Here is a 114,730-nt window from a genome sequence, read left to right as displayed (position 1 = left end):
CGCCAAGGCGACGCTCGAGGGCGCGGGCTACACCCTCAACGAGTCCTCCGGCTACTACGAGAAGGACGGGAAGCCCGTCCACCTCAAGTACACGTTCTTCGGTGACAGCCCGACGCAGACCGCCATGGCGAACGCCGTGCAGGCGATGCTCAAGGCCGCCGGCATCGAGGTCGAGCTCGACAACCAGGACTCGTCGAAGTTCTCGGACACCGTGCTGGGCGGCAAGTACGAGATGCTCATCATGGCCTGGTCGTCCTCCGACCCGTACGGCTACAGCACCTCGGGCTACCAGCTCTACGGCTCCGACTCGGACTCGAACTTCACCTACATCGGCTCGAAGGAGATCGACGAGCTGATGAAGAAGCCGGGCACCATCGAGGACATCCCGACCGCGATCGCCGCGTTCAACGAGGCGGAGAAGAAGGCGCTGGAGCAGTACGGCACCTTCCCGATCGACTTCGGCCCGGAGATGACCGCCGTGAAGAAGGGCCTGGCCAACTTCGGCTGGCGCACCTCCGGGTTCCAGGGCCTCGCCCCGCACCCGGAGAACTGGGGCTGGCAGAAGTGACGCACCACGTCACCCGCTGAGCACCACGCGCGACGACGCCGCCTCGACCGAGCAGGTCGCGGCGGCGTCGTCGTGTCCGGGCCGTTCGGGCGGTCAGCGGTGGCGGCGGAGGGCGCCCTCGAGGAGGGGGACGGCGACGGCGACGAGGGTGAGCGCGGCGCCGACGTAGGTCGCGGCGCCGGGCGGCGCGACGGCGGGGGAGACGACGTCGAGCACGAGCGCGCCGACCACCTGGCCCGCGATCATGCCCAGCCCGAGCAGGAGCACACCGATGCGCTGCACGACCGCCGCCTGCAGGGCGATGAACACGATGCCGAGCAGGCCGCCGGAGTAGAGCAGCAGGTCGGCGGGCATCCGGGTGGGCAGGGCGCCGGTGGGCGCGCCGTCGACGACGAGCGACACCCCGAACACCACGAGCAGCGCCGCCGTCCCGACGAGGAAGCTCACGAACGTCGCGGCCAGCACGCCGCCGTCGCGGCCGGTGGTGGCGTCGTCGGACGGCCGCACCGCCGCGCGCACGCGGCCGTTGAGGGCCTGCTGGAACGACTGGAGCACGCCCGCCACGAGGGGGAACAGCGCCAGCCCGAGGGCGGCGGTCGCCGCGCCCGCGCCGGAGACCACGACGACGGCGACGACGGTGAGCACGGGGCCGAGCGCGCGGCCCACGGTCACCAGGCGCACGCCGCCCGGCGCGAGCCCGAGCCGGTCGATGACGAGCGAGCTCACCGACTGCCCGGCCACGAGCGCGATGGTGAACACGGCCACGCCGAGCGCGTCGACCGTCAGCCCCTGCGACATCACGTAGAACGCGCCGCCGAGGCCGCCCAGGCACTCCCACCAGCGCAGGCCGCCGGCGGCACCGCCGCGGCGCAGGCCGGCGGCGACCTGGCCGAGCGCGGCGCGCCCCGCGCGGGAGAACGGGAGCGCGAGGGTGAGGAGCACGAGGCCCGAACCGAACGACAGGGCGGCCGTGCCGAACGCCGTGCCCGTCTCGGTGGCGAGGGTGCCGTTGACCCGGCTCTGCAGGGCGGCGGCGAACCCCGCGACGATCGCGAGCGCCACGCCCACGGCGCGCTGCCGCCCGGTCACGATGGTTGCCACGATCACCGGATCCTAGCCGTGGGATACCAGGGCGCCGGCACCGGGATCACGTGAGGTGGTCGAAGTCACCGCGCACCCAGGCCGCGTGCCGCTCGGCGGAGCGCAGCACGACGTCCCGCGCGTCGGCCGGGATGACGCCGTCGAAGTTGTTGTAGAGCCGGTCGAACGGGCGGCGGGCCACGTGCTCGGCGACGCGCGTCACGACCGCACCGGACAGCGGGATGCGGTTGGGGTAGCTGCGCATGAAGCTCGCCGTGCGGTCCGGGTTGGCGAAGATCGTGTCGCCGGACAGCAGCACGCCGCGCCCGTCGGCGCCGGTCCAGTGCACCACCGCCGAGCCGGGGAAGTGGCCGCCGGGCTGGCTGAGCACGACGCCGGGCAGCACCTCGCGCTCGCCGTCCGGTCCCGGCGCCCACGTCTCGATCACGTCGTCCGGGCGCGCGACCCACCCCGCGTCGGCCTCGCTCACGAGCACCGGGACGGCGCGCCCGGTGGCCGCGGTGAGGCGCCGGCTCCACTCCACCTGCACGCCGAACATGTGCGGGTGGCTGGCGGCGATCACGACGTCGCCGCCCCCGGCGGCCTCGACGACCGCCGCCACGCCGCCGTCGTCCACGAAGCCGAGCGGGTCCCACAGCAGCGCGCCCGCGGGCGTGCGCACGACCTTCGCCTGCTGGCCGATGCCGACGCGCGGCGTCGCGTGCAGGGCGAGCAGGCCGGGCTCGAGCTCGGCGACCTCGACGGCGAGGCCCTCGGCCGCGAGCTCGTCCAGGGTGGTCCACTCCTGGCCGGTCGCGGGCACCCACTGGCGCTCGTCCGCGCAGATCGCGCAGACCTCCGGTCGGGTGGCGTGCTCGACGGCGCAGGTGCGGCAGACCCAGAAGTCCGCCGGTGCGGGGAGGCTCATGGGCCCAGACTTCCACCTCGCGGCGGAGGCGCCCACCGGGCCGCGCTCCCTAGGCTGGTCGGATGCCGCAGCGACCCGCCGGGTGGACCGCCCGCCTCGCCGACTGGTGGGGGATCGACTCCGGGTGGGAGCGCGTGCCCGCCGACCCTGCCCGCGCCTACCGCCACGACCTGTGGCTGGGCGGGGCGTTCGTCGTCGTGTCCCTGGTGGGCGCCGAGCTCGCCCGCAGCTTCGGGTACTTCGAGGACGAGACCGCCCCGACGTGGCTTCTCTACCTGCTCTCGGCCGTGGGCGCCGCGCCCCTCATGTGGCGGCGCCGGTTCCCGCTGGTCGTGCTGTCGGTGGTGTACCTGCACTTCCTCGTGGTGGGGCTGACGGTCCCGATGGTGACGATCCTCGTGCCGCTGCAGGTCGTCTACTTCGTCGCGCTGTTCAGCGCGGTGGCGTGGGCGCGCGACCGGCAGGCGATGGTGCTCGTCGTGGGCGCCGCGCTGCTCGCGATGTTCGGGTGGCTGGCCTGGCAGTTCGCCGTCGGGGCCGGCATCGACGGGATCGTCGAGTCGATGGGCCTGGCCGACGAGCGGCCCGGCCTGGTCGACCCCGGCGTCGCGTTCACCGCGTACAACCTGCTCATCAACCTCGCCTACTTCTACGGGGCGGTCGTGGCCGGCCAGCTCATGTGGCACGGCGCGCGCCGTCGCGAGCAGCTCGAGGAGCAGGCCGCGACCATCGAGCGCCAGACGGTGGAGCTCCAGCGGCAGGCGGTCGTCACCGAGCGGCTGCGCATCGCGCGGGAGCTGCACGACGTCGTCGCGCACCACGTGTCCGTCATCGGGATCCAGGCCGCCGCGGCCCGGCGGATGCTCTCTGGCGACCCGGCCGCCGCGGCCGCGCCCCTGGCCACCATCGAGGGCGAGTCGCGCGAGGCCGTGGCGCAGATGCGCGGGCTGCTCGGCACGCTGCGGGGGGTCGAGGACGGCGCGGGCCCGGGCGGTGGGGCCTCGGGCGGCGGGCGCGCGCCGGAGCCCGGGCTGGGCGACGTGCCCGCGCTCGCCGACGACGCGGGGCTCGACGTCGAGGTGCGGGTCGTCGCCGAGCCGGGCGCCGTCGACGACGTCCCCGCGCCGGTCGGCCTCAGCCTGTACCGCACCGCGCAGGAGGCGCTGAGCAACGTGCGCAAGCACTCCACGGCGCGGTCGGCGCGCGTCGTCGTGCGCGTGGACCGCCGCCCGGCGCGTCGTGACGAGCCCGCGGCCGACCGGTTCCCGCACGGCTTCGCCGAGGTCGAGGTGCTCGACGACGGCCGCCCGCGCCCCGGCTCCACCGGGACGGGGCTCGGCCTGGTCGGCGTGCGCGAGCGGGTCGCGACGCACGGCGGCGTCGCCGAGGTCGGGCCCCGCGCCACCGGCGGCTACCGTGTGCGGGTGCGCCTGCCCCTGCCCCGTCCGACGTCCCCGGACCGCCCATGAGCGGCCCCGACGCGCCCGTCCGGGTGCTTCTGGTCGACGACCAGAAGCTGGTGCGGTCCGGCTTCGCGATGATCCTCGGCGTCGAGCCCGACCTCGAGGTGGTGGGCGAGGCCGCCGACGGCGCGCAGGCGCTGGAGCAGGTGCGGGCGCTGCGCCCCGACGTCGTGCTCATGGACGTGCAGATGCCGGTGATGGACGGCATCGAGGCCACCCGGCGCATCGTCGCCGACGACCTCGCCACCGTGCTCGTGCTCACCACCTTCGACGACGACGCCTACGTGGACGACGCCCTGCGCGCCGGCGCGTCCGGCTTCCTGCTGAAGAACTCCGACGCCGACCGGCTGGTCGACGCCGTCCGCACCGTCGCGGAGGGCCACGCACTGCTCGCGCCGGAGGTCACGAAGCGCGTCATCGAGCGCATGGTGTCCGGCGAGGGCCGACCGGCCGGGCCACCCGCCGACCCCGCCGACGCCCCTCCTGTCCGCGCGCCGTCCGACCCCCGGCTGGACCGGCTCACGCCCCGGGAGCGGGAGGTGCTGGTGCTCGTCGGGCAGGGGCTGTCCAACGCCGAGATCGCGGGCGAGCTGTTCCTCGGCGAGGCCACGGTCAAGACCCACGTCTCCAACGTGCTGGCCAAGCTGCACCTGCGCGACCGCGTCCAGGCCGTCGTCTTCTACCACCGCACCCTGACGTAGCGGTGGCTCGTCGTCGGGCGCCTGCACGACGACCCACCGCTACGTCGGCAGGACGAAAGCCCGGTCCGCGGGCCAGGGATGCGGGAACCAGCCCGCGGCAGCGAGGACCCGTCGTACCTCCTCGACCACCACTCCTCGCGTGACGTCCCGTCCGGTGAACCGCAGGACGACGGCCCCGTGGCTCGTCAGCCCGTTCTGCCGGTGACGGTCGCCGAAGAGGGCCTGCGGCGTCGTGTGGGCGTCGCGCCCGTCGAGCTCCAGGAGGAGCACCCGGCCGCTCGGCAGGAGCCACGCCAGGTCCACCCGGGCCAGAAAGCGGCCGCGCGCATCCCGCACCACGAGCTGGAGGGCGTCGGGCGGGAGATTCGCGTCGGTGCAGGCGAGTCGCGCCGCCGTCTCGATCGGGGACTCCGCCCGCGGGTCCGACTCGTCCCACCACGCGGCACAGCGGGCGGCGCCGCGACGACCGCGCGCAGCCTCGCGGGCCCGGCGGAACTCGCCCTCGGTGACGACTCGCCGGTGCCGGGCGGAGTCCATCAGCGCGACGGCGTGCCCGCGGTCGAGCTCAGGGACCGCCTGCGCCAGCGCAAGCTCCGCCGGGACGCAGGGGACGCCTCCGACGACGACCCACCGGCGCACCTGCTCGCGGCGCACCCGCCCGGGCCCGCCGGACCGTGGGGAGCCGTCGGGGAACGTCACCTCCGGTGCGATGCGCGCGGGCGCGCCCTGCACGCCCTGCCAGACGAGGGCGCACAGCCCGGTGGCGACCGAGCCGGGGCGGGCGAGGACACCGAGGAGCGCCGAGCGCCGTCGGGAGAGGTCGAAGGGATCGGTCGTGTCGCCCGCCACGCCGGTGTCGAACACCCCGCGAGCCACGCGGCTCCACTCGTGGCGTCCCACCAGGGCGGCGACGTTCTGCTTCGTGAGCCCGCGCTCGTGGCACTGTCCGGACGACACCAGACCTTCCTGCGCGGCGGCGACCTGCCGGAGGGCGGCGGGGACGACGAGGCGACGATGCACCCGGGAAGCAGACCAGATCCGAGGGCGGCGCGGCGGAGCTCATCCACAGCGTCGGGTGGTCGACGTAGCGATCGGTCCCGGTCCTCGATCCGGACGAGGACCGATCGCTACGTCGATGCTCACGCGCGGGGGGTGAGCCGGATGACGGGCAGCTCGCGGTCGGTCCGGGCCTGGTACCCGGCGAACCCGGGGGACGTGGTCGTGACGACCCGCCAGGCGGCGGCGCGCTCGGCGCCGTGCAGCTCCTCGGCGACGACGGGGACGGTCCGGCCGCCGGTCGTGACGGTCGCGCGGTCGGGGTGGGCCGCGAGGTTGAGGTACCAGGCGGGGTTCGCCCGGGCGCCGGCGGCGGACGCGACGACGATCCAGCCGCCGTCCCCGTCGGGGAACCCGCCGACGGGGGCGGACCGCTCCTGGCCGGTCTTGCGGCCGATCGTCGTCAGGGCGAGGGGGCCGCCGGCGGACCGACCCGCGCGACGTGCCGCCCGCCGATTGCGACCGGCGAGGAAGCGTCCGCGGGGCTGGTGGGCGCCGCGCGTGCCCTGAGGGTTCGTGAACGTCATCGTGCTCTCCTTCGTCGGGGCGCCAGGTGCTCGCCGGTGGATGGCGCGTCCCGAGGCACGGTGCCAGGGCACCGCGACCCCCGGTACCGACCGCCGTCGGTCGCCCCGCGACGAAGGTCGGGGGTCGGCGGCGGATCCGGGACAGCCCTTGCGCTGGAGTGGACTCCAGCTCCTACGGTCGACGCATGACGACGGTGGAGACCGAGACCGGGACGACGGTCGGCATCCGGGAGGTCGCGGAGCACAGCGGCCTGAGCGTGGACGCCCTGCGCTGGTACGAGCGGGAGGGGCTGCTGCCCCGGGCGCCGCGCGGGCCGGACGGCAGGCGGCGCTACCCGGAGCGGCTGGTCGGGTTCGTCCGGCTGGTGGTGGCGCTGCGCCGCACCGGCATGCCCGTGGCGGACGTGCGCGACTTCGTGGCGCTCGCCGACGACGGCGCCGCGTCGCACGGGCGCCGCATGGCCCTGCTGGAGCGGCAGCGCCAGAACATCCTGCGCCAGCAGGCACAGCTCGCCGACGACCTCGCCGCCGTCGACCACAAGATCGGGCACTACCAGGAGCTCATCGACGCCGGCCTCGACTGCGAGGGCCTCCCCGTGACGCCCGAGGTCGCGGCGGCGCAGCGTCTCACGACCGTCCGGACCGAGAGGACCGCCTCATGACCACGACCACCGGCACGCCCCGCACCACGCTGGGCGACGGCCTCGACACCTCGCTGCTCGGGTACGGCGCCATGGGCCTCGCCCAGGTGTACGGCGCGGTGGGCGAGGACGACGCGCTCGCGACGCTGCACCACGTCGTCGACGTCGGCATCGACCTGATCGACACGGCCGACCTGTACGGCCAGGGCTCCAACGAGCGGCTCGTCGGGAGGCTGCTCGCCGACCGCCGGGACGAGGTCACGCTCGCGACGAAGTTCGGCATCGTGCCCGAGGACGACACGTACACGCGCATGTCGGCCCGCAACGACCCGGCGTACGTCGCCGAGGCGGCGGACGCGAGCCTGCGGCGCCTCGGCGTCGACGTCATCGACCTCTACTACCTGCACCGCCGGGACCCGCGGGTGCCGGTCGAGGACGTCGTCGGCGCGATGGCGGACCTGGTGACGGCGGGCAAGGTGCGCCACCTCGGCCTGTCGGAGGTCACGGCGGCCGAGCTGCGGGCGGCGCAGGCCGTGCACCCGATCGCCGCGGTGCAGAGCGAGTGGTCGCTGTGGAGCCGCGACGTGGAGCGGTCGGTGGTACCGACGGCGGCCGAGCTCGGGGTGGGCTTCGTGCCGTACTCGCCGCTGAGCCGCGGCTTCCTCGCCGGCGGCCTCGCGGGCGCCGACGAGCTGGCCGGCGACTGGCGCAGCAACCTCGAGCGGTTCCGCGGGCCGGCGTTCGAGGCCAACCAGGCGCTCGTGGCCGTCGTCCGCGGGATCGCCCACGAGCGCGGCGCGACGCCCGCCCAGGTGGCGCTCGCCTGGCTCCGCCAGCAGGGGGAGGCGCTGGGGCTGCCCGTGGTGCCGATCCCCGGCTCCCGGCGGGCCACGCGGGTGGACGAGAACCTCGCGTCCCTCGGCCTGGCCCTCGACGCGGAGGCCCTGGCGGCGCTCGACGAGCTGGCCGGCCGCGTGGTGGGCGCCCGCTCCGACCAGTCGAACCCGGACTGGGTCTCCGACACCCGCGAGTGACGCGGGAGCAGGGGTCCGCCCGGCGGGGGAGGCGCGGATCTCCGCCGCCGGGCGGATCACACGGGGCCGCACGGTCCGTAGCGTCGTCGTCATGGACAACGACTCCCTCGAGGTCCGGGGCCTGACCCGGACGTTCGGCGACCTCACGGCCGTCGACGACGTCTCGTTCGCGGCCCCGGCCGGGCTGCTCACCGGGTTCGTCGGCGGCAACGGCGCGGGCAAGACGACGACCATGCGCATGATCATGGGCGTCCTGGCGCCGACGGCCGGCGAGGTGCGGTTCGGCGGCGACCCGGTGACGCGCGCGGACCGCCGCGCGTTCGGGTACATGCCGGAGGAGCGCGGCCTCTATCCGAAGCAGCCGGTGCTCGACCAGCTCGTCTACCTGGCGCGGCTGCGCGGCATCGCGGCCCCGCGGGCCCGCGCCGAGGTGCTCGACATGCTCGACCGGCTCGGCCTGGCCGGCCGGTCCAAGGAGCACGTCGAGAAGCTGTCGCTCGGCAACCAGCAGCGCGTGCAGATCGTCGCCGCGCTCATGGGCACGCCGCGGCTGCTGGTGCTCGACGAGCCGTTCAGCGGCCTCGACCCGGCCGCCGTCGACGGCATGGTGGACCTGCTCGCGGAGCACACCGCCCGAGGCGTGCCGGTGCTGTTCAGCTCGCACCAGCTCGACCTCGTGGAGCGGCTGTGCGAGCGGCTCGTCATCCTCAAGTCCGGCCGTGTCATGGCCGACGGCGCGCCCGCCGACCTCCAGGCCACCGGCGCGCTGCGCCACCGGCTCGTCTCGGTCGGCGACGCCGGCTGGGTGCGCGGCGTCCCCGGCGTGCACGCGGTCGACGTCGACGGCCCCGTCGCCCTGCTCGAGGTGGCCGACGACGCCGCCCTGCAACGGCTGCTCGCCACCGGCCTCGAGCGCGGCGGCGTCCGCGAGCTCACCCCCGTCCGGCCCACGCTGGCCCAGATCTACCGCGAGGTGACGGCATGACCTCCACCCTTCCCGCCCCGACCGGCACGACCGCGCCCCCGGACGACGCGGAGAGCACCCGCGGCGCGTGGCTCGTCGTGATGAAGCGCGAGATCGTGGTGCGCGCGCTCAACAAGACGTTCCTCGTGGGCCTGCTCGTCTCGGTGGCGATCATCGCCGCGCTGGCGGCGTTCATGGCCTGGCAGGGCAGCAGGACGGACAGCTTCACGGTCGCCGTCCCCGCCGGCGACGCCGCGGCGACGGCCGCCGTCGAGTCCGCGGCCGCGATCCCCGAGGAGCAGGGCGGCGGCGCCGAGCTCACCACCCTCGAGGTGCCGGACGACGCCGCGGCCCGCGCCGCGCTCGCCGACGGCGACGCGGACGGGTGGCTGCACCCGGCGCCGGGGGGTGACGGCTGGGTGCTCACCGGCGAGGCGGCCCCCGACAGCACGCTGACCCGCCTGCTCACGGCCGGGGTGGCGGCGGAGACGCTGGACGCCAACGCGGAGGCCGCCGGCACCACCGCCGCCGAGCTCACCGCGGGCGGCACGCTGACCACCGACCGGGTGGACGGCGACGCCGTGGACTCGCAGACGCTGTTCTTCGCGTCGTTCGCCCTCGCCCTGCTGTTCTTCATCGGGGCGCTCGGCTCCGGGCAGATGATCGCGGGCAGCGTGGTCGAGGAGAAGCAGTCGCGGCTGGTGGAGATCATGGCCACCGCCGTGCCGCTGCGGCACCTGCTGGCCGGGAAGATCCTCGGCAGCTCGGTCGTGGCGCTGGCGCAGAACGTGGTGTTCGCCGCCGTCGGCCTCGCGGCCCTGTCGTTCACGCCGACCGCGTCGATCCTGCCGTCCCTGTCGACGTCGCTCGTCTGGTTCGTGCTGTTCTTCGCGGTCGGCTTCCTCGGCCTGGCCGCCCTGTACGCGGTGGCGGGCGCGCTCGCGTCGCGCACCGAGGACCTGCAGCACACGACCACCCCGATGACGATGGCGATCATGGGCGTGTACTTCCTGACGTTCTCCGCCAGCGGCACGTTCGAGACGGTCCTGTCCTACGTCCCCGTGGCGAACGTCGTCTCGATGCCTGTGCGGGTGCTGTCCGGCGACGCGGCCTGGTGGGAGCCGATCGTCTCGCTGCTGATCCTCGCCGCGTTCGCCGTCGCCGCCCTGCTCGTGAGCGAGCGGGCCTACCGCGGCGCGCTGCTGCAGACCGGCGGCCGGCTCTCCTGGTCACGTGCCCTGAGGTCGGCCTGAGGCCGGCCCGGACGCGCCGTCGTCGGCGTTCGCCCGTAGTGTTCCAGATCGCACCCGAAAGTCCCGGTCCGGGCAACGACGCCAGGACCTCCCGCGACAGAAGGAGTGACCATGACGACACGACGACGCCTGGTGGCGCTGGCCACCGGCTCGGCGATGCTGATCGGCGGGGCCGTGGCGGTGACGACGGCCGCCCCGGCAGCGGCGATCCCGCCGGAGTCGCACTGCGGCACCGAGGCCTCAGGCTCCGGCAACAACGGGTTCGTCGACCACGCCCAGCTCACGAGGACCCTGCAGAGCATCGAGCGCACCACGCGCGGAGAGGTCGACGTCGAGGTGGCCGGCCTCAGCACGCAGGGCCGGGAGATCTACACCGCCCGCGTGGGTCACGGCGACACCGTGCTGCTGGTGCAGTCGCAGATCCACGGCAACGAGATGCACGGCACGGAGGCGCTGCTCGCCCTGCTGCGGCAGTGGGGCGGCAGCACGCCCGAGGCGCAGGCGCTGCGCGACGCGGTGACGATCGTCGCGATACCGCGGCTCAACGTCGACGGGGGCGAGCTCGACCAGCGGCAGGACGCCACCACGTGGGACGACGTCGTCGCCGCGTTCCCGCAGCTCGAGGGCGTTCAGCCCGCCTGGAACTACAACGCGCGGGTGGGCGGGTTCGACGTCAACCGCGACTTCAACCCCGACCTGGACTACGTGCCGCAGCCCGAGGACTTCCCGGGCGACAGCGCGGACACGGGCTGGTACATCACCCCCGAGTCGCAGACCGTGCGCGACGTGTACCGCGGGCTCGAGGGCGAGTTCGGCACCGTCGACTACTTCGTGGACCTGCACAACCAGTGGTCCTGCTACGCCACCGAGGACCTGGAGCACATGTCGCCGCTGTCGATCTCGGCGCGGTTCATCGCCGACCCGGCGGAGTTCGGCGACTGGCCGAAGTTCGACTACGACGCGTCGCGCCGCGCCAACGTCGCCGTGTACGAGGCCCTGCAGACGCGAGGGGGCTCCGGGTTCGGTGACCTCACGCTGTACCCGCAGGACACCAACCTGCCGGGCACCGCGCTCGGGTCGTTCGCCCTGCGCGGCAGCGCCACCGTGCTCTTCGAGACGTCGAGCCAGACGCAGTACGACGGCATGAAGCGCAACGGCATGCTGCGCGCCCAGATCGAGGTCGGCCTGGGCGGGCTGGTCGACGCGGTCGCGGACGGGTCGATCGCGGACCTCGACCCGGAGACGTACGAGTCGATCCCTCAGCGGGTCTACCTGCCGGCGGACTGAGGCGGGCGCCGCGAGGCGCCGCTCTTCCGACCCGAGCCCGCACGAGCCCGCCCCGTCGTACGACCGGGCGGGCTCGTGTCGTCCACCCCGGTAGGGGAGTCCCCCGAAATCGCTCAGGGTTGTCCCCCGAAGGTCCCGAAAACCCTGGGACCGCGGGGCCCGGGCGCCCTAGCGTCAGCCGCATGACCGCCGTCGACGCCGCCCGCCTGCAGTTCGCGCTGCTCGCCGGGACCCACTTCCTCTTCGTCCTGGTGACGCTGGGGCTGGGGCCCGTCGTGGCGATCCTGCAGACCCGGTGGGCGCTCGCCCGCGACGCCGGCCGGGCGGCGACGCTCGAGACCGCCACCCGCTTCTGGGGGCAGCTCTACCTCGTCAACTACGCCCTGGGCATCGCCGCCGGCATCGTCATGGAGCTGCAGCTCGGGCTGAACTTCCCGGGCCTGCTCGACGTCGCCGGCGGCGTGTTCGGCGCCCCGCTGGTGATCGAGACGATGGCGGCCTTCTTCCTCGAGTCCACGTTCCTCGGGCTGTGGGTGTTCGGGTGGCACGTGCTGCCCCGCTGGGCGCACACGGCGGCGTTCTGGGCGGTGGTGGTCACGGGCTACCTCTCGGCGTTCACCGTGAAGGTGGCGAACGGCTTCCTGCGGAACCCGGTCGGCTACGAGATGGTCGACGGCGTGGCCCGCGTGACCGACGCGGCGGCGCTGATCACGAACCCGGCGGCCCTGGTGTCCGCGCTGCACGTCGTCGGCGCGTGCCTCATGGCGGGCGCGTTCCTCCTGGTCGGGGTCAGCGCCTGGCACCTGCGCCGGGCGCCGTCGCGGCTGCCGGGCGTCGTCGCGGCGGGCCTGCCCGGCGCCGTCATGTCGCCGGAGAACGACGTGTGGCGCCGGTCGATGCGGATCGGGCTGGCCGCGGGCACGGTCGGCGCGTTCGTCGCCACCGGCGCCGGCTACGCGCAGTTCGCGTACCTCCAGGACGTGCCCCACGGCGACCCGCCCGTGGTCGGCATCGCGTACGTCGTGATGCAGGGCGTGGGCCTGTTGGCGTTCGTCGTCGGGTGCGTGCTGCTGCTCCTGCTGCCCGGCAACGTGCTGTTCCGCCTGTGGCGGCCGCTGCGCACCGCCCTCTACGGCACGCTCACGGTGCTGCTCCCGGTGCCGTTCCTCACGGCGCTGCTCGGTTGGGCGGCCCGCGAGATCGGCCGGCAGCCGTGGGCGATCGCCGGCGTGCTGCGCACCGAGGACGCCGTCACCGACGCACCCGCCGGCCAGGTGATCACGTCCCTCGTCGTCCTCGTCGGCGTGATGCTCGCCCTCGCCGTCGTCGACTGGTCCGTCATGGCGCGCCTCGCCCGCCGCGGCACGACGCGCCTCGCCCTCGGCGCCCCGCCTGCCCAGGTGCTGCGCGACGGCGACGACGAGGCCTCGACAGGCCCGACGGGCGGGGCCACCCCCGCCGACCAGGACCAGATCCTCACCTTCGGAGGCACCCGATGAACGCGCTCGGCTGGGCCCTGCTGCTCGCCGCGCTGCTCGCCGGCTGGGCGGTGCTCGACGGCGCCGTCCAGGGCGGCGTGCCGCTCGTGCGCGCGGTCGGCGGCACGGACGACGCGCGCCGGCGGACCGTGCTCGCCACGGTCGCGCCCTTCCTCCTGCTGGGGGAGGTGTGGCTCGTCGCAGCGGCGGGCGTGCTGCTCGCCGCCTTCGGCCACGTCGAGGGCACGCTGTGGGCCGCGGGGTATCTCGTGGTGGTGGCGCTGCTGGTGGCCTGGGTGGTGCGCGACGCCGCCCTTTGGCTGCGCAGCCGCCTGCCGTCGCCGCGGTGGCGCCGGGGGTGGGACGTCGTCGGCCAGGCCGCGAGCCTCGCGCTCCCGGCGGCGTTCGGCGCGCTGGCCGGGGTCGCGTGGGTGCGGTTCTCGGTGGTCGGGCCGCAGGCCGACGCCGGCTCCGGGGTGGCGCAGGCGCTCGCGCTCGGGCTGCCGGTGCTCACGGCGGGGCTCGCCGTCGCGGCCGCGCGGGTGCACGGCGGGCTCGTCGTCGCCGCCCGGGCCCCGGAGGCGCTCGCGCACGAGGCCCGGCGGCGGGTCCGCCGCGCCCTCGTGCCGGCGGCCGCGCTCGCCGGGCTGGCCGCGCTCGGCGCGCTCGCCGTCGCGGCCCTGGGCACGGCGTCGGCCCTGGTCGCGGCCGTGCTGCTCGTCGCGGTGGCCGGCGTGGCGCTCGCGGCCCGGTTCGACCTGGACCGCGGCACCCGCCGCACGGGCGTCGTGCGTTCCTCCGGCCCGCTGCTCGCCGTCGCGCCCGTGGTGGCGACGGCCGCCGTCGTCGGGCCCGCGGTGCTCGCGCTCGCCGCGCCCGCGGCGGTGCTGCACGCCCTGACGTGGCCCGTGCTGGGCGCGTTCGCCGCCGTCCTCGCGGCGCAGGCCGTGAGCTGGCGGGTGCTGGTGCGGCCGCTCGGGCCGCGCACCGCCGTCTTCCTCTGACAGAGCCGTGACGCTCGGGCAACACCGCGGAAACGGGCGGTGCGCACCATGGGGAGGGAGCGGCCGCCGGGCCGCGCGAAGGAGGCCCACCATGGCTGTCACGATGCCCGTCCCGACCCCCGTCCCCGCCGCCTCGCGGGCGATCCTGCCCTCGCCGCACACCGCCACCGGCGCCGCGACCGTGCGCCGCGCCAACCCCGGCGACCGGCTCACGGTCGACCCGGAGGACCGTCGTCGGCGCGCCCGCACCGCGCTGCTGGAGCTGGCCGTGGCGCGCTCCGTGGAGCGGCGCCGGACCGTCTGACGGGCGCCGGCGCGGGGGCCTGAGCAGCCGGGTCGCGCACGGGTCGCCGGGCACGGGGGCCAGGCTTAGGTTCGAGAGGTGGCCCGACGACGCGGCGCCCGCCCGGACGCCTACACGTTCGACCTCGTCCCGGACGGCGACGCGCCGGACGACGCCGAGGACCGCGCGGACGCGCCGGCCGACGGGCCGCTCGACGCGCCGGTCCGCGTGCCGGTCGTCGAGGCCACCCGGGGTGCCGGGCCCCACGCCCCGCTCCTCATCGACCTCGACCCCGACGACGTCGACGAGGGGTTCGGCGAGCCCCCGCCGTCGGGCGGGGGGCCGGAGCCGCTCACCTGGCGCCGCGCCCTCGACCGCTCGCGCGACCTGCTGCGCGGCCGCCGGCTGGTGGCCGCGGTGGTGGTCGTGGCAGCGGCGCTCACGGCGGTGGTCGTGGACACGGTGGGCGACCGGGGTCGACTCGCCGCCCTGCGCGCGGCGCCCGGCGGGGTGCTGGACCTGAGCGCCGAGCCGCGCGAGGTGTGGCGGGTCGAGGCCGAGGGCAGCGTGCCCAGCGGTCTCATGGCGATGGCCGGCGGGCTCGTGGTGGCGCAGGACCGGGGCGAGCTCCTCGGGCTGGACGTGGAGACCGGGGAGCGGCGCTGGCGGGTGGCGCTCCCGGCCGGCACGAGCTCGTGCGGTCCCGGGATGCAGGCCTGGTCGGGCGGGATCCAGCCGGACACGGCGGACCGGATCGTGTGCGTGACGTCGTCGCCGGACGACGGCGACCGGCGGCACGCCACGGTGACCGTGGTGGACGCGGACGGCGGCGTCGAGGGCACGCGTGAGCTGGAGAGCTCCCCGGCCGAGCTCTACCCGGGAGGCGACGGCGCGCTGGTCTCCGTCGAGTGGGTGGGTGAGGCGTCGCCCGTGGACCCGCGGGTCGCGGACGAGGTCGTCGCCGGCGTCGCCGACGCGGGGGCCATCGCGGACGGCTACGACCTGCGGGTCCGGGTCGAGGACGCGCTCACGGGGGAGCGTCGGTGGCAGCAGACGGTCCCGTTCGACGGGGGCGTGGACCCGTCGTTGTGCGTGCGGTGGTCCGACGACGGCACGACGTCGGGGGTGGACCTGCGCGGCGGCGTGCAGACGATGGTGACGGACCGGCTGCTGTGGCTCGGCGGGTGCGGCATCGACGCGTGGTTCACGCCGGACGGCGCCCGCCTGGACCGGCCGGGCGACCCGGGCACGTTCGAGGGGTTCACCGTGGAGCCGCTGACCGGCGACGGCTACGTGGTGCGTACCGACTCCGACGACGTCGGCCTGGACGCCCTCGCGGACGCCGACCGCCTGCTGCGCGACGACGGCACGGAGATGCGCGAGGTGCGCGGGCGCTACCTCGTGCCGCTGAGCACGGACGGCGGCGGCGACGGGGTGCACCTCGCGCGGCGCGGCGACGCGACCGTCGCGACGTCGGACGACGGGACGGAGCTGTGGCGCACGGACGTCCGCGGCACCAGCCTGCTGGTGCGGACGGCGCAGGTGGCGGTGCTGGTCGACGAGGGCCGACGCGTGTACGGCGTGGACCTCGGCACGGGGGACGTGCTGTGGGTGCGGCCCGACCTCGTGGAGGGGCTCGACGCGATGGGGGCGTACGGGCCGCGGTTCGTCGACGCGGCGTTCACCGACGGGCGGCTGGCCGCGTTCGTGGTGCCGGACTACGCCCGAGGCGACGTCGTGCACTGGGTAGCGCTCGACGCCGCCTCGGGTCGTCAGCTGTGGCAGGTCGAGCTCGGCGGCGACGGCTGGGGGGTCCAGCTCGCGGTCGCCGGCCGGCTCGTCCGCTGGTCACCGGCCGAGATCGTCGGGCTCGGCTGACGGGTCCGCGTCGTCCGCGTCGTCGTCGGTGTCGACGGGGTCGGGGGCGACGTCGTCGGCGAGCACGAGGTAGACCTCGCGTCGCGCCTTGTCGAGCACGGCCGCCGCGGCCTCGGCCTGCGCCCGGGTGCCCGCGCGGGCGACCTGCTCGACGGCGCCGCCCAGGGCGCGCATCGCGTGGTGCAGCTCGTGCCCCTGGCGCCGCGGGTCCTCCGCGACCTTCTGCCACGGGGTGCCGAGCTCGTCGCGGTGCTCCTCGACGTAGGCGCGGCCGGAGTCGGTGAGCGACGCGAGGCGGCGTCCGCCGTCGTCGGCCACCGTGACGAGGCCCTCGTCCTGGAGCTGGGAGATGGCCGGGTAGACGGCGCCCGGGCTGGGGCGCCAGCGGCCGTCGGTGCGCTCGGCGAGCTCGGTGATCACCTGGTAGCCGTGCATCGGCCGCTCGGCGAGCAGCAGCAGCAGGGCGGCGCGGATCTCGCCGCGGCCGGCGCGGCGTCCGCCGCCCCGGTGGCCGCGCGGGCCGAAGCCGGGGCCGAAGCCCGGGCCGGGAGGGAACCCGGGGCCGAAGCCCCCGGGGCCGGGGAAGTCACCGCGCCGGCGGCGGTCGCCGCGCGGGCCGGGCTGACGGTCGAAGGGGTGCCGGTCGAACGACCGGGGGTCGTAGGTGCGGGGGTCGAAAGGGATGTCTCGAGGGGTACGCATCGGAGTGGTCCTCACTGGTTCGAAGGCTGTGGTGGAGGTGTGTCGCCCGGGGAGGAGCTCTCGACCCGAGCGGCGACGTATCTAAGATAGGACGCGATATATCTTTAACGCAAGGCCCGGAACGATGTGATCTGGATCACTCCGATACCGATGGGGTGACGGGCCCAGGAGAACGCGCGGAGGTGCGCCTACGTTGTTCGGCATGGAAGTCCTGCTCTTCGGCGTGCTCGCTGCGGTCGTCGTCATCGCCGTCACCGCCCTGGCGCCCCGGGCCGGGGTCGCCGCACCGCTGGTCCTGGTGCTGATCGGCGTCGCCGTGAGCTTCCTCCCCGCCGTGAAGGCCATCGAGATCAACCCCGAGGTCATCCTCGTCGGCGTGCTGCCCGCGCTGCTCTACGCGGCGGCGGCGTCGCTGCCGACGATGGACTTCCGCCGCGACTTCACGGCGATCGGCGGGATGGCCGTGCTGCTCGTGGTGATCACGGCCGTGCTGCTCGGGTTCGTCTTCTCGTGGGTGATCCCCGGGATCGACCTCGCCGCCGGCATCGCGCTCGGCGCCATCGTCAGCCCGACGGACGCCGTCGCCACGTCGATCATCAAGAAGCTCGGCGCGCCGCAGCGCGTCGTCGTGATGCTCGAGGGCGAGGGCCTGCTCAACGACGCCACGTCGCTGGTGCTGCTGCGCTCCGCCATCGCGGCGACGGCGGCCAGCGTCAGCCTGTGGGAGGTGGTCGGGAGCTTCGCCAAGGCCGTGCTCCTCGCCGTCGTCATCGGCCTGGTCGTCGGCCGCCTCGGCCTCTGGGCCCGCGAGCACCTGCGGCACGCGGCGCTCTCCACGGCCGTGTCGTTCGTCGTGCCGTTCGCGGCGTACCTGCCGGCCGAGGAGCTGGACGCGTCCGGCATCGTCGCGGCCGTCGCGGCGGGTCTCGTCACGAGCACGCTGTCGGCACGGCACCTCAGCCCGCAGGACCGGGTGGCCGAGCGGATGAACTGGCGCACCATCGAGACCCTGCTCGAGGGCGGGCTGTTCCTCGCCATGGGCCTCGAGGTGTTCGGCCTGGTCCAGGACGTCCGCGAGGCGCACGGGTCGCTGTGGACGGCGGTCGGCGTCGCGGCGCTCGCGGCGGTGGGCATCATCGCGCTGCGCGCGCTCTTCGTGCTCCCGCTGCTGCGCTACCTCGCCGCGCGCCGCCGCCGGGCCGAGCAGGTGCGCGACACCCTCGACCGCATGGAGCAGCGGGTCTCCGCGAAGCTCGACGAGTTCGCCGACCCGAACGGGATCATCACGCCCGACGCCGCGAAGGCGCTCTCGGCCGTGTGGACGCAGGGCGACCAGCGGGTGTGGGAGGCGGGCAACCCGCGCCGTCAGGTCCGCCGGGTGCAGCGCCGCGTCGAGGCCGAGGCGATGAAGCGCCGGGCGTCGTCGGGGCGCCTGTCCGACGACGACCGGGAACGGATGCGGCAGCGTCGCATGGCGCGTGTCGCCGAGTTCCGCAAGCGGTTCACGCGGCGCATCGCGGACGTCGACTACCTGCTCGCGGCCCCGCTCGGGCCCCGGGAGGGCGTCGTCATCGTGTGGGCCGGGATGCGGGGCGTCGTGACGCTCGCCGCGGCCCAGACGCTGCCCAAGGAGGACTTCCCGCAGCGCTCGCTGCTCGTCCTCATCGCGTTCGGCGTCGCGGCCGGCACCCTGCTGGTGCAGGGCGGCACGCTGCCGTGGGTGGTGCGTCGGCTCGGGCTGGCGGGCGTCACGTCCTCGCGGTTCGACGAGGGCACGCAGGGGCTGCGCGAGATCGTCGACGGCACGGCCCGCGACATGCTCGACGACCCCGAGCTGCGCCGCAAGGACGGCACCCCGTACGCGCCGTACGTCGTGGAGCGGGTACGGACCGTCGTCGTGCGCGAGCAGGCCGACCAGGACGAGGAGGAGGCCACGCCCGAGGAGCTGTCGGCCCAGTTCTTCGAACTGCGGCTCGCGACCATCGCCGCGCAGCGCAAGGCCCTGCTCGAGGCCCGAGCCCTGGGGACGTTCGACTCGGACCTGCTGAGCAGGGCCCTGGAGCAGCTCGACGCCGACCAGATCGCCGTCGAGATGCGCGGGCACCTCGACGGCTGATCCGGCCGGTCTGGCCGGCTGGTCTGGCCGGCCGACCGGTCAGGACGACGAGATCTCGCTGCGCGCCGTCCGCCAGAGGCCGCCCGCGAGCGGCGCGACCACCCAGATGAGCGTCGCCGTGCCGAGCTGGGCCCAGCCCTGGCCGTCGAGCGCGCTGCCGAAGAGCAGCGGCTCGCCCGCCGTGCCGAGGTCGATCCAGGGCAGGACGTCGGCCATGCCGGGCACCAGCCCGCCGACGACGCCGAACAGCGTCGGAGCGAGGAGCAGGGTGACGATCGCGGCCGGCGTGCTGCGCAGCAGGAGGCCGAAGCCCACGCCCTGCGCCATGAACAGGACGACGGAGAGCGCCAGGTAGAGCACGGCGCGCACGGAGACGTCCCAGGCCGGGTCGGCGTCGCGGAACGCGACGACGAGCAGGTGCGCGAGGGCGGCGAGGCCCACCGTCACGACGAGCAGCGCCAGGCCGGAGCCGATCGCGCCGACCACCTTGGCCAGCCCGACGCGCGTGCGGCGGGGTTCGAGCGTGAACGTCACCAGGGCGGTCCGCTGGGACCACTCGGACGTCGCGGCGAGCACACCCACGATGGGCAGCAGCATCGCCATCGGCGTGGTCGTGCCGACGACGAACGCGGAGAACGAGTGGTTGCCCCCGTTCACCGCCATCATCACGGCGAGCACGGCCGCAGTGATGATCGCGATGACGGCGAGCATCCAGCGGCCCGCGCGGGTGTCGAGCTGCTTGCGCCACTCGACCAGCGTGAGGGTCGCGAAGGACACCGGGCGCAGGTCGGCGCCCGGACGGTTCGTGCGGCTCGCGCCGGCGGCGCGGGTCGGGGTCGCGGTGGTCATGCCGACACCTCCATGCGGGTCTGCTCGCGGGCGTCGTCGGCGGTGAGCTCGAGGAAGAGGTCCTCGAGGCCGCGGGAGTCGGCGGCGCGCAGCTCGGCGAGCACGACGCCCGCCGCGGCGGCCGCCCGACCGACGTCCACGGGCTCCGCCTCGACGGACAGCCCGCCGGTGGCGAGCTCCTCGACGCCGGCCCCGCCCTGCCGCAGGGCGAGGGCGAGGGCGCCGTCGTCGGTGGAGCGGACGAACGTGCCCGCCTGGCGCAGCAGGTCGTCCTTGTGCCCCTCGGCGACGACGCGACCGCGCCCGATGACGACGATCCGGTCGGCCACGGCCTCCATCTCGCGCAGCAGGTGCGAGGACAGCAGCACGGTGCCGCCGCGGCGGGCGAAGTCGTCCAGCAGGTCGCGCATCCAGCGGATGCCGGCGGGGTCGAGGCCGTTGGCCGGCTCGTCGAGGATCAGCACCTCGGGGTCGCCGAGCAGCGCGGACGCGAGGCCGAGCCGCTGCCGCATGCCGAGGGAGTACTGGCCCACGCGGCGGGCGGCCTCGCGGTCGGTGAGGCCTACCAGGTCGAGCGTGGTGTCGATGCGGCGGCGGTCGACGCCGGTCATGAGCGCGGCGAGGGTGAGGACCTCGCGCCCGGTGCGGCCGGAGTGCTGGGCGCCGGCGTCGAGCAGCACGCCCACGCGCCGCCCGGGGTTGGCGAGCGCGGTGAACGGCAGGCCGAGCACGCGGGCGGAGCCCGACGTCGCCGGGGTGAGGCCGCAGATCATGCGCATCGTCGTGGACTTGCCGGCGCCGTTGGGGCCGAGGAAGCCCGTCACGTGCCCGGGCTCGACGGTGAACGACACGTCGTCCACGGCCACGGCCGGCCCGTATCTCTTCGTCAGGTGCTCCACGGTGATCATGGCTCCACCCTGCCCGGGCGCGGGCGCCCGCCGCGTCCGGCGAGGGGATGGTTCGTGTCCTCCTTCCGGAGGATGCGCCGTCGACCGGTGGCGGATGCCCGCGGCCCCGCCGCTGCCTAGGCTCGACGTCGTGCCCACCGCCCCCGCCCTCCCGTCCCGAGGCCGCCGTGTCTGGGGCGAGACGTGGCGCGTGCTGGTCGCTCTCCTCACGGGCCTGACGGTGATGCTCCTCGTCGCCTGGGAGGTGGACACGGGCGAGCGGTCGATGTCCGACGGACAGGTGGCGCTGGACTTCCTCGTCGGCCTGGTGGCGCTCGGCCTGCTGCTGCTGCGGCGCAGGGCTCCCCTGACGATCGCTCTGGTGCTGTGCGCGGCGTCGGTGGTCTCCACGCTGGCCGTGGGCGCCGAGACGATCGCCGTGATCTCCCTGGCCACGGGGCGGCGGTGGTGGAAGATCGCGGCCGCGGGGGTGGCGTTCGTGGTCGCCGGGCGCGCGTACGCCGAGCTGCACCCCTACGTCGCGCCGTCGCCGTACGACGCCTGGGTGGACCTCGCCGCCGGGGTGGGGATGTACGCCCTGTTCGTGTGGATCGGCGCCTACATCGGGCTGCGGCGGGAGCACCTCGCCTCGCTGCGGGAGCGGGCGGAGACGGCGGAGCGGGAGCAGGCGAGCCGCGTCGCGCAGGCGCGGACGGCGGAGCGCACGCGCATCGCCCGGGAGATGCACGACGTGCTGGCGCACCGCATCTCGCTGGTCGCGATGCACGCGGGCGCGCTGGCCTACCGCACGGACCTGCCGCCGGAGAAGGCCGCGGAGACGGCCGCCGTGGTGCGGGACAACGCGCACGCCGCGCTGGCCGAGCTGCGCGAGGTGCTGGGCGTGCTGCGCGACCCGCTCGCCGGGAACGGGGCCGCGCCGCCGGAGCCGCCGCAGCCGTCGCTGGCCGACCTCGCGGAGCTGTTCGCCGAGGCCCGCGCGAACGGCGCGGACGTCCGGGTCGAGGGGGATCTCGACGACCTGGCCGAGCGGACCGAGGGGCTCGGGGAGGCGGTCAGCCGGCACGCGTACCGCATCGTCCAGGAGGGGCTGACGAACGCGCGCAAGCACGCCCCGTGGGCGCCGGTGGCCGTGTCGGTCGCGGGCGCGCCGGGCGACGGGCTGACGATCGTCGTGCGCAACCCGGTGCGCAGCGTCGGCCCGCGGCCGGAGGCTCCCGCGCCGCCGCCGTCGGGCCTCGGCCTGGTGGGGCTGACGGAGCGCGTGGAGCTCGTCGGCGGCCGCCTGTCCTACGGCACGACGGCGGACCCGGTGGCGCGCGACGGGCGCGGCGCGGCGTTCGTGCTGGAGGCGTGGCTACCGTGGGCAGCATGAGGCGGGTGGCATGACGACGCGGGTGGTGCTGGTCGACGACGACGCCCTGGTGCGCTCCGGGCTCACGCTCATCCTGGGCGGTGACCCGGACCTGGAGGTCGTCGCGACGGCGTCGGACGGGATCGAGGCGCTGGACGTCGTGGCGCGCGAGCGGCCCGACGTCGTCCTCATGGACATCCGCATGCCCCGCCTGGACGGCATCGAGGCGACGCGCCGGCTCCGCTCGGTCACCGACGCGCGGGTCATCGTGCTGACCACGTTCGACGCGGACGACATGATCGTCGAGGCGCTGCGGGCCGGGGCCGCCGGCTTCCTGCTCAAGGACACCCCGCCGGACCGCCTGGTCGCCGCCGTGCGTGCGGCCGCCGCCGGCGAGCCGACCCTGTCGCCGCGCGTCGCGGAGCAGCTCATCGCGCGGGTCACCGACCGCTCCGCCCCCGACGGGCGGCGGGCCGCCGCCGCGCGGCTGGAGACGCTGACCGACCGCGAGCGCGACGTCGCCCTCGCCGTCGCGCGCGGGCTGTCCAACGCGGACATCGCCGCCGAGCTGTACATGAGCGTCCCGACCGTGAAGACGCACGTGTCGCGCATCCTCACCAAGCTGGACGCCGCCAACCGTGTGCAGGCCGCCATCGTCGTGCACGACGCCGGGCTCGCCGCCGGGTGAACCGTTCCGGCCGGCCCCGCATCGCCCGGCCCGGCATCGCCCGGCCCTGCATCGGCGTGTCGCGGGTTCGGCGCGTCGTCACGCCCCGCGGGTTGTCGTGTGGGGCACTGTCGGCGTACCGCGAACCGGGCCACCCGAGACAGCGCGAGTCCTGCTCAGGCCAGCTCGCCTGCGACGCCGGAGCCGTGCTCGCTGAGCGGGAGCGGCTCCGGCAGAGCCGTCGATTCGTGCGCAGCCGCAATGGGTGCGGGAGAGCGGGCGCGACTCCCGGTCTGCTGACAGAGGCCGGCACGACAACCCGTGAGGCGTGACGACACGCGGATCGACGCGACACACGGGGCGCGGGACGCGGTGCACCGACACCCCTGAGCCCTGACGGGAGGTGGGGTCGGTGCGGCGTCGTCACCAGGGCGAGCGGCTCTGCGGGGCCTCGGTGAGCAGGTCGGACACGCGGCACCCGTACAGGACGGCGATCCGCCCGATCTCGTCGAGGGACCACGGCACCCGGCCCGTGTAGCGGGCGGAGATCGCCGAGCGAGAGCGCCCGAGCGCCATCGCAAGATCCTGCTGCAGCATGCCGCGTCGTGCGGTCTCGTACCGGACCGCCCCGGCCGCGACGGCGGCGAGCCCGTCCGGTGACACCCGTGGCGCGCGGGCCTTGCGGGGTCTCGGGGCGCCCGGCCCGCCCTCGGCGTCGTCGATGTCGGGGTCGAGGTCCGGGTTGGCGCGCGGGCTCCAGTAGGGGTCCACGGCGCGCCGCCGCTCGATCTCCAGGTCGTCCTCGGGCTCGGTGGTCCAGGACACGAAGTTGTTCCAGTAGCCGCTCACGCCACCGATGCTGGCGGACCCGTGCGCCCGTGACCGCCCGTCGTCCACAGGCCCGCCGGCCGGCGAGGTCAGGCGGCCAGGCGCTCCCGCAGCCAGGCGATGTCGGGGCCCATGTCGCCGTGCGTCTCGCACACGACGGGCGCGCCGGCGGTGGCGACGACGCCCACGAGCAGCTCGGGCGGGATGTTCCCGTCGCCGAAGTGCGCGTGCCGGTCGGCGCCGGAGCCCGCGGCGTCGCGGGAGTCGTTCGCGTGCACCAGGTCGATGCGGCCGGTGATCGCGCGGATGTCGTCGACCGCGGTGGCGAGGTCGATGCCGCCCGCCCAGGCGTGGCACGTGTCGAGCGTGAAGCCGACGTTCTCGGCGCCGTTCGCCCGCATCACCGCCGCCCACAGCTGCTCGAGCCGATCGAGACGGCGCGCCATCGAGAAGTCGCCGCCGGCGGTGTTCTCGATGAGCACCGGCACGTCGGTCTCGAGCGCGTCGATCGCCTTGCGCCAGTTGTCGAAGCCGACGTCGGGGTCGTCTTTCGCGGTGACGTGCCCGCCGTGCACGACGACGCCCTTGGCCCCGATCGCCTCGGCGCCGGTCATGATCTGCTGCAGCAGCTTGCGGCTCGGGATGCGGATGCGGTTGTTGGTGGACGCCACGTTGATGACGTACGGGGCGTGCACGAAGACGTCGAGCCCCGCGGCCGTCGTCTCCTCGCGGAACGCGTCCGCGCCGCCGGGATAGTCGAGCGGCGGCACCTTCCACGCCTGCGGGTCGGACAGGAACACCTGGACCACCTCGGCCCCGATGTCCTTCGCCTCCGCCACCGCGTCCTGCAGGCCGACGTGCGCACCGATCTTCACGCTCATGCGCCCCACCCTACGGAAGGCCGGCGACACCGTCGTAGGCTGGCCCACCATGAGCACCACGCCGCCGCTCGCGTACGTCATCGCCGGGTCCGAGGCCACGGGAGGGGCCGGGATCCAGGCCGACCTCAAGACCTTCCAGCAGCTCGGCACCTACGGGGTGGGGACGCTGACCTGCATCGTCTCCTTCGACCCGAAGCACGACTGGGGCCACCGGTTCGTGCCCGTCGAGCCGCAGGTCATCGCCGACCAGTTCGAGGCCGCGACGTCGACCCACGCGCTGGACGTCGTGAAGATCGGGATGCTCGGCACGCCCGCGACGATCGACGTCGTCGCCCGCTCGCTGGAGACGCAGCCGTGGCGGCACGTCGTCCTCGACCCGGTGCTGATCTGCAAGGGCCAGGAGCCCGGCGCCGCCCTCGACACCGACACCGCCCTGCGCGAGCGCGTCCTGCCGCTGGCCACGGTCGTGACGCCCAACCTGTTCGAGGCCAGGACGCTCGCCGGCATGGACGAGATCACCTCCGTCGAGGAGCTGACCGAGGCCGCGCGCCGCATCCACGCCCGGCTGGGCGACGGTCGCGGCCGCCGGTACGTCGTCGCGAAGGGCGGCGTCGAGCTGCCCGGCCCGGACGCCGTCGACGTCCTGTTCGACGGCGACGAGGTCACCGTCTTCGCCACGCCCAAGGTGGGTGAGGAGCGCGTCTCCGGCGCCGGCTGCACGTTCGCCGCGGCCATCACCGCGGAGCTCGCCAAGGGCGCCGACGTGCCGGAAGCCGTCCGCGTCGCGAAGGACATGGTGACGCAGGGCATCGAGGCGCGCGTCGAGGCCCGCACGCCGTTCGACACCGTGTGGCAGGGCGCGTACGCCTCCTGACGACCTGAGGAAGGAGCCGCCGTGACCGTCGACGAGGACGTGCACGCGGGCCGGTACCGCACGCACGAGGTCACCAACCAGCCGCCCGAGCGGGTGGGCGTCAACGAGTACCTCGACTTCCCGGTGCTGCGCGACGCCGTGCACGCCTTCGGCGGCGGCTGGGGCGAGGAGCGGCTCGTCGAGGCGGGGGCGCACGTCGGGAGCGCGGCGTTCCAGCGGGCCGCCGAGCTCGCGAACACCCACGAGCCCGTGCTGCACACCCACGACCGGCGCGGGCGGCGGATCGACGAGGTCGAGTACCACCCCGCGTACCACGAGGTGATCTCCGCGGCCGTCGCCCGCGGCGCGCACACGAGCGCCTGGGCGGACCCGCGGCCGGGCGCGAACGTCGTCCGCGGCGCGCTGTTCTCCCTCTTCGGCCAGATCGAGCCCGGTCATGCCTGCCCGGTGTCGATGACGCACGCCGCCGTCCCCAGCCTGCGGCACGCGCCCGACCTGGCGGCGCTCTGGGAGCCTCGCCTGCTCTCCACCGGGTACGACGGCGCCCTTGCCGCCCCCGCCACCAAGCCCGGAGCGCTCGTGGGCATGGCGATGACGGAGAAGCAGGGCGGCAGCGACGTGCGGGCCAACACCACGCGCGCGGTGCCGGCCGGCGACGGCACGTACGCGCTCACCGGCCACAAGTGGTTCTGCTCGGCGCCGATGTCGGACGCGTTCCTCGTGCTCGCGCAGGCGGGTCCCGACGGCACGACCGGGCCGTCGTGCTTCCTCGTGCCGCGCGTGCTGGAGGACGGCACCCGCAACACGTTCCGGATCCAGCGGCTCAAGGACAAGCTGGGCAACCGGTCGAACGCGTCGAGCGAGATCGAGCTGGACGGCACGGTCGGGCACCTCGTGGGCGAGACCGGGCGGGGGGTGCGCACCATCATCGAGATGGTGCAGCGCACCCGGCTGGACTGCGTGCACGGCAGCGCGGCGGGGATGCGGCAGGGCGTCGCGGAGGCGCTGTGGCACGCCCGGCACCGGACGGCGTTCGGCGCGGCCCTCGTCGACCAGCCCGCGATGACGGCGGTGCTCGCCGACCTCGCCCTCGAGTCGGAGGCCGCGACGCTCACGTCGATGCGGCTCGCGGCGGCGTACGACTCGGACTGCGGCACGGACGGCGGCGCGGACGGCGGCGAGCGGGCGTTCCGCCGCCTGGCCACTGCCGTCGCGAAGTACTGGGTGTGCAAGCGCGGCCCGCACCACGCCTACGAGGCGATGGAGTGCCTGGGCGGCAACGGGTACACCGAGGCGTTCCCGCTGGCCCGGCGCTACCGCGAGCAGCCGGTCATGGCGATCTGGGAGGGGTCGGGGAACGTCATCGCGCTCGACGTGCTGCGCGCCCTGACCCGCGAGCCGGAGTCGCTCGCCGCTGTCGACGCCGAGCTCGCGCTCGTCGCCGGCGCGCACCGGGACCTCGACGCGCACCTCGCCGCCACCCGCGCCCTGCTTGCCGGGCTGGCGGGCGCGGACCCGGCCGAGCAGCAGGCGTCCGCGCGCCGCGTCGTCGAGGCGCTCGCCGTCGGGCTGCAGGCGTCGCTCATGGTGCGGTACGCGCCGACGGCGTCGGCCGACGCGTTCGTGGCCGCCCGCCTCGGCGCCGGCCGCGGCCACGGGTACGGCGTGCTGCCGCGGGGCACCGACGCCGCCGCGATCCTGCGCCGGCACGCCGGGTCGTGACCCGCGCTCAGGCCGCCGGGGCCGCCGTCGAGTCGCGCACCACCAGCTCGGGCCGGAACAGCAGCGAGGAGCCCTGCGACGTCGTCCCCTCGTCCGGGCTGTGCAGGGCCCGGAACGCGGCGGCGGCCATCTCCTTCATCGGCTGGCGGACCGTGGTCAGGCGCGGCGAGTAGAGCTCCGCGAGCACGATGTCGTCGAACCCGGCCACGGACACGTCCCGCCCGACCTCCATGCCGGCGTCGCGCACGGCTCGGCAGACGCCGATGGCGGTCATGTCGTTGACGGCGAAGATGGCGGTGGGCGGGTTCGGCCCGGCCAGCAGCTCGGTGGCGGCCACGCGGCCGAGCTCGGCCGCCTCGACGTCGCCGAACGCCCCGTCGGTGCCGCTGCTGCCGGGCCAGGTGACGACGTCGGGCCGCGCGATGCCCGCCCGCTCGAGCGCGCGCAGGAAGCCCTCGAACCGCTCGGTGCGGTTGACCGACCGGATCGCGCCGGAGAGGAACGCGATGCGGCGGTGCCCCAGCGACACCAGGTGCTCGCCCATCAGCTCGGCACCGATGGTGTTGTCGACGCTGACGTTCACGAGACCGACCGGGTCGTCGGCCTGCGCGGTCCGGTCGAACGCGACGAGCCGGAGGCCGTCGTCGATCAGCCCCGACACGTGCTCCAGCGACGGCAGCGAGGAGCAGAGCACGATGCCGCGGATGCCGTCGGAGACCAGCTCGTCGACGTACTGCCGCTCGCGGGCCGGGTCGCGCTCGGAGTTGCACAGCAGCACGTGGTAGCCCTCGGTGAGCGCCGCGGCCTCGAGGTAGCGGGCGAGCGCGCCCCAGTACGGGTTGCCCACCGACGGCACGACGAGGCCGATGACCTGCGGCTTGCCCGTGCGCAGCTGGCGTGCGGCGCGGTTGGGCCGGTAGCCGAGCTCCTTGATGGTGCTCTCCACGCGCTCGCGGGTCTCGGGCAGCATGCGGCCGGTGCGCCCGTTGAGCAGGTTCGAGACGGTGCTCGTGGACACTCCGGCCGCACGCGCGACGTCCAGGATCGTGATGCCTGCCATGTGCTCGCGCGGCCTCCTCGGCTCGGGGCTCTGCCCACCCATCCAGTGCAACGATGGACTGTCTGGTGCCCGATCATAGGGCATCGGAGATCGCTTGACGTCGGTGAAGTCCCACTCTATGGTCAGTGCATCGTTACACCGGGAACCACCGCCGGTTCCCCTCGCCTTCGTGAGATCAACGCCGATCGAAAGGGCTTGTCATGGAATTCAGCCGTCGCAGCTTCCTCACGGCCATGGGCCTCGGGACCGCGGCCGCCGTGGCGGGCTGCGCCACGACGAGCCCCAGCGGCTCGTCCGCCGCCGACCCCACCGGCCCGGTGGAGGGCGACATCACCTTCCTGTGCGCGCTCTTCGAGGGCTCCACCGGGAAGGAGACGCTCGAGGGCAACCTCATCAAGAAGTTCAACGAGAAGTACCCGGACGTCAACGTCACCGTGGACTACACCGACTACGGCTCGCTGAACGAGAAGATCACCACCGGCCTGGCCAGCGGCCTCATGCCGGACGTGGTCACGCTGGGCGTCGGCTGGATCCCGCCGTTCGCGTTCAAGAACGCGATCGCCCCGCTGCCCGAGTCGCTCGCCACCAGGTACACCTACGAGGAGCGCGTGCTCGAGCCGTCGCGGTACGACGGCAAGCTGTACGCCCTGCCGATGGTGCTGGACACGCGCATCGTGGCCTACCGCAAGGACTTCTTCGAGGAGGCCGGCCTCACCGGCACCCCGAAGAACTGGGACGAGCTGCGCGACTACGCGAAGCAGCTCACGGTCAAGGACGGCGGCACGACCACGCGCGTCGGCTTCGACCCGTTCTCCATCGACCTGCGCCAGTGCTGGGAGACGTTCCTGTTCGGCAACTCCGGCGAGCTCTTCTCCCCGGACGGCCGTGAGGTGCTGTTCGACAGCCCCGAGGGCGTGGCGTCGCTGCAGCTCTTCCTCGACATGATGGCGGACGGCTCGGCCGACTTCGCCCTGAAGACCGAGGCCGGGCAGCCCACCACGCTCCAGCAGGGCACCTCGGCGATCATGATGACGAACAACTCGCTGTACGTGCAGCTGCAGCAACAGACGCCGGAGCTGACCGACAAGATCGGCACCTTCGTGCTCGGCAACACGGACCCTGCGATGCTGCAGGGCGGCACGATGGTCTCGCAGTCGGCGACGACGAAGTACCCGGCCGCGGCCCGCGCGTTCGTCGAGTACATGGGCTCGCCCGACGCCGTCCTGGTCGCGAGCGAGCAGCGCGGCTCCGTGCCCGCGATCTCGGACCTCAAGGACAGCGACTACGTCAAGGGCAACCCGATGGTCGCCTTCGCGATCGACAACCTGGGCAAGGCGCGGTCCGAGGGCGGCACCCCGGCCTGGATGGAGATCCGCGAGAAGATCAAGCCGACCCTCGAGACGGCGATCGTCGGGCAGCAGTCCGCCCAGGCGGCCATCGACCAGCTCGCCGGCATCGCGAACGACGCGATCTCCCGGCTGTGACCCGGTCCGGCCCGGTTCGTACCCAGACCCGACACCGATCGATGAAGAGGGGGTCGTCGTGGCCGTCGTCTCCGCGCCGCGCGACGTGAGCGCACCACCCGCCGTCCCGCCCCGCTCGCCCGCGCCCCGGCGCCGGCGGGCGGGGGCGGCCCGCCGCCGCGCCGGCATGCTCATGGTGGCGCCGGCGTTCCTGCACGCGCTGATCTGGATCGGCATCCCGGTGATCGCGGCCTTCGTGCTGTCGTTCACGAACTACGACGTGCTCACGCAGCCGCGCTTCAACGGGATCCAGAACTACGTGGACGCGCTGACCGACCCGGTGTTCCGCCGGGGCATGGTCAACACGCTGGTCTACGCGTTCTTCACCGTGCCGGTCGCGATGGGCATCGCGCTGCTCATCGCGCTCATGCTCGACACGCAGCTGCGCGCCCGGGCGCTGTTCCGCACCGCCGTGTTCATCCCGCAGGTGACGGCGACCATCGCCGTCGCGCTGGTGTGGCTGTGGATCTACGACCCGCGCAACGGGCTGCTCAACGCCGTGCTCGGCTTCTTCGGGATCCCCGCGCAGAACTGGCTGTCGTCGACCACGTGGGCGATGCCGTCGGTGATCGCCGTCGGGATCTGGCAGGGCATCGGCCTGAAGATGCTCATCTACCTGGCGGCGCTGCAGTCCCTGCCGAAGGACGTCTACGAGGCGGCGTCGGTGGACGGGGCGTCGAAGACGCGGCAGTTCTTCAGCATCACGCTGCCGCTGCTCAAGCCCGCCACGTTCTTCGTCTTCGTCACCTCGGTCATCTCCGCCTTCCAGGCGTTCGACCTCATCTACATCCTCACGGACGGCGGGCCGGCGAACACGACCACGATGATGACGTACGAGATCTACAAGTCGGCGTTCCGGGAGTTCCGCGTCGGCTACGCGTGCGCCCAGTCGATCATCCTGTTCGTCTTCCTGCTGCTCCTGACCCTCGCGAACCGACGGCTCAACGGAGGCGACAGTGGCCGGCATTGATCTCGCGGCGACCTCGCCGCGCACGACGCTCGACGTCGTCGGGCGCTCCCCGGCGTCGCGCCGCCGGCTCTCGCGGGCCGCGCTCTACGTGGCGCTGGGCGTCATCGCCGTCGTCATGGTGGTGCCGTTCGTCTGGATGGTGCTGACGTCGCTCAAGACGCCGGCGGACATCGCGGCGAGCCCGCCCACGTTCCTGCCCACCGAGTGGGCGTGGGGCAACTACGCGGACGCGCTGGCCGCGGCGCCGTTCCTCACCTACGCGCGCAACAGCCTGATCATCGCGGTGAGCCACACGACCATCAACCTGGTCGTCGCGTCGATGGCGGGGTACGCGCTGGCCCGGCTGCGCTTCCGCGGCTCGGAGCTGGTGTTCCTCGGGTTCGTCGCGGCGCTGATGATCCCCACCTACACGAAGATCATCCCCGAGTTCCTCATCGTGCGGTTCATGCCGCTGTTCGGGGGCAACGACATCCTCGGGCAGGGCGGCACCGGCTGGCTCGACACCTGGTGGGCGCTCATCGTCCCGGGCGCCGTGACGCCGTTCGCGGTCTTCCTGTTCCGGCAGTTCTACCTGGACCTGCCGGTGGAGCTGGAGGAGGCGGCGCGGCTCGACGGCGTCAGCGAGCTCGGCATCTGGGCGCGGATCATGACGCCGCTGGTCAAGCCGGCGTTCATCACCGTGGCGCTGCTGACGTTCGAGAGCTCCTGGAACAACTTCCTGTGGCCGCTGCTCGTGACGCGCACCGACTCGATGCGCGTGATCCAGGTGGGCCTGTCGGTGTTCCGCACCGAGAACGACACCCAGTGGGCGTTCCTCATGGCCGGCACCACGCTGGCGACCCTGCCGATGGTGGCGCTCTTCCTGCTGGGGCAGAAGTACTTCGTCCGCGGCTTCGCGAACGCGGGCATCAAGTGACGGGCGGCGAGCGGTCGCCCGTCGGACAGAGAGGCATGCGAATGACGATGGACATGACGGACGCAAAGGTGCTCGTCACGGGCGCGGGGCACGGGATCGGGCGCGGCGTCGCGCTCGGGTTGGCCGCCGCGGGGGCGGACGTCGTGGTGCACTACGGCAGCTCGGCCGACGCGGCCGCGCGGACGGTCGCCGACATCGAGGCGCTGGGTCGCAAGGCGGTCGCCCTGCAGGCCGACGTCACGTCGACGCAGGACGTGGACCGGCTCGTCGCCGACGCGGTCGCCTTCCTCGGCGGGCTCGACGTCGTGGTGTGCAACGCGGGGCACCTGGTGGGCCGCGTGCCCGTGGCGGAGATGAGCGACGACCACTACGAGTCCGTGGTCGACGTCAACCTCGGGTCCACCTTCCGCACCTGCCGGGCCGCGATCCCGCACCTGCTCGAGTCGGACCGGCCGCGCATCGTGGCGATGTCGTCGCTGGCCGCGCACAACGGCGGCGGCCCCGGGTCGGTCGTGTACGCGGCGTCGAAGGCCGCCGTGCGCGGCTTCGTCAAGGGCCTCGCCAAGGAGCTCGGGCCGCAGGGCGTCACCGTCAACGCGGTGGCCCCCGGCTACATCGCCGACACGGCGTTCCACGGCACGTTCAGCACCGACGAGGCGCAGCAGAAGATGGTGGCCGGCACCCCGATCGGGCGCGCCGGGACGGTGGAGGACGTCGCGGCGGCGGTGCAGTACCTCGCCTCGCGCGAGGCGTCGTACATCACCGGCACGACCCTCGACATCGACGGGGGGACCTGGCCCCGATGACCTCCCTCGCCCCCGTCACCCCGGACGCCGCCTCGGACGCCACCGCCGGCGTCGCGGCCGGCCTTCCGCGCGAGCGCGGCGGCTGGTGGCACGACCTCGTCTGCCCGACGCACGGCACGGAGCTCTCCCACGCGGGGATCCCCGGGCCGGTGCCGCCGGCCGGCGGTGTGCGCTGCCCGCACGGCTGCGTCGTCGACACCGAGCCGGTGCGCGGCGCCTGGCTGGTGCTCAGCCACCAGGCCTGGGCACGACGGGCCCGGGTGCTCGCGCACCGGGCCGCGCGCACGGGGGACGAGGCGGCGCGGGCGGAGGCGGTGGCGCTGCTCGTGGCCTACGCCGACGTCTACGCCCAGGTGGCCGGCGGGGGCGAGCACGAGCGCGCGCAGGACTGGATGCTCCGCGGGCGGCTCTTCCACCAGGCGCTGACCGACGCCATCTGGGCGGTGTCGGTCGGGCACGCGGTGTGGGCGCTCGCGGAGGCGGACCCGGCGCGGGCCGGCGACCTGGCCCCCGTGCTGGGGATGCTCGACGCGACCGCCGAGGCGGCCCGCGCCGCGCGCGGCCGCCTCGTGGCCGACGGGAAGTTCACCTCCAACTACACGGCCTGGCTCAACGCCGCCGGCCGCGTGTGCAGCCGGGCCGCCGCGCTGGTGCGCGGCGCGGGGGCCGCGCCCGCCGTCGCCGACGACGAGTGGCTGGCGGGGGAGCACGGGCAGCTCGCCCACGTGCTCGCCGCGAGCACGCGCGGCGGCTGGGAGTGGGAGGCGAGCACGTACTACCACGGCTTCGTGGTGCGGGCCTATCTCCTGTCGCTGCGCGGCACGGACCCGGCGGCGCTGCCCGCCGAGGCCCGCGACCGGCTGGTCGCGATGATCGACGTGCTCGCGGGGCTCGCGACCGACGGTGGCGTGCTGCCGTCGGTGCACGACGGCCCGTACTCCCGCCCGGCCCTCGCGCTGGAGTGGACGGAGCTGGCCGCCCTGGCGGACGGGTTCGTCGCCGACGCCGGGCTGGCCACGGTCGCCGCGCACGCCCGCGCAGAGTCGGCCACCGGGGACGGCGACGACGAGCCCACGGACGGCCTCGAGGACGAGCTGCGCCGGGCGACGTGGTTCGCCGGACCGCCGCTGGCCGTGGCGCGCGCGCCGCGCCCGGCCGTGACCGTGGACGAGGAGGTGGGGATCGCCGTCCTGCGCGGCGCGGGGATCCACGCCGTGCTCGACCACGGCCCGCACGGTGCGGGGCACGGCCACCACGACAAGCTCGCGCTCGCCCTGTTCGGGCGGAGCGCCCCCTGGCAGCCCGACCCGGGCCAGGTGCCGTACGGGCACCCGGCCTGGCGGGCGCACTACGCGTCGGCGGCCGCCCACCCGGTGGTCCGGGTCGACGACGCCGACCCCGCCGAGGCCACCGGCCGCCTGCTGGCCCGCACCGAGCGGTCGCTGACCGTCGAGGTCCGCGGCGACGCGACGGCCTGGTACGACGGCGCCCGGGCCGTGCGGCACGTCGTCCTCGGCGACGGGTACCTGCTCGACGTCGCGCACGTCCTCGCCGACCGCCCGCGGCGGCTCGTGCTGGGGCTGCGGCCGGACGTGCCGCTCGCGGTACGCCTCGACGGCGACGTCGTGCGCACGACCTGGCGCGGCGCCGAGGCGCTCGACGGGGTGCACGCCGCCCGCGCGGCCGGGCCGGACGGGGCGGTGCCCGTGCGCGCCGTCGTCCTCCCCGGCCCCGGCCCGGCGGACGACCCCCAGCGCGAGCGCGCGCACGTCGACTGGGCCGCCGAGAGCGCGACGTCGGCGACGTGGGTGTCCGTCTACCAGGCCGACGCCGAGGCGCGCGACGGCGGCGCGGACGTCACGCGCGTCGAGCTCGTCGGCGCCGAGGTGCGGGTGCACCGCGCGGACGGCGCCGTCGACGTCCACCCCCTGCCGGCGGCGCTGACCGAGGAGACCGCATGACCGAGACGATCGCCCCCGCCCGGATGCTGCTGCTCGACGACGCCCGGCTGGCCGACCTGCGCTCCCGGCTCGACGGCGACCTCGCGCCGCAGTGGCGCCGGCTCGCCGAGCAGTGCGACCTGTACCGGCGCACGGCGCCCCCGAGCGAGCACCCGCTGGCGAGCATCACCTACCTGGGGCCGGCGGCCGCGAACCTCGCGCTCGCATACCGGCTCACGGGGCAGCGGCACTACCTCGAGGAGGCGTGGCGCTGGATCTCCGCAGCCGTCTCGTTCGACCACTGGGGCCGCGCGCACCTGCCCGACCACGACCTCGACGCGGGCTGGATCCTGCACGGGCTGTCGTTGGCGTACTCCTGGCTCGGCGAGGACCTCGACCCGGGGCGCCGGGAGGCGCTGCGCGCCAAGCTCGCGCTGCAGGGGGAGCGGCTGTACGACTTCGCCGTCGCGAGCGAGGGCGGCTGGTGGTCCAGCTCGTACTGGCAGAACCACCACTGGATCTGCCACACCGGCCTCGCGACCGTCGGCTACGCGCTCGGCGTGCCCGCCTGGACAGAGCGCGCGAAGGCGGCGATGGGCACCGTCGTCGACGTGCTGCCCGCCGACGGCTCCGACATGGAGGGCGTCGTCTACTGGCGCTACGGCGTGCCGTGGCTCGCGACCTACCTCGACCTGCTGCACGACGCCGAGGGGCTGGACTGGTGGGACCGGTGCCGGTTCCTCGCTCGCACGTTCTTCTACCGACTGCACCAGGCGGCGCCCGGCTACGAGGAGATCGTGGACCACGGCGACTGCCACGACCGACGCAGCGGGCACAGCGTGGCGCTGTACCGGATCCTCGCCGCGCGGTACGGGATCGGCGAGGCGCAGTGGCTGGCCGACACCGTCGCGGACCGGTTCTTCTGGCGCGAGGCGTACGAGAGCGGCGTCAAGCCCGGCGTCCTGCCCGAGGCGTGGGCCGAGCTGCTCTGGTACGACGCGTCCGTGGCGCCCGTCGACCCCGCCGCGACCGTCGCCCCCCAGGCCGCCTTCGAGGACCTCGGCCTGCTGGTGCACCGCACGTCGTGGGACGACGACGCCACGCTCGTGTCCTTCAAGTCGTCGCCCGGCGGCGGGCACACGGCGTGGGACACGTCGCGGCGGATCGACGCCGAGCGCGGCTGGGACACCCTCAGCGCCGGCCACCACCACCCCGACGCCGGGTCGTTCGTGCTCGCGTCGCGCGGTGCGTGGCTGCTCGTGGACGAGGGGTACTCCAACCAGAAGCGGGCCGGGCACCACAACCTCGTCCTCGTCGACGGGCACGGCTTCGCGGGGGAGGGGCGGTACCACGTCTACGCCGACGCGCCGCCGGACCGCACCGCCGACATGGTGGACGTGCTCGCCGCCGGCGGCTTCCTGCACGGCCGCGCCCGCACGGGGCGGATGTACCCGGCCGAGCTGGGGGTCGAGTCGCTGGAGCGCACGCTCGTCGTCATGCCCTCCGGCCGCACCGTCGTCGTGGACCGCGGGCACGCCGCCGAGGCGCGCGAGTGGATCGTGCTGCTGCACGCCGACCACCCGAGCGAGGCCGTCGACCTCGGCGTGCCGCACGACGGCGTCGGCGCCGTCGTTGACGACGGCGCGGTCCGGCGCGTGCTGCGCAACGGCCGCGCGGGCGCGTGGCTCACGACCCACGCCGCGGGCGGTGCGCGCGCCGAGCAGGTCGTCACGGACGTGGCGGCCAACCCGACGTCGAGCACGCCGTCGCTGGTCGTGACGCGGCGGCTGCACACGCTGCGCGTCACGCCGCCCGCCTCCCGCGACCTGCTCGCCGTCACGACGATCGAGCCGTTCGACGCCTTCCGCCCGACGCCGTCCACCGCCCGCCTCCTCCCCACGGAACGCTGTGAGCGGGCGTGTGGCCCCGATTCTTCGGAGAACGGGGCCAAACGCCCGCCCACAACGGAGGTCGGGGTGGACCTGGGCGGTGGGGAGCGGGTGTACCTCGCCGGGTCGGACGGCGCGATCGAGGCCGACGGCGTGACGGCGCTGGCGCGCGCGGTGCTGGTCGCGGGCGACCGGGTCGCCGTCGTCGGGGCGCGGCGCGTCGAGCTCGACGGCCGGGTGGTCGTGGACCGCACGGGGGTCGACGCCGACGCCGAGGTCACCGCCGTCCTCCCGCGCGCGGGGCAGCCGTGACGGCCGCGCCGGCGCCCGCGCGGCAGGACCGCTCGCGCCGCTGGTCGCAGACGTTCCTGGGCTGGCTGGAGTGGCTCGCCCACCCGGTGGCGGCGGGCGCGGCGTTCGCGATCCTGTGCCTCGGCGTCGTCACGTGGCTCCCGGCGCTGGCCGCCGTCGGTCGCACGCTGCGGGCGTGGCGCACCGACGGCGACGGTCGCTCGTTCACGGGCGTCTTTCGGGCGTTCGGCACGTACTGGCGGCCGCTGCTGGGCCACGCGGTGGCGTCCACGGCGGGGCTCGCCCTGCTGGTGGTCGACGTCGTGTTCCTCGCGGGGCGCTCGGGCCCGGCCGCAGTCGTCCTGGTGATGCTGGCGCTCGGCCTGCTCGTCGCGTCCGTGCCGTACCACCTGGCGCTCGCGGTGGTCGCGGCGGCCCGTCCGGCGGGCGGCGTGCGCACCTGGGTGCCCGGCGCCCTGTGGTTCGCGTTCGGCTCGGTGCCGCGCGGCACCGCCCTGCTGGGCGCCGCCGTCGCGACGCCCGTGTTCTCGCTCGTGGTCCCCGCGGGCCCCCTGCTGCTGTGCGCGAGCGTCCCCGTCCTGGTGGGGCTCGTGATCCTCGACCAGACGGAGGACGACGCATGACCGGCACCACCGCCCATACCCTGCCCCGCACGGGCGCCGTCGCCCGGCGCTCCCTGCTCGCCGGTGCGCTCGCCACCACCGGCGCGCTGCTCCTCGCACCCCGAGCCACGGCGCTCGACGGCGTCGCCGCGCTCGCGGACACCGCCGCGGCCCGGTCGCGCACGACGACCTGGGTGCCGTCGTGGACCACGGCGCACACGCGCCCGACCGCGACCGACCCCCTGGTGCTCGGCGGCGTCAGCGACCGCACCGTGCGGCACGTGCTGCGGCTCAGCGCCGGCACCGCCCGCGGCGGCGCGCTCCGCGTGCGCCTCGCCGGCACGTTCTCGGCGGCGCCGGTCCGCGTCGGCGCGGTGACGGTCGCGCGCCGCGCCCCGGGGCTCTCGGGGGCGGGCGCGGCCCTCGACCCGGCCACCGTCACGACCGTCACGTTCGGCGGCGAGCGCGGCGCGCTGCTCGCCGCGGGCGCGACGCTCGTCAGCGACCCGGCGCGGATCGCGGTGCCCGACGGCGGCGACCTCGTGGTCAGCGTGCACCTGCCCGGCCCCACAGGCTCCCTGAGCTTCCACCGCAACACGCACGCCACCGGCTACGTCGGCGCGGGCGATCTCACCGGCGACGCCGGACCCGGGTTCGACGGCGCGGAGACGACGCGGTCGGCCGTGCTGCTGGTCGGCGTGGACGTCGAGCGGCCCGGCGTGCCCGGCGTCGCCGTCCTCGGCGACTCGATCACGGAGGGTGTCGGCACGCCCGACGACGCCGATCAACGGTTCACCGACCACCTTGCCCGCCGCCTCGCGGACCGCGGCGGCCCGGTGGGCGTCGCGAACCTCGGCGTGAGCGGCAACCGCGTGCTGATCGACGACGAGCGGTTCGGCCCCAGCGGCCAGGCCCGCCTCGACCGCGACGCCCTGGCCCTGCCCGGGATCGACACGCTGCTCGTGGTGCTCGGCGTCAACGACCTGCAGCAGCCGCCCAGCCAGACCGACCCCGCCGTGCTGCTCGCCGGCTACCGCCAGGTCGTGCTGCGCGCCCGCGACCGGGGCCTGCGCGTGGTCGGCACCACGATCACCCCGTTCGGGGGCTGGCAGCGCTGGACGCCGGCGCTCGAGGAGGAGCGCCGCGTCGTCAACGCCACGCTGCTCGCCGAGGCGGGCCGCGGCCGGGGCGCCTTCGACGCCGTCGCGGACGTGGCCGCCGCGCTCGCCGACCCCGCCGACCCGGCGCGGCTGGCGCCCGCCTTCGACAGCGGCGACGGGCTGCACCCCACGCCCGCCGGCGCCGCGGCGATGGCCGCCGCCGTCCCGCGCCGCGCCCTCCTGGGCTGAGCCCCCCGCACCACCCACCTGCACCTCCCACCCGCACCACCCCACCCGCACCGCCGTTCCACCCACCTGCTCGACGACGAGAGGGATCGTGATGGAGAACGACACCGTGACCACGCCTGCCCACCGGGCGCCCGCCCCCAGCCGCCGGTCGGTGCTGCGCGGCTTCGGCGCCCTCGCCGGCGCCGCTGCGCTGGCCCCCGCACTGAGCCTGCCCGCCCGGGCGGTGCCCGCCTCGACCACCGCCGAGCTGGTCGAGCGCTGGGCCGTGCTCCAGACGGGCGGCCCTGGCCTCGACCTGGCCGACGCCCACGTCAAGGCCGCCGTGCGCCGCGTCGACCAGGCGGCCACGACCGTCCTCGCGACGCTCGACCGCACCGCCGGCCGCACGTCGCTGTGGCCGGACCTGGCCGACTGGACCCGCTCGAACACCGTCACCACGACGTTCAAGCGGCTGCGCTCGGTCGCCGTCGCCTGGGCGACGCCGGGCACGTCGGTGGCGGGCGACACCGCGGTGGCGGACGTCGTCGCCGACGGCATCACCTGGATGCACGACCATGTCTACGGGCCGGGCCTCCCGCGCTTCGACAACGACTGGGACTGGGAGATCGGCTCGGCGTCGGCCCTCGCGGACACGCTGGTCGTGCTGCGCGACCACCTGGGCGACGCCCTCGCCCGCAGCACCGCCGCCATCGACCACTACACGCCCGACCCGAACCTCTGGCGCGCCGACCGGCAGATCGCCACCGGCGCCAACCGGGTGTGGATCGCGACGGTCGTGGCCGTCCGGGCGGCGCTCGACGGCGACGAGGCCTCCCTCGGCCGGGTCCGCGACGCCCTCAGCGACGTGGAGGGCGGGGGCGCCAACAGCGTGCTGGCGTTCGTCGACGGCGGCACCGCCGAGGGCGAGGGCACCGGGGAGGGCTTCTTCCGCGACGGCTCGTTCCTGCAGCACTGGAAGCACCCGTACAACGGCGGCTACGGCAAGGAGCTGCTCGGCACGCTGTCGTCGCTGCTGCACCTGCTGGGCGACTCGCCCTGGCAGGTCACCGACCCGGCGCTGGCGAACGTCTACGCCTGGGTCACCGACGCCTTCGACCCGCTCATGGTGCGCGGCGACATGGTCGCGTCGGTGTGCGGGCGCGAGATCGCCCGCCCCAGCAAGCAGGGGCACGCGCCGACGCAGACCGTCATCGAGGGCACGCTGCGGCTCATCCCGTCGGCCCCGGAGGCGCAGGCCGCGACCCTGACCTCGCTGGTCGCGCAGTGGATCACCGAGGACACCTACCGCGACTTCCTCGCCGCGACCACGCCCGCGTCCGTCGTCGCGGCGAACGCGCTGCTCGCCGCCTCGCCGACGCCGCGGGGCGCCCTGGTGACGCACCGGCAGTACCCGGCGATGGACAAGGCGGTGCACCACCGCCCGGGGTTCGCGGTGAGCGTCAGCGCGTACTCGGCCCGCGTGTACAACTACGAGTCCATCCAGAACGAGAACCTGCACGGCTGGCACCTGTCGGACGGCATGGTGCTGCTGTACACGGACGACCTCGGCCACTACAGCGAGGACTACTGGCCCACGGTCGACCCGTACCGCCTGCCCGGCACCACGGTCGACACCGCGCGGCTCGCGAACAGCGCGCACTTCCGGGAGACGAACGACGCGACCTGGGTGGGCGGCGCCGCCGTGCCGGGCGCCACGGTCGGCGCGTACGGGCAGGACCTGCGCGCCCGCGGCTCCGACCTGCGGGCCCTCAAAAGCTGGTTCCTGGTGGACGACGTCGTGGTCTGCGTCGGCTCCGGCATCACCGCCCCCGCAGCGGGCGGCGTGGAGACGGTCGTGGAGAACCGCAAGGTGCGCGACGGCGCCGCGCTGGTGGTCGACGGCGCGGCCCAGCCGATCGGCAACGGGTGGTCGGCCACGCTCGACGACGTGCGCTGGTGCCACCTGTCCGGCACGGCGGGCTACGTGTTCCCCGGCGGCGCGCGGCTGCACGCGCTGCGCGAGGACCGCACGCACACCTGGCGCGAGATCAACGTCAAGTACGGCACCGACACCCCGGTGACCCGCCCGTACGTCACCGCGTGGCTCGACCACGGGGCCGCACCCGCCGGGGCCGTCTATGCCTACGTCATGCTCCCCGCCGCCGACGCCGACGCCACCCGCGCGTTCGCCGAGGCCTGCGGCACGGCACCCGGGCTGCGGATCATCGGGCAGGACGCCGACGTGCACGCCGTCGCCCTCGGCGGCACGGTCGCCGCCAACTTCTGGGCCGCCGCGTCGGTCCCCACCGGCGCCGGGGTGCCGGGGGAGGGCGGGGCGCTGCACGCGGACGGCCCGGCGTCCGTCGTCGTGCACGAGGCCGGGGCCGGGTCGGGGGCCACCGAGTGGACCCGGCCCACGACGGTCGCGGTGAGCGACCCCACGCAGACCCGCGACCAGGTGGTCGTCGACCTCCTGCGCGACGGCCTGCGGTTCGTCTCCGCCGACCCGGGCGTCACCGTGACCCGGCAGGGCGTGGGATGGCGCATCGTCGCCGCCACCGCCGGGCTGGCCGGCGCCACCGTCACCGCCTCGTTCGTCTGACCGTCCCGAGACCCCTGGAGGAACCATGAAGAAGCACCTCGCGCTGCCTCTCGCCCTCGCCCTCGGGCTGTCGCTCGGCGGCACGGCGCCCGCGCTCGCCGAGACCCCGGCCCCTGCCGTCGGCGCGGCCTCCCCGGCCGCCGCCGACGAGGCGGACCCCGCGCCGCTGCGCACGGTCCGCGTGAGCACCAGCGCCGAGCTGGCGGCCGCGTTCAAGGCGGCCCTGCCCGGCGACCGCATCGTGCTGGCCGACGGCGAGTACACGATGGTCAAGCTCGCCGACAAGGCGGGCACCGCCGACGCGCCGGTCGTCGTGGAGGGCGCCACCCTCGGCGGCGCGGTCGTCACGGGCGGCCAGCTCGAGGTCGCCCGGTCGAGCCACGTCGTCGTGCGCGGGCTGACCTTCCGGAACGCCACCACGCTGAAGATCACGGCGTCCACGCACGTGCGGTTCACGCGCAACGACGTCGCGCTGCGGTTCGAGGCGCCGGCCGACCCGACGTCGTCCCGCCACTGGCTCCAGATCTCGGGGGAGGGCAGCGGCTACCACCGCATCGACCACAACTCCTTCCACGACAAGACGCTGATGGGCAACTACGTCACCGTCTACGGCGGGGCCACGCAGATCTCCCAGCACGACCGGATCGACCACAACTGGTTCGGCGACAGCCCCGCGCAGCCGGTCAACGGCGGCGAGGCGATCCGGCTCGGCGTCTCCGCGCTGTCGGACTCCAGCTCCTTCGCCGTGGTCGAGCACAACCTGTTCGAGAACACCGACTCCGACCCGGAGATCGTCTCGATCAAGAGCGACGACAACACCGTCCGCTTCAACACCGTGCGCACCTCGGCGGGCGCGTTCGTCGCCCGCCGCGGGGACCGCAACGTCATCCAGGGCAACGTCTTCCTCGGCGAGGGCAAGGCCGGGACCGGCGGCGTGCGGCTCTACGGCGACGACCAGCTCGTCTTCGACAACTACTTCGAGGGCCTGCGGGGCTCCGGGTACACGGCGGCGCTGCAGATCGACGGCGGCGACGTGGACGGCTCCGGCTCGACGTCGGCGCACTGGCGGGTGCACCGCGCGACCGTCGTGCACAACACGTTCGTGGACAACACCTCGAACGTCGAGGTCGGCGCGAACTACGTCCTCCCGCCGGTGGACTCGCTCGTCGCCGACAACCTCGTCGTCGGCTCGGCCGGCCCGCTGTTCCAGGAGCACAAGCAGCCCGCAGGCGTCACCTACTCCGGCAACGTCGCGTGGCCGACGGGTGCCGCGACGCTCGGCATCGACGCCGCGCCGCGCGAGGTGCGCGTCGCCGACCCGCGGCTGGTCCGCTCCGGCGGGCTGTGGCGCCTGCGCCCCGGCCCGGCCATGAACACCGCGGTCGGCACCTACCCGTTCCTCGCCGACGACGTCGACGGCCAGCCCCGCGACGTCCGGCCCGACGTCGGCGCCGACGAGGTGTCCTTCGCGCCCGTGACCCGGCAGCCGCTGGGGCGGGACGACGTCGGCCCCGCCGCCCCCTGACCCTGCCCGCACCCCCGCACCACCACGACCCAGGAGCACCCGCATGGCCTTCTTCGACAAGCCCCTCGACGACCTGCGCGCCTACCGCCCGGAGCCCGAGGAGCCCGCGGACTTCGACGCGTTCTGGAAGCAGACGCTCGACGCCGCGACGGCCGCCGCGACGGAGCCGGAGCAGGTGCCGTTCGACGCCGGTCTCGCCACCGTCGAGGTGCGGGATGTCACGTTCTCCGGCTGGGCCGGGCAACCGATCAAGGCGTGGCTGCTGCTGCCGCGGGAGCGCTCCGGGCCGCTGCCCGCCGTCGTCCAGTACATCGGGTACAACGGCGGGCGCGGCGTCCCGTGGGAGTGGCTCACCTGGTCCGCCGCCGGGTACGCGCACCTGGTCATGGACAACCGCGGCCAGGGCGGCGGCGGCAAGACCACCGCCGACACCCCGGACGTCGCGCCCGAGGGACACGGGTCGTCGTCGCCCGGCTTCCTCACCCGCGGCATCGAGGACCCGGCGAAGCACTTCTACCGGCGCCTGATCACCGACGCCGTGCGCGCCGTCGACGCCGTCAAGGCGCTGCCCGAGGTGGACCCGACCCGGGTCGCGGTGCTCGGCGGCAGCCAGGGCGGCGGCCTCGCGCTCGCCGTCGCCGGCCTGCGCGACGACCTGGCCGGGGTGATCGCCGACGTGCCGTTCCTCAGCCACTACCGGCGCGCGTCGCAGATCACCGACGAGGGCCCGTACGCCGAGATCGCCCGCTACCTCAAGGGCCACCGGTTCGAGGTCGAGGACGTCATGCGCACGCTGTCGTACTTCGACGCCACCAACTTCGCCGCCCGCGCCCGCTGCCCCGGCTGGTTCTCCGTCGCGCTCATGGACAAGATCTGCCCGCCGTCCACCGTCTTCGCGGCCTACCACCGGTACGGCGGGCCCGCGCAGCTCGAGGTCTTCCCGTACAACGGGCACGAGGGCGGCGCGGCGTACGACATGCCGCGCAAGCTCGCGGCGCTCGCGGGGGTGCTCGGGCCCCGGTGACGCCCCCCGACGGGACCGCGCCGCGGGGCGCGCTGACCGCCCTGTACGGCAACACGTTCGTCATGGCGACGGGCTTCTACGTGCTCGTGCCGCTGCTGGCCGTGCACCTGGCCGACGGGCTGGGCTTCGGCCTGGCCCTGGTGGGCCTGCTCGCCGGGATCCGCGCCGGCGCGCAGCAGGGGCTCCAGCTCCCGGCGGGGATCCTCGCCGACCGGTGGGGCGTGCGGCGGACCATCGTGGCCGGAGTGCTCGTCCGGGCCGCCGGGTTCGGGGCGCTCGCCCTGGCGACGACGCCGCTCGCGGTCGGCGCGGCCGGGGTCGCCGTCGGCCTCGGGGGCGCGCTCTTCCACCCGGCGTCCTACGCCGCGTACGCGCGGCTCGGCGGCGCGCGGCCCGACGTCTTCGCCCGGCGCGAGGCGCTGAGCAACGCCGGGTTCGTCGTCGGGCCCCTGCTCGGCGGCCTGCTCGTGGCCACCGGGTTCGACGTCGTGTGCGCGGTGGCGGCGGGTCTGTTCCTCGCCGCCGCGCCGCTGACCTGGTGGGGCCTCGGGCGCGCGGCCGAGCCGGTGGCCGCACCCGAGGGACCGGTGGCGGCCGGCGTGGAGGAGTCCCCGCCGCCGTCCGGCCGGATGCGCCGCGAGGCGCGTCGCGCGCTCGTCGTGCTGTGCCTGCTCAACGCGGCGGCATGGGCGATCTTCACGCAGCTCCAGCTCGTCGTGCCGCTGCGGCTCGACGCCGTGCTCGGCAGCAGCGTCGGCGTCGGCGCGGTGTACGCCGGGGCCGCCGTCCTGGTGCTCGCGCTGACGGTGCCCGTCACCCGCCGGCTGCAGGCGTGGCTGCGGCTGCCGGCGGTCCTCGCGCTGGGCGTCGCCACGATGGGTGCGGGCATCGCCGTCCTGGGCGGCGGGCCGGGCGTCGTCTCGCTCGTGGTGGGGATGGTCGTCTTCACCCTCGGGCAGATGGTGTTCCAGCCCGCGATGAGCGCGGTCGTCGCCGCCGGGGCGCCCGCCGCGTCCGTCGCCACCCGGTTCGGCGTGAACGGCGTGGCGCTCGCCGTCGGCGGCGTCGTCGGGTCGTCAGTGGTCGGCGCGCTGCTCGCCGGGCCGCTCGCCCACGCCGGCTGGGCGTGGGCGGGGTTCGCCGTCGCCGGTGCGGTCGTCGCCGCGGGGTACGCGCGGGCGCGGCTCGGCGGGGCGCCCTGACCCGAGGCGCGGCTACCGGGCCCCGTCGTCGATCCGCCGGTCCCGCCAGTAGAACTCCCGGTCGTGGTCGCCGATCTCCCGCAGCACGCGGCACGGGGAGCCGACGGCGACGACGCCGGAGGGGACGTCGCGCGTGACGACCGAACCCGCCCCGATGACGGAGTCGTCGCCGATCGACACCCCCGGCATGATCGAGACGCCCGAGCCGATCCAGACGTTGTTCCCGATGGTGACCGGGAGGTTGAACTGCGCGGCGTCCCTGCGCAGGTCGGGAGCGATCGGGTGGCCCGCGGTCGTGATCGTGACGTTCGGGCCGATCAGCACGTGGTCCCCGATGCGGATCGGCCCGTCGTCGACGAGCGTCAGGTTGAAGTTGGCGTAGAACCGGTCGCCGAGATGGACCCGGCGCCCCGCCCAGTTCGCGTGGAGGGGCGGCTCGATGTACGCGTCCGCGCCCACGGACGCGAACATCTCCCGCAGCAGCTCCGCGCGGCGCGCCCCCTCCGACGGACGGGTCGCGTTGAAGTCGTACAACAGCTCCAGGGCCTGGGTCTGCTCCGCTGCGAGTTCGGGCTCGTTCGGGTCGTAGATCAGGCCGGCGGCCATGCGTTCGCGGTTGTCCACGGGCGAGAGTCAAGCAGGTCCGCCGAGACCCGCGCCGCGCGTCCGGGCCCGACCGGCGAGAATCGGGCCATCGACGGAGGGGGACGGGCGATGCAGGGGTACGTGCTGAGGCGCTACGGCCACCCGGGCGTGATGGAGCTGCGGGAGGTGCCGCGCCCGGTCGCGGGGCCCGGCGAGGTGCTGGTCCGGGTGCGTGCGGTGGGCCTGAACCCGATCGACTTCAAGACGCGCGACGGCGGCCTGCGGGTGATCACGAGGCTCCGGCTCCCGCTGGTCGCGGGCAGCGAGCTCGCCGGAGACGTCGCGGCGGTCGGCCCCGGCGTCACGCGGTTCGCGGTGGGGGACCGGGTCTTCGCGCGGGTCGACAAGCGGCGGCTGGGCGCGTTCGCCGAGTACGCGGCGGTCGCGGAGGGCCTGGTGGCGGCGATGCCCGCCTCGCTCGGTTTCGCCGAGGCGGCGTCGCTGCCGCTCGCGGGGACCACTGCGCTGCAGGCCCTGCGCGACGAGCTGCGGGCGGCGCCCGGCGACCGGGTGCTGGTCACCGGCGGCGCGGGCGGCGTCGGCACCCTCGCGATCCAGCTCGCGGTCTGGCTCGGCGCCGAGGTGACGACGACGGCGTCCGCCCGCGGGGCGGGCCTGGTGCGTTCGCTCGGCGCCGCGCGGGTGGTGGACTACCGCAGCGAGCGGTTCGCCGACGTCCTGCACGACTACGACGGTGCGTTCGACCTCACCGGCGGGCAGGACCTCACCGACGCGTTCGGCGTCGTGAGGCCCGGACGCACGGTCGTCTCCGTCGCCGGCCTCCCGGACGCGACGACGGCGCGCGTCGACCTGGACGCCGGCCCGCTCAAGGCCGCCCTCCTGTGGGCGGCGAGCACCGCCATCCGCCGTCGGGCCCGGCGCGCGGGGGTGCGCTACCGCTACCTCTTCATGCACCCGAGCGGAGCCGACCTCGCCACGCTGGCCGACCTCGTCGACGGCGGCCACCTGCGGCCCGTCGTCGACCGCACCTACCCCTTCGCCGAGATCGCCCGCGCGTTCGCGTACCTCGAGCAGGGGCGGGCCAAGGGCAAGGTCGTCGTGGAGCTCCCGGGCGACTGACCCGGCGCCTCAGGCGAGCCGCGCGACGAGGCAGGGGCCGCCCTCGTAGATGCCGCCGTCGACGGCGAGCGCGCGGCCGTCGGCGTAGGAGTGCGGCTCGGTGACGTCCGTGTACGCCCGGCCGAGCATCTCGGCGACGATGCTGTGCCCGTGCACGACCCGGTCGCCCCCGAGGTGGTCCAGCAGCAGTCGGGCGGCGTCCGGGCCGTCCTCGCCGCGGAAGGCCGCACGGGAGGTGAGGCCGCGCCACGTCTCCCACCACACGGCGAGGTCGTCGCTCGCCAGCCGGTCCCGTCCGGCGGCGTTGAGGTCGTCGAGCGTCCGGCCCCACCCGAGGTAGGCGAGGGTGTCCGAGTGCACCAGGAGCGCCCCGGCGTCGTGCGCCGCCATCGGCAGGGCGCTCAGCCACGCGACGTGCTCGTCGGTGAGCCGCGCCTGGTCGCTCTCGAGGCCGCCGTTGCGCGCCCACGACCCGGCGAAGCTCCGCTCGGGCTCGCCGGGCGGCCGGATCGTCGTCGCCCCGAACCGCCGCATCCCGAGCGCCAGCACCTCGTGGTTGCCCAGGAGTGCCGCGACGGCACCGTCGGACTCGTCGACGAGCCGCCGGACGAGGTCGACGACGCCGACGCCGTCCGGCCCGCGGTCGAGATAGTCCCCGAGGAACCAGAGCCGGGCGTCCCGACCGGTCCACCGGCCGTCGGCGTCCGTAAGCCCTTCCTCGGCCAGGGCCCGCACCAGGACGTCGCGGTGGCCGTGCACGTCGCTGACCGCGTACACCCTCGTCATCTGCCGTTCGCTCCGTCCGTCGTCGTGCCGCAGGTTCGGCCGGCCGCACCGAGGGTAGGCGACGACCGAGGTCTCCGGTGTCCGCTCGCCACCGCGGGAAAAACCCTGCGGGCAGGCTGCGGGTCGCTGCGACGCTGGGCGCATGGAGACCCCCGCCCCGATCGACTTGGACACCTGGCCCCGCCGGCAGCACTTCGAGCACTACCGGGCGTCGCCGTGCACGTACGCGATGACGGTGGAGCTGGACGCGACGGCGTTCGGCGCGGCGCTGCGCGCGTCGTCGCGCCGGACGTATCTCGCTCAGGTCTGGGCGCTGGCGACGGTCGTGAACCGGCACGACGAGTTCCGCATGGTCCTCATGGAGGACGGCGCGCCCGCCGTCTGGCCGGTGGTGCACCCGGCGTTCACGGTGTTCCACGGGGAGCAGGAGACGTTCTCGTGCGTCTGGGCGCCCTACGACGCCGACTTCGGCGCCTTCCACGACGCCGCGGCCGCGGTGCTGTCCGAGCACGGGGACTCGACGGACTTCTTCCCGCAGGGGCCGCCGCCGCCCAACGCGTTCGACGTGTCCAGCCTGCCGTGGGCGTCGTTCACCGGGTTCACGCTGAACATCCGCGACGCCTGGAACCACCTCGCGCCGATCGTCACGCTGGGCCGGTACGTCGAGCGGGACGGCCGGGTGCTCCTGCCCGTCGCCGTGCAGGTGCACCACGCCGCCGCCGACGGCTTCCACACGGCGCGCCTGGTCACCAAGCTCCAGGAGCTCCTCGACGACCCGTCGTGGGTGGGCTGAGCCACAGTCGCGGGGTCACCTGCCGGACGGGCCCGCGCCCGGTCGGCGAGACGGCTTACCCTCTAGTCCCGTGAGCGAGAACCTGGGATCCACCGGCTCGATCGAACGCGTGGTGGCACGCCACGAGATGCCCGACCCGCTGCGGGACGACATCCGCCTGCTGGGCGGGCTGCTCGGCACCGTGCTCAAGGAGGCGGGCGGGCAGAGCCTGCTCGACGACGTCGAGCGTCTCCGCGGCCTGACGATCCGCGCCTACGGGGCGGACGACGGCGGCGCGACGCTGGCGGAGGCGGCCGAGGTCGTGGCCGGCTTCACGCCCGAGCGTGCCGAGCAGGTGGCGCGCGCCTTCACCTGCTACTTCCACCTGGCGAACCTCGCGGAGGAGTACCACCGTGTCCGCGTGCTGCGGGCGCGGGAGTCCGACGCCGCGTCCGGCGTCGTCATCGAGGACTCGCTGCCGCAGGCGTTCACGCAGCTCGCGGAGGAGGTCGGCCGCGACGAGGCCCTGCGGCGCCTGGGCGAGATCGAGTTCCGCCCGGTCCTCACCGCGCACCCCACCGAGGCCCGCCGCCGCGCCGTCTCGGGCGCCGTCCGCCGCATCTCCGCGCTGGTCGCCGACCGCGACACGATGCGCCCCGGCGGCACCACGCTCGCCGAGAACGAGCGCCGCCTGCTCGCCGAGATCGACACCATGTGGCGCACGTCGCCCATCCGCGCGCACAAGCCGTCCGTCCTGGACGAGGTGAAGACCGCGATGGGCGTCTTCGACGCCACGATGTTCTCCACCTTCCCCGAGGTGTACCGCCGCCTGGACGACTGGCTGCTCGACGGCGAGGCCGGGAGCGTGCCGCCCGTCGCGCGCCCGTTCGTCCACCTCGGCTCCTGGATCGGCGGCGACCGCGACGGCAACCCGAACGTCACCGCCGAGGTCACCCGCCAGGCCGCGACCCTCGCCGCCGAGCACGCGCTCGGCGCGCTCGAGAAGGCCGCCGTCGAGACGGGGCGCAAGCTCACGCTCGACGAGGAGGGCACGCCGGCGTCGGCCGAGCTCAAGTCGCTGTGGCAGCGGATGCGGCAGCTCTCCGACGAGCTCGTCACGCGCGCCGCCGCCGACTCGCCGAACGAGCCCCACCGCGCCGCCGTCCTCGCCATCGCCGGGCGGGTCGCCGCGACCCGTCGCCGCGACGCCGACCTCGGGTACCGGGAGCCGGAGGAGCTCGTCGCCGACCTCGAGGTCGTGCAGCGCTCCCTCGTCGAGGCGGGCGCCCCGCGTGCCGCGTACGGCGACCTGCAGCGGCTCGTGTGGCAGGTGCAGACCTTCGGGTTCCACCTCGCCGAGCTGGAGGTGCGCCAGCACTCGCAGGTGCACGCCGCGGCCCTCGCCGAGATCGACGAGAAGGGCATCCACGGCGACCTGTCCGAGCGCACGGTCGAGGTGCTCGACACCTACCGCGCCCTCGGCGCCGTGCAGAAGCGGTTCGGCATCCGCGCCGCGCGCCGCTACATCGTGTCGTTCACGCAGGCGCCCGAGCACCTGGCCGCCGTCTACCGGCTCGCCGCGCTCGCCTTCGAGGGCAGCGACGACGCCCCCGTCGTCGACGCCGTCCCGCTGTTCGAGACCTTCGACGACCTGGAGAACTCGGTCGACATCCTCGAGGCGATGCTGGAGTTCCCCGAGGTGCAGCGCCGCCTCGCGGAGAACGGCCGCCGCGTCGAGGTCATGCTCGGCTACTCGGACTCGTCGAAGGACGTCGGCCCGGTCGCCGCGACCCTCGCGCTGCATAAGGCGCAGTCGCGGATCGCCGAGTGGGCGCAGCGCCACGACATCACGCTCACCCAGTTCCACGGCCGCGGCGGCTCGCTCGGCCGCGGCGGCGGCCCCGCCAACCGCGCGGTGCTCGCCCAGCCGCCGCACTCGGTGGACGGCCGGTTCAAGCTCACCGAGCAGGGCGAGGTCATCCTCGCGCGCTACGGCGACCCGACGATCGCCGCGCGGCACATCGAGCAGGTCGCCGCGGCGACGCTGCTCGCCTCGGCCCCGACGGTGGAGAAGCGGAACGCCGACGCCCGGGAGCGGTTCGCGCCCCTGGCCGCCGCGCTCGACGAGACGTCGCGCGCCGCCTTCCACGGGCTGGTGAGGTCCGAGGGCTTCCCGCAGTGGTTCGCGCAGGTGACGCCGCTGGAGGAGGTCGGCCTGCTGCCGATCGGCTCCCGCCCCGCCAAGCGCGGCCTGTCGGTCAACTCGCTCGACGACCTGCGCGCCATCCCCTGGGTGTTCTCCTGGTCCCAGGCGCGGATCAACCTCGCCGGCTGGTTCGGCCTCGGCACCGCGCTGCGCTCGGCCGGCGAGCAGCCGGGCGGGCTCGAGGAGCTGCAGGCCGCGTACCGCGAGTGGCCCCTGTTCACCACGCTGCTCGACACCGTGGAGATGGGCCTCGCCAAGACGCAGGAGGACATCGCCGCGCAGTACCTGGCCCTCGGCGACCGCGACGACCTCGCACAGCTCGTGCTCGGCGAGCTGCGGCTCACCCGCGAGTGGGTGCTGCGCGTGACCGGCAACGAGTGGCCGCTCGCCAACCGCCGCGTCCTCGGCCGCGCCGTGCAGCTCCGCTCCCCGTACGTCGACGCGCTGTCCCTGCTCCAGGTGCGCGCCCTGCGCGCGCTGCGCAGCCAGGGCGTCAGCGAGGGCCTCACCCTGGACGACGGCGAGTGGGTGGACGGTGGTCACAAGGACCGCTGGCAGCACCTGCTGCTGCTCACCGTGAACGGTGTCTCCGCCGGCCTGCAGAACACCGGCTGACCAGGAGCTCGGACGACCGTCTCCAGGCTCATGACCGCGGGCTACGCTCGCGGTCATGAGCCTGGTGACGTTCAAGGACCTGTGCGTCGACGCCGTCGACGCCGCCGCTCTCGGGGAGTTCTGGGCGCGGACCCTCGGCCTGCGCGCGGAGCCGCTGGACGACGGCGACGTCGTCCTGCGCGACCCGGGCCCCGACCCCGTGCGCGAGCGGACGATCTGGGTCAACGGCGTGCCCGAGGCGAAGACGGTCAAGCACCGCGTGCACCCCGACGTGCGGGCCCGGTCGCTCGACGACTTCCCCGACCGGCCGCGCCTGAGCGAGCCCGGGCGGTTCCACTACACGACGCTGGCGGACGTCGAGGGCGGCGAGTTCTGCGTCTTCACGGTGGACGAGCCGCCGGCGTACCGGCTGAAGGACGTCGTCGTGGACTGCGCGGACTACCGGACGGTCGCCGCCTTCTGGCACGAGCTGCTGGGCGGCACGCTCACCCAGGACGACGCCATGGACTACGCGTACCTCGACGAGGGGGCCGGCGTCCCCTTCGAGTCGTTCGACTTCGTCCCCGTGCCCGAGCCCAAGACGGTCAAGAACCGCTGGCACTGGGACGTCACGCTGAACGACGGCGTGATCCTCGACGACCTCGTCGCCCGCGGCGCGCGGGTGCTGCGCGCGCAGGACGACGAGATCGGCTGGACCGTCATGGCCGACCCCGAGGGCAACGAGTTCTGCGTCTTCCAGCCCTGACCCTGATGGTGTGAGCGGGCGTGTGGCCCCGTGTCGCGCCGAAACAGGGCCACACGTCCGCCCACAGCATCAGGGGCGGGCGGCGAGGGCGGCGAGCACGCGGTCCACGCTGCTGCGGATGCCCCACCGCTTGGCGAGGGCGTCGAGGGCCTCGGGGTCCTTCGGCGCCCGCGGCAGGGCGTCGTCGACCTCGCCGACGGGGGCGTCGTGCGCGACCTGCACCACCGTGGGCGCGACGTCGAGGTAGGCCGCGGCGTCGAGCAGCTTCTGCCGCTGCGTCGGGGTGAGGCCCTTCGCCCCGGACTCCGCGGCGGCGCGCAGCCCGGCCAGGTCTCCGAACGTGGCGAGCAGCTTGGCCGCCGTCTTCTCGCCGATGCCGGGGACGCCGGGCAGGCCGTCGGACGGGTCGCCGCGCAGGGTCGCCATGTCGGCGTACGCCTGGCCGCTGGGCACGCCGTACTTCTCGGCGAGCCTCGCCTGGTCGACGACGTCGGGGTCGCGCACGCCGCGCGCCGGGTACAGGACGCGCACGCCGGCCGCGTCGTCGACGAGCTGGAACAGGTCGCGGTCGCCGGTGACGATGTCGACGCTGGCGGGCATCACCACGCCGACGGCGCCCGCGACGGGCAGCGCGGTCGCGGCGCTGCGCGCCACCTCGCGCGTGACGAGCGTGCCGATGACGTCGTCGGCCTCGAAGCCCGGCGCGCCCACGCGGGCGATGCCGAGCGCGGCCAGCACGTCGACGATGACGGGGACCTGTGGCGTCAGCGCGTCGGGCACCTCCTCGACGTCCGGCTCCCCGGGCGGCGTCACGGCGGCGACGCGGTGCTCCTTGTACGACCCGATCGCCTCGACCCGGAACGCCGGCCGCCAGTCCTCGTCCCAGCACGCGACGAGGCGGTCCGGCCCGTGCTCGGTGACGAGGAACGCGATCATGTCCAGCAGCCCGCGCACCGCGTTGACGGGCCTGCCGTCGGGGGAGCGCAGCGAGTCGGGCAGGCCGTAGAAGGCGCGGAAGTACAGGCTCGCGGAGTCCAGCAGCATGAGGCTCACCGGGTCAGCGTGCCACAGCCCTCTGACCACGACGTCCTACAGCAGGCGACCGGCCAGGACGCCGAGACCGATGCCGGCGACGACGGCGACGAGCGTGAGCGCCATGGTGCCGAGGGCGTTGGCGATGGCCAGCCGGCGCCGGCCGGAGCGGGCGAGCCGCACCGTCTCGACCATCGCCGTCGAGAACGTGGTGTACCCGCCGCAGAACCCGGTCGCGACGCCGAGGCGCCACGGCTCGAGGTGCGCCGGGTCGCCGGCGCCGAGCAGGACGCCGGTGACCAGGCCGATGAGCAGCGAGCCGGACACGTTCACCACGACCGTGGCCCACGGGAACGCGGCGCCGGGAGTCCGCGCCCGCACCGCGCCGTCGACGACGAACCGGGCGGCGGCGCCCAGCCCGCCCGCCACGGCGACGAGCAGCAGCGTCGCGGCGGCGCTCATCGCGTCCCCCGGGAGCCCTGACCCGCCCGCCGGCCCGAGCCGAGGAGCACGCCGGCGAGGCAGGCGAGGTACCCGAGCAGCAGGGTGCCGAGCGCGTACGCCAGGCCCTGGCCGACGGAGCCTGACGCCAGCAGCCGCTCCGTCTCCAGCGCGAGCGACGAGAACGTGGTGAAGCCGCCCAGCACGCCCGTGCCGACGGCCAGCCGCACCCGCTGCACGGCGGGCGTCTCCGGGCCGCGGGCGGCGAGCGACTCCAGCAGCCAGCCGAGCACGAACGCCCCGAGCACGTTGGCGGCGAACGTCGCGACCGGCCACCCGTCGACGGCGGGCCACGCCTGCGCCAGCCCGAACCGCGCCGCGGTGCCGACGGCGCCGCCGGTCGCGACCAGCACGACCAGGCCGGGCCGCCGATGGGCCGGGCGCACGCGCGCGGGCGGGATGCCCGCCGTCACGACGCGTCGCCCGCGTGCCGGTCCGGCAGCACGACGACGGGCCGCGGCTGGTCGTGGATGAGGTGCCCGGCGACGGTGCCGCCGACCAGGTGGGTGGCCCACCCGCGCACCCCGGGACGCCGCGCGCCCACGACGACGAGGACGGCGTCGTGGACGGCCGCGAGCCGAGCCAGCTCCGTCGCCGGGTCGCCGGCCGTGCGCTCGAGCCGCCAGCGCACGGGGCTGCCGGCCAGGGCCTCGGAGAGCGCGGCCTCCAGGACGCCGTCGTCGACGGGGGAGCCGGCGTCGGGGTCCACGGGCACGACGGCGCCGGACGGCTCGCGCACCGACGCCTCGTCCACCGCCACGCAGACCAGCTCGGTACCGAGCGCGGCCGCCAGGTCGGCGGCGCGCCGGGGCACGCTCGCGTGGTGGCCGTGGGGCACGCCCACCAGCACCGGACCGGTCATGCCGTCATCGTAGGCAGGGCGGTGGTCAGGAGGTCCGGTCGAGCACCGGCAGGCCGTCGTCGTCCAGCCGCTCCCGGTCGTCGGAGCGCACCCCGAGGAGCTTCGCCATCGGCGTGCCGGAGAAGCCGTAGACGATCGCGGTGAGCAGCACGACGCCGAAGATCACCGGCACCAGCTGGGGGAACGGCTCGCCGGCGTCGTCGAACCGCAGCGAGAAGACGGACGCCGTCGACGCCGCGACGATGCCGCGCGGCGCCATCCAGCCGATCATCGCCCGGTCCGACCAGCGCAGGTCGGTGCCGAGCGTGGAGAGGACGGCGACCACGGGGCGCAGCACGAGCACGAGCACCGCGACGATGAGGATGGTCGGCAGCGCGTACCGGGCCAGCGCGTCCAGGTCGATCCGGGCGGACAGCACGACGAACAGCGCGCCGATGAGCAGCATGCCGATGTGGGTGCCGAACTCGTGCAGCGGCTCGGTGCGCGCCACCCGCTGATTCGCGAGGACGGCGCCGAGCGCGGTCGTGGCGAACAGCCCCGCCTCGTCGTGCAGGCCCTCCGCGAGCGCGTAGGCCCCGAGGGCGAAGGCGAACGCGAGCACCACCTCGGTCTCCTTCGGCACCCGGCCGAACCGGATGAGCAGCACGAGGAGGACGGCGGCGACGACGCCGATGAGCAGGCCCCACCCGCCCGTCTCGAGCAGGCTCACCGGCTCGGCGTGCAGCACCACGTTCGCCACCGCGAGCGCCACCGTGGCCCCGATGGGGTCGATGAAGATGCCCTCGAAGGCGAGGACGGACTCGACGGGCTGGCGCGGCCGGATGATGGCGAGCAGCGGCCCGACGACGGTGGGCCCGGACACGATGAGGATCGCGCCGATGACGGCGGCCCGCCCCCAGGTCACGTCGAGGAAGAGGTATGCGACGGCGGTCGCGCCGAGGCCGGTGACGAGGGCGCCGGTGGTCACCAGGCCGAGCACGGGCCGGCGGGCGCCGCCGCGCAGGCGGGCGAAGTCCAGCTTGAGCGACTCCTCGAACAGCAGCAGGCCCACGGCCATGGACACGAGCGGGAAGAGCGCGTCGCCGAACAGCGCGTCCGGGTCGAGCCAGCCGAGGATCGGGCCGACGAGCAGGCCCAGCGCGAGCAGCAGCAGGATCGACGGCACGCGCAGCGCGCGGGCGGCGACCTGACCGGCCACCCCGACGATCACGATGAGGGCGATGCCGCCGACGAGATCGGGACTCATGCGTTGCTCTTCTCCGTGCCCATCTCCGTGCCCATGACCGTGCTCACTCCTCCGCGCCGTCGCGCCGTCGGGCCTCCGCCTCGCGGGCGGCGCGCTCGCCGGCCTCGAGGTTGCGACGTCGTCGAGACGACCAGGGGCCGGTGCCGCCGCCGGAGCGGCCGGCCTCGGCCTCCGGGTCGCGCAGCAGCTGCGACTCGACGAGCTCGTGCCGCTGCAGGTAGGTGTTCCCCAGGGCCTGCACGGTCGCGAGGATCGGCAGGGCGAGGAAGGCGCCGAGCGCGCCGAAGACGGCGCCGAACCCGAGCACGCCGACGAACGACACGGCGGGGTTCATCTCCAGCGCCCGGGCGCTGACCCTCGGGGAGAAGATGAGGTTCTCCACCTGCTGGTACGCGATGATGAAGATCAGCACGGCGATCGCCTGCGGCAGCCCCTGCGCGGCGAGCGCGACCGCCACGGGCAGGGCGCCGCCGATGTACGTGCCGATGGTGGGCACGAACTGCGACACGACGCCGGTGAACACCGCCAGCGGCAGCGCGTACGGCGTCTGCACGATGAGCAGGAAGACGAACGTGAACACGCTCGACAGGGCGGCGAGCACGACGCGGGAGCTGATGAAGTCGGAGACCTTCACCTGCGTGATCTCCCACAGGGTCAGCACCTCCTGCTGCCGGTCGGGGCGCAGCCAGGCGCAGATCGCGGCGCGGAACTTGGGGCCCGCGGCCATGAGGTAGTACGTGATCAGCAGGATCGTGGTGATCGCGAACAGCACCCCCACGATGGAGGCGCCGACGCTGATCGCGCCCGTCGCGACGTCCTGCCCCCATTGGTCGAGGGCCTGCGCGACGAGGTCGTCGGAGTCGGGGACGGTGACGTCCCAGCGCGCCTCGATGCCCTCCTGGATGCTCGTGTAGAGGTCGGGCAGCGTCGAGACGAGCTGGATCAGCTGCTGCACGAACAGGTTGCCGAACATCGCGAACACGACGAGCACGACGACGATCGCCCCGCCCAGCGAGACGCCCGCGGCCGCGCCGCGCCGCCACCCGTGCCGCACCAGCCACACGACGACCGGCTCGAGCGCGAGCGCGACGAAGAACGAGATGAGCACGTTGACGGCCAGCCCGCCGAGCTGCCCGAACGCGTACGACAGGAAGGTGGCGACGAACGCGGCCACCACGACCATCGCCAGCGCCCGCGGCAGCCACCGGGGCGGGTTCTTGCTGTCGTGCTGGACGGGACGGACGGAGTCGTCGACGTCGTCGTCGACCTGGTCGCCGGGTTCGACCTCGGGGTGCGGGGCGTCCGTGGTCATGCGGGAAAACGTAGCCCAGCGCGGCCCGCGGGGCGCGCCGGGCCGCAGGTCAGAGGGCGGGCAGCCGGTCGGGCAGGCCGAACCGGGGGAACCAGGTGGCGGTGTCGAGGAACGTCGTGATGCCGGTGATCCGGCCGCTGCCGTCGTCCTCCAGCACGGCGAGCCCCCACGGCGACCAGCCGCCGGTCGGGTCGCGCCGGTACTGGCCGTACGCCATCGAGCCGTTCGCCTGCACGGGCACGCAGCGGGACCCCTCGCAGCCGGCGCCGGGGCCCACCATCCAGCGGATCACCTCGGAGCGTCCGTGCACCCACATCGTGTACGGCGGCATGTTGAGCACGGCGTCCTCGTGCAGCAGCGCCACCAGGGCGTCCATGTCGTAGCGCTCGAACGCGTCGAGGTACCGCTCGAGCAGCTCCTGGTCGATCTCGGCCCACTGCGGTTCGGGGGCGTCGTCGCCGTCGTCGCCCGCCCGGCGCAGACCCTTGCTGCCGAGCGTGGCGCGGGCGCGCTGGAGCGCGCTGTTCACGGACGCGACGGTGGTGTCGAGGAGGGCCGCCACCTCGGCGGCCGACCAGCGCAGCACCTCGCGCAGCACCAGCACGGCCCGCTGCCGGGCGGGCAGGTGCTGCAGCGCTGCCACGAACGCCAGGCGGATCGACTCGCGGCCCACGGCGACGTCGGCCGGGTCGCCCTCGCGCGGGAGGACGGCGTCGTCGGGCACGGGCTCGAGCCACCGGTCCTCGGCGAGCACGTCGCCGAAGTACTGCTCCTCCGCGGGCTGCGGGCCGCCCAGCCCCATGGGGCGCTCGCGCCGCTTGGACGACCCGAGGTGGTCGAAGCACACGTTGGTCGCGATGCGGTACAGCCACGACCGCAGCGACGACCGCCCCTCGAACCGGTCGTACGAGCGCCACGCGCGCAGCAGCGTCTCCTGCACCGCGTCGTCGGCCTCGAAGGCACCCCCGAGCATGCGGTAGCAGTAGCCGGTGAGCTCGCGACGGTACGGCTCGAGCAGGGCGCCGACGTCCTCGCCGTCGCCGTCGGACGTGGGGGAGACGCCGGTCGCCGTCGTCCCGGGTCGGGACGGCGCGGCGGTGCGCTGGGCGGTGTGTGTCACGTCTCACACCGTACGTCGTACCGCCGACACCCGGGAGGGGTGTCGCCCGGGGCGACAGGCGGGCCGCTCAGCGGCGGTCGTCGCGCAGCACGTGCTCGACCAGCGGGACGGCGCCGGTGGCGGGCGTCGGCGGCCGCACGCGCGCCACGGTGCCGGTGAGCGGCCGGGCCTCGCGGTCGATCTCGAACCACACGGTCTTGCCCTCGACGACGCCGGAGTGCCGCCCGACGGCGTCGGAGCCGTCGTGCAGCTGGACGCCCCACCGCGACGCGAGGCGGTCGAGGAAGAGCACACCGCGGCCCGACAGGTCCTGCGGCCGGGGCGACTGCAGCTGCGGCTCGGCCGTGCTGCCGTCCCGGACCCCGACGCGCAGCCGGCGGCCGTCCACCTCGACCGTCGCGGTGATCGGCCCCTCGCCGTGCTCCAGCGCGTTGGTCAGCACCTCGCTGGTCAGCAGCATCGCGGTGCGCCGCTGCTCGTCGGACACGTCGCACGACTCGAGCACGTCGTCCACCCACCGGCGCGCGGGGCCGAGGTCGCTGAGGTCGTCGTCGGCGACGCGCCGCTCCGCCTTGGCGGGCCCGGCCGACGACGGCGGCCCGGACGGCGCGGGCACGCGCACCCGCAGCGCCAGGACCGCGACGTCGTCGCGCTGCGCGTCGCCCACGAGCCCGCGCACCAGGGCGCGGGGGACGGCGGAGGTGGCCTCGCCGTGCGCCGCGCGCAGCACCGTCTCCAGGTCGGTCAGCCGCTCGTCGCTCGGCACGCCGCGCCGCTCCACCAGCCCGTCCGTGTACAGCACGAGGGTGTCGCCCGGCAGCAGCCGGGAGGTGCGGTCCACGCGCGCCGTGGTGGGCACCACGCCCAGCAGCAGGTCGGGCGTCTCGGACAGCCGCTCCACACGGCCGTCGCGGCGCAGCACCATGGGCGGCGGGTGCCCGGCCACCGACCACGTGAGCGTGTACGCGCGCTCGGGGCGCTGGGCCGGCGGCACCTCCTCGAGGGCCTCCTCCGGGCACGGCGCCGGGTCGCGGTCCAGGCGCGCGACGACGGCGGTCGCCATCGCCCGCGGGCCGAGCCGCGCGTTCGCCTTGTCGAGGCGGGTCAGGAGGCCGGCCGGCGACTCGTCGTGGCTCCACGCCAGCGCCCGCAGCATGGAGCGCAGCTGGCCCATCTGCGCGGCGGCGTGCACGTCGTGGCCCGCGACGTCGCCGATCATGACGATCGCGGTGCCGTCGTCGCGCACCACCGCGTCGTACCAGTCGCCGCCCACCTGGTCGGTGCGCGCCGCGGGGGAGTAGGTGGTCGCGATGTCGAGGTGCGCCACCGTCGGCGGCGCGGTGAGCATCGACTCCTGCAGCGTGGTCGCCACGCGCCGTCGCGCCTCCAGCAGCGCCACCCGCTCCAGGGCGAGCGCCACGTACCGGCTGATCGTCGACTCGAGGGCCGCGGTCTCGGCGTCGTGCTCGCGGGCCTGGTCCCACACGCACGCGATGACGCCCACGACCATGCCGTTCGACATCACCGGCAGGAACGACCGCGCGCCCTCCGACACCGACCCCACGGGGCCCATCTCCGGGTAGGTCGCGACCATCTCCGCGTGGTCGCGGAACCGCAGGGCGGCGCGGCTGCGCACGACGTGCGTGTCGGGTCGGGGCGCGTCGAGGCGGGTGCTGCGCAGCGCCGGCTCGCCCGGGTGGTGGTGCCCGACGGTGAAGAACGACAGGTGCCGCCGGTCGGCGTCGACCAGCGCCAGCGACACCCAGCGCGCGCCCGTGCCGGTGCCGATGACGTGCGCGATGGCGTCCTCGACCTCGTCCAGCGTGGTGACCCGCGCGAACCGCTCCGACAGCCCCAGCAGGAACCGCGACCGGCGGTGCGCGCGGAACGCCACCTGCTCGGCGAGCCGCGCGCGCTCCCGCTCGGCGCGCAGCCGCAGCTCGCCCGACGCCGCGGCCGACAGGTCCGCGAGGGTGGCGAGGTCCGGCTCGGTCCAGGTGCGCGGCACGGACGACACCGCCCACAGGGCGCCCACCACGTGGCCGCGGGCGTCCTCGATGGGGTAGCCGGCGTACGCGGCGAGCACCAGGTCGCCGATCGTGTGCCGGCCGGGCACGCGCGGGTCGGCGTCGGCGTCCGCCACGACGAGCGGCGTGCGGGTGCGCGCGACGGTCGCCGTCAGGGGCTGCGGGAGCTCGAGCCGGCGGCTGCGCTGCGCGTCCTCGGGGAAGCCGACGGCCCCGGGCAGGACCCGCATGTCGCCCTCGTCGGTGAGCATGACGACGGCGGCCGCGGGCACGCCGAGGTTCCGGTGCACGAGCCGCGCGATGCGGTCGAACACCTCGTCTGCGACGGGCTCACCGTGGGCCGGGCCGGGCGGCGGGCCGGGTACGCGGTCGGACGCGGGACCGGGTACGGGACCGGGCGACGGGCCGGACAGGGAGCCGACAGCCTGGGCTTCCGGCACGGGCCCAGTATGGACCTCGTTCGGTCAGACGCCGATCAGCCCGCGCCGGTGCGCGACCGCGACCGCCTCCGCCCGTCCCGACACGCCCAGCTTCGCGAGCAGGTTCGACACGTGCACGCTGACCGTCTTCGTGGAGATGTACAGCCGCTCGCCGATCTGGCGGTTGCTGAGGCCCTGCGCCACGAGGACCAGCACCTCCTCCTCGCGCTCGGTGAGGACGGACGACGTGCGGCGGGCGCCCGGCAGCGGCACGCGGGCGCGGCGGCCCCACGCGTGGATGGCGTCGGCGAGGGGCGCGGCGCCCATGTCGACGGCCTCGCCGAGCGCCTCGGCGGCCTCGACCTCGGCGGCCGGCACGTCGCCGGTCGCCCGCAGCGCCTGCGCCCAGCGGAACCGCGACCGGGCCACCTCGTAGCGGTAGCCGAAGTCGAACTCCTTGACGGTCGCCTCCCACAGCTCCGGGTCGGCAGGGTGGTCCGTGAGCGCGGCGCGCAGCCGGGAGTGCTCGGCCGCCGCGCGGCTCAGCCACGCCCGCCCCTCGGGGCCGAGGCTGCCGCCGCGGGGACGACCGCGCCGGGCGGTCTCCTGCGCGACGGCGAGGAGGGTGTCGCCGCGGTCGAGCAGCTCCTGGGCCTCGGCGGCGGCGTGCGGGCCGGCCTCCGCGTCCTCGGCGAGCGCCGCCAGGGCCAGCGCGGACAGCCAGATGCGGCCGAGGAAGAACTCCGACCACGTCGCGCCGACGTGCGCGGCGACCTCCTCCGCGGTCGCGACGGCCTCGTCGTACCGCCCGGCCCACGTCAGCGCGTCGGCGAGCAGGCCGCCCGCGACGAGCGCGATCTGCCCGTCCACGCCCCACGACGGCCGCAGGGCCTCCGCCGCCGCGACGGCGTCGCCGCCCTCGCGGGCGACGGCGGCGTAGAGGCGCCCGCTGTCCAGGTAGACGAGGGCCGGCGCGGGCGCCCCGTCGGGGATCGGCTGCTCGGAGAGGTCCCCGCCGAAGTAGGAGACCAGCAGCGCGAGGTCGAGCAGCTGCACCCCGTACACGCCCCAGATGACGCCCGTGGCGCGGCCGCGCTCGATCGCCGCCTCGAGGACGCGGGCGGCCTCGTCGAGGTGCCCCGCGTAGAAGTGCGTCGTGGCGAGGCCGTACCAGCAGCGCATCTCGGTGCGCAGGTCGCCGGCGACGACGGCGCGCTCGCGCGCTCGGTCGACCAGCTCGGCGGCCGTGTCCGGGGTGCCGACCTCGAGCACGGCGAGCGTGGTGAGGGCGTCGGCCTCCGCGCCGGGCGCGTCCGCGCGGCGGGCGACGTCCACGGTCTGCCGGGCGAAGACGCCGGCCTCGTCGTCGCGGTCCACGGTGAGCAGGACGCGCGCGTGCACGGCGAGCGTCCACGCGAGCTCCGGCGTGGCGGCGGCGTCGGTGACCTCGGGGAAGGTCCCCGAGGCGCCGACGTCGGTGGCGCCCGGGAGCAGCACGTCCAGCGCGCCGCTGGACTGGGCGAGCGCGTCGTCGAGGGACTCGAGGTCGAGGACGTAGCGGACGAGCACGTGGCGCAGGCGGGCCTGCCGGCCGGGGTCGTCCGACAGGCTCTCCACGGCCCGCCGGGCGAGCTGTTCCGCCCGCATCGGCAGCCCGGCGGAGCTGGCCGCCGCGGCCGTCTCGAGGGCGAGCGCCACCCTGTCCTCCCCGAGGAGCCCCTCGGCGTCCGGCACCGACTCCCACAGGGACAGCACCTGCTCGAGGTGCCGCAGCTCCTCGGCGGGGGCGAGCAGCTCGGCGGCGCTGCGGGCCGCCTCGCGCGACGCGACGAGCGCGGCCGTGAGGTCGTGGCCCTGCAGCGCGTGGTGGGCGCGCTTGGCGGCCGAGCCGAGCGCCGGTTCGGCGCACAGCGCCTCGAGGAAGGCGCGGTGCATGGTGGTGCGCTCGCCGGGCAGCAGGTCGAGCACGAGGGCCTCGGCGACGAGGGCGTGCCGGAAGGCGAGGTGCTGGCCCTCCATGCCGAGCACCTGCTGGGCCACGGCCTCGCGCAGGGCGGCGTCGGCGGCGCCGGGGGCGTCGAGGCCGGGCAGCCGCGGCGCCGCGGCGCGCAGCAGGGACTCGTCCACCTGGCGGCCCGCGACCGCCGCGAGCCGCACGAGCTGCTGCACCGCCGGGTCGAGCCGCTGCAGGCGCGTGTGCAGCACGTCGGCCAGCGACCACGGCAGCCCCGCGCTCGGCTGCCCGGCGTCGAGCAGCTCCTCGGCGAAGAACGCGTTGCCGTCCGAGCGGCTGCGCACGGCGTCGAACTCGGCGTCGTCGAGGGGCTCGCCGCGGGTGGCGGTGGTGAACTCGCGCAGCTCGTCGGGGGTGAAGGGCGACAGCTCCACGTGCTCCACCGGGCGCTGGCGGTGCAGCTCCGCGATGACGGGGCGCAGGGGGTGGCGCCGGTGCACGTCGTCGCTGCGGTACGTGGCGACCACCAGCAGGTGCTCCGAGCGCAGCCGCGCGACGACGAAGCGCAGCACGTCCCGCGTCGACTCGTCCGCCCAGTGCAGGTCCTCGACGACCAGGACCAGCGGGGAGCCCGCGCGCCCGGCGGCCGCGAGGCTGCCCGCGACGCCGTCGAGCAGTTGCAGCCGCTCCGCGTGGTCGGTGCCCGAGCCGCTCGCGGGGTCGAGCAGCCGGGTGAGGGCAGGGCGCGCGGCGATCACCTCGGCCACGGCGGGCACCGTCCGCAGCTCGGTCAGCGCCTCCGTGAACGGCAGGTAGGGGATGCCGACGTCGCCCAGGTCCACGCAGTGCGACACGACGACGCGCGCGCCCGCGTCGCGGGCGACGTCGGCCAGGTGGGTGACGAGCCGCGTCTTGCCCACCCCGGCGTCGCCGCCGAGCAGCAGGACGCCGGGCTCGCCCTCCGCGGCGCGCTCCAGCGCTCCGCGGAAGGCGTCGACCTCCTGCTGGCGGGCGATCAGGGGCACCTCGCTGGAACGTCGCACCAGGTGATCGTCCCACCGGGCGCCCACACCCGCCCCAGGTTTTCCGTGCCCGCCGTCCCGCTCCGCGGGCCTCCGGACCGTGCCTGCCGACGTGCCTGCCGACGTGCCTGCCGACGAGGCCGCCGCCGTCGCGCCCACGGTCAGGCGGCCCGGCGTCCGGCGCCGTCCTGCGGACGCAGGGCGTCCAGCCCGTGGGCGATCTGGTCGGCCCGGCGGGTCACCTGGAGGTCCCACGCGTGGGCGTCGGTCCGCGCGGCGACGGCGTCGAGCGTGGCGCCGAGGCGCTGCACGGTCTCGCGGTCCGCGGCCCGGGACCGCGCGCGGCGGGCCAGGTCCCGGACCCCGCGGCCGGCCGTGCCGACCGAGCGGCCCATCGCGCGGCCCACCGTGCGCACCCACGCCGGCGTCCCGCGCTGGTACGTCTCGGCCATCCGCTCGCGCCGGTAGTCCAGCTCGGCCAGGACGGCCAGGTCCCGCGACGTCATCTGGTTCATCTCTTCGTCCCCTCACCGGCCGGGGTCCCCGGCCTTCGTACCGGCCACCGCCGGCTGCCCTGATCTCGTGGTGACCACGGTCGTCCTGAGGCCCCGGGTGGGGGATCGGGCAACTGCCCGGTCTTCGGGGTCGGGGGTACCTCAGACGGCGCCGCGACCTGGGCCTGCGCCCGTCTGAGGTACCCCCAGGACGATGCCGCGGGCCGCCCGGGCCGAGGACGGACGGGCCTTCGCCCGCGCCAGCCGTTGCGACCTGGGTCACAGCGGTCGCACACTGGGGAAGACCGGACCTATACGGGGGTGGACTCGTGGCTGGATCTGTTGCAGGCGCCTTCGACGCGCTGCCGATGCTCGGGCGTGGCAAGCACCGCAACCCCAAGAAGGGCGCGTGCTTCATGGAGCTGGCGTCGTTCCTGGCCGGTGAACGCTGGAGCGACCATCCGCAGTGCACGCACCCGCTGCTCGCGATGCTGGCCCGCGCCGTGAACGACCTGACCTCCGACGGCAACCGGCCGCAGCTCGCGCCGCTGATCCCGTCCGTCATCGGGCTCACCAGCAGCGACCCGCGGTGGGACGTGCGGATCGCGCTGCGCGCCGCGCAGACGGCGCTGCCCGTCGCGCCCGCCGACCGGCAGCAGACGCTGGCGGTGGCGATCATCGGCGCGGAGCGCATGCTCGACGCCCTGGACGGCCGTCCCGAGGGCACGCTCGACCCGGCCAGCGCCGACGCGCTCGCCGCGTCGCCGAAGACGGCCGAGTGGGCCTACCGGTTCTGCGAGGGCACGCGCGTGCGCCCCAAGCGGTTCGTGCGCGACGCCGCCCCGTCCGTCGTGTCGACCGCGGTGCAGGGCATCAGCGAGGCGTTCGTGCCCGACACGGACGCCCGGCTGCGCACCCTGCTGGCCGCCACCATCGAGGACGCCCGGCGCTGGGCCGGACACACCGACGAGGACCGCCCGGCGCTCGTGCCGGACGCGTGGGCCCCCGTCGTGAAGCCCGCGGCCGCCGCCGGCTGACCGGCTCGACGACCGAGCGAGTCCTCCGCGTCCCGTCGGGCGACGCGGGGGACTCGCTGCGTCGCGGTCCGTCCGCGCCCGCGATCACCTGGTAGACCGGAGCCGTGAACAACCCGCTGGAGCAGCTCACCCTCGACGACCTGCGCCGTCGCACGTCCGTGAAGTGGCGGGCCTACCCGCCTGACGTCCTGCCGCTGTTCGTCGCCGAGATGGACACGCCGGTGGCACCCGCCGTCGTCGACGCCGTGCACGACGCGCTCGCCGTCGGCGACACCGGGTACGACGTCGGCACGACGTACGCCGAGGCGCTCGCGCCGTTCGCGCAGGAGCGCTGGGGCTGGACTCCCGACGTCGCGTCCAGCCGCACGATGCCGGACGTCATGGTCGCGATCGTCGAGGTGCTGCGCGTGCTCACCGCACCCGGCGACGCCGTCGTGGTCACGCCGCCCGTGTACCCGCCGTTCTACGGCTTCCCCGGCAACGAGGGGCGGCAGGTCGTCGAGGCGCCCCTGGACGCCGACCTGCGGCTCGACCTCGGCACGCTCGAGGCCGCGTTCGCGCGCGTCACGGGCGCCGCCGCCCACGGCACCGGGCCGGGCTCCGGCCGACGCGCCGTCCTGCTCCTGTGCAACCCGCACAACCCCACCGGCACCGTGCACACCCGTGCCGAGCTCGAGGCGGTGCTGGCGCTCGCGGACCGCTACGGCGTGCGGGTCGTGGCGGACGAGATCCACGCCCCGTTCACGTTCGAGCGCGTGGCCGACGGGGAGCCGGCGTTCGTGCCGCTGCTGTCGGTGGCGGGCGCGGAGCGGGCCGTCGTCGTGCAGTCGGCGTCGAAGGCCTTCAACCTCGCGGGGCTCCGGGCGGCGGTGGCGCTCGGCGGCCCCGGCGCCGCGGACGAGCTGCGCCGCATCCCCGAGGAGGCGGGCCACGCCGTCAACCACCTCGCGGTGCTCGCGCACGCCGCCGCCTACCGCGACGGCGGGCCGTGGCTGGACGCCCTGCTCGCCGGGGTGCACGCGAACCGCGGGCTGCTCGGGCGCCTGCTCGCGGAGCACGCGCCCGCCGTGCGGCTGCAGCCCGCCGACGCCACGTACCTCGCCTGGCTCGACCTGCGCGCCGCCCTGCCCGGCGGAGTCCCCGCCGCCGACGCCGCCGCGTTCGTCCTGGAGCGCGGCCGGCTCGCCCTCGAGGACGGCGTGCGCTTCGGTGCCGGCGGAGCCGGGTGGCTGCGGCTCAACCTCGCGACGTCCTCGGCGGTGCTCACCGAGGCCGTGCAGCGCCTGGCGCGGTCCCTCGGCACGACCTGACCGGGAGGGACTACCTCGCGGGGTAGTCCGGGGCCGGGCCGACGCCGAAGGCCTCCTCCAGGGTGGCGGTGCCGGCCAGGTGCATGCCGGTCGCCAGCTCCGTGCCCACGTAGCGCAGGTGCCAGGGCTCGGGGGAGTAGCCGGTCACGGCCTCCTGCCCCTCCGGGTACCGCACGACGAACCCGTACCGCCACGCCTGGCTGGCCACCCAGCGCCCGGTCTCCGTGCTCCCGAGGTCGGTGTACGGGGTGCCGGCCTCGGCGACGTCGGCGGCGAGGCCCGTCTGGTGCTCGGAGTGCCCCGGCCGCGCGGAGAACGTGTCCGCGTCACGGCGGCCGTGGCCGTCGACGTACCGGGCGTACAGCCGCGCCTGGTACTCGACGGAGCGGTAGCCGGACGCGAGGACGAGCTCGTGGCCCGTGGCGTCCCGGGCGTCGGCGGCGAGCCGCTCCAGGGCGCGCGCGGCGTCGGGGCGCAGCCGGTCGTGCTCCCCGAGGGCGCGGACGTCGGGGCGCACGAGATCGTCGGGCGCCCAGGACGTCGGGGAGAGGGGGCGTGCCTTGTTCACCAGGACCGTCGGGGCCGCCGGGTCCTGCGACGGCGCCCAGGTGCGGGCCGGGATCGGATCGCCGCCCGGCCGCGGGTCGGGGAGCGTGGCGCTCGCGGGGGCGGCCGTCCCCGCGACGGCCAGGACGCCCGCCAGCACGCCCGCCAGCACGGTCGTCACGACCGGGCCGCGAAATCTTTGCGGGACCGTGATCACGACACGGGGGGACATGCCGTCAAGGTTGCCAGGAAGCCGATAATCTCGCCAAGGTGCGCCGCCGACACCGCCTCGCCCTCGCCGTCCTCCTGACGCCGGTCGTCGCCGTGCCCCTGGTGGCGTGCACCGGCTCCGACGTGCCGCCCGCCGACTCCGCCGCCGAGGCCCTCGTGACCGCCCTCCGCGCGGGCGACGTGAGCGACGTGGCGTTGCAGGCGCCGGGCTCCGTCGACGTGCAGACGCAGCTGACGCAGGTGCTCGAACCGCTGGTCGACGCGTCGGGGGAGCGGGAGCGGAGCGTGACGCTCGGCGAGGTGAGCAAGCCGACCACGAAGGACGGCGCGACGACGGCGGTGGCGACGGTGGACTGGTCGTGGCCCGTGGGGCGCGACGTCACCTGGAAGTACAGCACCGACGTCGACCTCGCCTACACGCCGCCCGAGAGCGGCGACGGCGAGGGGACCTGGCGTGCGGTGTGGCGGCCGGACGTGCTGGTGCCCGACCTGAAGCCGGGCGAGCGGCTGCAGGTCAAGACCCTCGACGCGGACCGCGGCGACCTGCTCGACGGCGACGGCAAGCCGATGGTCACCGCGCGGGGCGTCTGGCACATCGGCGTGGACAAGACGGCGGTCCAGGGGCTCGGGCAGGAGTCCGCGGCCCGCGACCTCGCGCAGCTGGTGGGTCTCGAGCCGAACGAGTTCTTCGCGCGCGTCGAGGCGGCCGGGGAGAAGGCGTTCGTCGAGGCGATCACGATCCGCCAGGAGAACGCGGGCGTGGACTTCACGGTGGAGGAAGCCCAGGACATCATCGGCGTCCGGGCGGTCGAGGACACGCTCGAGCTCGGCCCCACGAGCACCTTCGCGGTGCCGGTCCTGGGCCGCGTCGGCGAGGCGACCAAGGAGGTCATCGAGGAGTCCGACGGCGCGGTGCAGGCCGGCGACGTGGTGGGGCTGTCCGGCGTGGAGCGCGCCTACGACGACCAGCTCACCGGCTCGCCGGGCGTCCTGGTGAGCACGGTGCCGGCCGGCGGCGGCGACGTGGGGCTGGACGGCGAGCCCGTGAAGGACGAGGACGAGGGCCGCGAGCTGTACCGCGTGGACGCGGTGGACGGCACCCCCGTGTCCACGACGCTCGACCAGCGTCTGCAGAAGCACGCGGAGGAGGTGCTGGACGACGTCGACCCGGCCAGCGCGATCGTCGCGATCCGGCCGTCCGACGGCTCCGTCCTCGCCGCGGCGAGCGGGCCCGGCAGCGAGGGCTGGTCCACGGCGACGCTCGGCCAGTACCCGCCGGGGTCGACGTTCAAGGTGGTGGACGCGCTGGCGATGCAGCGGGCCGGCATCACCCCGGACACGACGGTCGCCTGCCCGGAGCACCTCACCGTGGACGGTCGGACCTTCGGCAACGTGCCCGGGTACCCGGCGTCGGCCACGGGGGACGTGCCGCTGCGCACCGCGTTCGCGCACTCGTGCAACACGGCGATGATCGGGCAGCGCGACAAGGTGGCGCAGGCCGACCTCGCGACGGCGGCCTCCGACCTCGGCCTGGTGGACGACGAGGTGGCGACGCCGGTCCTGGGCGTCCCGGCCTTCCTCGGCTCCGTGCCCGCGGAGGCGGGCGGCACCGAGCACGCGGCGTCGATGATCGGCCAGGGCAAGGTGCAGGCGTCGCCGCTGGGGATGGCGACCGTCGCGGCGAGCGTCGCCGCCGGCCACCGGGTGCAGCCCGTGCTCGTGCGCGACGCCGCGGGCGACGACAAGGAGGCTTCGGCCTCGCCGTCGGCGGAGGAGTCCGCGAAGGAAACGGCGCCGAAGGAGCCCTCGACGCCGGGCGTGTCCAAGGACGAGGCCGCCGTCCTGCGCGACCTCATGCACGGCGTCGTCACCGAGGGCAGCGCGGACATGCTGCAGGACGTGCCCGGCATCGTCGGGGCCAAGACCGGCACCGCGCAGTACGGCGACGGGTCGAAGCAGCACGTGTGGATGCTCGCGATCGTCGACGACCTCGCGGTGGCCGTCTTCGTGGAGGACGGCCACCGCGGGTCGGACACCGCCGGCCCGCTCATGGAGGACTTCCTGGCGGGCCTGTGACCGGTCAGGCGCCGTGCTTGTGCGGCACGCCCGCCACGAGCCCGCCGTCGACGACGAACTCCGCGCCGGTGGAGTAGCTCGACTCGTCGCTCGCGAGGAAGAGGATGGTCTGCGAGACCTCCTCGGGCCGGGCGCCGCGGCCGAGCGGGATGAGCAGGTCGCCCGCGTCGATGCCGGCGGTCATCGGCGTCTCGATGAACCCGGGGTGCACGGAGTTGACCCGCACGCCGTGGGCCCCGAGCTCGAGCGCGACCGACTTGGTGAGCCCGCGGACGCCGAACTTGGACGCCACGTAGCCGTGCAGGCCGCGGCTCCCGCGGAGACCCTCGACGGACGAGATGTTGATGATCGACCCGGAGCCGGCCTTCACCATGACCGGCGAGACGGCCCGGATGCCGAGGAAGACGCCGGTGAGGTTGATGTCGATGATCCGGCGCCAGGCGTCGGTGTCGAACTCGGTGATCGGGCCGCCGTTCGCGATGCCCGCGTTGTTCACGAGCACGTCGATGCGGCCGAACTCCTCCAGCGTGAACGCGACGGCCTTCGCCCAGTCGTCCTCGCTGGTGACGTCGAGGTGGACGTAGCGGGCGACGTCGGTGCGGTCGCCGTTCAGCTCGGCGGCGAGGGCCTCGCCCTTCGCGTCGTCGAGGTCGGCGACGACGACCTTCGCGCCCTCGGCGGCCAGCGCGCGGGCGTGGGTGACGCCCATCCCGCCGGTGCCCCCGGTGATGATCGCGACCTTGTTGTGGACGCGGTTTCCTGTGCTGACGGCCATGTCGGCCCTCCTTCGTGGTTCTGCTGTGGTGCGTGCACCGGGTGGGTGCACCTGCCCGCCTGGGACACGAACGTCCCGGGACGGAGGGGACGTCAGGGGGACGGGGTGGTCCACCAGGCGGGCAGGGCGTCGTGGGCGACCCGGGCGAAGAACGCGGGGTCGCGGGGCGGGGGAGCGGAGAGCCAGACCTCGAGCGCGCCGACGGTGCCGAGCCCGACGTACGTCGCGAACGCGCGGGCGTAGCGGTCGACCTGGTCGGCGGGGGTGCCCGGGTCCAGGGGCATGAGGCCGGGGTGGGCGCGCAGGTGGTCGGTGAGGGTGTCGGCGACGTGGTCGGCGAGCAGGCGCGCCAGCGGGGCGCTGAGGCCGCCCTCGAGGGCCCGCTCGTACACGGGCAGGTGCGCGTCGACGTGGGCCTGCAGCGCGCCGGTGTACCGCGCGACGACCTGCTCGGCGTCGTCGTGCGTGGCGTGCCCGGCGACCTCCCGCACGGCGTCGTCGAACTCGGCGCGGATGCGGTCGAGCTCGACGCCGAGGACGCGGCCCAGCAGGTCGGCCGGGCTGGCGGCGTGGTCGTAGAACGTGGCGCGGTTGATCCCCGCGCGGGCGGCGACGGCCGACGCAGTGAGCGCGGCGACGTCCTGCTCCGCGGCCAGCTCCAGGACGGCGGTGCGCAGGGCCTCGGCGGTCCGCTCGACCCGCTTGTCCATGCCCGTCACCTCCGTCCGACGCTCTCGACGCTACGCCGCGCTTCGGAGTTAAGCAACAGGTGTCGCCTAACTCACTTCACCCCTTCCGGCCGGGTGAGGCGCGCCGGGCCGACCTACGCTCGAAGAGCCGCGCCCGCCACCGACGAGGGGAACCGTCATGGTCAGCAGGACCCGAGGGAGCGGCCGCCGCCGCGTCCGCCACGGGGACGTCGAGCTCAACCCCGTCTTCATCCGCCCGGGAGAGACGCGCTCGGTGCCGCGCGACCGCCTCCCCGCGGGGGAGTCGCTGCCGGAGACGGCGTTCCAGATCGTCCACGACGAGGCCATGCTCGACGGCAACGCCCGGCTCAACCTCGCCACGTTCGTCGGCACGTGGATGGACGACCACGCCAGCCGCCTCTACCTCGAGGCCGCCGACAAGAACATGATCGACAAGGACGAGTACCCGGCCACGGCGGCCGTCGAGGACCGCTGCTGGCGGATGCTCGCGGACCTCTGGCACGCGCCCGACCCCCGCCGCGCGATGGGCACGTCCACCATCGGCTCGTCCGAGGCGTGCATGCTCGCCGGGCTGGCGCTCAAGCGACGCTGGCAGCAGGCCCGGCGCGACGCCGGCAAGCCGGTCGGCACGCCCAACCTCGTGATGTCCAGCGCGGTCCAGGTGTGCTGGGAGAAGTTCTGCAACTACTTCGAGGTCGAGCCCCGCTACGTGCCCATCAGCGAGGAGCACCGGGTGCTCGACGGGCACGACCTGGAGCAGTACGTCGACGAGGACACCATCGGCGTCGTCGCCATCCTCGGCGTCACCTACACGGGGATGTACGAGCCGGTCACCGAGATCGCCGCCGCGCTCGACCGCATCCAGGCGGAGACCGGCCTGGACGTGCCGATCCACGTGGACGGCGCGTCGGGCGCGATGGTCGCGCCGTTCGTGCAGCCCGACCTGGTGTGGGACTTCCAGGTGGAGCGGGTCGCGTCGATCAACACCTCCGGCCACAAGTACGGCCTCGTGTACCCAGGGCTCGGCTGGGTGGTGTGGCGGGACGAGGCCGCGCTGCCGGAGAGCCTCGTGTTCCGGGTGAGCTACCTCGGCGGCGACATGCCCACCCTGGCGCTGAACTTCTCCCGCCCCGGAGCCCAGGTGCTGCTGCAGTACTACATGTTCCTGCGCCTGGGACGGGCGGGGTACGAGGCGGTGCAGAAGGCGTCCTCCGACGTCGCGCGCTTCCTCGCCGACGGCGTCGGGAAGCTGCCCGCGTTCGAGCTGTGGAACGACGGCTCCGACATCCCCGTCTTCGCGTGGCGCCTGACGCCGGGGCACACGGAGAACTGGAACCTCTACCACCTGTCCGACCGGCTGCGCACGCGCGGCTGGCTCGTGCCCGCGTACCCCATGCCCGACGACCTCACCGACGTCACCGTGCAGCGCGTCGTCGTGCGCAGCGGGCTCAGCCGGGACCTCGCGGCGTCGTTCCTCGCCGACCTCGAGGACGAGACCCGCTACCTCGACGCCCTCAGCGGCCCCATGCCGACCGAGGGCCAGCGCCCCGGCTTCACCCACTGACCCGGGCTCGTTGCCTGTTCGGCAACGCCGCGGGGAAGGTGCGGGCGGGTAGTTCAGCGGGCGAAACGCTCCGAGCGCTCGACGACGCGGCCGGCGCCGCGACCGCCGTCGGCGTCCGCGTCCCACGTGTAGACCTCGGTGCCGGTGACGAAGACGTGCTCGGCGCGCGAGCCGACGTCGAGCGGGTCGCCGGACCAGACGACGACGTCGCCGTCGAGCCCGGGGGCGAGCGCGCCGACGCGGTCGTCGAGACCGAGGAAGGACGCCGGGTTCACGGTGAGCGCCTCCAGCGCGACCTGCGGGTCCAGGCCCTGCTTCACGGCGAACGACGCCTGGTGCACGAGGAAGTTGATCGGCACCACCGGGTGGTCGGTCGTGATGGCGACGCGGACGCCCGCCTCCGCCAGGCGCGCCAGGTTCCCGATGTCGCGGTGGCGCAGCTCCACCTTGGAGCGCGACGTGAGCATGGGCCCGAAGATCACCGGCACGTCGCGCTCGGCGAGCACGTCCGCGACCGCGGCGCCGTCGGTGCCGTGGTTGACCACGAGCCGGTAGCCGAACTCGTCGGCCAGGCGCAGGGCGGTCGCGATGTCGTCGGCGCGGTGGGTGTGCTGGTCCCAGGCGAGCTCGCCCGCCAGGACGCGGGCCAGGGTCTCCTTGCCGAGGTCGCGAGCGAACGGCTCGCCCTTCGCCTCCGCCGCGTCGCGCTGGGCCGCGTAGTGCTGCGCGTCGAGGAACGCCTGCCGGATGACGGCGGCCACGCCGAGCCGGGTGGACGGCTGCTTCTTCTGCTCGCCGTACACGCGCTTCGGGTTCTCGCCGAGGGCGGACTTCACCGAGACGGCCTCGCTGATCACCTGCTCGTCGACGGTGCGCCCGCCCCACGTCTTGATCGCGACCGTCTGGCCGCCGATCGGGTTGGCGGAGCCCGGCTTCACGACCACCGACGTCACGCCGCCGGCGAGGGCGTCGCGGAAGCCCTCCTCCTCGATGTTGATCGCGTCCAGGGCGCGCAGGTGCGCGCCGACGGGGTCGGTCTTCTCGTTGGTGTCGTCGCCGGCCCAGCCCTCGGCCTCCTCGTGCACGCCCACGTGCCCGTGCGACTCGACGAAGCCCGGCAGCACCCACCGCCCGCCCGCGTCGAGCGTGCGGACGCCGTCGGGCACTGCGACGTCCGCCCCGACGGCGGTGATGACGCCGTCCGTGACCAGGACGGTGCCGTGCTCGATCGGGAGCCCGTCCATCGGGACGACGTAGCCGTTCGTGATCGCGACGGACGAGCGGGCGGTGCGGATCGGAGAGGTCATGCCCGCCATCATGCCGCGCGGGTCTAGAGGTAGTGCCCGACGGCGGGGGTCGGCTTCCAGCGGCCGGTCGCGGTGATGTCGAGGATGCGGCGCGTCGTCAGGCCCTCGATGCCGTGCTCGAGGACGGCACGGCGCGCGACCTCGCGGATCTCCGCGCCCGTCGCGCCGTCGAGGCTGCCGGCGATCGCCGCGAGGTCGAGGCCCTCGCCCTGACGCGGCAGGTAGATCTTGAGGATGGAGACGCGCCCCTCCTGGCTCGGCAGCGGCACCTCGAGGATGGTGTCGAACCGGCCGGGCCGCTTCACGGCCGGGTCGAGGGAGCCCGGGTCGTTCGTGGTCGCGAGGGTGAGGACGTCGTTGCGCACCCGCGCGCCGTCGAGCGCGTTGAGGAACTCCGAGAACCCCGACGAGCCGCGCATCTCCGCGTTCGCGACGCCGTCGATGTCCTCCATGACGACGAGGGTGGGGCCGAGCCGCTCGACCTCCTTGTAGAGGTTCTCCGACGCCTGCCGCAGCACGTCGGGCTCCACGATCATCACCGTCATCGCGCCCGCGACCTCCGCCGCGAGGATCCGGCCGAGCTTCGTCTTGCCCACGCCGGGCTTGCCGGCCAGCAGCAGCCCGCGCGTCGTGGGGAGGCCGAGGGAGAGCAGGTCCTCGCGGCGCGTGGTGCCCGAGGACAGGAACAGGTCCACCTCGCCCCAGACGGGGTCGGCGAGCACCAGGTCTGCGCGCGTCTCGTGCGTCGCGGGCACCGGCTCGAAGCCGACCTGGTTGCCGTAGCTGCTCACCGACACCTGGAGGATCCGGCCCCGGTACGGGTTGCCCTCGCCCTTGAGCGCGGCGAGGAAGTCGTCGAGGACGGCCTCGGCGAGGTCCCGCCGGCCCTTGCCGGCGTAGACGGTGATGTCGGCAGGATGCCCGCCGCAGATGTGGATCGCGACGGGCTCGTCGCGCAGGGTGCCCGCGGGGAAGAACACCGACAGGTGGAACGGCACCGACACGGTGTGGTCCTCGCCGAGGCTCAGCGGCCGCCACTCCGGCGTGCTGCCGTGGGGCCCGAGGATCTTGACCGCACCCTCGTGCTCCGTCATCCAGCGGGCCAGGACGTGCCCGTGCAGCAGCAGCTGCGAGTCGGAGAGCGCGCGCTTGACCTCCGACAGGGCGGCCTTCTTCACGCCGATCTTCCGTGCCGCCCAGCCGGAGCTCGACGTCGGCGTGCCCTTCTTCTTCTTGCGCGGCGCGCCGAGGATCTCCGCGAGCACCCGGATCGTCTCGCGCACCTCGGTCGGGTACGGGCCGAGCTTCGGCCACAGCAGCGTGCGCTCCTGCCGCTCGGGCGTCGCGACGCCGTCCGTGATCGTCCCCGAAGGCTTCCGCTCGCCCATGTCGCTCCCCACGCTCCCTGCCGCCGCCCCGGTGGGACGGCCCGCAGCACCGTACCTGCCGCCGCCGACGTCCTGCCTGCGCCGACGTCGAGCCGATAGCGTCGGCGGATGCCGACCCGACACCTGCACGTGCTGCGCCACGGCGCGGCGGACCCGTTCGGCGAGCTGACGGACGAGGGGGAGCGGCAGGCGGCGCTCGCCGGCCGCCGTCTGGCCGCCCTGCCCGTCGACGCCGTCTGGCACTCGCCCCTGCCGCGCGCGGCGCGCTCCGCCGAGGTGCTGGGAGCCGAGCTCCCGGGCGTCCCGGTCGCGGAGGCGCCCGAGCTGGTCGACCACGTGCCATACCTGCCCGACCCGGTGCCGCCCGCGTGGGCGGGGTTCTTCGACGGCTACGACGCCGCCGAGGCGGCCGAGGGCGAGCGGCTGGCCGCCGCGCTCACCGCCCGGTTCGCCCGCCCCGCCGACGCCGAGACGCACGAGGTGCTCATCACGCACGCGTTCCAGGTCGCCTGGCTGGTGCGCGACGCGCTCGCCGCGCCGCCCGCGAGCTGGCTCGGCCTGCCGTACGGCAACGCCGCCCTCACGACGATCGAGTACCGCGACGACCGCTCGGCGTCCCTGATCGTCTACAACGACATGGGCCACCTGCCGCCCGAGCTGCGGTGGACCGGGTTCGGGCCCGCCGCGCGCCCCTGAGTCGGCGTCCGGCTCACGCCGTCGTCGGGACGTTCTCCTCCAGCTCGGCGAGCCAGGCGGCGGCCGAGGCGTCGGACGGCATCCGCCAGTCCCCGCGCGGTGACAGCGAGCCGCCGGCGGCGACCTTGGGGCCGTTGGGGATGGCGGAGCGCTTGAACTGCGACGAGAAGTAGCGCCGGAAGAACACGACTTCCCACGTCCGGATGGTCGCCAGGTCGTAGGCGGACCGCTCGTCGTGCGGGAAGTTGGGCGGCCACTCACCGGCGTCGGGGTCGCGCCAGGCGTGCCAGGCGAGGAACGCGATCTTGGACGGCCGCAGCCCGTGCCGCAGCGTCCAGAACAGGGTGAAGTCCTGCAGCGCGTAGGGCCCGATGGCGGCCTCGGTGGACTGCGGCGCCTCCCCCTCGCCGGCGGGCACCAGCTCGGGGGAGATCTCCTGCCCGAGGATCTCGAGCAGCAGGGCGTTCGTCTCGGCCTCGAACTGTCCCGAGTCGGCCACCCAGCGGATGAGGTGCTGGATGAGCGTCTTCGGCACGCCGGTGTTCACCGCGTAGTGCGACATCTGGTCGCCCACGCCGTACGTGCACCAGCCCAGCGCCAGCTCGGACAGGTCGCCCGTGCCGAGCACGATGCCGCCGCGGTGGTTCGCGAGCCGGAACAGGTAGTCGGTGCGCAGGCCGGCCTGCACGTTCTCGAACGTGACGTCGTAGACCTTCTCGCCCGCGCCGTACGGGTGGCCCAGGTCGCGCAGCATCTGCTCGGCGGCGGGCCGGATGTCCAGCTCCTCGAAGTGCACGCCGAGCGACGTCGCGAGCCGGGTGGCGCGGTCCTTCGTCTCCGACGACGTCGCGAAGCCGGGCATGGTGACCGCGTGGATGTCGGTGCGGGGGCGGCCGAGCCGGTCCATGGCGCGGGCCGCGACGATCAGCGCATGGGTCGAGTCCAGGCCGCCGGAGACGCCGATGACGATCTTCGGCTGCCCGATCGACCGCAGCCGCTGCTCCAGCCCGGCCACCTGGATCGTGTACGCCTCGTAGCAGTCCTGGGCCAGGCGCGCCGGGTCGTCGGGGACGAACGGGAAGCGGTCCACCTTGCGGCGCAGGCCGACGTCGCCCGCCGGCGGGTCCACGGTCCAGGTCACGGTGCGGAACCCTGCGACGCGGTCGCCGAGCGCGCGGCGGTTGTCGTCGAACGACCCCTGGCGCAGCCGCTCCTGGCGCAGCCGGTCGAGGTCGACGTCGGCCACCGAGCGCCGCGCGCCGTCGGGGAAGCGCTCGGTCTCGGCGAGCAGGTCGCCCACCTCGTAGACCATCGTCTGGCCGTCCCACGACAGGTCCGTGCTCGACTCACCCTGCGCCGCCGCGTACGCGTAGGCGGCGAGCCCGCGGTGCGACGCCGAGCGGACCATGAGCCGCCGGTCCTCCGCGCGCGCCACGGTGATGGGGCTGGCGGAGAGGTTGAGCAGCACCGTCGCGCCGGCCAGCGCGGCCTCCGCCGACGGCGGCACCGGCACCCACAGGTCCTCGCACACCTCGACGTGCACGACGAGCCCCGCGACGTCGTCGGCCGCGAACAGCAGGTCCGGGCCGAACGGCACCGGCCCGTCGGCGAACGGCAGGGTGACCGTGGCGCCGCGGCGGTCGTCGCCGGGGGCGAACCAGCGCTTCTCGTAGAACTCGCGGTAGTTCGGCAGGTACGACTTGGGCGCGACGCCGAGCACGCGGCCGCCCTGCACGACGACGGCGCAGTTCAGCAGCCGGTTCCCGACCTCCAGCGGTGCCCCGACGACGAGCAGCGGCCGCAGGTCGGCGCTGGCCTCGACGATCGCCGCGAGGGCGTCCGACGTCGCCTCCAGGAGCGTGTCCGCGAGGTGCAGGTCGTCGATCGCGTACCCCGAGACGCACAGCTCGGGGAACACGGCGACCGCGACGCCGTCGTCGTGGCACGCGCGCGCCTCGGCGAGGATCGCGGCGGCGTTCGCGCGGGGGTCGGCGACGGTGACGGGGACGGTGCAGGCTGCGACGCGGGCGAAGCCGTGGGCGTAGGCCGAGGTGAAGTCCACCCCCCGAGTGTAGGAACGCCGCTCGTCCCCGCGAGACTTGTCAGGGCCAGGGCCACGTATACGTCGTTCTGGTCCTGACAGGTCGGGCGGGCGGGTCGCTAGGGTCGGGCCGTGCACCCCCGACCCGCGCGCCGTCGTCGCGCCCTCGCCGTCCTGCTCGCCGCCGTCGCGGTCCCCGTGCTCGGGCTCGCCGTCGCGCAGCCCGCCAGCGCGCACGACCGGCTCCTCTCGTCCGACCCGGCCGACGGCGCCTCCGTCGACGAGGCGCCCGCGCAGATCACCCTCGTGTTCAGCGCCGACGTGCTGGCCGCCGGCGCCCAGGTGGCGGTCACGACGCCGGACGGCACGGTGCCGGCGGACGTCACCGTCGACGGCGACGAGGCCGTCGCCGCGCTGCCCGCCGACCTGCCCGGCGGCGACTGGGACGTGGCGTGGCGCGTCGTCTCCTCCGACGGCCACCCCATCGAGGGCGACCTCTCCTTCACCGTCGCCGCCGCGCCCGCGAGCCCGTCGCCCTCGCCGAGCGCCGTGTCGAGCGGCACGCCGAGCCCGACGACGAGCCCGACGGCGTCGCCGGACCTCACGACGTCGTCCGGCCACGTGCACGGCGGCGGCACGCCGGGCGTCGACCTGGACGACGACGGCGAGGCGGGGTGGGCCACGGCGTGGCTGTTCCCCGTGGCCGTGCTCGCGGTGGTGGGCGTGGCGGCCGCCGTCCTGCTCCGGCGCCGCCGTCGTGCCGAGGACGAGGCGCGCGAACCGCACGAACCGGGCACGACGCCCGGCGACGACGGCGGCCCGACGGCCTGACCGGCGCCGTCGAAGCACACGATCTGTCCCGTCATGACGGCAGATACCGGGACAGATCGTGTGCAGAGAAGGTTCCCGATTCGAGGTGTCCGGCACGCCACGCGCGGAAAAGTCGCAGGAATCCGCGGATGTTCCCTAGTGTGTTCCCCGTCCTCCCGGCGCGAGCCGGGATGGCGCACGAACGTGACGACGCGCGGGTCGCGTGCGTCGTGAACCGGAGAAGGGATGCACATGTCGCTGAACAAGTCCGAGCTGGTCTCGGCCATCGCCGGCAAGGCTGAGCTCAGCAAGGCGGACGCGGAGAAGTTCCTCGGTGCCTTCCAGGAGGTGCTCGAGGAGTCGCTCGCCAAGGGCGAGGCGGTCAAGGTCACGGGTCTGCTCTCGGTCGAGCGCGTCGAGCGCGCGGCCCGCACCGGTCGCAACCCGCGCACGGGCGAGGAGATCCAGATCCCGGCCGGCTTCGGTGTGAAGATCAGCGCCGGCTCGCTGCTGAAGAAGGCCGTCGCGAAGTGATCCTTCGCTGACACGACGCGTCGTGTCAGCACCCCGGAGGCCCGCCGCTCGCATCCCGCGAGCGGTGGGCCTCCGGCGTTCCCGGGGCGGTGCGTGCGCGGCACCGGTGCGTGGCGTCTGGATCGAGTCCGACGGCGTCCCGGTCGGCCCGGGCACCGCCGCGCGTTGTTGCGACCAGCATGACGACGAACCCGATCGACACCGCCGCGGCCACGACGACCGCGACGACGACCGCGACGACGCCGACGGTGTCCGGCCCGCTCCCGCCCCGGCGTGCCGCGCTGGCGCTGGCCACGATGTTCCTGGGCAGCTTCTCGCTCGTGACGGCGGAGTTCCTGCCGCCCGGGGTGCTCACACCGGTGGCGCAGGACCTCGGGGTCACCGAGGGCGTCGTGGGCCTGTCGGTGAGCGCCACGGCCCTCACGGCGCTGCTCACGGCCCTGGTGCTGGGCTCGCTGTTCCCGCGCACCGACCGCCGCACGCTGCTCGTGGTGCTCGCACTGGGCGCGGTCGCCTCCAACGTGCTGGTGGCGCTGGCGCCGAGCATCGGCGTCCTCATGGCGGCCCGGCTGCTGCTGGGCGCGGCGCTGGGCGGCTACTGGTCGATGTCGCTGGTCATCGCAACGCAGCTGGTCCCGGCGGACCGGGTGGGCAAGGCCATGATGGTGGTCAACGCCGGCACGACCGTCGCCACGGTGGCCGGGGTGCCGCTGGGCGTGATCCTCAGCGCGGCCGCCGGCTGGCGGGTCGTGTTCGTGGCCGCCGCGGTGGTCACGGTGGTGACGGCGGTGGCGATGCGCGTCGCCCTGCCGTCGGTGGCGCCGACGCCGGGCATCGGGTGGTCGGCGACGGGCCGCGCGCTGCGGTCGCCGGGCGTCGGCCTGGGGCTGGTGGCGATCGTCGCGGTCATCGGCGGCCACTTCGCCGGCTACACGTACGTGCGGCCCGCGCTGTCGCTGCTGCCGGGGTCGGACGTCGGGACGGTCGCCGTGCTGCTGGCGCTGTTCGGCGTGGGCGGCCTCGTCGGCAACTTCGCGATCGGGGCGCTGGTCGACCGGCACCTCGCGGTGCTGCTGCTCGCCGTCCCCGTGGCGATCGGCGCGAGCGTCGCTGCCGTCGGGCTGGCGTCCGCCGTGCCGCTGCTGGTGTACCCGGCGGTCGTGGTCTGGGGCGCGGCGTTCGGCGGCATCCTCAACGTGGTGCAGGTGTGGATCACCCGGATGATGCCGGACCAGGTCGAGGCGGGCAGCGGGCTCGTCGTCGCCGCGTTCCAGACGGCGATCATCCTCGGCTCCGCGGTGGGCGGCCTCGGCGTCGACTCCGTGGGGGTGGGCTGGACCTACCTCGTGGCGGCCGTGGCCGCCGTCGCGGGCGGCGTCCTGGTGCGCAGCACGCTGTCGCGGCGGTACTCGGACGGCGTCGCGCCCGTGTGACGGCGGAAGGCGCGGCCGAACGCCGTGTCCGAGCCGTAGCCCAGGCGGCGGGCGATCGTCGCGACCGGCAGGTCGCCCGCCGTCAGCAGGCAGCGCGCGTGCGCGACCCGCACCTGCGCCAGGTAGCGCCCGGGCGTCAGCCCCGTCGCGGAGCGGAACCGGGCGGCGAACCCGGACCGGGAGGCGAGGGCCACGCGGGCCAGGTCGTCCACCGTCCACTCGCGGCCGGGGTCGGCGTGGATCGCGGCGACGGCGCTCGCCAGGCCCGGGTCCTCGCGCTGCATCAGCCAGCGGGCGGGGGCGCAGCCTCGCGCGTACCAGGCGCTGATCGCCATCGACGCGACGAGCGTGACGACGCGGTCGCCCAGCACGCTGCGCGGGGCCCGGTAGTCCTCCACGAGCGAGCGCAGCATGGTCGCGGCGGTCGGCTCGGTCTGCGGCAGCTCGGTGAGGAGCACGTGAGCGGGCAGCACGCCCGCGCCGTCGTCGGCCCCGACCGGGGCCGCGCGCACGCACTCCACGGCCGCGTCGGAGAGCGCGTGCACCTCGAAGCGGCGGCCGTGCGGCAGGAACAGGAAGTCGCCGGGCGCCAGGTCGGCGACGTCGCCCACGCCGCGCACCCGGACCAGGCCGTCGGTGACGAGCAGGAGCGCCGCGTCCCCGGACGGGTGCTCGGCCCACCCGCCGGCGGCCAGCTCGTGCCGGGAGCGCGCCACGAACCGCCACTGCAGCCCCGCGAGCACCCGGTCGAGCTCCTCCGCGGCGGCCGACGCCGCGGTCGCGCCGGAACCCTCGGGGCCGACGGCGCACGACGGCGTCGGCAGGTCCGTCACGGTCATCGCGCCTCCCCGGGCACGACCGGCACGTCCGGTCCGGGCCCTCCAGGAGCATGCCACGCGGCCCCGACCCGTGCGCGGCCGTCCCGGGGCCCGGATCGCGGTCGGCGCCGGGGGCCGTCGCGCCCACCGGCCCGGCGTGGCTACGCTCCGGGGGATGCGCCCCGACGACCTGAAGAACGTTCTCCACCCGAACGCGTCCCAGCTCGCGCTGCTGGCCGCGGCGGAGCGGCTCGTGGCGCGGTCGGGGTTCGAGGGCGCCAGCTCGCGGGCGATCGTCCGGGAGGCGGGGCACCGCAACAACTCGGCCGTGACGTACCACTTCGGGTCCCGGCAGACGATGCTCGACGCGCTGTACCACTGGCGCAGCACACCGATCAACGAGCACCGCGCGCGCCTGGTCGCCGAGCTGGTGGCCGAGGGCCGGGAGCGCGACCCGGAGTCCCTAGTGCGCGCGTACGTGGTGCCGTTCGTGACCGCGGTCGAGCGGCTGCGCCCCAGCTCCTGGGCCCGCTACACGCAGGCCGTGCTGCAGGACCGGCCGCTCGTCTTCATGGACTGGGTGCGGCGCGACGTGAAGCGCTACGAGGGCATCGAGGTGCCGGTGGTGACGACGCTCGACCTGCAGGACATGATGCGCGCCGTGGCGTGCGACGGCGTCGAGCCGCTGGCCGGCCTGCGGGTCGCGACCGTCTCGCGCGCGGTGGTCGCCGCCGTCGCCGCGTGGGAGGCCGACGACGAGCGGGGCGACCTGGACCTGCCGCCCCTCGACGTCCTCACCGAGGAGCTGGTGCGCGCCGCGACGGGGATGCTCACCGCCTGACCCGCCGGGGCGCCCCCTGGCGGGTCAGGCGGTGAGCGGAGACGCCGTCCCCCCGGACCGGCGTCAGCTCTCGGCGGCCGCCCTGCGCCGGCGCGACGCCCGCAGCAGCAGCCCGCCGGCGGTGACCAGCAGCAGCGCGCCCAGCGCGGCCCCGCCCACCTCGGCGCCCGTCACGGGCAGGCCGCCGACCGGTGCGGACCCGCCGCCGTGCATGCCCGCGTCGGTGCCGGTACCGGCGCCAGGGCCGCCCGGAGCCGGGGCCGGGGTCGCGGGAGCGCTCGCGGACGGGTCGGGCGACGGGCTCGGCGCGGCGTCCTGCGGGGCGAGCACGAAGTCGAGGCCGGTCACCTCGCCACCGGCGACCTCGAACGGCAGCGACGCGTCGCCCTCGACGACGTAGCCGTCGGGCGGGGTGACGGTGGCCGTGTACGCGCCGTCGGGCAGCTCGGCGGTCCACGCGCCGTCGTCGTCGGTGGTGGCCGTCGCGACCTCCTCGCCGTCCGCGTCGGTCACGACGACCTCGGCCCCCGGCACGGCGGCGCCGTCGGTGTCGGTCACCGTGCCGCTCACGGGGTGCACGGGCGGCTCGACGGGATCGGCGACGACGGCGAAGTCCTCCGCGAGGAGTGTCTCGCCGGCGGGCGTGATCGACACGGACCGCTCGGTCTTCTCGGCCGTGTACCCGTCGGGCACGGTGAGGACGATCGTGTAGTCGCCCGGCGGCAGGTCGCCCAGGAAGTAGCCGCCGGCGTCGTCCGTCGTGAGGGTGACGCGTCCGTCGGGGCCCTCGACGGTCACGGTGGCGCCGGGGACCGGGTCGCCCGCGTCGTCGGTCACCGTGCCGCCGACCGCGCCGAGCGCGGCCAGCGCGAAGTCGACGCCGGTCACGTCGTCGGTGCCCACGGTGACGTCCCGCGTCGCGGGGCCGTCCACGGTGTACCCGTCCGGCGCCTCCACGGTCACAGTGACGTCGCCCGGCAGCACGCCGCCGAACGTGTAGGTGCCGTCCGCGCCGGTGGTGGTGCTGCGGTCGCCGAGCGTCACGACGACGCCCGCGACGGGCTCGCCGCCGGCGGTCACGGTGCCGGAGACGTTCGCCGGACCTCGCACGGTGAAGTCGTTGCCTGTGCTGGCGTCCTCCTGCCCCACCTCGACCGTGAGGTTCGGTGGCGTCCCCGTGACGGTGTAGCCCTCCGGGAGGTCGCTCAGGGCGAACTCGTACTCCTGCGGCTGGTTGCCGTCCACGTCCCACGCGACGTCGTCCACGAGGTACTCGCCGCGCGAGTTCGTCACCGTCGTGATCGGGTCGCCGCCGCCCACCGGGGTGAGCGTCACGGTGGCGCCGGGCACGGGGTTGCCGTCGTCGTCGAGCACGGTGCCGCTGACGGCGACCGGCTCGATGTCCCGGGCCTGGAAGTCGGCGACGCCGTCCGCTTCGGTGAGGTCCACGTCGTCGACCACGGTCGGACCGGCCGCGACGAGCCCGAACGGGTGGTCGTCCGACGGGCCGGGCAGCTCGGTCAGCTCCACCCGGTAGCCCGGCGCGGCGGTGTAGCCCTCGAAGGCGTAGGAGCCGTCGGCGCCGGAGGTCGTGGTGGCGAGCGCCGTCCCGTCCGGCCCGAACAGCGTGAGGGTCGAGCCCTCGAGCGGGCTGCCGTCGTCGAGGGTGACGGCGCCCGTGATGTCGCGGGCGAGGGACGCGAACCACGTCTGGTAGACGGGGAAGCCGGAGCGCTGGAAGAACGCGATCGTCAGCGTGGTCACGGGGACCGTGGGCTGGAACCAGCCCGACGCCCCGTTGGTGTCGGTGGCGGTCGGGTTGCCGAACAGCTGCTGGGTGGCCGGGTCCCAGGTCGGGACGTCGGTGTCGGTGCACGACGGGGTGCCGGCGCCCTGACAGTAGTTGAAGGCGCCCTGCCAGCCGAGCTCGGCGGCGGTCAGCGGCTGGCCGTCCGCCCCGTGCGCGGACACGCGGACCCAGTCGGCGTCGATGTCGCCGAGCACGAACGCCCAGCCGCCGGCCGGCGTCGGGCGCTCGAAGGTGTAGGTGGTGGTCGAGGGCGTCGTCGGCCGGTCGGCCTGCGGTCGCAGGTTGACGTACGGCTGGTTGCGGCTCGAGCCGAACGCCTCCCCGGGCGGCGTCGAGTCCGCCAGCCACGACGAGGCCCCGGAGATGACGCCGACGCCGCCGCCGCGCGAGTTGCTCGTCATCGTCGCGGCGGGGAAGCCCCCCGCGGGCAGCTGCATCGTCGTCGACCAGTCTCCAGCCGTCCCGGTGAGCGGGTCCCACTCGGCCCAGCCTGCGGTGGTGGCCGCGGTGGCCGTCGTGGGAGCCACGACGGCGGACAGTGCGGCGATCGAGAGCGCCGCGAGCGCGCTGAACATCCCCCTGGCACGGTTCACGGGGGACACGGTATGAGACATGTGTCTTGACCGCGCGGGGTGGCGCGGCGGCTGAGGTCCCTCAGAGGTCGCTCAGGGGACGATCAGAGGTCGCCGGTCTTCTCGAGGCGCTTCATCGCCACCCAGCCGATGGGCACGCGGGCCCAGTAGGTGACGACGCGGTAGAGCATGGTCACGGTGACCGCGAGGGACGCCGGGATACCGGCGGCGGTGAGGCCGGCGATGAGCGCGCCCTCGACGCCGCCCAGACCGCCGGGGGTGGGCACCATCGCGCCGACGGAGTTGCCGACCAGGTAGATCACGGCGACGTCGATGAGGTTGAGCGACTGCCCGAACGCGGCCAGGGCGAAGTCGAACGCCAGCACGTACCCGAGCGTCATGATGACGTTGCCGCCGAGGCCCAGCGCCAGGCGGGTGGGCTGGCCCAGCATCTGCGACAGCCGCGGCCACACCTGCTCCAGCGTGGGCCGCGCCTTCTCCCACGCCCACCGGCGCACGGCCGGGACCAGCAGCGTGGCGACGACGGCGATCCCCACGCCCGCGATCGCCAGCAGCACGGTCGTGGACGGCAGGTCGATGAGGCCGCCGGACCCGGTGGACACCGACAGCACCACCAGCAGCAGCACGGTGACGACGAACTGCGAGAGCTGCACCAGGGCGACGGTCGCGACCGCCATCGGCGTGGAGACGCCGCGCCGGGTGAGCATGCGCAGGTTGAGCGCAGCCGGCCCGATGCCGGCGGGGGCGGCGAGCGCGACGAACGACCCTGCCATCTGCGTGAGCGTGGCGCGCCACAGCGGCAGCTTCTCGGGCGAGAACGCGCTGAACGTCAGCGCCGCGCCGAACCAGGTGAGCGCCCCGAGCAGGAACGACGCCGCGACCCACCACGGGTTCGCCTCGGTGATCGCCGAGGCGATCTCCTCGAAGTTCAGCGTCGTGACGATCACGGTGACGGCGACGATCGTCAGCGCGAGCATGATGACCGTGCGCGCGCCGAACCGCGTGATGTTCTGCGGCTGCACGTCCGCCTGCGGCAGCCGCTCGACGAGCGCCTCGCGCAGCTCGTCCAGCAGGCCCTTGGCGCGCCGCACCTCCTCGCGCGTCGGGCTGGGCAGCGCGATGGACTGCAGCAGCGGCCCGATGGCGGCGATGTCGTCGTCGGGCAGGGCGCGCACCGCGGAGGCGAGCGCGCGACGCGCCCCGACCCGCAGGGCCAGCAGCGCCAGCATCTGCGTGAGGTCGAGGCGCCGCGACAGGGTGCCCGACGCGATCTCGCCCTGCTCCCAGCCGGTGAGCCACACGTGCGGCTGGCCGGAGAGGTCCCGGTGCACCAGCACGACGTCGGGCGTCAGGGCGTGGTGGGTGAGCCCGGACTCGTGCGCCCGCCGCAGCTGCTCCCACGCCTGGGCGAGCACGGCGTCGCCGCGCGGCCCGTCGAGGTCGTCGTCCTCGAGGTCGCGCAGCGAGACGGCGCCGCGCGCGTGCTCCTGCACCAGCACGACGGAGTCGTCGGCGACGCCGATGCCCTCCAGCCGAGGGGTGCGCACGCCGGCCGCCTGGGCGGCGTACGCGAGCAGGGCGGTGCGCTCGGCCGCGGCGCGGAGCGAGATCGCGGCGCGGCCCTCCAGGCCGCGCAGCCGCAGCGCGCGCCACAGCCGCTGCACCGTGGTGAGCACCTGGCGGTCGCCGTCCAGCACGACGACGTCGCGGCGGGGCTCGCCGTCGCCCGTGAACAGCGCGTACACCCGGTTGTCGCCGGAGCGGGTGAGGGCCACGGCCGCCGCGTCCGCGGTCGTGGGGTCGGGCGGCAGGGTCACCTCGTCGTCGGCGGTCTCGTCCACCTCGTCGCCGTCGGCGTCGTAGGACGCCACCGGGTCCTCCGGCACGACGGGCGCGTGGTCGGCGTCCGCCTCGTCGTCGACGACGGCGGAGACGTCGCGCACCCGCACCAGCGCCGTCGGGTGGAACCCGGCCCGGCGCACCGCCGCCACGAGGTCGGCGCCGTACGCGCGCTCGCTCCGGACGCCGGACACGTACTGCACCGCCTGCCCGGCGAGGCGGCCGAGCAGCAGCGCGACGAGCACGCCCGGCAGCGACACCTGCCCCGTGATGAGCACGATGAACAGCGCCAGGTACAGGACGTTCCACGACCAGCGCACCGTGCGCCGTCGGGTGCGCGGGCCCGCCGTGGTGAGCAGGCCGGCGATCGCGGCCACGTACCCGGGGACGGTGAGCTGCCAGGCCCCGTCCGTGTAGACGGAGAGGCCGCGCACCAGCTCGTCGCTGCCGAACCGGGAGATCGTCAGCGTCGTGACGACGCCGAGCACGAGGCCGAGCGCGGCCGCGCAGATCGACTCCACCACCTGCCGGCCCAGCCGGCGCCAGCCGAGCTCGATCAGCACGGCCGCGGGGACGAACAGGGTGATGAGGCCCTCGAGCAGGGCGACCGGGACGAAGAGGATGCGCGCGAGCAGGGAGCTGAACGTCCGCACGTCCTGGGTGACGCCCTCGGTGGTCGCGTGCGCGACCACCGACAGCACCAGCACCAGGGCCACGCCCAGCGCGCTGACCACCATGCCGAGCATGTCGGACGGGTGCCGCACCCGGGCCTCGGGGGTGTCGACGACGCGCACGAGATCGGTCGCCGTGCCGTGGTCGGAGGCGTCGCCGCCGAGCAGCGCCTGCAGCGGGCCGGTCGGCGGCGCCGCGTCGCCGGACGCCGGGCTCCGGTGCGAAGGATCCTGGGCAGGACCCGCGGTGCTCGCTCCGGACATGCCGGAAAGTCTAGGTGTTACCGGGCCTCACGGCCTGTGACACGAGGTAGAGAGCGGTGGTAGGTTCCCGGACCACGATGCCAACCCGCGTCCGGATGTGACCCACACCCGTGACGGGGGCGACACACCGGTGTGCTAGAAACCCGCATCGTGACGAGTCCGCGGCCACCCGCCGCGGCCGGCCTGGACGAAGGGGACCATGACCATGAGTGCCATCAGAGGCTCGCGACGGCTGCTCGCAGGCGCCGCAGGGACAGCAGCCCTCGTGCTGGTGCTGACCGCGTGCGGCGGCGGCTCCGGCGACGGCGGGAGCGCCGACGGCGGAGGCAGCGCCGAGTCGCTGGTCATCGGGACCACGGACAAGATCACGTCGCTCGACCCGGCCGGGTCGTACGACAACGGGTCGTTCGCGGTGATGAACCAGATCTACCCGTTCCTGCTGAACACGCCGTACGGCAGCCCGGACGTCGAGCCGGACATCGCGGAGTCGGCGGAGTTCACCTCGCCCACGGAGTACACGGTGAAGCTCAAGCCGGGCCTGAAGTGGGCCAACGGCAACGACCTCACCTCCTCCGACGTGAAGTTCACCTTCGACCGCCAGCTCGCGATCGCGGACGAGAACGGCCCCTCGTCGCTGCTGTACAACCTGGACTCGGTCGAGACGCCCGACGACACGACCGTCGTCTTCAAGCTCAAGAGCGAGAACGACCAGATCTTCCCGCAGATCCTGTCGTCGCCGGTCGGCCCGATCGTCGACGAGGACGTCTTCTCGGCCGACGCCGTGACGCCGGACCAGGAGATCGTCGACGGCAAGGCGTTCGCCGGGCAGTACTCGATCACGAGCTACAAGGCCAACGAGCTCATCAGCTACGAGGCGTACGACGGCTACCAGGGCATCCTCGGCGCCGCCAAGACGCCGAAGATCGCCGCCAAGTACTTCACGGACGCGTCCAACCTCAAGCTCGAGGTGCAGGACGGCTCGGTGGACGTCGCGTTCCGCTCGCTGTCGCCCACGGACATCGAGGACCTGCGCGGCGACGACTCGGTCCAGGTCGTGGACGGCCCCGGCGGCGAGATCCGGTACATCACGTTCAACTTCAACACCCAGCCCTACGGCGAGAAGCAGCCCGACGCCGACCCGAAGAAGGCGACGGCGGTGCGCCAGGCGGTGGCCGACCTCATCGACCGTCAGGCGCTGGCCGACCAGGTCTACAAGGGCACCTACACGCCGCTGTACTCCTTCGTGCCCGACGGCCTGACCGGCGCCACGGAGCCGCTCAAGGAGATGTACGGCGACGGCCAGGGCGGGCCCGACGCGGACAAGGCGAAGAAGACGCTCGAGGACGCGGGTGTCACGACGCCGGTCGAGCTGAACCTGCAGTACTCGAACGACCACTACGGCCCGTCGTCGGGCGACGAGTACGCGCTCATCAAGGACCAGCTCGAGGAGAGCGGCCTGTTCAAGGTCAACCTGCAGACCACCGAGTGGGTGCAGTACTCCAAGGACCGCACGGCCGACGTCTACCCGGCGTACCAGCTCGGCTGGTTCCCGGACTACTCGGACGCCGACAACTACCTCACGCCGTTCTTCCTCAAGGAGAACTTCCTGGGCAACCACTACGTGAACCAGGACGTGGAGGACATGATCCTCGAGCAGGCCGTCACGGCCGACGAGGCGAAGCGCACCGAGCTGCTGGGCCAGATCCAGGAGGCCGAGGCCAAGGACCTGTCGACCGTCCCGTACCTGCAGGGTGCGCAGGTCGCGGTCACGGGTGCCGACGTCACGGGCACGGAGGACACGCTCGACGCGTCGTTCAAGTTCCGCTACGCCGCTCTGGCCAAGGGCTGAGAGACGGACTGAGCTCTTCCCGTGGCCTCACGTAGTACGGCAGGAAGCGCACTGGGACGCTACATCCTGGTGCGCTTCCTGCTCATCATCCCCACCGTGTTCATCCTGGTCACCACGGTCTTCGTGCTCATGCGCGCGACCGGTGACCCCATCACCGCCGCGCTGGGCGGCAAGCTGCCGCCCGACCAGCTCGCCGAGCTGATCCACGCGGCCGGGTACGACCGGCCCATCGTGGTGCAGTACTGGGAGTACCTGACCGGCATCTTCTCGGGCGACTTCGGCACCACGATCAGCGACAACCGGCCGGTCACCGAGGTCCTCACCACGTACGGCACCGCGACCCTGGAGCTCGCCTGCTACGCGGTCCTCGTGGCTCTCGTGCTGGGCGTGCCGTTCGGCATGGTCAGCGGCTACTTCCGTGACCGTCTGCCGGACGCGGTGCTGCGCATCCTCGCGATCCTCGCGTACGCGACGCCGGTGTTCTTCGCCGGGCTCATCCTCAAGCTGGTGTTCTCCGTCTGGCTGGGCTGGTTCCCTGTGGCCGGCCGGGTGTCCACCGACGGGGAGATCGCCATGCAGCTCGCCGGGGCGGACTCCGGTTTCATGCTGATCGACGCGTTCACGACCGGCGACCCCGAGGTCGTGCTGGACGTGCTCTCCCACGCGGCACTGCCCGCCATCGCGCTCGGCCTGCTCACCGCCGGCGTGTTCCTCCGGCTCGTGCGCACCAACATGATCGGGACGCTGGGCACCGGCTACATCGACGCGGCGCGCTCGCGGGGCGTCAAGGAGAGCCGCCTCGTGCGCAAGCACGCGTGGCGGCCCGCGCTCATCCCGATCATCACCGTGGCCGGCATGCAGGTCGCGATGCTGCTCGTGGGCGCCGTGCTCACCGAGACCACGTTCGAGTGGCGCGGCCTCGGCTTCCAGCTCTCGGAGTACCTCCAGGCGCGCGACTTCGTCGCCGTGCAGGGGATCGTCGTGCTGATGGCCGTGGTCGTGGCGGTGACGAACTTCCTGGTGGACGTCATCGCCGCCCTGATCGACCCGAGGGTGAGGTACTGATGACCAGCGGAGAGATCACGAGCGTCGGCACCGCCGGCGCCGCCCCCGAGCACGTGGGCGGCCGGGGAGCCTGGTTCAAGAAGCTGCCCGTGGTGCACCAGGTGCGCCAGAGCGTCGGGTTGCAGCGCGGGATGCTCGTCGCGGGCCTCGTCCTGACGGCCCTGTTCGTGCTGGTCGCGGTGCTCGCGCCGCTGCTGGCGCCGTACGGGTGGTCCCAGCTGCGCGACCTCGACGGCGCGTTCGGCGCCCAGATGCCGCCCAGCGCCGAGCACTGGTTCGGCACCACGGTGGGCGGCTACGACGTCCTGTCCCGCGTCGTGTGGGGCGCTCGCACGGCCCTGCTCGTCGTGCTGGTCGCGGTGCTGTCGTCGATCGTCGTCGGGGTGCTGCTCGGGCTGGTGTCCGGATACTTCGGCGGCTGGCTCGACCGGGTGCTCGTCGTCATCGCGGACGCGATCTACGCGTTCCCGTCCCTGCTCCTGGCGATCCTGCTCGCCATCGTCATCTCGGGCGGGCAGTCGAGCATGTGGGGCGGCATCCTCGCCGCCGCGCTGTCGATCACCGTGGTGTTCGTGCCGCAGTACTTCCGGGTGGTGCGCGCCGAGGTGGTGCGCATCAAGGCAGAGGCGTTCGTCGACTCGGCGCGCGTGCTCGGCACCGGGCACTGGCGCATCATGACGCGCCACGTGCTGCGCAACTCGACGCGCACGCTGCCGCTCATCGTCACGCTCAACGCGTCGGAGGCGATCCTCACGCTCGCCGGCCTCGGCTTCCTCGGCTTCGGCATCGAGCCGACGGCGGCCGCCGAGTGGGGCTACGACCTGCAGCGCTCGCTCGCCGACGTCACCTCCGGCATCTGGTGGACCGCGCTGTTCCCGGGCCTCGCCATCGTCCTCGCGGCGATGGGCATGACCCTCATGGGCGAGTCGCTCAACGACCTGGCCGACCCGCGCCTGCGCTCGCGCGCCCGCTCGGGGCAGGTGGCCGGAGCGGTCGCCGCGACCTCGGTGGAGGCGGACGCCTCCGACCCGGAGAACCCGGCCTCTGCCGAGCACCGCGAAGACCCGAAGGGAGACGACGCATGAGCGCCGTCGCGCCGCACAGTGCCGTCGCGCCGAACGGTGCCGTCGCTTCGATCAGGGACCTTGCGGTCTCGTTCGCCACGGACGCCGGCCCGGTGCGCGCCGTCGACGGCGTGAGCCTCGACGTGCAGCCCGGCGAGGTGCTCGCCGTCGTCGGCGAGTCCGGCTCGGGCAAGACCGTCACCGCCAAGACCATCCTCGGCCTGCTGCCGGAGACGGCCACGACGAGCGGCGCCGTCGTCCTCACGGGGCGCGACGGCGCGACGACGGACGTCGTGAACGTCTCCGCGGCCAAGCTGCGCCAGGTGCGCGGCCGCGACGTGGCGATGGTGTTCCAGGAGCCCTCCAGCGTGCTCAACCCCGTGTACACGGTGGGGTGGCAGATCGCCGAGGGCATCCGGGCGCACGGCGACGTGTCGAAGAAGGAGGCGCGACGCCGGGCGATCGAGGTGCTGGGCACGGTCGGCATCCCCGACCCGGAGCACCGGGTGGACCACTACCCGCACCAGTTCTCGGGCGGGCAGAAGCAGCGCATCGTCATCGCGATGGCGCTGGTGCTGGGCCCGAGCCTCATCGTCGCGGACGAGCCGACGACGGCGCTGGACGTCACCGTGCAGGCCGAGATCCTCGACCTGCTGCGCCACCTGCGCGACGAGACGGGCACCGCCATCGTGCTCATCACGCACAACATGGGCGTGGTGGCCGACCTGGCCGACCGCGTCGCCGTGATGTACCAGGGCAAGGTCGTGGAGCAGGCGCCCGTGCGCGACCTGTTCGCCGACCCGCAGGCCGACTACACGAAGGCGCTGCTCAAGGCCGTGCCGCGCGTCGGGGAGGGCACCGCCCGCGCCGTCGAGCGGGCGGCCACGCGGCCCGACGGGTGGGCGGGGTCCGCGCCGGTGGTGCGGGCCGAGGGGCTGACGATCACGTACCCGGGCCGGTTCCGGCAGCCGGCGTTCACCGCGGTAGATGGCGTGGACCTCGCGATCCGCCCCGGCGAGGTGCTGGGGCTGGTGGGGGAGTCGGGCTCGGGCAAGACGACGATCGCCCGCGCCATCGCCGGCCTCACGCCCGTGAGCGGCGGGTCGTTGCGCGTGCTCGGCACCGAGATGCGCGGCGCCAAGGGGCGCGACCTCAAGGCGATGCGCCCGCGGCTGGGGTTCGTGTTCCAGGACCCGGCCACGTCGTTCAACCCGCTGCTGACCATCGCCGAGTGCGTGGCCGAGCCGCTGGTGGTGCACGGGCGGGCGCGCAGCCCGGAGGCCGCGCGCGCTCGCGTCGACCAGCTGCTCGAGGCCGTCCAGCTGCCGCGCAGCTACGGCGACCGCTTCCCGCACGAGCTGTCCGGCGGGCAACGCCAACGCGCGTCGCTGGCCCGCGGCCTGGCGCTCGACCCGGAGCTCCTCATCGCCGACGAGCCGACGTCGGCCCTCGACGTGTCGGTGCAGGCGCGCGTACTGGAGCTCTTCGCCGAGCTGCAGAAGGACCTGGGCTTCGCGTGCCTGTTCGTGTCGCACGACCTGGCCGTCGTGGACCTCCTCGCCGACCGCATCGCGGTGCTCTACCGCGGCCACCTGGTCGAGGAGGGCACGGGCGAGGAGGTGCTGGGCGGCCCGCGCGAGGACTACACCAAGCAGCTGCTGGCCTCGCTGCCCCTGCCCGACCCGGAGGCGCAAGCCGCGCACCGGGAGGGGCTGCACGCCCTGCGCACGTCCGCGGGCTGACCCCGGGAAGGACGCGCTCGGACCGCGATCAGAGCCCGAGCGCGTCCTTCCACTCCTGCGGCAGGAGGGCGTAGCCGACGAAGGCGACGACATCGAGCAGGGTGTGCGCGACGACGAGCGGCACCACCCGCTGCCGGCCCCACCGGCTGGTGTAGAACCACGAGAAGACGACGCCCATCACGACGTTGCCGAGGAACGGCCCGATGCCCTGGTACAGGTGGTACGAGCCGCGCAGCAGCGAGCTCCACACCACGAACCAGAGGCGGGACCAGCCGAGGTCGCGGGTGCGCTCGTGCAGGTACGCGACGGCCACGACCTCCTCGAGCAGCCCGTTCTGCAGCGCCGCGAGGACCAGCACCGGGACGGTCCACCAGTGCTCGTTCAGGGCGCTGGCCTGCACCTGGACCGTGATGCCGAGCACGCGGCCGAGGGCGTAGAACGCCAGCCCGGGGATGCCGATCGCGGCGGCGAGCGCGAACCCCCAGGCGACGTCCCGGCCCGGTCGCGCGTCCTCGAGCCCCCAGTCGAGGCCGATCCGCCGGCGGGTGCCCCGCCACGTCGTGCCCGCGCGGCCGCTGAGCAGGTACAGCGCCAGCGCGACGGGGACCAGGGCGAAGAAGATCCCCAGCAGCTGGTAGGTGAGGTCGAGGAGCGAGCGGTCCGACTGGCTGGCGTTGAGCGTCGCGGACTGGTCGGCCAGCGGGGTGTCCGCCGTGAGCCGCGCGACGATGTTGACCAGCGCGTACACGCCGCTCTGACCGAGGCTGAGACCCAGCACGATCCAGATCTCGGCGGTGGTGCGGCGGCGGGCGGCGGGCGTCGCGGCGGGGGCGACGGGCGCCAGGACGGCGGGCTGCTCGGCGGTCACGGGGTCAGCGTAGGCCGCGTGGTCGGGAACCTCAGCGGCACCTCAAGGCGGTCACCTGCCGGCGCCCGGGCCGCTCCGAGCGTGGTGCCAGGCAGTTCCCTTCCATGACGCTCCATGAAACGAGGAACCATGTCCGCAGCACAGCCAGCAGCCCGCCGTCCGTCCCGGTTCTGGGCCGCGATGCTCGGCGCCGTCGTCGCCCTGTCGGCCACCGTCGGCCTGACCGTGGTCGCCGCCGCGCCGGCGTCGGCGGCCCTGCCGTACTGCACGTCGTCGGTGACCAAGCAGAAGGTCATCCACGGCGCCTACCGCTCGGCCAAGATCCCGTCGCGAGACGGCAGCGTCGCCTGCCAGATGGCGCAGGGTGCGAACGGCAAGCACGTCAGTGCGCTCCAGACGGCACTGAAGAAGTGCTACGGCCAGAACATCGCGGTCGACGGCGACTTCGGGCCGGCCACGAAGCAGGCGCTGAAGAACGCGCAGTCGACCATCAACAAGCGGCTCGCCGCGGCGGGCAGCACGACCCGGATCGGCGTGGACGGGATGTACGGGAGCCAGACGCGCACGTACCTCAACTGGCCGTTCTACGGCGGGTACGTCCAGTACTGCGTCCGCCTCTGACGTCGTCCTGCAGCTCCCATCGCTCAGCCGTCGTCACGGGGCGGGCGTCCTTGAGCGCGCGGCGCAGCAGCAGGTCGATCTGGGCGTTGACGCTGCGCAGGTCGTCGGCGGCCCAGCGCGCGACGGCGTCGTGGATCGCCGGGTCCAGGCGCAGCAGCACCTGCTTGCGGGTGGGGCGCGGCGGCCGGGCGGGGCTACCGGGATCCTCAGGACGCGCCGTGCCCGGGGACGCGGCGTCGTCCCCGGGCTCGTCCCCCGGCGCGGGGGCGGCGGGCGTCACTGGTACAGCGATCCCGCGTTGACGACGGGGGTGGCGCGGCTCTCGCCGCACAGCACCACGAGCAGGTTGGACACCATCGTGGCGCGGCGCTCGTCGTCGAGGGTGACGACGCCCTCCGACTCGAGGCGGTTCAGCGCGTCCTCCACCATCGACACGGCGCCCTCGACGATGCGCGACCGGGCGGCGATGATCGCGCCCGCCTGCTGGCGCTGCAGCATGGCCTGGGCGATCTCCGGGGCGTAGGCGAGGTTCGAGATGCGGGCCTCGACGACCTCGACGCCGGCGACGGCGACGCGGGCCGCGACCTCGGTGGCGATCTCCGCGGACACGAGCTCCGTCGCCCCGCGCAGCGACTCGACGCCGTCCCCGCCGTCGTACGGGTGGGACATGGCCACGTGCCGCAGCGCGGACTCGGCCTGCACGGAGACGAAGTCGTCGTAGTCCTCGACGGCGAAGCTCGCCTTGGCCGTGTCCGCGACCTGCCAGACGACGATCGCGGCGATGTTGATCGGGTTGCCGTCGGCGTCGTTGACCTTGAGCTCGCTCGTCTCGAAGTTGCGCACGCGCACGGAGACCCGGCGCTTGGTGCTGAGCGGCACGGTCATGACCAGGCCCGTGCGGCGGATCGTGCCGAGGTAGCGGCCGAAGAGCTGGACGACCAGGGTCTCGCCGGGGCTGATCACGGAGATGCCGGTGAGCACCGCGAGCGCGAGCACCAGGCCGAGCCCCAGCAGCCACACCATGGCCGGGGCCTCGTTCGAGACGGCACCGAGCGTGCCGAGGGCCAGGACGAGGAGGGCGAGGACCACTCCGAGGACGGCGCCGCCCGCGCCGACGGACCAGGCGGCGCGCTCTTCGACCTCGACGCGGGTGCCGTCGTGGCCGACCGGACGGCCGGCGGGGGTGCCGCCCGTGGTGGCCTGCGGGGGAGTGCTGTCGCTCATGGGTGCTCCTGGGTCGGGGGACGGACGGCGTCCCGTGCGATGCGATAGCAAAGTGATATCACATTTTGGAGAGGGTTGTGCGCGGTGCCGCTCGGTGCCATGATCGACAAACCAGTTTGCAGCGCAAACTTCATCCGAGGATCCCCGAGAGGTTGCGATGACCGACCACACCGATCGTGCCGACCGGCCCGGCGACGACGCCGGGCTCGCGGCCGCCGACTCGCTGCGGCTCATCCGCGAGCAGCAGGACCGCGCCCGCGCCGCCCTCGAGCCGGACGCCCGCGCGCTCTACGGCGTGTGGGGCGTCGCGTGGCTCGCCGGCTACCTCGTGCTGTGGTCCAGCGTCCAGGGGCGCGAGCAGCCGGAGGCCTGGGCGTTCTGGGTCTTCGCCGGCGCGATCGCGGCGGCCGTCGTGTTCACGATGGTGCACAGCATGACCCGGACGGCGGGCACGCGCGGCGTCTCCGCCCGGACGGGCGCGATGTACGGCTGGTCGTGGATGCTCGGCTTCCTCACCTTCAGCATGTTCCTCGGCGGGCTCGCGCGCGCCGGCGCGGACTCCGAGCTCATGGGACTCGCCAGCAACGGCGGCGCCTGCCTCGTCGTCGGGCTCCTGTACCTGGGCGGGGCGGTCGCGTTCGGCGAGCGCTCCCTCTTCGTCCTCGGCACGTGGATCCTGCTGGTCGGCGCGGTCGCCACGCTGGTCGGCCTGCCTCTCACGTACCTCGTGATGGCGCTCGCGGGCGGCGGCGGCTTCCTCGTGATGGCGGGCGTCGAGCACCTGCGGGTGGTGCGACGTCGGCGGCGGGCGGGGGAGGAGGCGGGCCGTGGCTGACGCCCTCGACCCGGTCATCCACGCGCCCGCCCGGCTGCGCGTCGTCGCGACGCTCGCCGCCCTGGACGCCGGCGACGAGCTGAGCTTCCCCAGGCTGCAGAAGCTGCTCGACATGACCGCCGGCAACCTGTCCACCCACCTGCGCAAGCTCGAGGACGCGGGCTACGTCCGCGTCACCAAGACCCACGAGGGTCGCACCCCCGCGACGTACCTCGCCCTCACGCAGCACGGGCGCCGTGCCTTCGAGGACTACCAAGAGGCCCTTACCGGCCTGCTGAGAGGAGCCGGATCATGACCCGCACCCGCCCGCCCGAGCGCGCGCCCGCCGTCGCGCCCCCGCCCGCCACCGCCGCGACGTCCCCTGCCCGGGCCGCCGGTGCCGCCGTCGCCGTGCGCGGGGTCACGCGCCGCTTCGGCGACGTCGTGGCGCTCGACGACGTGTCGCTCGACGTCGGCCCCGGCGAGCTCGTGGGCCTGCTCGGGCCGAACGGGGCCGGCAAGTCCACGCTGCTCTCGCTGGTCGGCGGGCAGCGCCGCCCCGACGCGGGCACGGTGCGGCTCCTGGGAGGCGACCCGCGCGACGCCGCCACCCGCGCCGGGCTCGGCATCACCCCGCAGGAGACCGGGCTGCCGGCCACGCTGCGCGTGCGCGAGGTGGTCGACTTCGTCGGCGGGCACTTCGCCGACCCGGTGCCCACCGGAGAGCTGCTGGAGCAGTTCGCCCTCGCGGACCTCGCGCGTCGCCAGACGGGGGCGCTCTCCGGCGGGCAGAAGCGGCGGCTCGCCGTCGCGCTGTCGCTGGTGGGGCGGCCGCGCGTCGTCCTGCTCGACGAGCCGACCACGGGGCTCGACGTCGGCGCGCGCCAGGCGCTGTGGGACGCGATTCGCGCCTACCACGCGGGCGGCGGCACCGTGCTGCTCACCAGCCACTACCTCGAGGAGGTGCAGGCGCTGGCGCAGCGCGTCGTCGTCATCGACCGCGGGGTGGTGCGGGCGGACGACGCGCTCGACGCCATCCTGCGGCGCGTGGGCCTGCGCCGGGTGGCACTCCGGGCGACGGCGGACCTTGCCGGGTGGCCCGGCGTCGTGCGCGCCGAGCGCCTCGACGACGGCACCCAGGAGCTGTACACGGCTGACGCCGACGAGCTCGTCCGGTCGCTGGTGCGCGACGACGTGGACTTCCACGACCTCCGCATCCGGGGCGCGAGCCTCGAGGAGGCGTTCGAGGAGATGGTGACGGAGGCGGCACGATGAGCGCGACGACCCCTGCCCGGACGGCCGCGGCCCCCGGGCCGATGGCCCTGACGTGGCTGCACCTGCGGTACCAGTTCCTGGAGACGGTGCGCGTGCCGATCGCCGTGCTGGGGAACATGCTGTTCCCCGCGCTGGCGATGTTCTTCTTCGTCGTGCCGCAGCGCGAAGTCGCGAACGACCCGCTGTGGGCGACGATGTCGGTGGCGAGCCTGGGGCTGTTCGCCGTCTGCTCCGCGAGCCTGTTCACCTACGGGCTGGGGGTGGCCGAGGACCGGCAGCTCCCGTTCGACCCGTTCCTGCGGTCCCTGCCTGCCGGTCCCGGCGCGCGGATGGTCGCGCGGATCGGCAACGGCGCGATCTTCGCGCTGTTCGGCCTGGTGCCGCTGATCCTCATCGGCTGGCTGTTCACGGCGGCGACCGTGACGTTCGGGCAGCTGCTCGCCGGGGTGGGAACCATCCTGCTGGTCTCCGTGCCGTTCGTGCTGCTCGGCATGGCCGTGGGCTACTCGCTGTCCGCGAAGGCCGCGCTGCCGGTGGTGCAGGTGGTGCTCTTCCCGCTGGCGTTCGCGGGCGGCCTGTTCCTGCCGCCGCAGATGTTCCCGGGCTGGCTGGACGCGATCTCGCAGGCCACGCCGACGCGCGCCGGCCGTGACCTGCTGGTCCAGGCCCTCACCGGCGAGCCCGCCTACGGGCTGGCGTGGGTGGTGCTGCTCGGCTGGACGGCGCTGTTCGCCGTCCTCGCCGTCGTCGCCTACCGCCGCGACGAGGGCCGCCGCTTCCGCTGACCGCGCTGACCCCGACGTGTTGTGAGCGGGCGTTTGGCCCTGTTTCGGTCCCGAAACAGGGCCAAACGCCCGCTCACAACGGTCGACGGGTCAGCCGGCGCGGCGCAGGCGGAGCGAGTTGCCGACGACGATGACGGACGACGCGGCCATGGCCGCCCCGGCGATCATCGGGTTGAGCAGCCCCGCCGCGGCGAGCGGGATGGCCGCCACGTTGTAGGCGAACGCCCAGAACAGGTTCTGCTTGATCACGCGCAGCGTGCCGCGGGACAGCCGGACGGCCGCGGGGGCGGAGCGCAGGTCGCCGCGGACCAGCGTGATGTCGCTCGCCTCGATCGCGACGTCGGTGCCCGTGCCCATCGCGAGCCCGAGGTCGGCGGTGGCGAGGGCGGCGGCGTCGTTCACGCCGTCGCCGACCATCGCCACGACCCGGCCCTCGGAGCGCAGCCGCGCCACGACCGCCGCCTTGTCCTGCGGCAGCACGCGGGCGATGACGTCCTCGTCCGCGATGCCGACCTCGCGGGCGGCGACGCGGGCCGCGCCCTCGCCGGCGCCGGTGAGGAGCACGGGGCGGAGCCCGAGGTCGCGCAGCTCGCGCACGGCCTCGGCGGACGTCGCCTTGACCGGGTCGCGCAGCACGACGACGCCGCGGGCGGCGCCGTCCCACGCGACGACGACGGCGCTCGCCCCGGTGGCCTCGGCGTCGGCGAACGCGGCCGCGAGGTCGCCGTCGAACGCGACGCCCTGACCGGCCAGCCACGACGGCTGCCCGACGAGCACGCGCCGGGCGTTGAGCCCGCCGTCCACGGCCAAGCCGCCCGCTGTCGAACCGAGGCCGGAGTGCGCCCGCCGCACGACCGCCTCGACCCCGCCGCCCGGCGTCGCGCGGAAGTCGAACGCCTGGAGCGCGCCGATCCCGACGCCGTCCGCCCCCGTCCCGCCCGACGTGTCAGGGCCAGGACGGGCCACATCCCGGTGTGGCCCTGACAGCTCGGCGGCTGCGGCCGCGACGGCGTGTGCGATCGGGTGCTCGCTCAGCGCCTCGACGGCGCCGGCGTACGCCAGCACCTCCCGCTCCCGCGAGTTGTCAGAGTCACGGGGGGCCATACCCCGCTGCGCCTCGGACACGTCCGGGACGAGGACGCGCTCCACCTGCATGCGGCCCTCGGTGACGGTGCCGGTCTTGTCGAGGACGACGGTGTCGACGCGGCGCGTGGACTCGAGGATCTCCGGGCCCTTGATGAGGATGCCGAGCTGTGCGCCGCGGCCGGTGCCGACCAGCAGCGCGGTGGGCGTCGCGAGGCCGAGGGCGCAGGGGCAGGCGATGATCAGCACCGCGACGGCGGCCGTGAATGCGAGCTGCAGGTCCGCGCCCGCGAGCAGCCAGCCCACCAGCGTGAGCACGGACAGCCCGATGACGATCGGCACGAAGACGGCGGAGATGCGGTCGGCGAGCCGTGCGACGGGCGCCTTGCCGGTCTGCGCCTGCGACACCAGCCGCCCGATCTGCGCGAGCGTCGTCTCCTCGCCCACGCGCGTCGCGCGCACCAACAGGTGTCCGGACGTGTTGACGGTCGCGCCGGTGACGGCGTCACCGGGCCCGACGTCGACCGGTACGGGCTCGCCGGTGAGCAGCGACGTGTCGACGGCGCTCGCGCCCTCGACCACCTCGCCGTCGGTGGCGACCTTCTCGCCCGGCCGCACGACGAACACGTCGCCGACGCCCAGGTCCGCGACGGGCACGCGCTCGGTGACGCGGCCGCCGTCGGGCCCGACGACGGGCGTGCCGTCCGCGGCGAGCCGCACCCGCTCGGCGTCCTTGGCGCCCAGCTCGAGCAGGGAGCGCAGGGCGTCGCCGGCGCGCCGCCGGGAGCGGTGCTCGGCGTAGCGGCCGGCGAGGAGGAACGTCGTGACGACGGCCGCGACCTCGAAGTACAGCTCGGGCGCGCCGCCGGACTCGGACGGGATCAGGGACGGCCGCATCCGCATGCCGAGCTCGCCCGCGCCGCCGAGCGTGAGCGCCCACAGCGACCACAGGGTCGCGGCGATCACGCCCAACGAGACCAGCGTGTCCATCGTGGACGCGCCGTGCCGGGCGGCCCGCGCGGCGGCGGTGTGGAACGGCCACGCGCCCCACGTCACGACCGGCAGCGCGGCGGCCGCGACGACCCACTGCCAGCCCGTGAACTGCAGCGCCGGGATCATCGACAGCGCCACCACCGGCACGGTGAGGATCGCCGACGCGACCAGCCGGCGCCGCAGGTCCGCGCCGCGCGCGTCGCCCGGGGCCGAGGTGTCGGACGTCGCCTCGGCCGCCGTGTCGGACGTCGTCTCGGACGCCGTGTCGGACACCGGGCGTGCCGGGGTGCGCGGAGCGGCCGGCGTCTCGGTGGGCACCGGGGCCGCCGGCGCAGGCCTGGGGGCGGACGCGGGCGGGGCGACGTCGCGCCGGCCGGTGACGCGGGCGCCGTAGCCGGCCTTCTCGACGGCCGCGACCAGCGCGGCGTCGTCGACGGGTGCGGTGAGCTCGACGTGCGCGCTCTCGAGCGGCAGGTTCACGGTGGCGGTGACGCCGTCGACGCGGTTGAGCCGCTTCTCGACCCGTGCCACGCACGACGCGCAGGTCATGCCCTCGATGGCGAGGTCGATCTCCAGGATCGGAGGGCCGGCGGCGGGTCCTGCCGGGTCGACCGGCGAGGACGTGGGGGTGCTCATGAGGGTGACTCCCTGAGGTGCTGGGTGGAGGTCACCCGCGACGACCCGGGGCGGCGGGGTCGCGGTGGGGGCGCCGGTCGGGTCGACGACGGCGCGGCGCGGAGGGCCTGGGTCGCTCGGGCTCGTGGTGGTCGAGCGGGCGACGGTTCGGCAGGCGGTCCGCGGGGGTGGCTGGGGAGCCGTGGACTCAGGCGCGCGGGGGCACGGCCAGGTCGTAGGTCTTCTGCGCGGGGGCGGTGTCGGCCGAGGCCTCGCCGGTGCCGCAGCCGCAGGCGCAGTTGTGCGCCTCCTGGCGGGCGGGCGCCTGCGCGGCCTGCTGGGCGGCGAGCGCGTCGGCCTGGACGGCGACGGACTCGACCTCGTAGCCGGCCTCGTCGACGGCCTCGCGCAGCGCGGCCTCGTCGAGCGGGGCGTCGGAGAAGACGGCGACGTCGGAGGTGCCGCCGGCGCGCAGCTCGACGCTGACGTCGACGACGCCCGGGACGGCGGAGAGGTCCTTGGTGACGTGCGCGACGCAGTTGCCGCAGGTCATGCCGGTGACGCCCAGGGTGGTGACGGTGCTCATCGGTGCTCCTTCGATGGAGGGTGGGTGGCGGGTGTTCAGGAACGGACGAGGCGGCCGATGGCGTCGGCGGCCTCCTTGACCTTGGCGGCGCCCTCGGCCTCGGAGGCGCGGGCGGCGTCGACGACGCAGTGGCCCAGGTGGTCCTCGACCAGGCCGATGGACACGGCCTGGAGCGCCTTGGTCACGGCGGACACCTGGGTGAGGATGTCGATGCAGTAGACGTCCTCGTCGATCATGCGCGCGATGCCGCGCACCTGGCCCTCGATGCGGCGCATGCGCTTGAGGTAGGCCTCCTTGTCGGAGGCGTAGCCGTGCGGCCCGTCGTGCTGGTGCGCGGGGCCGTCGAGGACGTCGGTGGGTGCGGTCGTCTCGGTCATGTGTCCCACCATACCCCTAGGGGGTACTTCGTCAACCCCTTCGGGTCACCCGATGCGGAACGGCGCCGCCAGCAGGTCCTCGCGCCGCGAGCTGGGGCCGACGAGCAGCTCGAACTCGCCCGCCTCGACGACGCGGCGGCCGGCGGCGTCGACGATCGTGCAGCCGGCGGCGGGCACCTCGACCTCGACGACGACGCGCTCGCCCGGCGCCAGCGGCACCCGGCGGAAGGTCTTCAGTTCCCGGTCCGCCCAGGTCACGGACGTGACCCGGTCGCTCACGTACACCTGCACGGTCTCCACCGCCGGGCGGGCCCCGGTGTTGGTGACGGTGACGCGACCCCGCACCAAGCCGTCGGCCGCGACGTCGGCGGCGTCCAGCTCCAGGCCGGAGTACTCGACGCTCGTGTACGAGCGCCCCTCCCCGAAGACGTACGGCGGCCGCTGCGTGAGGTCCGCGTACCGCGTGCCGTGCTGGCCGCGCACCTGGTGGTAGAACACCGGCTGCTGGCCGGCGTGCAGGGCGTAGGAGATCGGGAGGCGCCCGGTGGGCTCGACCAGCCCGAGCAGCAGCTCCGCGACGGCGCGGCCGCCGCGCATCCCGGGGTTGGCGGCGTGCACCAGCGCGGCGGCGCGGCCCACGGCCTCCGGCAGCACGAGCGGCTTGGACGCGACGAGCACGACGACGACGGGCGTGCCCGTGTCGACCAGCCGCTCCAGCAGCTCGACCTGGCCGCCCTGCAGCTCCAGGGTCGCGGTGGACTTCCCCTCGCCCGCCAGCGCGACCTCGTCGCCCAGCACGGCGACGACGACGTCCGCGGCACGGGCGGCGTCCTCCGCCTCGGCCAGCAGGGCCGGGTCGGACGGCGCGGGCAGCGCGGCCGGCGGGCGCGGCTGGCCGTCGGGGAAGTGCGTGCCGTCCGGGTCGGGGCCCAGCTCGACGATGTTCGCGCCGCGGGCGTAGGTGACCTCCCACGACGCCGGGGCGACGGCGCGCAGCCCGTCCAGCACGGTCTCGGTGAGCTCGCGCGGGTGCCCGTCGCGGATCCAGCTCACCTGCCCCGACGCGCCCGCCCAGTCGCCGAGCTGCGCGTGCGGGTCGTCCGCGTTGGGTCCGACGACGGCGACGCGCAGCGCCGCGGCGTCGGCGGAGGCGACCGCGCGGCCCTCGTCGTCCGCCACGAGGCCGCCCGCGAGCGGCAGGGTGCCGTCGTTCTCCAGCAGCACGAGCGAGCCGCGCGCGACGTCGAGCGCCAGGTCGCGGTGCGCGGCGGAGCCGACGACGGCCTCGATGCGCTCGGCGACGGGTGCCCGCGGGTCCTCGAACAGCCCGAGGTCGACCTTGAGGCGCAGGATGCGCCGCACCGCGTCGTCGAGCCGCTCCTCGTCGATGCGCCCGTCGGCGACGGCCTCCTGCGCGCCCTCGAAGAACCGCGGCGTCGCCATGATCACGTCGTTGCCGGCGTCGACGGCGGCGGCCGACGCGGCGGCATGGTCCGGGCTGACGAACTGCTCCCACACCATGCGGCCCACGTTGTCCCAGTCGGTGACGAGGGTGCCGTCGAAGCCCCACTCGTCCTTGAGCACGCCCTGCAGCAGCCAGCGGCTGGTGGTGATCGGGACGCCGTCGATGGCCTGGTAGCCGATCATCACGGTGCGCACGCCCTCGCGGACGACGCGCTCGAACGGCGGCAGGAACCAGGAGCGCAGCTTGCGCGGCGTGAGGTCCGCCTCGGTGGCGTCGCGGCCGCCCTGCGTCTCGGAGTAGCCGGCGAAGTGCTTCGCCGTCGCGAGCACCGCCGTCGGGTCGGTGAGCCCGTCGCCCTGGTAGCCGCGCACCATCGCGGCGCCCAGCTCGCCGATGAGGTACGGGTCCTCGCCGAACGTCTCGTTCACGCGGCCCCAGCGCAGGTCGCGGGTCGCGCACAGCACGGGGGAGAAGGTCCAGTGCAGGCCGGTCGCCGCGGCCTCGACCGCCGTCGCGCGCGCCGCCCGCTCCACGAGGTCGAGGTCCCAGGTGGCCGCCATCCCCAGCTGGCTGGGGAAGACCGTGGCGCCGGGGAAGAACCCGTGCCCGTGGATCGCGTCGTCGGCCACCAGCAGCGGGATCCCCAGCCGCGTGCCGCGCGCCAGCTCGATCGCCTCCACGACGCGCGACGGCGACGCGTGCAGGATCGACCCCGCCAACCGGCCGACGACGATCTCGGTGAGGTCGTCCATCGCGTTGAGCTGCAGCATCTGCCCCACCTTCTCGGGCAGCGTCATGCGGCGCAGCAGGTCCTCCACCCGTTCGGCCGGGGACAGGGACGGGTCGCGGTACGGCTGGTCGGTCATGGGTACACGGTCCTCGATCGGTGCGGGAACGGCGAGATCGAGGCACCCGCCACGAGATCGACCTTCGGTGGGTCGACGTCGGCGCGGGTGCCTCGATCTCGGGGAGGGGGTCAGCGGACGGTGAGGCCGTTCGCCTGCGCGACGGAGCCGAGCCAGCCGAGCGACGGCTTCGGGCGGCGCTCGAACGTCTCCTTGTCGAACTCGACGAGCCCGAACGTGGGGCGGAAGCCGGACGCCCACTCGTAGTTGTCCAGCAGGCTCCAGTGCAGGTAGCCGCGCACGTCGACGCCGTCCTGGATCGCGGAGTGCAGGCCGGCCAGCGCGCCCTCGGTGTAGTCGATCCGGCGCGCGTCGTCCTGCGTCGCCATGCCGTTCTCGGTGACGAACACCGGCACGCCCTGCGTCTTCTCCCACGCCGAGCGCACGCCGTGCTCGAGCGCCAGGGGGTAGTACTCCCAGCCGGTGAGCGTGGTCTCGACGCCCTCGGGCACCTGGCGCGGGCCGTCGGGGCCGATGATGGTGCGGGTGTAGGCCTGGACGCCCACCCAGTCGTCGCCGCGGGCGGCCTCGAGGTACCAGTCGTCGCGCTGGTGGCCGTACTCGTGCGCCACGTCCTCGCAGCCCGGCTCGGGCTGGAAGTCCTGCGTGGCGACGGTCCAGCCGGAGCTGATCCCGCCCACGCCGGCGAGGATCTCGCGCGCCCGGGTGTGGCACTCGAGCAGCGTGTCCGCGACCTGCAGGTCGGGGGCGGGCAGGCCGTAGGCGACCAGGTTGGCCGGGTCCTCGCCGCCCGCGATCATCGCGGCGATGTTCGGCTCGTTGATGGTGCAGACGTAGTCGACGTCGTTCCCGAGGATCGGCAGGGCGAGCTCGGTGAAGCGGGCGAAGCGGTCGGCCGCCTTCGGCGAGCGCCACATGCCCTCCTCGTAGAACCAGCGCGGCACCGTGAAGTGCATCAGCGTGACCATCGGCGTGATGCCGAGCTCGAGGCACGTCTCCACCATGCGGCGGTAGTGCGCGATCTCGGCGCGCGAGACGAAGCCCTCCTCGGGCTCGATCCGCGCCCACTCGATGGAGAAGCGGTACGTGTCGAGGCCGGCGTCGCGCAGGAGCGTCATGTCCTCGCGGTAGCGGTGGTAGCTGTCCGCGGCGTCGCCGCTGGGCTCGACGATCGAGGTGCCGGCGGCGTGCTCGCGCACCCACCAGTCGCTGGAGACGTTGTTGCCCTCGATCTGGTGGGCCGCGGTGGCGGCGCCCCAGCGGAAGCCCTCGGGGAAGTGCAGCACGGGATGGTCCTTACGTAGTGCGGTCGTGCGGTTGCGTGGGTGCGGCGCGCCGGGCGCCGTCGTGGGCCGGTGCGGGCGGTCAGCGCCCGCCGGCGGTCGACCAGAAGTCGGCCAGGAGGTCCGCCGTCGCGGCGGGGTTCTCGACGTTGGGGAGGTGGCCGGCGTCGGGGATCACCTCGTAGCGGGCGCCGAGGCGCTCGGCCATGGCGCGCTGCCACGGCTGCGGCCACGCCGCGTCGTCGACGCCGTGCGCGACCAGCACCGGCAGGCCGGCGGCGGCCAGGCCGGGCGTGACGTCGTGGACGTCGGCGAGGACGTCGATGGCGCCCAGCAGGTTGTCCGTGCTCGTGGCGATCGACCGGTCCCGCAGGAAGCGGGCGTCGACGTCGAGGTCGGCCAGGGCCTGCGGGTCCTCGACCAGGCGCCGCGCGAGCGCGGGGTTGTCGAGCGTCCACAGGTCGACCAGCCCGGCGGCGCCGAGCAGCCGGTCGCGCTCGGCGTCCTTGCGCCCGGGCCAGCCGTGCGGCCCCGAGCAGAGCATCGTGAGGCTGGCGAACGGCGCCGGGGCGCGCACGACCGTGGCCGACGCGACCGTGCCGCCGAAGCTGTGGCCCAGCAGGTGGAGGGCACCGGGCTCGATGCCGGCCGCCGCGCTCACGACGGACGCGACGTCGAGCGCGTCGCCCGTGAAGTCCTCGCGGCGGTAGGAGCCCGTCCCGCGCGGCGCGGCCGAGTCCGCCTGCCCGCGCTGGGAGTACGTCCACGCCTCGACGCCGCGCTCGGCCAGCAGCGGCAGCAGCAGCCGGTGGTCCTCCCGCGACCCGGTGAACCCGGGCACGAGCAGCGCGACGGCGCGGCGCTCCACGCCGTCCGGCACGACCGACCGCAGCGCCGTGAGCGGGCCCACCGGCACGTCCAGCACCAGCGGCTCGACGCCGTCGGGCAGCGGCAGCACCGAGAACGGCGTGCCGGGCCGGACGGCCGTCGAGGCGGGCGCCGTCACGACGCGGCCCCGTCGGAGAAGCGGCGCGCGGGCTGCGGGATCGCGTCGAGCAGCTGCGTCGTGTACGCGTCCTCGGGGAACCGCAGCACCTGCGTGGTGCCGCCGGACTCCACGACCTTGCCGTGGTGGAGCACCATGATCTGGTCGGTGACGACGCGCGCGGACAGCAGGTCGTGCGTGATGTACAGCAGCGAGACGCCGAGGCCGGCGCGCAGGTCCTCGAGCAGGCTGAGCACGCCGGCGCGCAGCGACACGTCGAGCATCGAGACGGGCTCGTCGGCGATGAGCACCTGCGGGTTCGACGCCAGGGCGCGCGCGATGACGACGCGCTGGCGCTGCCCGCCCGACAGCTGGTGCGGCAGCTTGGCCGCGTACTGCTCCACGGGCGTGAGGCCCACCGTGTCCAGCAGCTCCAGCACGCGCTCGCGTGCGGCCTCGCCCTTGAGCCCGGTGAAGTTCTCCACCGGCCGGGTGAGCGTGTACTCCACGGTGTGCAGCGGGTTGAGCGCCGAGTACGGGTCCTGGAACACCATCTGGACGTCCGCGTGCAGCGTCTTGAGCTGGCGGCGGCGGAGCTTGTCGACCCGCAGGTCGCCGAACGTCACCGTGCCCGACGTCGGTCGCTCCACGCCCGTGACCATCTTGGCGATCGTCGACTTGCCGGAGCCCGACTGGCCCACCAGCGCCATCGCCGCGCCCGGCTCCAGCCGGAACGAGACGTCGTCGACGGCGGTGACGGCCTTCTCGCCGCGACGCGGAGGCGGGTACACCCTCGACACGTGGTCGACGACGATCGCGTCGTGGGCGGCGGCACGCCCCGCGCGGGTGGCGCCGTCCTGCGCGCCGTCCGCCGCCGTGGTCGCGGCCGCCTTGCGCTCGAAGCCCGGCAGCTCGACGACCTCGGCGCGCGGGTCGGCGTAGTGGCTCAGCAGCATCTGCGTGTACGGGTGCGCCGGCGCGGAGAAGATCTGGCGGGAGGCCCCGTCCTCGACGATCTCGCCGTCGTGCATGACGACGACGCGCTCGGCCGACTCCAGCACCACGCCCAGGTCGTGCGAGATGAGCACCGCGGTGAAGCCCTCCGCGGCCTGGAGCTCGCGGATGGTGTCCATGACGGCGTGCTGGACCAGCACGTCGAGGGCCGTGGTCGGCTCGTCGAACACCATGAGGCGCGGCTCGAGCGACAGGGCCAGCGCGATGGAGACGCGCTGGCGCATGCCGCCGGACAGCTCGCCGGGGTAGCGGTCGAGCACCGTGGACGGCAGCTGCACCTTGTCGAGCAGCTCGACGGCGCGCTGGCGGCGCCTCGCCTTCGGCACGTGGCCGTGCGCGGCGAAGATGTCGCCGAAGTGGTGCGCGATCGTGCGCACCGGGTTGAGCGCGTTCATGCCCGACTGGAGCACCATGGCGAACCCGCCGCGACGCTGCACGCGCAGCTCCTCGGCGTCCAGGTGCGCGATGTCGGTGCCGTCGAACACGATGCGCCCGCCGGAGATGCGCGCCGGCGCCTTGGCGAGGCGCGTGATCGCGAAGCCGAGCGTCGACTTCCCGGAGCCGGACTCGCCGACCAGGCCCACGAACTCGCCCTGCTCCAGGCTGAGGTTCGCGTGCTTCACGGCGTGCGTCGGCACCGCCCCGCGGGGCTCGTAGACGACGGACAGGTCCTGGATCTCGAGCAGGCTCATCGGCCGGTCCCTTCCCGCAGGCGCGGGTTGGACAACCCGTCGACGCCGAAGTTCACGAGGGTCATGGAGGTCGCCAGCAGCGCGATGCACAGACCCGGGGCGAACAGGAGGATCCACTGGCCCGTGAGGATCGCCATCGAGTTCTGGGCCCAGAAGATCATCGAGCCCCAGCTCACGGTGGCCATGTCGCCCAGGCCGAGGAACGACAGCCCGGACTCGGCGAGCACCGCCGACGTCGCGGCGCCGAAGAACGACCCCGCGATCATCGAGGTCATGTTCGGCAGGATCTCGCGGAAGATGACGCGGGCCGAGCTCTCGCCGGAGAAGATCGCCGCCGTGACGAAGTCGCGCGAGCGCAGCGACTGCGTCTGCGAGCGCAGCACGCGGGCGCCCCACGCCCAGCCGGTGATGACGACGACCAGGATGATCATCGGCAGCCCGCCGTTCTGCAGGTACGCCGCGATGATGATCATCAGCGGCAGGCCGGGCATCACGAGGAACAGGTTGACGAGGAAGTTGACGACGTCGTTGCCCCAGCCGCGCAGGTAGCCCCACGACAGGCCGATGACGACGGCGACGACGGTCGACAGGCCGCCGGCGACGAAGCCGACGAGCAGGGAGACGCGCGAGCCGTAGATCACCTGGGACAGCACGTCCTCGCCGGCGCCGGTGGTGCCGAGCCAGTGCGCGGCGCTGCCGGGCTCGTTGCGGGCGAACGAGTCGTCGTGCGGGGAGTACGGCGCCAGCAGCGGCGCGAAGATCGCCATGAGGACGAACAGCCCCAGGATGACGAGCCCCACGCGCGCCTTCGGGTTGGCCCACACGGTGGCGAACGCGCGGCCGAGCACCTGGCCGGTGCGGCCGAGGCGGGTGCGCGCCGGGCGGGCGGGGCCGCGGACGGCCTCGGGGGCCGGGCCCTCGGGATCGGGCGTCGTGGCGGGCTTCGTGGTGGTCGGGTCAGCAGCCATCGGGGTCACCGCCTCGTTCGGGGGTCGAGGACGCCGTAGAGGATCTCCACCAGGAAGTTCGCGAGCAGCACGCTCACCGTGATCATGAGGAAGAGGGCCTGCATCAGCGGGAAGTCCTGGTTGGTGACGGCGTTGAACAGCAGGTAGCCGACGCCGGGGTACGCGAACACTTGCTCCACGAGCAGGGAGCCGCCGACGACGCCGCCGAGCGCCATGCCGAACCCGGTGAGGTTGGGCAGGATCGCGTTGCGGGCGGCGTAGCGGATCGCGACGGTGCGGCCGCGCAGGCCGTTGGCCTCGGCGAACGTCACGTAGTCGTCGCCGAGCGTGTTGATCATCGTGTTGCGCATGCCGAGGATCCAGCCGCCGAGCGACGTGATGAGGATCGTCACCGCAGGCAGCGCCGCGTGGTACAGCACGTCGCCGAGGAACTCCCACGACAGGTTCGGCACCGCGGTGGCGGAGTAGGCGCCCGAGGTGGGGAACCAGCCGAGCACGTAGCCGAGGAAGAAGACGATGAGCAGCGCGGTCCAGAAGTAGGGGAACGCGGAGAGGAAGCTGCCGGCCACGGTGGGCAGCGAGTCCATCCAGGTGCCGCGCTTCCAGGCCGCCCCGATGCCGATCAGGGTGCCGAGCACGAACGCCACGACGGTCACGGCGCCGACCATGATCAGCGTCCAGGGCAGGGCGCCGGCGACGAGCTCGGAGACCTGCTGCGGGAAGAAGGTGTAGGACACCCCGAAGTCGAGGTGGATGACGTTGTTCAGGTACGTGACGTACTGGTCCCAGATGCTGCCGCCGGGCACGCCGAGCTGGGCCTCGATCGCCGCCTGCACCGACGGCGTCACGGGGCCGTTCTGGGCGAGCTTGGCGATGGCCGCGTCGGCGGGCGAGCCGGGCATGAGGCGCGGGATGACGAAGTTCAGCGTCACCGCCGCCCACAGCGTGAGGACCAGCAGGCCGAGCTTGCGGAGCGCGTAGCGCAACGGAGCCTCCGGGTCGGTGGTCGGTCGGGGTGGGGTCGTGCGGGCGATCGTCGTGGGTGGGCTCGTGGCCCTGTTTCGTGTCGGAGCAGGGCCACGAGCCCACCCACAACGTTCTGACCGGGTCAGCCCTGGGCGGGCTTGAGGTGCGTGAGGATCAGCAGCGGGGTGGAGTCCCACGTCTTCGGGGAGGCGTAGGGGTCGTCCGCGCTGGGCCAGCCGGTGAAGTTCTTGTTCGAGAACAGGCCCCACGAGCCGCCGTAGAACAGGGCGATCATCGGCAGCTGCTCGTACGTGATCTGCTCGAGCTGGTGCGTGATCTCGAGCTGCTTCGCCTCGTCGGTGGTCACCTTGAGCTCGGCGAGCAGGTCGTCGGCCTCCTGCGACTCGAAGCGGCCGAAGTTGCCGGCGGCGGTCTTGCCGACGGGCAGCAGGAACTCCGAGCCCATGAGGCCGTTGTAGTCCTGGAACGGCTGGCCGGTGCCGCCGACGGTGCCCATGATCATGTCGAAGTCGCCCGTGCGGAGCTCCTTTTGGTAGGCCGCGGCCTGCGGCTGCACCACGGTGACGTCGATGCCGATCGCGGTGAGCTGACCCTTGACCTGCTCGACGCCCTGCAGCCAGTCGGACCAGCCGTTCGGGGTGGTGATCGTGATCTTCAGCGGCTTGCCGGACTTGTCGACGAGCTTGTCGCCCTTCTTCGTGTACCCGGCCTTCTCGAACGAGGCGAGGGCGGCGTCGGTGTCCTGGTCGACGTAGCCCTGGTTCGGGATCGACGTGTCGAGGATGGCCTCCTGGTTGGGCAGCATGAGCCCGGTCTGGCTGGCCCGGTCGACGTAGCCCTGCTCGGCCTTGTCGGCGATGACCTGCTTGTCCAGCGCCAGCGCGATGCCCTTGCGGAAGTCGACGTTGTCGTACGGCGCCTTCGTCATGTTCGGGATCAGCGAGATCGCCGCGCCCGCCGGGAACCAGTAGGTGTTGTTCTCGGGGTCGGCCTTGACCCAGGTGTCCTCGACGTCGCTCATGAACGCGTAGGCCCAGTCGTAGCCGTTGTTGACGATGTCCAGCTCGGAGTTGGCGGCGGGCTGCACGAGCTCCTCGACGGCCACCTTGTCCGCCTGCCAGTACTTCTCGTTCTTCTTCAGCGTGTACTGGTTCGGCGTGAACTCGCCGAGCGTGTAGGGGCCGGACCCCACGGGCTCCTCGTTGGTCCAGGTGACCGGGTCCTCGACGTCCTTCCAGATGTGCTCCGGCACGATGAGCTGCTGGGCGAGGATCTTCGCGGCGGGGACGTCCTCCGTCTGCAGGTGCATGACGACGGTCTTGCCGTCCACCTCGACCGACTTCAGGTGCGACCACGCGCCCTTGAGGTCCATCTCGGGGTGCTTCTTGACGAGGTCGAACGAGTACTTGACGTCCTCGGCGGTGAGGGGCTCGCCGTCGGACCACGTCACGCCGTCACGCATGGTGAAGACGACGGTCTTGGCGTCGGGCTGCTCGTACCCCGTGGCGAGCCAGGGGGTCTCCTCGCCGCTCATCTCGTTGATGATGACCAGCGGCTCGTACATGTACGTCGTCGTGTTGCGCTTGCCGGACGAGTACGGGTTGAAGTTCCGGTCGAACGTCGGCGAGCCGTTGTCGGCCGCGATGAGCATCGACGTCGCGCCACCGGTGGCGGCGTCGTCCCCCTTGTTCTGCACCGGTGCCGAGCAGGCCGCAGTGGCCAGCACCGCGACGGTGGCCGCGATGGCGGCCAGGCGCCGCCCCGAGCGCGCTGTGCGCGTCATGGACATCCACTCCTCTTCGTCGAGGCCTCTCCTGTGAGGGCCCGCGCACGCCGGGGTCGGCGTGCGACGTCCCGGCGAGTGTATGCGCATACATTTCGGAGCGGCAAACCGCGTGGCCACCGGCCCGGGCGGGCTCGGCGGGACGCCCGGTCGGCGGGCGTCACGCGCAGCCGCAGCTCTCGCGGAGCAGCACGCGCACGGGCAGGTTCACCGTGGCCGCCGGCGCCGACGGGTCGGCGAGCCGCGACCGCAGCAGCTCCACGGCCGCGCGGCCCAGCTCGACCATCGGCTGGCTCACCGTGGTGAGCCGGGGGATGGACGCCTGCGTGGCGTCGATGCCGTCGAACCCGGTGAGCACGACGTCGCCCGGCACGTCGACCCCGGCCTCGGTGAGCACGTCGAGGAAGCCGAGCGCCGTCTGGTCGTTGGAGCACACCAGCGCGCGGGGGAGCGCGTGGCCCGTGGGGCCCGTGCCGCGGCCGGTGACGTGCGCCGCGAGCATCGTCCGGGCGAGGTCGCGCGCCCCGGCCCGCGTGAAGTCGCTGCGCGCGGCCGGCTCGCCGGGCACCTCCAGCCCTGCCGCGGCGAGCGCGTCGCGGAAGCCCTGGAAGCGCTCGTGCGCGTCGGGGGAGTCGAACGGGCCGCCCACGAACGCGAGGTCGCGCAGGCCGTGGTCGGCGATGAGGTGGTCCACCAGGGCGCGGGTGCCCGCGCGGTTGTCCACCGAGATGTGGTCGTAGGCGTCGTCCTGCGGCGGGCCGGCCATCACGACGACGGGCACGCGGCGCGCGATGTGCGCCAGCAGGTCGTCGGGCACCGACTTGGACAGCACGGCCAGCCCGTCCACGCGCCCGGCGAGCTCGTTGACCGCCTGCGCGCGGCGCAGCCCGCGCGCGACCCCGATCATCACCGCGTGGCCGGTGCGCCACGCCTCGAGCTCCGCGCCGCGCATCACCTCGCCGAGGTACAGGTTGCTCCAGCGCGCCGTGACCGGGCCGCCGACGTCGCGCACCACCTCGACCGCCTCACCCACCCGGACCGGGTCGGGCAGGTCGTCGACCTCGTCGATGCCGTCCACGTCGGGGAAGCACAGGCCGAGCACGCCCGTGGAGCGCGCCGCCAGCCCCCGCGCCGCGCCGGAGGGCACGTAGCCCAGCTCGCGGATCGCCTCGTGCACCACCGTGCGGGTGCGCTCGCGCACGTCGTCGGGGCGTCGCAGCACCCGCGAGACCGTCGCGATCGAGACCCCCGCGCGCTGCGCGACGTCGTACACCGTGGGGGCCTTCGCCACCGGAACTCCTTGACCGCATGCCTCGCCCGCACGGCCGTGCGAGCGGTCCCACGATAGTGACTGCGCATACATCGGGGCATCGCCACCCGTCGCGGGCGCCCTGCGCTCGCCGAGCGGTACGGACGAAACGCCCATACGGTGTGCTCGACCGCCGCCGACCTCGCGGCGGGCATCACACGCGACGAAGGAGTTGCCGTGCGCAGAAGCACCAGGACCACCGCTGCCCTCGCCCTCGCCGGAGGCTTGCTCGCCGGATCGACCGCCACCGCGGTCGCGGTCGGCGAGGGGCCGGACTACGGGGGCAACGAGGTGATCACCACCTCGATCCTGTCCACCTACGACGAGGTCGCCGACTTCCTGCGGGCGCAGGACGCCAAGCAGGACGCGATGGAGCTCGAGGTCATCGGCCAGACCGTCAAGGGCCGCGACATCCACCTCGTGAAGTACGTCAGCGACCCCGCCAACCCGACGATCCTCTACCTCGCCCAGCAGCACGGGAACGAGCAGCTCACCACCGAGGCGATGCTGCACTTCGTGAAGTCGCTCGGCCAGGGCCAGCAGGCGCGGATGCTGCAGGACGTCAACATCCTGCTGATCCCGATGTTCAACGCCGACGGCGCCATGGGGGACGTGAACTTCTCCCTCGACGACTACCTCGCCAAGGGGGAGCGGCACCTCACCCGGTACAACGCGAACGAGGTGGACCTCAACCGCGACCACGTGGCCAAGGAGCAGCCCGAGACGCGTGCCCTGCACGAGAACGTGCTCCAGGCGTACGACGTCGACTACATGATCGACCTGCACCACCAGGGCACGCAGTCGCGCGTGGACGGCGACCTCGTCTCCGGCTCGATCCTCTACCCGACGTCGCCCGACGCCGACCCGGCGGTCGTGGAGCGGTCCAAGCGCCTCGGCTCGGTCGTCTACCAGAACGTCGACTCGACCGGCTGGGGACACATCGGCAAGTACGTCGGCGGCACCGCCAACACCATCGGCCGCAACGGCATCGCGGTGGAGTACGGCGTCTCCACCCTGCTGTTCGAGATGCGGGGCATGTCCGACCACGAGTACGCGCCGTACGTGCTCGGGCAGAAGAGCAACGGCTACCTCATCCGGCAGTCGGTCGTGACGCTGACGTCGACGGCGAAGGCCGTGGCGGACGGCTCGGTCGAGACCGCCGACACCTCGTTCTGGGACACGCTCCCCGAGCAGCAGGGCTGACCGGCCCGGGCGCGGGGGCGCACGTGCCCTCGCGCCCGGTGCTCAGGCGGTGGTGGGCACGGCGTCCGGCTCGGCAGTCGGCTCGGCGTCGACGGCGATGCGCAGCGCGGCGACGAGGTCGCGGTACAGCTCGTCCGTGGCGTGCAGCTCCTCGTGCGTGCCGCTCGCGCGCACCCGGCCGCCCTCCAGGACGAGGATCCGGTCGGCGTCGAGCACCGTGGACAGCCGGTGCGCCACGGTCACGACGGCGCCGTGCCGGGTGTGCGCGCGGATCGCGTCGTGGATCGCCGCCTCGGTGAGGCCGTCCACCTGCGACGTCGCCTCGTCGAGCAGCAGCACG

98 protein-coding genes (2 of these 98 cut by a window edge) are annotated in these 114,730 nt (G+C 74.5%); 52 read left to right on the top strand and 46 right to left on the bottom strand.

Translation table 11 applies throughout. The annotated features are described in order from the left end of the window. A protein-coding gene (locus tag ACQP60_RS07980) for an ABC transporter family substrate-binding protein (RefSeq protein WP_429730400.1) crosses the window boundary here: on the top strand, positions 1-568 show its end. Its footprint begins 1,196 nt before the window's first position; 568 of the gene's 1,764 nt are visible here — the last part of the coding sequence; its start codon lies off the left edge, out of view; its stop codon occupies positions 566-568. A gap of 93 nt (positions 569-661) precedes the next feature. Here the strand turns inward: ACQP60_RS07980 and ACQP60_RS07975 are convergent, their stop codons facing one another. Continuing rightward, positions 662-1,669, bottom strand: a complete 1,008-nt coding sequence (locus ACQP60_RS07975; protein ID WP_429730397.1) for a DMT family transporter — start codon at positions 1,667-1,669, stop codon at positions 662-664. A gap of 46 nt (positions 1,670-1,715) precedes the next feature. Then, complete coding sequence (locus ACQP60_RS07970) at positions 1,716-2,576, bottom strand: MBL fold metallo-hydrolase (RefSeq protein WP_429730394.1); 861 nt, start codon at positions 2,574-2,576, stop codon at positions 1,716-1,718. A gap of 62 nt (positions 2,577-2,638) precedes the next feature. Here ACQP60_RS07970 and ACQP60_RS07965 point away from each other — a divergent pair, with 62 nt between their 5' ends. Together ACQP60_RS07965 and ACQP60_RS07960 are read left to right on the top strand one after the other, a co-directional pair. Further along, the gene (locus ACQP60_RS07965) at positions 2,639-4,045 is read left to right on the top strand and encodes a sensor histidine kinase (protein WP_429730391.1); all 1,407 of its coding nucleotides are present in this window, start codon (positions 2,639-2,641) and stop codon (positions 4,043-4,045) included. Then, on the top strand, positions 4,042-4,740 hold the full coding sequence (locus tag ACQP60_RS07960; protein WP_429730388.1) for a response regulator: 699 nt from the start codon (positions 4,042-4,044) through the stop codon (positions 4,738-4,740). Before ACQP60_RS07965 ends, ACQP60_RS07960 begins: the two co-directional genes overlap by 4 nt. A gap of 39 nt (positions 4,741-4,779) precedes the next feature. On the opposite strand, the gene ACQP60_RS07955 is transcribed toward ACQP60_RS07960, so the two are convergent. Both ACQP60_RS07955 and ACQP60_RS07950 read right to left on the bottom strand, forming a co-directional pair. After that, complete coding sequence (locus ACQP60_RS07955) at positions 4,780-5,697, bottom strand: type IV toxin-antitoxin system AbiEi family antitoxin domain-containing protein (protein WP_429730384.1); 918 nt, start codon at positions 5,695-5,697, stop codon at positions 4,780-4,782. 182 nt (positions 5,698-5,879) lie between these two features. After that, positions 5,880-6,323, bottom strand: a complete 444-nt coding sequence (locus ACQP60_RS07950) for a nitroreductase/quinone reductase family protein (protein WP_429730381.1) — start codon at positions 6,321-6,323, stop codon at positions 5,880-5,882. Between the two features lie 185 nt (positions 6,324-6,508). On the opposite strand from ACQP60_RS07950, the gene ACQP60_RS07945 reads away from it, so the two are divergent. From ACQP60_RS07945 to ACQP60_RS07905, 9 genes are all read left to right on the top strand, one after another. Next, positions 6,509-6,985 carry a MerR family transcriptional regulator gene (locus ACQP60_RS07945; RefSeq protein WP_429730378.1) on the top strand — a complete coding sequence of 159 codons (477 nt, stop codon included), beginning with the start codon at positions 6,509-6,511 and terminating at the stop codon, positions 6,983-6,985. Then, positions 6,982-7,998, top strand: coding sequence for an aldo/keto reductase (locus ACQP60_RS07940; protein WP_429730375.1), 1,017 nt, complete (start codon positions 6,982-6,984; stop codon positions 7,996-7,998). The genes ACQP60_RS07945 and ACQP60_RS07940 overlap by 4 nt, the downstream gene beginning before the upstream one ends. A gap of 91 nt (positions 7,999-8,089) precedes the next feature. Then, positions 8,090-8,983: an ABC transporter ATP-binding protein gene (locus ACQP60_RS07935; RefSeq protein ID WP_429730372.1), complete on the top strand. Its 894-nt coding sequence runs from the start codon at positions 8,090-8,092 to the stop codon at positions 8,981-8,983. Continuing rightward, positions 8,980-10,215, top strand: a complete 1,236-nt coding sequence (locus tag ACQP60_RS07930) for an ABC transporter permease (protein ID WP_429730369.1) — start codon at positions 8,980-8,982, stop codon at positions 10,213-10,215. The genes ACQP60_RS07935 and ACQP60_RS07930 overlap by 4 nt, the downstream gene beginning before the upstream one ends. Positions 10,216-10,326: 111 nt before the next feature. After that, positions 10,327-11,502, top strand: coding sequence for a M14 family zinc carboxypeptidase (locus ACQP60_RS07925; RefSeq protein WP_429730367.1), 1,176 nt, complete (start codon positions 10,327-10,329; stop codon positions 11,500-11,502). A gap of 182 nt (positions 11,503-11,684) precedes the next feature. Further along, positions 11,685-13,001, top strand: coding sequence for a cytochrome ubiquinol oxidase subunit I (locus ACQP60_RS07920; protein ID WP_429730365.1), 1,317 nt, complete (start codon positions 11,685-11,687; stop codon positions 12,999-13,001). Next, a complete protein-coding gene (locus ACQP60_RS07915) occupies positions 12,998-13,984 on the top strand; it encodes a cytochrome d ubiquinol oxidase subunit II (RefSeq protein WP_429730362.1) in 987 nt (328 codons plus the stop codon). The genes ACQP60_RS07920 and ACQP60_RS07915 overlap by 4 nt, the downstream gene beginning before the upstream one ends. A gap of 91 nt (positions 13,985-14,075) precedes the next feature. Then, a complete protein-coding gene (locus ACQP60_RS07910; RefSeq protein WP_429730359.1) occupies positions 14,076-14,288 on the top strand; it encodes a hypothetical protein in 213 nt (70 codons plus the stop codon). A gap of 78 nt (positions 14,289-14,366) precedes the next feature. Beyond that, positions 14,367-16,145, top strand: coding sequence for an outer membrane protein assembly factor BamB family protein (locus tag ACQP60_RS07905; RefSeq protein WP_429730356.1), 1,779 nt, complete (start codon positions 14,367-14,369; stop codon positions 16,143-16,145). Here the strand turns inward: ACQP60_RS07905 and ACQP60_RS07900 are convergent. Then, entirely contained in the window at positions 16,116-16,847 is a 732-nt protein-coding gene (locus tag ACQP60_RS07900; protein WP_429730353.1) for a PadR family transcriptional regulator, read from the bottom strand. The two genes, ACQP60_RS07905 and ACQP60_RS07900, sit on opposite strands and share 30 nt — an antisense overlap. Positions 16,848-17,049: 202 nt before the next feature. Between ACQP60_RS07900 and ACQP60_RS07895 the strand changes: the two genes are divergently transcribed. Next, positions 17,050-18,963, top strand: a complete 1,914-nt coding sequence (locus tag ACQP60_RS07895) for a cation:proton antiporter (RefSeq protein WP_429730350.1) — start codon at positions 17,050-17,052, stop codon at positions 18,961-18,963. A 39-nt stretch (positions 18,964-19,002) separates the two neighbouring features. Here the strand turns inward: ACQP60_RS07895 and ACQP60_RS07890 are convergent, their stop codons facing one another. Further along, positions 19,003-19,812 (bottom strand): ABC-2 transporter permease, encoded by an 810-nt coding sequence (locus tag ACQP60_RS07890; protein ID WP_429730347.1) that lies wholly within the window; start codon positions 19,810-19,812, stop codon positions 19,003-19,005. Further along, the gene (locus ACQP60_RS07885) at positions 19,809-20,720 is read right to left on the bottom strand and encodes an ABC transporter ATP-binding protein (protein ID WP_429730344.1); all 912 of its coding nucleotides are present in this window, start codon (positions 20,718-20,720) and stop codon (positions 19,809-19,811) included. The genes ACQP60_RS07890 and ACQP60_RS07885 overlap by 4 nt, the downstream gene beginning before the upstream one ends. Positions 20,721-20,850: 130 nt before the next feature. Here ACQP60_RS07885 and ACQP60_RS07880 point away from each other — a divergent pair, with 130 nt between their 5' ends. Next, positions 20,851-22,092 carry a sensor histidine kinase gene (locus ACQP60_RS07880; protein ID WP_429730341.1) on the top strand — a complete coding sequence of 414 codons (1,242 nt, stop codon included), beginning with the start codon at positions 20,851-20,853 and terminating at the stop codon, positions 22,090-22,092. A gap of 10 nt (positions 22,093-22,102) precedes the next feature. Further along, positions 22,103-22,759, top strand: a complete 657-nt coding sequence (locus ACQP60_RS07875) for a response regulator (RefSeq protein WP_429730338.1) — start codon at positions 22,103-22,105, stop codon at positions 22,757-22,759. A 402-nt stretch (positions 22,760-23,161) separates the two neighbouring features. Here ACQP60_RS07875 and ACQP60_RS07870 read toward each other — a convergent pair whose 3' ends face one another. Both ACQP60_RS07870 and ACQP60_RS07865 read right to left on the bottom strand, forming a co-directional pair. Next, positions 23,162-23,587: a helix-turn-helix transcriptional regulator gene (locus tag ACQP60_RS07870; protein WP_429730335.1), complete on the bottom strand. Its 426-nt coding sequence runs from the start codon at positions 23,585-23,587 to the stop codon at positions 23,162-23,164. Between the two features lie 68 nt (positions 23,588-23,655). Continuing rightward, the gene (locus ACQP60_RS07865) at positions 23,656-24,447 is read right to left on the bottom strand and encodes a deoxyribonuclease IV (RefSeq protein ID WP_429730332.1); all 792 of its coding nucleotides are present in this window, start codon (positions 24,445-24,447) and stop codon (positions 23,656-23,658) included. A gap of 49 nt (positions 24,448-24,496) precedes the next feature. Here ACQP60_RS07865 and ACQP60_RS07860 point away from each other — a divergent pair, with 49 nt between their 5' ends. Both ACQP60_RS07860 and ACQP60_RS07855 read left to right on the top strand, forming a co-directional pair. Next, positions 24,497-25,321, top strand: coding sequence for a hydroxymethylpyrimidine/phosphomethylpyrimidine kinase (locus tag ACQP60_RS07860; RefSeq protein ID WP_429730329.1), 825 nt, complete (start codon positions 24,497-24,499; stop codon positions 25,319-25,321). Positions 25,322-25,342: 21 nt separating this feature from the next. After that, positions 25,343-27,043: an acyl-CoA dehydrogenase family protein gene (locus ACQP60_RS07855; RefSeq protein WP_429730326.1), complete on the top strand. Its 1,701-nt coding sequence runs from the start codon at positions 25,343-25,345 to the stop codon at positions 27,041-27,043. 7 nt (positions 27,044-27,050) lie between these two features. On the opposite strand, the gene ACQP60_RS07850 is transcribed toward ACQP60_RS07855, so the two are convergent. Further along, positions 27,051-28,103 (bottom strand): LacI family DNA-binding transcriptional regulator, encoded by a 1,053-nt coding sequence (locus ACQP60_RS07850; RefSeq protein WP_429730323.1) that lies wholly within the window; start codon positions 28,101-28,103, stop codon positions 27,051-27,053. A gap of 200 nt (positions 28,104-28,303) precedes the next feature. Here ACQP60_RS07850 and ACQP60_RS07845 point away from each other — a divergent pair, with 200 nt between their 5' ends. The 12 genes from ACQP60_RS07845 to ACQP60_RS07790 all read left to right on the top strand — a co-directional run bounded on the left by ACQP60_RS07845 (position 28,304) and on the right by ACQP60_RS07790 (position 44,742). Then, positions 28,304-29,587 carry an ABC transporter substrate-binding protein gene (locus ACQP60_RS07845; protein ID WP_429730320.1) on the top strand — a complete coding sequence of 428 codons (1,284 nt, stop codon included), beginning with the start codon at positions 28,304-28,306 and terminating at the stop codon, positions 29,585-29,587. 58 nt (positions 29,588-29,645) lie between these two features. Next, the gene (locus tag ACQP60_RS07840) at positions 29,646-30,596 is read left to right on the top strand and encodes a carbohydrate ABC transporter permease (protein ID WP_429730317.1); all 951 of its coding nucleotides are present in this window, start codon (positions 29,646-29,648) and stop codon (positions 30,594-30,596) included. Then, positions 30,583-31,512, top strand: coding sequence for a carbohydrate ABC transporter permease (locus ACQP60_RS07835; protein WP_429730314.1), 930 nt, complete (start codon positions 30,583-30,585; stop codon positions 31,510-31,512). The genes ACQP60_RS07840 and ACQP60_RS07835 overlap by 14 nt, the downstream gene beginning before the upstream one ends. Positions 31,513-31,565: 53 nt before the next feature. After that, positions 31,566-32,318, top strand: a complete 753-nt coding sequence (locus ACQP60_RS07830) for an SDR family NAD(P)-dependent oxidoreductase (protein WP_429730311.1) — start codon at positions 31,566-31,568, stop codon at positions 32,316-32,318. Beyond that, the gene (locus tag ACQP60_RS07825) at positions 32,315-34,279 is read left to right on the top strand and encodes a heparinase II/III domain-containing protein (protein ID WP_429730308.1); all 1,965 of its coding nucleotides are present in this window, start codon (positions 32,315-32,317) and stop codon (positions 34,277-34,279) included. Before ACQP60_RS07830 ends, ACQP60_RS07825 begins: the two co-directional genes overlap by 4 nt. After that, complete coding sequence (locus ACQP60_RS07820; RefSeq protein WP_429730305.1) at positions 34,276-36,459, top strand: heparinase II/III family protein; 2,184 nt, start codon at positions 34,276-34,278, stop codon at positions 36,457-36,459. Before ACQP60_RS07825 ends, ACQP60_RS07820 begins: the two co-directional genes overlap by 4 nt. Continuing rightward, the gene (locus ACQP60_RS07815) at positions 36,456-37,082 is read left to right on the top strand and encodes a DUF624 domain-containing protein (protein ID WP_429730303.1); all 627 of its coding nucleotides are present in this window, start codon (positions 36,456-36,458) and stop codon (positions 37,080-37,082) included. The genes ACQP60_RS07820 and ACQP60_RS07815 overlap by 4 nt, the downstream gene beginning before the upstream one ends. After that, positions 37,079-38,410: a GDSL-type esterase/lipase family protein gene (locus tag ACQP60_RS07810; protein WP_429730300.1), complete on the top strand. Its 1,332-nt coding sequence runs from the start codon at positions 37,079-37,081 to the stop codon at positions 38,408-38,410. Before ACQP60_RS07815 ends, ACQP60_RS07810 begins: the two co-directional genes overlap by 4 nt. A 106-nt stretch (positions 38,411-38,516) precedes the next feature. After that, positions 38,517-40,991 (top strand): polysaccharide lyase 8 family protein, encoded by a 2,475-nt coding sequence (locus tag ACQP60_RS07805; RefSeq protein WP_429730297.1) that lies wholly within the window; start codon positions 38,517-38,519, stop codon positions 40,989-40,991. Positions 40,992-41,016: 25 nt separating this feature from the next. Continuing rightward, on the top strand, positions 41,017-42,516 hold the full coding sequence (locus tag ACQP60_RS07800; protein WP_429730293.1) for a polysaccharide lyase 6 family protein: 1,500 nt from the start codon (positions 41,017-41,019) through the stop codon (positions 42,514-42,516). 43 nt (positions 42,517-42,559) lie between these two features. Beyond that, complete coding sequence (locus tag ACQP60_RS07795) at positions 42,560-43,540, top strand: acetylxylan esterase (RefSeq protein ID WP_429730291.1); 981 nt, start codon at positions 42,560-42,562, stop codon at positions 43,538-43,540. Further along, positions 43,537-44,742 (top strand): MFS transporter, encoded by a 1,206-nt coding sequence (locus ACQP60_RS07790; RefSeq protein ID WP_429730289.1) that lies wholly within the window; start codon positions 43,537-43,539, stop codon positions 44,740-44,742. The genes ACQP60_RS07795 and ACQP60_RS07790 overlap by 4 nt, the downstream gene beginning before the upstream one ends. Positions 44,743-44,754: 12 nt before the next feature. Here ACQP60_RS07790 and ACQP60_RS07785 read toward each other — a convergent pair whose 3' ends face one another. Then, a complete protein-coding gene (locus tag ACQP60_RS07785) occupies positions 44,755-45,366 on the bottom strand; it encodes a sugar O-acetyltransferase (protein ID WP_429730286.1) in 612 nt (203 codons plus the stop codon). A gap of 90 nt (positions 45,367-45,456) precedes the next feature. Between ACQP60_RS07785 and ACQP60_RS07780 the strand changes: the two genes are divergently transcribed. Then, on the top strand, positions 45,457-46,467 hold the full coding sequence (locus ACQP60_RS07780) for an NADP-dependent oxidoreductase (RefSeq protein ID WP_429730284.1): 1,011 nt from the start codon (positions 45,457-45,459) through the stop codon (positions 46,465-46,467). A 9-nt stretch (positions 46,468-46,476) separates the two neighbouring features. Here the strand turns inward: ACQP60_RS07780 and ACQP60_RS07775 are convergent, their stop codons facing one another. Further along, positions 46,477-47,253 (bottom strand): metallophosphoesterase family protein, encoded by a 777-nt coding sequence (locus ACQP60_RS07775; RefSeq protein ID WP_429730282.1) that lies wholly within the window; start codon positions 47,251-47,253, stop codon positions 46,477-46,479. Between the two features lie 142 nt (positions 47,254-47,395). Here ACQP60_RS07775 and ACQP60_RS07770 point away from each other — a divergent pair, with 142 nt between their 5' ends. The 3 genes from ACQP60_RS07770 (at position 47,396) to ACQP60_RS07760 (ending at position 51,591) form a co-directional block, all read left to right on the top strand. Next, positions 47,396-48,046: a CatA-like O-acetyltransferase gene (locus ACQP60_RS07770; protein ID WP_429730279.1), complete on the top strand. Its 651-nt coding sequence runs from the start codon at positions 47,396-47,398 to the stop codon at positions 48,044-48,046. Positions 48,047-48,173: 127 nt separating this feature from the next. Beyond that, the gene (locus ACQP60_RS07765; RefSeq protein ID WP_429731397.1) at positions 48,174-50,846 is read left to right on the top strand and encodes a phosphoenolpyruvate carboxylase; all 2,673 of its coding nucleotides are present in this window, start codon (positions 48,174-48,176) and stop codon (positions 50,844-50,846) included. 55 nt (positions 50,847-50,901) lie between these two features. Continuing rightward, the gene (locus tag ACQP60_RS07760; RefSeq protein ID WP_429730276.1) at positions 50,902-51,591 is read left to right on the top strand and encodes a VOC family protein; all 690 of its coding nucleotides are present in this window, start codon (positions 50,902-50,904) and stop codon (positions 51,589-51,591) included. A gap of 69 nt (positions 51,592-51,660) precedes the next feature. On the opposite strand, the gene ACQP60_RS07755 is transcribed toward ACQP60_RS07760, so the two are convergent. The 10 genes from ACQP60_RS07755 to ACQP60_RS07710 all read right to left on the bottom strand — a co-directional run bounded on the left by ACQP60_RS07755 (position 51,661) and on the right by ACQP60_RS07710 (position 63,601). Next, positions 51,661-52,635, bottom strand: a complete 975-nt coding sequence (locus ACQP60_RS07755) for a 5'-3' exonuclease (RefSeq protein WP_429731394.1) — start codon at positions 52,633-52,635, stop codon at positions 51,661-51,663. Between the two features lie 45 nt (positions 52,636-52,680). After that, entirely contained in the window at positions 52,681-53,085 is a 405-nt protein-coding gene (locus ACQP60_RS07750) for a fluoride efflux transporter FluC (protein ID WP_429730273.1), read from the bottom strand. Then, positions 53,082-53,537, bottom strand: a complete 456-nt coding sequence (locus tag ACQP60_RS07745; RefSeq protein WP_429730271.1) for a fluoride efflux transporter FluC — start codon at positions 53,535-53,537, stop codon at positions 53,082-53,084. The genes ACQP60_RS07750 and ACQP60_RS07745 overlap by 4 nt, the downstream gene beginning before the upstream one ends. Next, positions 53,534-53,986, bottom strand: a complete 453-nt coding sequence (locus ACQP60_RS07740) for a universal stress protein (RefSeq protein WP_429730267.1) — start codon at positions 53,984-53,986, stop codon at positions 53,534-53,536. The genes ACQP60_RS07745 and ACQP60_RS07740 overlap by 4 nt, the downstream gene beginning before the upstream one ends. Before the next feature lie 25 nt (positions 53,987-54,011). Beyond that, on the bottom strand, positions 54,012-55,232 hold the full coding sequence (locus ACQP60_RS07735; protein WP_429730265.1) for a cation:proton antiporter: 1,221 nt from the start codon (positions 55,230-55,232) through the stop codon (positions 54,012-54,014). Positions 55,233-55,275: 43 nt separating this feature from the next. Next, positions 55,276-56,544, bottom strand: a complete 1,269-nt coding sequence (locus ACQP60_RS07730) for an AI-2E family transporter (protein WP_429730262.1) — start codon at positions 56,542-56,544, stop codon at positions 55,276-55,278. Between the two features lie 49 nt (positions 56,545-56,593). Then, positions 56,594-57,562, bottom strand: coding sequence for a sigma-70 family RNA polymerase sigma factor (locus ACQP60_RS07725; protein ID WP_429731391.1), 969 nt, complete (start codon positions 57,560-57,562; stop codon positions 56,594-56,596). Between the two features lie 169 nt (positions 57,563-57,731). Next, positions 57,732-60,005 (bottom strand): SpoIIE family protein phosphatase, encoded by a 2,274-nt coding sequence (locus ACQP60_RS07720; RefSeq protein WP_429730259.1) that lies wholly within the window; start codon positions 60,003-60,005, stop codon positions 57,732-57,734. A gap of 150 nt (positions 60,006-60,155) precedes the next feature. After that, positions 60,156-63,107, bottom strand: a complete 2,952-nt coding sequence (locus ACQP60_RS07715) for a helix-turn-helix transcriptional regulator (protein ID WP_429730257.1) — start codon at positions 63,105-63,107, stop codon at positions 60,156-60,158. A 140-nt stretch (positions 63,108-63,247) separates the two neighbouring features. After that, entirely contained in the window at positions 63,248-63,601 is a 354-nt protein-coding gene (locus ACQP60_RS07710; protein WP_429730254.1) for a hypothetical protein, read from the bottom strand. Between the two features lie 308 nt (positions 63,602-63,909). On the opposite strand from ACQP60_RS07710, the gene ACQP60_RS07705 reads away from it, so the two are divergent. Beyond that, the gene (locus tag ACQP60_RS07705) at positions 63,910-64,617 is read left to right on the top strand and encodes a hypothetical protein (protein WP_429730252.1); all 708 of its coding nucleotides are present in this window, start codon (positions 63,910-63,912) and stop codon (positions 64,615-64,617) included. 104 nt (positions 64,618-64,721) lie between these two features. Then, positions 64,722-65,927 carry a MalY/PatB family protein gene (locus tag ACQP60_RS07700; protein WP_429730249.1) on the top strand — a complete coding sequence of 402 codons (1,206 nt, stop codon included), beginning with the start codon at positions 64,722-64,724 and terminating at the stop codon, positions 65,925-65,927. Between the two features lie 10 nt (positions 65,928-65,937). Here the strand turns inward: ACQP60_RS07700 and ACQP60_RS07695 are convergent, their stop codons facing one another. Next, positions 65,938-66,705 (bottom strand): M15 family metallopeptidase, encoded by a 768-nt coding sequence (locus ACQP60_RS07695; RefSeq protein ID WP_429730247.1) that lies wholly within the window; start codon positions 66,703-66,705, stop codon positions 65,938-65,940. A gap of 38 nt (positions 66,706-66,743) precedes the next feature. Here ACQP60_RS07695 and ACQP60_RS07690 point away from each other — a divergent pair, with 38 nt between their 5' ends. After that, positions 66,744-68,780, top strand: coding sequence for a penicillin-binding transpeptidase domain-containing protein (locus tag ACQP60_RS07690; protein ID WP_429730244.1), 2,037 nt, complete (start codon positions 66,744-66,746; stop codon positions 68,778-68,780). Positions 68,781-68,784: 4 nt separating this feature from the next. Here ACQP60_RS07690 and ACQP60_RS07685 read toward each other — a convergent pair whose 3' ends face one another. Both ACQP60_RS07685 and ACQP60_RS07680 read right to left on the bottom strand, forming a co-directional pair. Further along, positions 68,785-69,555, bottom strand: coding sequence for a glucose 1-dehydrogenase (locus ACQP60_RS07685; protein ID WP_429730241.1), 771 nt, complete (start codon positions 69,553-69,555; stop codon positions 68,785-68,787). A gap of 92 nt (positions 69,556-69,647) precedes the next feature. Then, positions 69,648-70,265 carry a TetR/AcrR family transcriptional regulator gene (locus ACQP60_RS07680; protein ID WP_429730238.1) on the bottom strand — a complete coding sequence of 206 codons (618 nt, stop codon included), beginning with the start codon at positions 70,263-70,265 and terminating at the stop codon, positions 69,648-69,650. 157 nt (positions 70,266-70,422) lie between these two features. Here ACQP60_RS07680 and gad point away from each other — a divergent pair, with 157 nt between their 5' ends. Further along, positions 70,423-71,829, top strand: a complete 1,407-nt coding sequence (gene gad / locus ACQP60_RS07675) for a glutamate decarboxylase (RefSeq protein WP_429730235.1) — start codon at positions 70,423-70,425, stop codon at positions 71,827-71,829. A gap of 53 nt (positions 71,830-71,882) precedes the next feature. On the opposite strand, the gene ACQP60_RS07670 is transcribed toward gad, so the two are convergent. Together ACQP60_RS07670 and ACQP60_RS07665 are read right to left on the bottom strand one after the other, a co-directional pair. Next, positions 71,883-73,136, bottom strand: coding sequence for an amidohydrolase (locus tag ACQP60_RS07670; RefSeq protein WP_429730233.1), 1,254 nt, complete (start codon positions 73,134-73,136; stop codon positions 71,883-71,885). A 23-nt stretch (positions 73,137-73,159) separates the two neighbouring features. Beyond that, a complete protein-coding gene (locus tag ACQP60_RS07665) occupies positions 73,160-74,524 on the bottom strand; it encodes an AAA family ATPase (RefSeq protein ID WP_429730230.1) in 1,365 nt (454 codons plus the stop codon). Positions 74,525-74,632: 108 nt separating this feature from the next. On the opposite strand from ACQP60_RS07665, the gene ACQP60_RS07660 reads away from it, so the two are divergent. Next, positions 74,633-75,220, top strand: a complete 588-nt coding sequence (locus tag ACQP60_RS07660) for a histidine phosphatase family protein (RefSeq protein ID WP_429730228.1) — start codon at positions 74,633-74,635, stop codon at positions 75,218-75,220. Between the two features lie 13 nt (positions 75,221-75,233). Here the strand turns inward: ACQP60_RS07660 and ACQP60_RS07655 are convergent, their stop codons facing one another. Next, positions 75,234-77,282, bottom strand: coding sequence for an NAD(+) synthase (locus ACQP60_RS07655; RefSeq protein WP_429730226.1), 2,049 nt, complete (start codon positions 77,280-77,282; stop codon positions 75,234-75,236). Between the two features lie 111 nt (positions 77,283-77,393). On the opposite strand from ACQP60_RS07655, the gene ACQP60_RS07650 reads away from it, so the two are divergent. The 3 genes from ACQP60_RS07650 to ACQP60_RS07640 all read left to right on the top strand — a co-directional run bounded on the left by ACQP60_RS07650 (position 77,394) and on the right by ACQP60_RS07640 (position 80,038). Next, positions 77,394-78,092, top strand: coding sequence for a copper resistance CopC family protein (locus ACQP60_RS07650; RefSeq protein ID WP_429730223.1), 699 nt, complete (start codon positions 77,394-77,396; stop codon positions 78,090-78,092). A gap of 231 nt (positions 78,093-78,323) precedes the next feature. Beyond that, positions 78,324-78,605 carry an HU family DNA-binding protein gene (locus ACQP60_RS07645; protein WP_429730220.1) on the top strand — a complete coding sequence of 94 codons (282 nt, stop codon included), beginning with the start codon at positions 78,324-78,326 and terminating at the stop codon, positions 78,603-78,605. Positions 78,606-78,784: 179 nt separating this feature from the next. Next, on the top strand, positions 78,785-80,038 hold the full coding sequence (locus ACQP60_RS07640) for an MFS transporter (protein WP_429730218.1): 1,254 nt from the start codon (positions 78,785-78,787) through the stop codon (positions 80,036-80,038). On the opposite strand, the gene ACQP60_RS07635 is transcribed toward ACQP60_RS07640, so the two are convergent. Beyond that, positions 79,945-80,877 carry an AraC family transcriptional regulator gene (locus ACQP60_RS07635; RefSeq protein ID WP_429730215.1) on the bottom strand — a complete coding sequence of 311 codons (933 nt, stop codon included), beginning with the start codon at positions 80,875-80,877 and terminating at the stop codon, positions 79,945-79,947. The genes ACQP60_RS07640 and ACQP60_RS07635 overlap by 94 nt on opposite strands. Positions 80,878-81,031: 154 nt before the next feature. Between ACQP60_RS07635 and ACQP60_RS07630 the strand changes: the two genes are divergently transcribed. Beyond that, positions 81,032-81,697 (top strand): TetR family transcriptional regulator, encoded by a 666-nt coding sequence (locus ACQP60_RS07630; RefSeq protein WP_429730212.1) that lies wholly within the window; start codon positions 81,032-81,034, stop codon positions 81,695-81,697. Between the two features lie 63 nt (positions 81,698-81,760). Here ACQP60_RS07630 and ACQP60_RS07625 read toward each other — a convergent pair whose 3' ends face one another. Both ACQP60_RS07625 and ACQP60_RS07620 read right to left on the bottom strand, forming a co-directional pair. Continuing rightward, positions 81,761-84,100 carry an MSCRAMM family protein gene (locus ACQP60_RS07625; RefSeq protein ID WP_429730209.1) on the bottom strand — a complete coding sequence of 780 codons (2,340 nt, stop codon included), beginning with the start codon at positions 84,098-84,100 and terminating at the stop codon, positions 81,761-81,763. An 83-nt stretch (positions 84,101-84,183) separates the two neighbouring features. Beyond that, a complete protein-coding gene (locus tag ACQP60_RS07620) occupies positions 84,184-86,874 on the bottom strand; it encodes a flippase-like domain-containing protein (RefSeq protein WP_429730206.1) in 2,691 nt (896 codons plus the stop codon). A 205-nt stretch (positions 86,875-87,079) separates the two neighbouring features. Between ACQP60_RS07620 and ACQP60_RS07615 the strand changes: the two genes are divergently transcribed. From ACQP60_RS07615 to ACQP60_RS07600, 4 genes are read left to right on the top strand one after another with little or no spacing between them, the layout of a single operon-like run. Further along, the gene (locus ACQP60_RS07615) at positions 87,080-88,723 is read left to right on the top strand and encodes an ABC transporter substrate-binding protein (RefSeq protein WP_429730203.1); all 1,644 of its coding nucleotides are present in this window, start codon (positions 87,080-87,082) and stop codon (positions 88,721-88,723) included. 21 nt (positions 88,724-88,744) lie between these two features. Beyond that, complete coding sequence (locus ACQP60_RS07610; protein WP_429730201.1) at positions 88,745-89,788, top strand: ABC transporter permease; 1,044 nt, start codon at positions 88,745-88,747, stop codon at positions 89,786-89,788. Next, a complete protein-coding gene (locus ACQP60_RS07605; protein WP_429730198.1) occupies positions 89,788-90,873 on the top strand; it encodes an ABC transporter permease in 1,086 nt (361 codons plus the stop codon). Before ACQP60_RS07610 ends, ACQP60_RS07605 begins: the two co-directional genes overlap by 1 nt. Then, positions 90,870-92,594 (top strand): dipeptide ABC transporter ATP-binding protein, encoded by a 1,725-nt coding sequence (locus ACQP60_RS07600; protein ID WP_429730196.1) that lies wholly within the window; start codon positions 90,870-90,872, stop codon positions 92,592-92,594. The genes ACQP60_RS07605 and ACQP60_RS07600 overlap by 4 nt, the downstream gene beginning before the upstream one ends. A gap of 28 nt (positions 92,595-92,622) precedes the next feature. On the opposite strand, the gene ACQP60_RS07595 is transcribed toward ACQP60_RS07600, so the two are convergent. Continuing rightward, positions 92,623-93,462: a CPBP family intramembrane glutamic endopeptidase gene (locus ACQP60_RS07595; RefSeq protein WP_429730193.1), complete on the bottom strand. Its 840-nt coding sequence runs from the start codon at positions 93,460-93,462 to the stop codon at positions 92,623-92,625. A 129-nt stretch (positions 93,463-93,591) separates the two neighbouring features. On the opposite strand from ACQP60_RS07595, the gene ACQP60_RS07590 reads away from it, so the two are divergent. After that, positions 93,592-94,083 carry a peptidoglycan-binding domain-containing protein gene (locus ACQP60_RS07590; RefSeq protein WP_429730190.1) on the top strand — a complete coding sequence of 164 codons (492 nt, stop codon included), beginning with the start codon at positions 93,592-93,594 and terminating at the stop codon, positions 94,081-94,083. On the opposite strand, the gene ACQP60_RS07585 is transcribed toward ACQP60_RS07590, so the two are convergent. Both ACQP60_RS07585 and ACQP60_RS07580 read right to left on the bottom strand, forming a co-directional pair. Beyond that, positions 94,034-94,363, bottom strand: a complete 330-nt coding sequence (locus ACQP60_RS07585; protein ID WP_429730187.1) for a type II toxin-antitoxin system antitoxin — start codon at positions 94,361-94,363, stop codon at positions 94,034-94,036. The two genes, ACQP60_RS07590 and ACQP60_RS07585, sit on opposite strands and share 50 nt — an antisense overlap. After that, positions 94,360-95,307, bottom strand: a complete 948-nt coding sequence (locus ACQP60_RS07580) for an SPFH domain-containing protein (RefSeq protein ID WP_429730185.1) — start codon at positions 95,305-95,307, stop codon at positions 94,360-94,362. The genes ACQP60_RS07585 and ACQP60_RS07580 overlap by 4 nt, the downstream gene beginning before the upstream one ends. 157 nt (positions 95,308-95,464) lie before the next feature. On the opposite strand from ACQP60_RS07580, the gene ACQP60_RS07575 reads away from it, so the two are divergent. Genes ACQP60_RS07575 through ACQP60_RS07560 form a run of 4 tightly spaced genes read left to right on the top strand, consistent with a single transcriptional unit; the run spans position 95,465 to position 98,181 of the window. Beyond that, the gene (locus tag ACQP60_RS07575; protein WP_429730182.1) at positions 95,465-96,142 is read left to right on the top strand and encodes a hypothetical protein; all 678 of its coding nucleotides are present in this window, start codon (positions 95,465-95,467) and stop codon (positions 96,140-96,142) included. Continuing rightward, on the top strand, positions 96,135-96,437 hold the full coding sequence (locus tag ACQP60_RS07570; protein WP_429730179.1) for a transcriptional regulator: 303 nt from the start codon (positions 96,135-96,137) through the stop codon (positions 96,435-96,437). Before ACQP60_RS07575 ends, ACQP60_RS07570 begins: the two co-directional genes overlap by 8 nt. Further along, positions 96,434-97,396, top strand: coding sequence for an ABC transporter ATP-binding protein (locus ACQP60_RS07565; protein WP_429730177.1), 963 nt, complete (start codon positions 96,434-96,436; stop codon positions 97,394-97,396). Before ACQP60_RS07570 ends, ACQP60_RS07565 begins: the two co-directional genes overlap by 4 nt. Then, a complete protein-coding gene (locus tag ACQP60_RS07560) occupies positions 97,393-98,181 on the top strand; it encodes an ABC transporter permease (RefSeq protein WP_429730174.1) in 789 nt (262 codons plus the stop codon). Before ACQP60_RS07565 ends, ACQP60_RS07560 begins: the two co-directional genes overlap by 4 nt. A gap of 90 nt (positions 98,182-98,271) precedes the next feature. On the opposite strand, the gene ACQP60_RS07555 is transcribed toward ACQP60_RS07560, so the two are convergent. From ACQP60_RS07555 to ACQP60_RS07505, 11 genes are all read right to left on the bottom strand, one after another. Then, positions 98,272-100,893 (bottom strand): heavy metal translocating P-type ATPase, encoded by a 2,622-nt coding sequence (locus ACQP60_RS07555; RefSeq protein WP_429730171.1) that lies wholly within the window; start codon positions 100,891-100,893, stop codon positions 98,272-98,274. Positions 100,894-101,080: 187 nt separating this feature from the next. Further along, on the bottom strand, positions 101,081-101,458 hold the full coding sequence (locus tag ACQP60_RS07550) for a heavy-metal-associated domain-containing protein (RefSeq protein ID WP_429730168.1): 378 nt from the start codon (positions 101,456-101,458) through the stop codon (positions 101,081-101,083). Between the two features lie 35 nt (positions 101,459-101,493). Next, positions 101,494-101,835 carry a metal-sensitive transcriptional regulator gene (locus tag ACQP60_RS07545; RefSeq protein ID WP_429730165.1) on the bottom strand — a complete coding sequence of 114 codons (342 nt, stop codon included), beginning with the start codon at positions 101,833-101,835 and terminating at the stop codon, positions 101,494-101,496. 45 nt (positions 101,836-101,880) lie between these two features. Further along, complete coding sequence (locus tag ACQP60_RS07540; RefSeq protein ID WP_429730162.1) at positions 101,881-104,166, bottom strand: glycoside hydrolase family 3 N-terminal domain-containing protein; 2,286 nt, start codon at positions 104,164-104,166, stop codon at positions 101,881-101,883. A gap of 110 nt (positions 104,167-104,276) precedes the next feature. Then, positions 104,277-105,452, bottom strand: a complete 1,176-nt coding sequence (locus tag ACQP60_RS07535) for a glycoside hydrolase family 1 protein (protein ID WP_429730159.1) — start codon at positions 105,450-105,452, stop codon at positions 104,277-104,279. A 79-nt stretch (positions 105,453-105,531) separates the two neighbouring features. After that, positions 105,532-106,455 (bottom strand): alpha/beta fold hydrolase, encoded by a 924-nt coding sequence (locus ACQP60_RS07530; RefSeq protein WP_429730155.1) that lies wholly within the window; start codon positions 106,453-106,455, stop codon positions 105,532-105,534. Beyond that, positions 106,452-108,140: an ABC transporter ATP-binding protein gene (locus tag ACQP60_RS07525; RefSeq protein ID WP_429730152.1), complete on the bottom strand. Its 1,689-nt coding sequence runs from the start codon at positions 108,138-108,140 to the stop codon at positions 106,452-106,454. The genes ACQP60_RS07530 and ACQP60_RS07525 overlap by 4 nt, the downstream gene beginning before the upstream one ends. Beyond that, positions 108,137-109,108 carry an ABC transporter permease gene (locus ACQP60_RS07520; RefSeq protein WP_429730149.1) on the bottom strand — a complete coding sequence of 324 codons (972 nt, stop codon included), beginning with the start codon at positions 109,106-109,108 and terminating at the stop codon, positions 108,137-108,139. The genes ACQP60_RS07525 and ACQP60_RS07520 overlap by 4 nt, the downstream gene beginning before the upstream one ends. Before the next feature lie 5 nt (positions 109,109-109,113). Continuing rightward, a complete protein-coding gene (locus ACQP60_RS07515) occupies positions 109,114-110,094 on the bottom strand; it encodes an ABC transporter permease (protein WP_429730146.1) in 981 nt (326 codons plus the stop codon). A 122-nt stretch (positions 110,095-110,216) separates the two neighbouring features. Continuing rightward, entirely contained in the window at positions 110,217-111,878 is a 1,662-nt protein-coding gene (locus tag ACQP60_RS07510) for an ABC transporter substrate-binding protein (RefSeq protein WP_429730143.1), read from the bottom strand. Positions 111,879-112,038: 160 nt separating this feature from the next. After that, the gene (locus ACQP60_RS07505; protein WP_429730140.1) at positions 112,039-113,169 is read right to left on the bottom strand and encodes a LacI family DNA-binding transcriptional regulator; all 1,131 of its coding nucleotides are present in this window, start codon (positions 113,167-113,169) and stop codon (positions 112,039-112,041) included. A 195-nt stretch (positions 113,170-113,364) separates the two neighbouring features. Here ACQP60_RS07505 and ACQP60_RS07500 point away from each other — a divergent pair, with 195 nt between their 5' ends. Further along, a complete protein-coding gene (locus tag ACQP60_RS07500) occupies positions 113,365-114,390 on the top strand; it encodes a M14 family zinc carboxypeptidase (protein ID WP_429730137.1) in 1,026 nt (341 codons plus the stop codon). A gap of 42 nt (positions 114,391-114,432) precedes the next feature. Here ACQP60_RS07500 and ACQP60_RS07495 read toward each other — a convergent pair whose 3' ends face one another. Further along, on the bottom strand, positions 114,433-114,730 hold the end of the coding sequence (locus tag ACQP60_RS07495; protein WP_429730134.1) for an ABC transporter ATP-binding protein. It continues 1,574 nt past the right edge of the window; 298 of the gene's 1,872 nt are visible here — the last part of the coding sequence; its start codon lies beyond the right edge, outside the window; its stop codon occupies positions 114,433-114,435.

It is taken from the genome of Isoptericola variabilis (assembly GCF_050311655.1).
Lineage (GTDB): Bacteria > Actinomycetota > Actinomycetes > Actinomycetales > Cellulomonadaceae > Isoptericola > Isoptericola variabilis.
Note: the sequence above shows the minus strand (reverse complement) of the source record. Positions and strands in the feature narration are given on the sequence as shown.

Bases quoted from the DNA above. Each gene is read 5' to 3' on its own strand.
- ACQP60_RS07970 (WP_429730394.1), bottom strand. From the start codon at position 2,576: ATGAGCCTCCCCGCACCGGCGGACTTCTGGGTCTGCCGCACCTGCGCC.
- ACQP60_RS07965 (WP_429730391.1), top strand. From the start codon at position 2,639: ATGCCGCAGCGACCCGCCGGGTGGACCGCCCGCCTCGCCGACTGGTGG.
- ACQP60_RS07960 (WP_429730388.1), top strand. From the start codon at position 4,042: ATGAGCGGCCCCGACGCGCCCGTCCGGGTGCTTCTGGTCGACGACCAG.
- ACQP60_RS07950 (WP_429730381.1), bottom strand. From the start codon at position 6,323: ATGACGTTCACGAACCCTCAGGGCACGCGCGGCGCCCACCAGCCCCGC.
- ACQP60_RS07945 (WP_429730378.1), top strand. From the start codon at position 6,509: ATGACGACGGTGGAGACCGAGACCGGGACGACGGTCGGCATCCGGGAG.
- ACQP60_RS07940 (WP_429730375.1), top strand. From the start codon at position 6,982: ATGACCACGACCACCGGCACGCCCCGCACCACGCTGGGCGACGGCCTC.
- ACQP60_RS07935 (WP_429730372.1), top strand. From the start codon at position 8,090: ATGGACAACGACTCCCTCGAGGTCCGGGGCCTGACCCGGACGTTCGGC.
- ACQP60_RS07930 (WP_429730369.1), top strand. From the start codon at position 8,980: ATGACCTCCACCCTTCCCGCCCCGACCGGCACGACCGCGCCCCCGGAC.
- ACQP60_RS07925 (WP_429730367.1), top strand. From the start codon at position 10,327: ATGACGACACGACGACGCCTGGTGGCGCTGGCCACCGGCTCGGCGATG.
- ACQP60_RS07920 (WP_429730365.1), top strand. From the start codon at position 11,685: ATGACCGCCGTCGACGCCGCCCGCCTGCAGTTCGCGCTGCTCGCCGGG.
- ACQP60_RS07915 (WP_429730362.1), top strand. From the start codon at position 12,998: ATGAACGCGCTCGGCTGGGCCCTGCTGCTCGCCGCGCTGCTCGCCGGC.
- ACQP60_RS07910 (WP_429730359.1), top strand. From the start codon at position 14,076: ATGGCTGTCACGATGCCCGTCCCGACCCCCGTCCCCGCCGCCTCGCGG.
- ACQP60_RS07900 (WP_429730353.1), bottom strand. From the start codon at position 16,847: ATGCGTACCCCTCGAGACATCCCTTTCGACCCCCGCACCTACGACCCC.
- ACQP60_RS07895 (WP_429730350.1), top strand. From the start codon at position 17,050: ATGGAAGTCCTGCTCTTCGGCGTGCTCGCTGCGGTCGTCGTCATCGCC.
- ACQP60_RS07890 (WP_429730347.1), bottom strand. From the start codon at position 19,812: ATGACCACCGCGACCCCGACCCGCGCCGCCGGCGCGAGCCGCACGAAC.
- ACQP60_RS07885 (WP_429730344.1), bottom strand. From the start codon at position 20,720: ATGATCACCGTGGAGCACCTGACGAAGAGATACGGGCCGGCCGTGGCC.
- ACQP60_RS07875 (WP_429730338.1), top strand. From the start codon at position 22,103: ATGACGACGCGGGTGGTGCTGGTCGACGACGACGCCCTGGTGCGCTCC.
- ACQP60_RS07865 (WP_429730332.1), bottom strand. From the start codon at position 24,447: ATGAGCGTGAAGATCGGTGCGCACGTCGGCCTGCAGGACGCGGTGGCG.
- ACQP60_RS07860 (WP_429730329.1), top strand. From the start codon at position 24,497: ATGAGCACCACGCCGCCGCTCGCGTACGTCATCGCCGGGTCCGAGGCC.
- ACQP60_RS07850 (WP_429730323.1), bottom strand. From the start codon at position 28,103: ATGGCAGGCATCACGATCCTGGACGTCGCGCGTGCGGCCGGAGTGTCC.
- ACQP60_RS07845 (WP_429730320.1), top strand. From the start codon at position 28,304: ATGGAATTCAGCCGTCGCAGCTTCCTCACGGCCATGGGCCTCGGGACC.
- ACQP60_RS07830 (WP_429730311.1), top strand. From the start codon at position 31,566: ATGACGGACGCAAAGGTGCTCGTCACGGGCGCGGGGCACGGGATCGGG.
- ACQP60_RS07825 (WP_429730308.1), top strand. From the start codon at position 32,315: ATGACCTCCCTCGCCCCCGTCACCCCGGACGCCGCCTCGGACGCCACC.
- ACQP60_RS07820 (WP_429730305.1), top strand. From the start codon at position 34,276: ATGACCGAGACGATCGCCCCCGCCCGGATGCTGCTGCTCGACGACGCC.
- ACQP60_RS07810 (WP_429730300.1), top strand. From the start codon at position 37,079: ATGACCGGCACCACCGCCCATACCCTGCCCCGCACGGGCGCCGTCGCC.
- ACQP60_RS07800 (WP_429730293.1), top strand. From the start codon at position 41,017: ATGAAGAAGCACCTCGCGCTGCCTCTCGCCCTCGCCCTCGGGCTGTCG.
- ACQP60_RS07795 (WP_429730291.1), top strand. From the start codon at position 42,560: ATGGCCTTCTTCGACAAGCCCCTCGACGACCTGCGCGCCTACCGCCCG.
- ACQP60_RS07780 (WP_429730284.1), top strand. From the start codon at position 45,457: ATGCAGGGGTACGTGCTGAGGCGCTACGGCCACCCGGGCGTGATGGAG.
- ACQP60_RS07775 (WP_429730282.1), bottom strand. From the start codon at position 47,253: ATGACGAGGGTGTACGCGGTCAGCGACGTGCACGGCCACCGCGACGTC.
- ACQP60_RS07770 (WP_429730279.1), top strand. From the start codon at position 47,396: ATGGAGACCCCCGCCCCGATCGACTTGGACACCTGGCCCCGCCGGCAG.
- ACQP60_RS07765 (WP_429731397.1), top strand. From the start codon at position 48,174: ATGCCCGACCCGCTGCGGGACGACATCCGCCTGCTGGGCGGGCTGCTC.
- ACQP60_RS07760 (WP_429730276.1), top strand. From the start codon at position 50,902: ATGAGCCTGGTGACGTTCAAGGACCTGTGCGTCGACGCCGTCGACGCC.
- ACQP60_RS07755 (WP_429731394.1), bottom strand. From the start codon at position 52,635: ATGCTGCTGGACTCCGCGAGCCTGTACTTCCGCGCCTTCTACGGCCTG.
- ACQP60_RS07750 (WP_429730273.1), bottom strand. From the start codon at position 53,085: ATGAGCGCCGCCGCGACGCTGCTGCTCGTCGCCGTGGCGGGCGGGCTG.
- ACQP60_RS07740 (WP_429730267.1), bottom strand. From the start codon at position 53,986: ATGACCGGTCCGGTGCTGGTGGGCGTGCCCCACGGCCACCACGCGAGC.
- ACQP60_RS07735 (WP_429730265.1), bottom strand. From the start codon at position 55,232: ATGAGTCCCGATCTCGTCGGCGGCATCGCCCTCATCGTGATCGTCGGG.
- ACQP60_RS07730 (WP_429730262.1), bottom strand. From the start codon at position 56,544: ATGACCACGGACGCCCCGCACCCCGAGGTCGAACCCGGCGACCAGGTC.
- ACQP60_RS07710 (WP_429730254.1), bottom strand. From the start codon at position 63,601: ATGAACCAGATGACGTCGCGGGACCTGGCCGTCCTGGCCGAGCTGGAC.
- ACQP60_RS07695 (WP_429730247.1), bottom strand. From the start codon at position 66,705: ATGTCCCCCCGTGTCGTGATCACGGTCCCGCAAAGATTTCGCGGCCCG.
- ACQP60_RS07685 (WP_429730241.1), bottom strand. From the start codon at position 69,555: ATGGCCGTCAGCACAGGAAACCGCGTCCACAACAAGGTCGCGATCATC.
- ACQP60_RS07680 (WP_429730238.1), bottom strand. From the start codon at position 70,265: ATGGACAAGCGGGTCGAGCGGACCGCCGAGGCCCTGCGCACCGCCGTC.
- gad (WP_429730235.1), top strand. From the start codon at position 70,423: ATGGTCAGCAGGACCCGAGGGAGCGGCCGCCGCCGCGTCCGCCACGGG.
- ACQP60_RS07670 (WP_429730233.1), bottom strand. From the start codon at position 73,136: ATGACCTCTCCGATCCGCACCGCCCGCTCGTCCGTCGCGATCACGAAC.
- ACQP60_RS07665 (WP_429730230.1), bottom strand. From the start codon at position 74,524: ATGGGCGAGCGGAAGCCTTCGGGGACGATCACGGACGGCGTCGCGACG.
- ACQP60_RS07660 (WP_429730228.1), top strand. From the start codon at position 74,633: ATGCCGACCCGACACCTGCACGTGCTGCGCCACGGCGCGGCGGACCCG.
- ACQP60_RS07645 (WP_429730220.1), top strand. From the start codon at position 78,324: ATGTCGCTGAACAAGTCCGAGCTGGTCTCGGCCATCGCCGGCAAGGCT.
- ACQP60_RS07640 (WP_429730218.1), top strand. From the start codon at position 78,785: ATGACGACGAACCCGATCGACACCGCCGCGGCCACGACGACCGCGACG.
- ACQP60_RS07635 (WP_429730215.1), bottom strand. From the start codon at position 80,877: ATGACCGTGACGGACCTGCCGACGCCGTCGTGCGCCGTCGGCCCCGAG.
- ACQP60_RS07630 (WP_429730212.1), top strand. From the start codon at position 81,032: ATGCGCCCCGACGACCTGAAGAACGTTCTCCACCCGAACGCGTCCCAG.
- ACQP60_RS07620 (WP_429730206.1), bottom strand. From the start codon at position 86,874: ATGTCCGGAGCGAGCACCGCGGGTCCTGCCCAGGATCCTTCGCACCGG.
- ACQP60_RS07615 (WP_429730203.1), top strand. From the start codon at position 87,080: ATGAGTGCCATCAGAGGCTCGCGACGGCTGCTCGCAGGCGCCGCAGGG.
- ACQP60_RS07605 (WP_429730198.1), top strand. From the start codon at position 89,788: ATGACCAGCGGAGAGATCACGAGCGTCGGCACCGCCGGCGCCGCCCCC.
- ACQP60_RS07600 (WP_429730196.1), top strand. From the start codon at position 90,870: ATGAGCGCCGTCGCGCCGCACAGTGCCGTCGCGCCGAACGGTGCCGTC.
- ACQP60_RS07590 (WP_429730190.1), top strand. From the start codon at position 93,592: ATGTCCGCAGCACAGCCAGCAGCCCGCCGTCCGTCCCGGTTCTGGGCC.
- ACQP60_RS07580 (WP_429730185.1), bottom strand. From the start codon at position 95,307: ATGAGCGACAGCACTCCCCCGCAGGCCACCACGGGCGGCACCCCCGCC.
- ACQP60_RS07575 (WP_429730182.1), top strand. From the start codon at position 95,465: ATGACCGACCACACCGATCGTGCCGACCGGCCCGGCGACGACGCCGGG.
- ACQP60_RS07565 (WP_429730177.1), top strand. From the start codon at position 96,434: ATGACCCGCACCCGCCCGCCCGAGCGCGCGCCCGCCGTCGCGCCCCCG.
- ACQP60_RS07560 (WP_429730174.1), top strand. From the start codon at position 97,393: ATGAGCGCGACGACCCCTGCCCGGACGGCCGCGGCCCCCGGGCCGATG.
- ACQP60_RS07555 (WP_429730171.1), bottom strand. From the start codon at position 100,893: ATGAGCACCCCCACGTCCTCGCCGGTCGACCCGGCAGGACCCGCCGCC.
- ACQP60_RS07550 (WP_429730168.1), bottom strand. From the start codon at position 101,458: ATGAGCACCGTCACCACCCTGGGCGTCACCGGCATGACCTGCGGCAAC.
- ACQP60_RS07545 (WP_429730165.1), bottom strand. From the start codon at position 101,835: ATGACCGAGACGACCGCACCCACCGACGTCCTCGACGGCCCCGCGCAC.
- ACQP60_RS07540 (WP_429730162.1), bottom strand. From the start codon at position 104,166: ATGACCGACCAGCCGTACCGCGACCCGTCCCTGTCCCCGGCCGAACGG.
- ACQP60_RS07525 (WP_429730152.1), bottom strand. From the start codon at position 108,140: ATGAGCCTGCTCGAGATCCAGGACCTGTCCGTCGTCTACGAGCCCCGC.
- ACQP60_RS07520 (WP_429730149.1), bottom strand. From the start codon at position 109,108: ATGGCTGCTGACCCGACCACCACGAAGCCCGCCACGACGCCCGATCCC.
- ACQP60_RS07510 (WP_429730143.1), bottom strand. From the start codon at position 111,878: ATGACGCGCACAGCGCGCTCGGGGCGGCGCCTGGCCGCCATCGCGGCC.